Below are 115,343 nucleotides of genomic sequence, written 5' to 3'. Positions count from 1 at the left end.
GACTTTCCTAATCAGGTAAATAACGTTCTTGGTTTTCCGTATATTTTTAGAGGAGCATTAGACGTACGTGCTACAAAAATTAACGAAGCAATGAAAATGGCTGCTGTAAAAGCGTTGGCTATTTTAGCAAAAGAACCTGTTCCGGAACAAGTAAACGTAGCTTACGGTGCAATGAAACTGGGCTTTGGTCAGGAATATATTATCCCTAAACCGTTTGATCCACGTTTGATTACAGTTGTAGCGCCTGCTGTTGCAAGAGCAGCAATGGAGTCAGGAGTAGCAAAAAATCCTATTACAGATTGGGCAGCTTACGAAGATCACCTTCGCGAACGTATGGGTAATGATAATAAAATGGTTCGTTTGATTACAAATCGTGCTAAAATGGATCCTAAGCGAATTGTTTTTGCAGAAGCAGATCAATTAAACGTATTAAAAGCAGCACAAATTGTTCATGAAGACGGAATTGGACTTCCAATTTTATTAGGAAATAAAGAAGTAATTTTAGAATTAAAAGCTGAATTAGGTTTTGATGCTGAACTTGAAATCATAGATCCTAAAACAAATGATGAAGAATCAAGACGTAATAGATTTGCAACTTCATATTGGGAAACAAGAGAACGCAGAGGTGTTTCGTTACTAGATGCCCAAAAGTTCATGCGCGAAAGAAATTATTTTGCTGCAATGATGGTAAACGAAGGCGAAGCAGATGCATTAGTTACCGGTCATACAAGAAGTTACCCAACGGTTGTAAAACCAATGATGCAATTAATTGATAAAGCGCAGGGAGCTTCATTGATTGCAACGGCAAACATGATGATGACTTCAAGAGGACCAATGTTCTTGTCAGATACAGCGATTAATATTAATCCATCAGCCGAAGATTTAGTTAATATTGCAATCATGACTGCAAAAACGGCAAAAATGTTTGGTGTTGAACCCGTTATTGCAATGGTTTCATTCTCTAACTTTGGATCATCTACAAGTCCTGGAGCGTCAAAAGTAAGAGAAGCAGTAGCATACTTACATAAAAATCATCCGGAATTAATTGTTGATGGAGAAATTCAGGCAGATTTTGCTTTGAATCAGGAAATGCTTGCAGAGAAATTTCCTTTCTCTAAATTAGCAGGTAAAAAAGTAAACACATTGATTTTCCCTAACTTAGAGTCAGCTAATATTACTTATAAATTATTAAAAGAGTTGTATAAAGTAAATTCTATTGGTCCAATTATGATGGGAATGGGAAAACCTGTTCACATTTTTCAATTAGGTGCAAGTGTAGAAGAAATGGTTAATATGGCAGCTATTGCAGTCATTGATGCTCAGGAGAAAGAAAATAAAAAAAATAAATTAGCTAAATAGTACAAATAATAAGGATCGAATAATATTGTCGTATTTTTATTGCATTTTTGTTATATTTGACCCTTAATAAATTAACTATGATAGCACATTTGCAGGGTAAATTAGTGGAGAAAAATCCTACAGACGTCATTATTGACTGTGGAGGTGTTGGTTATCAGGTAAATATATCTTTACATACCTTTTCGTTAATTCCCAATGCTGAAAATATAAAACTGTATACGCATCTTCAAATCAAAGAAGATGCGCATACTTTATTTGGTTTTGTCGAAAAATCAGAGCGTGAAATATTCAGAATGTTATTGTCTGTTTCCGGTATTGGAGCAAACATTGCCAGAACAATGTTATCCTCGATAGAACCAAGGCAAATTATCAACGCAATTGCATCCGGAGATGTAGGCGTTATTCAGTCCATAAAAGGGATTGGAAACAAAACGGCACAGCGAGTTATCCTTGATTTGAAGGAAAAAGTGTTAAAGTTGTACGATTTGGACGAAGTTTCTGTAGTGCAAAACAATACAAACCGAGATGAAGCGTTATCTGCTTTGGAAGTTTTAGGTTTCATTAGAAAAACTTCAGAAAAAGTAGTAGAGAAAATTGTAAAAGAAGATCCGGAAGCTACAGTCGAAACAATCATTAAGAAAGCGTTAAAAAGCCTATAAACTCAATTTTTTATAAACGAATTGTATGCGTAAAATTTGTATTTTTTTACTGTTCTTGTTTTGCGGTAATGTTTTGCGTGCGCAAGTTAATCCAACGGTTAAAGATACAACGAAAACTCAATTCTCAGTTGGGAAAGTAGAGTTGCAAGATCCGCCAAGCGTACTATCTGCCTATAGATATGATCCAATCACAGATCGATATATCTATACAAATTCAGTTGATGGTTTTTCTATCAATTACCCTATTATATTAACGCCAAAAGAGTACGAAGACTTAGTTTTGAAAGAATCCAGAAGAGATTATTTCAGAAAAAAATCAGATGCCATTGATGGTAAAAAACAAGGCAGTGAAGCTGCTAAAAAGGATTTATTACCACGATATTATATTAATTCAAGTCTTTTCGAAAGTATTTTTGGAAGTAATACAATCGATGTAAAACCCACAGGATCAGTAGAGATGGACTTGGGGGTTCGATACACGAAACAAGATAATCCTTCGTTTTCACCAAGAAACAGATCAAGTCTTACTTTTGACTTTGATCAGCGAATAAGTATGAGTTTAATGGGTAAAGTAGGAACCAGATTAGAGGTTAATGCTAATTACGATACCCAATCAACATTTGCTTTTCAAAACTTATTTAAGCTGGCTTACACGCCTTCTGAAGATGATATTGTTCAGAAAGTTGAGGTTGGTAACGTTAGTATGCCATTAAACAGTACCCTTATTCGTGGTGCTCAAAGTTTATTTGGGGTTAAGACTCAGTTACAATTTGGTAAGACAACAGTAACAGGAGTTTTCTCAGAACAAAAGTCTCAAACAAAGAGTATAGTTGCAGAAGGTGGCGGAACCGTACAAAACTTTGATTTATATGCTTTAGACTATGATAATGACAGGCACTTTTTCTTATCTCAATACTTTAGAAACAAATACGATGCTTCTTTAAAAAATTATCCATTTATTGATAGCCGCGTTCAGATAACAAGATTAGAAGTTTGGGTCACTAATAAGCAAAACAGAGTAAGTACAAACAATAATAATTTACGTAATATTATTGCACTTCAGGATTTAGGTGAAGGCCAGGTTACGGGTGTTCCTGATAATCAGGTTGTCGTTATAAGTTCTTCAACAGGCTTTTTTAACAATCCTATAGATACTCCAACAGATAATAATAACAATAAATACGATCCTGCAACAATTGGTCAGGCAGGATCATACTTAAACTCGAATATTAGAGAAATTGTAACGGCAAAGTCCGGTTTCAATAATGCAAATACCAGCGAAGGAACTGACTACTCTGTACTGGAAAATGCGAGAAAATTAACTTCAACCGAATATACTTTTAATGCACAATTAGGATATATCTCTTTGCAGCAGCGTTTGGCAAATGATGAAATCCTGGCTGTAGCTTTTGAATATACTGTGGGAGGAAAAGTGTATCAGGTAGGAGAATTTGGTAGTGATGGTGTTGATGCAACTGTAGTAACAGGAAACAATAATGCAAATCAGGCTATTATTACACAAAGTTTAGTATTGAAAATGCTGAAAAGTAATTTGACAAATGTTCAAAATCCGGTTTGGAACCTGATGATGAAAAACGTTTACCAAATTCCACAGGCATATCAAATTAAGCAAGACGATTTTAGATTAAATATACTTTATACAGATCCTTCGCCAATAAATTATATTTCACCGGTTCAGGGAACAACTTTTCCTGCGAATGCAACAGCCGATAATAAAGTAGATCAAACGCCATTATTAAATGTCTTTAACTTAGACCGGTTAAATTATAATAATGACCCGCAAACCGGCGGAGACGGTTTCTTTGATTATATTCCGGGTGTGACAGTAGATGTTCAAAACGGACGAATCATTTTTACGACCAAAGAACCATTTGGGGAACTTTTATTTAGAAAATTACAAAATACAGGTTCAGGTGAAAATTACGATGATCCAAATTCATATAATGCCAATCAGCAAAAATATGTGTTTAGAAACATGTATAGAAACACACAATCCGGAGCTTTACAGGACAGTGATAAAAATAAATTCTTATTAAGAGGAAAATATAAATCGTCAGGAAGTAACGGTATTCCTATTGGGGCCTTCAACGTTCCGCAAGGATCTGTTGTAGTTATGGCAGCTGGACGAAAATTAGTCGAAGGTATAGATTATAGTGTCGATTATCAACTGGGGAGAGTTCAGATTTTAGATCCTTCACTTCAGGCATCAAACACACCAATTGAAGTTTCATTAGAAAACAATTCAATTTTTGGGCAGCAGACCCGAAGATTTATGGGATTCAATATTGAACACAAAATTTCGGATAATTTTGTTATTGGTGGAACCTTTTTAAAAATGACAGAGAAACCTTTTACTCAAAAGTCGAGTTATGGGCAGGAATCTGTAAACAATACGATCTTTGGATTTAATGGGAACTATTCAACCGAAGTTCCTTTCCTTACCAGATTAGTAAATAAATTACCCAATATTGATACAGATGTTCCTTCGAATCTTTCGATTCGTGGAGAAGTTGCTTTTTTAAGACCTGATGCTCCAAAAGCAAGTGATTTTGAAGGAGAAGCAACCATATATGTGGATGATTTTGAAGGTTCACAATCTACAATAGATATGCGCTCAGCTTATGCATGGAGTTTAGCATCTACACCTTTCGTTAATTCTATAAATGATAACACGTTTAATGCAAATTCAAATACATTAGAATATGGATTTAAACGTGCAAAATTAGCATGGTATACAATCGATCCTGTTTTTTATGCTTCAAAACCATCTGGTATTTCAAACGATGATTTATCATTAAACACAACAAGACGAGTTTATAGTAAAGAATTATATCCAAATACAGATATTGCACAAGGACAAATTCAGGTAATTAATACACTTGATTTAAGTTACTATCCTTCTGACAGAGGGCCGTATAATAACAACCCGAATTTCAGCACCAATCCTGCCAATTCTAATTTTGGAGGAATTATGCGGGCTTTAAATTCAACCAATTTTGAGCAGGGAAATGTAGAATACATCCAGTTTTGGGTAATGGACCCTTACGTAGGAAATGCTGAAGCACCAACAAGTAATACCGGAAAAATATATTTTAACTTAGGTGAGATTTCTGAAGACGTATTAAAAGACGGAAGAAAACAATACGAAAACGGATTAGGGCCAGGGCAGATAATGGTAAATCCGCAACCGCTTTGGGGAGATGTTCCTGCATCACAATCTTTAATTTATGCCTTTGATACAAATGCTGACAATCGTAAAAATCAGGATGTTGGTTTAGATGGTTTGCCGGATTCAAGAGAAGGTTCAGTTTATACAAATTATGCAGGAGAAGCAGATCCTGCTGCAGATAATTATATCTATTATTTAAATACAGACGGAGGGGTTCTTGAGCGTTATAAAAATTATAACGGAGTCGAAGGGAACTCTGCAGTTAGTGTAGATGATCCTAATCGTGGTTCAACAACTTTGCCGGATGTCGAAGATATCAATAGAGATAATACCATGAACACAATCAATGCTTATTATGAATATAGTATTGATGTGAAACCGGGAATGCAAGTTGGGCAAAATTATATAACGGATATCCGTGAAGTAAGTAGTGTCGAATTACCAAACGGATCAACTACAACAGCAAGGTGGATTCAGTTTAAAATTCCGGTTTCTCAGCCGCAAAATACAGTTGGTAATATCACAGATTTTAGATCTATCCGTTTCATGCGTATGTTTATGACTGGTTTTAGTAACCAGATGACAATGCGTTTTGGAGCATTAGATTTGGTAAGAGGCGAATGGAGAAGATATACAGGAACGCTTGATGCTAATGATACAAATCCTGATGACGACGGTACAGAGTTTGATGTTGCGGCGGTTAATATTCAGGAAAATGGTACAAAATGTCCGGTAAATTATGTTGTACCTCCAGGGGTGCAAAGAGAGCAATTGTATAATAATAATACCATAATTAATCAAAACGAGCAAGCATTGGCATTACGTGTTGGTGGAGCTGGTTTGCAATATCAGGATTCAAGAGCCGTATTTAAAAATGTGAGTGTTGATATGCGTCAGTACAAAAAACTTAAAATGTTTTTACATGCTGAATCTTTACCTAACGAAAGTACGTTGCTGGATGATGAAATGATTGGTTTTATTCGTTTTGGAAATGACTTTACGCAAAACTTTTATCAAGTCGAAATTCCGTTAAAAGTAACCAGAACCGGTGGATCTTGTACAATAAGCCCGGATCAGGTTTGGATGGAAGATAATAATATAGATCTGGCACTTGAATTATTGACCAGAATGAAAATTAAGGCCATGACTATTGATATCAACTCTAATAAGCGTGACGTTAACGGGATTTATTATCCGGATGATGACTTAAGTACAGGAGGAGATGGTGACAGTAAACTAAGATTAGGTATAAAAGGAAATCCTAACTTTGGTTTGGTTAGAAATTTAATGGTTGGATTAAAGAGCAGGGCAGATCATAAAGACATAAAAGGAGAAGTTTGGTTCAATGAACTTCGTTTAGCTGATTTAGAGAATAAAGGCGGAATGGCGGCAATATTAAATATTGACACCAATATGGCTGATTTTGCTACAGTATCTGCTACAGGTAAAAAGAGTACGATTGGTTTTGGATCTTTGGAACAAGGTGCTAACGAAAGAGATCGTGAGGATCTTCAGCAATATAATATCGTAACCAATCTTAATTTAGGTAAATTATTACCTCAAAAATGGGGAATCAATCTGCCTTTTAATTATGCTATTGGCGAAGAGGTAATAACACCGGAATACGATCCTTTTAATCAGGATATAAAATTAGATCAGTTAATAAAAGAAACTACAGATCCGGCAGAAAAAGAAAATATCAGAACTCGTGCTATTGATTATACAAAACGAAGAAGTATCAACTTTATAGGAGTTAGGAAAGATAGAGCGCCTGAGCAAAAACCGCATATTTATGATGTAGAAAATTTAACATTATCACAATCTTATAATGAGGTTGAACGTCATGATTATGAAGTAGCAGATTATGTAGATCAGCAATCAAATACAGCGGTAAATTATGCTTATACTTTTCAGCCAAAAGAAGTAGTGCCTTTCAAGCAAACCAAATTCATGAAAAAAAGTGAATATTGGAAATTGTTAAGTGATTTCAATTTTAATTATTTACCATCTAATATCTCTTTCAATACAAATATATTAAGACAAAGTAACCGTCAGCAATATCGAGAAGTAGAAGTTCAGGGAATTGGACTTGATCCTTTATACAGACGAAATTTTGCCTTTAATTACCAATACGGATTTGGTTATAATTTGACAAAATCATTAAAATTAAATTATACAGCAGCTTCAAATAATATCGTAAGAAACTTTTTGAATGATGATAATACGCCAAAAGAAGATTTTAATATCTGGGATGATTATTTGGATATAGGAACACCAAATCAGCATGTACAGCAATTAGTGTTGAATTACGATATTCCTATTAATAAAATTCCTGTTTTAAGTTTTGTAAAAGCTTCTTATTCATATACGGCTGATTATAACTGGCAACGTTCCTCGACTGCATTTTCTGAATATATTGATCCGGACGGAAATCAATTTGACTTAGGAAATACTATACAGAATGCGAATTCAAATACATTGACGACTACTTTAACCATGAATACATTGTATAAGTATTTAGGTTTAACACCCGGATCAAAAACAGCAGCAAAACCTAAAGCAGCAGCGCCGCCAAAACCGGGTGAAAAAATTGTAAATACGGCAAAACCAGCTACAAGCAGTAGTCCGTTTTATGATAGTATGATAGGTATTTTGACCAGTGTAAAAAATATTCAGGTTAATTATACTAAAAATAGCGGAACAGTTTTACCTGGATATACACCGGGAGTTGGTTTCTTAGGATCATCAAGACCTACTTTAGGATTTATTTTTGGAAGTCAGGATGATGTGCGTTATGAAGCAGCAAAAAGAGGATGGCTGACAGATTATCAGGATTTCAATCAGAATTTTACACAAGTAACCAATAAGCTTTTAAAAATTACAGCTAATATAGATTTATTGCCAGACTTAAAAGTTGACCTGACTATGGATCGCGCTTATTCTGAAAATTCATCAGAACAATATAGTGTGGTAAACGGCGAATATATGCCTTTGTCTCCTTATACATACGGAATGTTCTCGATTTCGACAGTATTAATTAAGACTGCGTTTTCGACCAGTAGTGAAACTGAATCTGCTGCGTTTGACGATTTTAGAAATAACCGTTTAGTTATTGCTAATCGTCTGGCTGAAGATCATTATGGGGGAGCCCCAATTCCTAGATATGGAGATGCAAACAATCCTATTCCGGCAGAAACAGATGCTAATTATAAAGTATATGTTGCCAATCAGGGATATCCAATTGGATACACAAAAAGTAATCAGGCTGTTTTATTGCCTGCATTTCTTGCCGCTTATTCAGGAAGTAATGCTTCGGGCAGTTCGACAGATATTTTTAGAAGTTTCCCAATTCCAAACTGGAGTGTAAAATACAATGGTTTGATGCGCTATAAATATTTCAAAGATAAATTCAAGCGTTTTTCATTACAGCATAATTACAGGGCATCTTATACTATAAATCAGTTTAGATCTAATTTTGATTATCAGGAAACTCCAAACGGACAAGATGTAAATACCAATTTCTTTAATAAAACCATCATGTCAAATGTCAATTTAGTAGAGCAGTTTAGTCCGCTTGTACGAGTAGATTTTGAATTGAAAAGTTCATTAAGAATACTTACGGAGGTTAAAAAAGACAGAGCATTATCAATGAGCTTTGATAATAATTTATTGACAGAAGTAAAAGGAATGGAGTATGTCGTAGGTTTAGGATATCGTTTTAAAGATGTTATTTTCTCCTCAAGACTTGCAGACAGTCCAACCGGAATTATTAAAAGTGATATTAATATCAAGGCTGATTTCTCTCTTAGAAATAATGAGACATTGGTGCGTTATTTAGATTATGATAACAATCAGTTAGCAGCAGGACAAAATATCTGGTCATTAAAATTAACCGCTGATTATTCGTTTAGCAAAAATCTTACGGCTATATTCTATTATGATCATTCGTTCTCGAAAGCTGTGATTTCAACGTCATTTCCTTTAACGAACATCAGATCAGGGTTCACACTTCGATATAATTTCGGAAATTAATTTTTTGGTTTCTAAACAGGATTTCATTAGAAGATTATTACATTTGTGCCTTAATTATTAAAATATCAATTTTCAAACATAGTATTATGAGCATACCAGCAAATTTAAAGTACACAAAAGATCACGAATGGGTTAGCATCGAAGGAGATGTTGCAACTGTAGGAATTACTCATTTTGCACAAAAAGAGTTAGGAGATATCGTGTATGTTGAAGTAGAAACTTTAGATCAGACACTTGATAAAGATGAAGTTTTTGGAACAGTTGAAGCTGTAAAAACAGTATCTGATTTGTTCTTGCCTCTAACAGGAGAAATTATTGCTTTTAATGATAGTCTGGAAAGCGCGCCTGAAACGGTTAATTCTGACCCTTACGGAGCTGGATGGATGATTAAAATTAAAATTGCAAATGCATCAGAAATAGATTCATTATTGTCTGACGAAGCTTATAAACAACTTATCGGTGCCTAAACAATTATTACTGCTCTGGGCAATAGTATGCTCAGGTATCATTACTTATTTTTGTTTGACGGATTCAAGTAATATTCCTGCTGTAAGTTTCCCAAGTATAGATAAGATTGTTCATTTTTGTTTTCATTTCGGATTCACAATTTCCTGGATTTTGTTTTTCAAAAAGGAACTTAAAGGCAAAGCGCCTGATGATTATAAAGCATACTTGATTTCGTTTATATTTTCTGTTTTTTTTGGAATCACAATCGAAATCTTACAAAGTGTTTTAACAACCACAAGAGCGTCTGACGTGTCTGATGTTTTAGCAAATGCAATTGGTGCTTTAATAGGGATCTTTACTGCAATGGCTTTTAAAAAGCAAATCGATAAAATATAAGAATATAATTACCCACTTCGGTGGGTTTTTTGTTGCCGAAAAATCAAGCTTTAAAAAGTATGTTTTTTTCTGAATATAAAATGTATTTTTGTCGCAACTCTACAATTATGAATGTTAAGCAATATTTAGATTCTACGTACTTAAAAACTGCTGCTCAGGCCGGACTTTCGGAAACTGAGAATAATATTGTAGTAAAAACTGCCATCGAAGAAGCAATTCTTGAAGGTTTTAAACTTATTATGATTAGGCCGGAACATGTTGCCCTGGCCAAAGAAATGATTTTAAAAGCCCACTCTGCTTTACTTGTAGGTACTGTAATTGATTTTCCCGAAGGAAAGGAAAGTTTAGAAACTAAAATTAAAGAAGCAAATAAAGCAATCGAAGACGGAGCAGATGATCTGGATTTTGTTTGTAATTATGAAGCTTTTAAAAATGGGGATATTGCATTAGTAAAACAAGAAATTTTAATAGGAAGCCAAATTGGTTTAGCAAATAATAAAACAGTAAAATGGATTATTGAAGTTGCAGCTTTAACGGATAAAGAAATTATTCAGCTTTCGGCTTTGATAAAAAATGTTGTAATATCTCATTTTAAAGAAGAGGATTATGGATCTGTGTTTGTGAAATCATCAACAGGTTTTTATAAAACGGAAAATGATTTACCAAACGGAGCAACTATTCCAACTATTATAATCATGCTCGAAAATGCATCACCTTTGCCGGTAAAAGCTGCTGGAGGAGTCCGGTCTTACGAAGATGCAATAGAAATGATTCGTTTAGGCGTTAAACGTATCGGAACTTCGGCTGCAAAAGCAATTGCGAACGGAGAAAATACCACAAATCAATATTAACTGAAAACATACATCTGCGTGAATAAGATTTTTCTATCTTTTATTTTGACATTATCAGCCTTATACGTTTTTTCTCAAGAATCAAATACTTCAGTTAAACCGGGTTTTACATCAGAACAATTTCCTGTTTTTTCTAATTGCGAAAATTTGCAATCAAAGAAACTGGAAGACTGTTTTTATAAAGAAGTTCAGGATTTTGTTTTTAACAATTTTGCAGTTCCTGAAAATTTAAAACAGTCAAATTATAGAGGAGAAGTAAAAGTACTTTTTGAGGTAGATGCAAATGGAGAGTTTAAAGTGATTTATGTAAATGCTGCAAACGATGCATTATCAGAAGAAGCAAAACGGGTTTTTGGAAAATTCCCTAAAATAAAACCTTCTACTTATAACGGAAAACCTACGTATTCTAAATATACTATTTCAATAGATATTCCATTAAAAAGCTCAGGGCAAATTGCGGAAGAGGCTTTGGCAGCTGCCCAAATTTTGAAACCTGCCCAAAAACCAATGACAGAACTGGATAGTATTGTGTATAAAAAATACAATAATCCGGAATTCGAAAGTCATTTGAATATTCCGTTTTCTCATAGCTATTATGCACAATTTGACGGTGCCATGAATCAGGTTGGAAGTAATAATCATACCGCTTCTAAGCCTTATACTTATGCCGAGGTTTCAAAATACTACAATTTAAAAGAAGTAAACCAGTCCCTTCATAAAAATGTTTCGACCTGGCTTGGAAGAAAATTCTGGAATGAAAATCTTGTTCAGATTCAGGGAGAAGATTACTGGCTGGCATTAAATCCTATTCTTGATTTGCAAATGGGTAAAGCTTCAGATCTTGATGCGTCATATACTTACGTAAATACGCGCGCCTTAAATTTTAGAGGTGGTTTAGGTAAAAACCTTAATTTTACCACTACCGTTTTTGAAAGTCAGGGACGATTTGCAGGTTATTTTAATGATTATGCCGAAACATTAAAACCTTCAGGAGGTAATCCGGCAATTATTCCGGGAATGGGAATTGCAAAAAGATTTAAAACCGATGCCTACGATTTTCCTTTGGCTGAAGCTAATATTACCTATGTGCCAAGCAAATTTTTTGATTTACAGCTGGGTTACGGAAGAAATTTTATAGGAGACGGATATCGTTCTTTGTTTGAAAGTGATGGGGCAAGTCCTTATCCTTATTTTAAAATAAATACCAATTTCTGGAAAATAAAATATACCAATACCTATATGTGGCTTAAGGATGTTCGTCCTGATGTTACTTTAGAGAGAACATATGCAACAAAATTCATGGCGAATCATTACTTAAGCTGGAATGTTTCGAATAAGCTGAATTTAGGTTTTTTTGAGTCTGTAGTCTGGACAGATACTAATAATAGAGGTTTTGATATTAATTTTGTGAACCCAATTATTTTCTATCGTTCGGTAGAATTTTCGTCATCATCAAAAAGCGGAAATGCACTTTTAGGGATGTCTGGAAAATATAAGTGGAACAATAATGTTAATTTATATGCCCAGTTTTTACTTGATGAATTTTCGATAGGAGACATGGCAGGCGGAGAAAACAGCTGGACAAATAAATTTGGATATCAATTGGGTGCTAAATACTTTAATGCTTTTAAAGTAAAAGACTTATTGCTGCAGTTAGAGTACAATCATGTGCGTCCATATGTTTATTCGCATAGTGCTATTATTACGAATTACGGACATAACAATCAAAGTATTGGACACCAATGGGGAGGTAATTTTGAAGAACTTGTTGCGATTGCACGTTACCATAAAGGGCGTTATTATGCTGATGCTAAATTTACTGTTGGCAAACGAGGCCTGGATTTTGATACCGCTGAGAATAGCTATAATTACGGAGGTAATATTTATAAAAGTTATGACCTGGATCGACCTTATGATACAGGTGTAAAAGTAGGTCAGGGAAATAAAACCAATATTTTTATAGCAGATATTCAGGGAGGTTATTTAATAAACCCCATGACTAATTTGAAATTTTTTGGAAGTTTCCTTTATAGAAATTTTGATCCAACACAAGAAACGGCAACTACATTTAAGCAAAATACAACCTGGTTTACTATCGGATTGCGTTCAGATATTTTTAATTGGTATTTTGATTACTAGTATTTTTAATAAGATTTTTCGAAATAATTGTGTTAAAGATTTGCAAGTCCTTATTTTGTAAAGGTTTTATTGAAAAAAATCTAATTTTATAGGTCAGTATTCTACAATCTAATTTGTACATTTGCACCACTCAAAAAAAACATACAAAATAATACTGTATTGAACGCTACTAAAAATACATTTTCAATAAAATCAATATTTAACGATTTCAAAGAGATTACAAAGGCTGGTTTAGCAATCAGTGTATTGTTTTCCTCGATAGCGGGATATTTGTTAGGTGTTAATGATGAGCATCCTTTTAAGTGGAGTGTTTTATTGGTTTTAATGATTGGCGGATACTGTATGGTTGGAGCTTCAAATGCTTTTAATCAGGTAATAGAAAAAGATATCGATTCATTAATGGATCGTACTAAAAATCGTCCGGTTCCTTCAGGACGAATGTCACCAAAAATGGCGTTGTTTGTAGCGAGTTTGTTGACCATTATTGGTATTGCATTGTTGTATACGATCAATGCAAAGTCAGCAATGTTTGCTGCAATTTCAATATTTTTATATACAAGCGTTTATACACCTTTAAAAACAGTAACTTCGTTATCAGTTTTTGTTGGTGCTTTTCCGGGTGCAATTCCTTTTATGTTAGGTTGGGTTGCGGCAACAGGAGAATTTGGTATCGAAGCAGGAACACTTTTTTTAATTCAGTTTTTCTGGCAATTTCCACATTTTTGGTCCATTGGCTGGTTTTTATATGAAGATTATGAAAAAGCGGGAATATTTATGTTGCCTACAGGAAAAAAAGACAGAAAAACGGCTTTACAGATTATTTTATATACAGTTTGGCTTATAATAGCATCATTACTTCCTTGTTTAGGATTTACAGGGCAATTGTTTATTACACCAATTGCAGCTGTAATAGTGTTCTTGTTAGGAGTATGGATGTTGTTTTATGCAGTGCGTTTGTATAAGTTACGAACACCAAAAGCGGCAAGAACATTAATGTTAGTAAGCGTTTCGTATATTTCGTTGCTGCAAATAGTATTTATAGTAGATAAATTTTTAAGATAGTTATGGAAATGACATTAACAAAAGACACGATAAGTGAAGAACAGGTAAGAAAATCAAAATCGGCTAAACTGATTTTGTTATTCGCAATGGTAAGTATGACCATGATGTTTGCCGGACTTACAAGTGCATTTGTAGTAAGTAAATCAAGAGCAGACTGGTTGAAGAATTTCGAATTGCCAACTGCATTTTATTATAGTACAGTAGTTATTATTGGTTGCAGTGTTACTTTTTATCTGGCAAAAAAAGCCATTCAAAAAGATAATAGAAGTGCAACTACAGCATTACTTTTAGGAACACTGGCTTTAGGGGTTTTATTTGTGGTTTTGCAATTTGTAGGTTTTGGACAAATTGTAAAAAGCGGTTATTATTTTACAGGAGAAGGTAGTTCTATTACTACAACATTTCTTTATGTCGTTACTGTTACGCACCTATTACACTTGGCTGGAGGTTTAATTTCACTTTTAATTATAATTTATAATCATTTTAAACAAAAATACAATTCGACTCAAACTCTTGGTATAGAACTAGGTGCGATGTATTGGCACTTTTTGGATTTATTGTGGGTATATTTATTTTTATTTTTATATTTCTTTAAATAAGAAAAAAACGTAAATTTGGGAACTTTTTAACGAATATCTTTTATGGAAGCGACAGTTACTACTGCAAACAACGAAAAAACTTGGGGAGGCGGACATGAGATCCAGCCATTAGGAGCTAGTTATGGTAAAATGATGATGTGGTTTTTTATCGTATCGGATGCCTTGACATTCTCTGGATTTCTGGCGGCTTATGGTTTTTCCAGATTTAAATTTATCGAAACTTGGCCTTTGGCTGATGAAGTGTTTACTCACTTCCCATTTATGCACGGTGTTTCGGCTCCAATGTATTATGTAGCCTTAATGACTTTTATTTTAATTTTCTCATCTGTAACAATGGTTTTGGCTGTTGACGCAGGTCACCAATTGAAAAAAACAAAAGTTGCAATTTATATGTTCTTAACTATTATTGGAGGTTTTATTTTCGTGGGTTCTCAAGCCTGGGAATGGAAAAACTTCATTAAAGGTGAATATGGTGCTGTTGAAACAGTAGGTGGAAGTTTATTGCAGTTTGTTGATAAAGATGGTAAAAGAGTTGCTCTTGAAGAGTTTGCTGTAAAATTACCAAATCAACCAGAACAACTTAGCAGAGCAAAAGCTAAATGGTTTATGGAAAGTGCAGAAACATTACCAACATATTCAGTAGCTGATGTTCAGGCAGGTTTTAAAGCGCATCCTGAATTATTAATAAGAACAGAACATCTTACAGCAGAAAAGAAAAAAACAGTTTTGTCAAGAGCAGAATCTGAAGCTCGTTTAAACCAGGCAAAATATGTTGTAGAAGGTGCTAACTTAATAAGAAATGAATACGGGAGTAAGTTATTTGCTGATTTCTTCTTCTTCATTACAGGATTCCACGGATTTCACGTATTTTCAGGAGTAATCATTAATATCATTATTTTCTTTAATGTATTATTAGGTACTTACGAAAAAAGAAGAAGCTACGAAATGGTAGAGAAAGTTGGTTTATACTGGCACTTTGTCGATTTAGTTTGGGTATTTGTATTTACAGTTTTCTACTTAGTTTAATTTTAGATTTTAATTATTATGTCACACGAACACGTATCAAATACAAAAAGAATCTGGTTTGTTTTTGCATTATTATCAGCAGTAACTACAGTAGAAGTTATTCTGGGTATTATAAAACCAGCATCATTAGAGTTTAATCATTTTGTAGGTTTGAATTTGTTGAACTGGATATTTTATATCCTTACAATATTCAAAGCATATTATATAGTATGGGCATTTATGCACATGGAAGGTGAAAAAAGCAGCCTTAGATGGTCAGTTGTTTCACCAGTTATTTTCCTAGTTTTATATTTATTGTTTATTCTGCTAACAGAAGGACATTATATTTATGGGGTTTTTAAAGATTCTACTATTAAATGGAATTTTTAACATGATATTAATTCGAAAAGAGTCCCGATAACATCGGGATTTTTTTATTTTTGTACCTCAATAACTTCCGGTAATAAAATGAAAAAAAATATAGTTCTCTTTGTACTTTTTGTTTTGCCAATTGTAGCCTATTTGTTTTTTGCTTCTGGTGTAAATAGCTTTACTAAACTTCCAACAATAACTCCTAAAATTGCCGACTTTGGTAATTGGAAATCCCTTAAAGGGGAAAAAGTAACCTTAGATAATAAAATTACCATTCTTGGTTTTTCAGGAAATGAGATTTTAAAAAACAGAGGGAATTTCTTCAATCTAAACGAAAAAATATATCAGCGTTACAACGGATTCAAAGATTTACAATTTGTAGTTGTCTGCCCTTTGGGAACAGAGAAAGATGCAGAGAAAATTGTAGAATCTTTAGGTGCTTTTACAGATGTTTCAGGATGGCATTTTATTTTTGCTTCTCCTGATGAAATTAAAGCCTATCATGAACAATTGCATCTAAAAGGAAAATTAGATCAGAATCTGGGAACTTCAAATGTTTATATTGTAGACAAGGAAAGAAATCTAAGAGGTAGAAAAGATAAAGATGAATATAAAGAAGGATATAATACTTTTCATCCTTCTGAGTTGAGTAACGAAATGCTTGATGATTTTAAAATCATATTATATGAATATCGTGCAGCATTAAAAAAGAATCACAACGCAACAAAACAACTTTAATCTTTATATCATGTTTAAAAATAAATCATATATCGGAATTTCGTTTATTATTTTAATCTTCGGGATTTATGCTGTGCCTAAAATTATTGACAGAATAACAAATGGTGAAGTTGTAAAAGGTAACCGTTTAGATAATGTGGGATTAAAAGGGTCTAAGTCTGATGCGAAACTTATGACAATAGGACCGGCACCTAAATTTGATTTAACAAATCAGGATAATGCTAAAATTTCTAATGAAACTTATAAAGGTAAAGTATATGTTTTGGAATTTTTCTTTACAACTTGCCCATCAATTTGTCCTAAGATGAATTTAAGCATGTTAGAAATTGAAAAAACATTTTTTGGTAATCCAAATTTCGGGATTGTTTCCATTACTATCGATCCTAAACATGATACACCACAAGTTTTAAAAGATCATGCCAAGTTATTAGGTGTAAAGTCTTCTAACTGGAATTTCCTGACAGGTGATAAAGCTACTATCATGGATTTATCAAACAAAGGCTTTAATCTTTATGCTGGTGAGAATGATAAAGTAAGTGGTGGTTTTGAGCATTCCGGTTTGTTTGCCTTAATTGATAAAGATGGAAATATTCGCTGCAGAAAAGATGAATTTGGGAATCCAAACATCTATTATGACGGATTGGATAAAAAAGGAGTTAGAGATATTCAGGAAGATATTAAAATATTATTAGAAGAATAAAAATGGAAGATCATTCATTAGAAAAAAAATACAGCAAACTTATTGTTGCAGTTTCAATCATTATTCCCGTTGTAGTGGCAATTTTATTTGGAGTTAAATTAAAAGATTTTGGGATCAATGTAGAACCGCTTTCCTTTCTTCCTCCTATTTACGCTACCACAAACGGTATTACAGCGATTGTTTTGGTCTGGGCTGTAATTGCTATTAAAAACGGAAAACAAAAACTTCACGAACGTTTAATGACTTTTGCTATTGCACTTTCGGTTGCTTTTTTAGTAATGTATGTAGCATATCATATGACAGCTGATTCTACTAAATTTGGTGGAGAAGGAGCAATACGATATGTTTATTTCTTTATTTTGGTGACTCATATCTTATTGTCTATTGCAATAATTCCTTTAGTACTAATTACTTATGTAAGAGCTCTTGCACAACGTTTTGACAGACATAGAAAAATAGCTAAAATAACATTTCCACTTTGGCTGTATGTTGCGGTTACTGGCGTAGTGGTTTACTTAATGATTTCTCCTTATTATGTTTAAAATGGAAAATAGAATAAAGAATAAAGAAAATAGATTGGAAAATGTGGGGAATAATATAAAGAGAAGCTCGTCGACTAAATATATTTATATTCTATTCTCTTTTTTCTTTTCTCTCGCGGCTAGTGCCCAATGTGCGATGTGTCGCGCTGCACTTGCAGGAGATTCGAATGTAAAAAAAGCCGAGGCAGTAAATAACGGAATAGTGTATTTGATGGTGATTCCTTATTTACTCGTTGCCATAATTGGATATCTGATTTACAGAATGTACCAATCAAAAAAGAAAAAAGCAGAATAATTATTCTGCTTTTTTTTTGCTTTATTATTTCAATCCGTCCACAGAGACATTTACAGTCCCGTTTATTTTTATAAAAGCGATAATCGCCTGATTGGTCAACTGGATTTTATCAAACTGGATATCTTCTATTTTCCCATTTACGAAAACGCCCGGCATTGGTGAATAGTTTTTGAGATAAGCCGCCATGCTTTTTTTTCCTTCTTCTAAATTTGGCTGAATCGAATATCGACAGCTTTCTTCCATTTTTCTTAATATATAGCCTTGGCCCAACCAGCTTGCTGTTCTCATTAGTTTGCTTTTTGTATCCAGAACATAATCGAGTTTTTCAAAGTAAATCTCTTTTGTTTGAGCATTATATTGCGGAAATCCGTTTAAGTAAAGTGTTCCGTTTATAGAACCTAAAACATCAAGAGCAATAACCATCTTGCCATCTTTATGCCAGATAGAAACATTTTTTACCGTAATTTTTTTGCTTCCGGAACCAAATTCCTGTCCTGCGAAATTTGTGGTCATGATTTTCGAAGCATCAATATAAGTTGATATCGCTGCAATATTAGCTGAAATTTGATTTGGGATTTTTGCTACCGGCTTCAAAACAATTTTACTGGCATTGAATTTAGATTCGGGTTGTTTGCCCACAATGGTTTCCATATTACATTTCATTCCCATGTCTAACAAAAACAAATCATTCTTGAGTTTTGCATTTGTAGAGTAAACTTCGACAGGCACAATTCTTAACCAGCTTTCATATGTATCGCTCATCTTGAACGGAGTACATATTTTTTCTAACGCCGATAAAACGTTCGGCTTAAAATCCATTGATTTTTCGATTGCTTCGTCTATTTTCTTTTCAATTTTTGATTTAAAAATAGAAATTGCCGGATTTACTAAATAAGTTATTGGCATACTTTTTCCAAATACAAGCATTGTTGGGCTTTCGTTCCAGTCTAATGATCTGAACTCAGTTTTTGTATTGAGTTTCCAGTTGGTCAAAGCTACTTCACTGGATAAAGTAATCACACCATTTAAGTTAAATTCTCTAATATCGTAAAGATCAACACCAAGTTTTTTGGTGCCAATACGGTATTTTACGGTGGCTTTTAATGGTAAAATTGTTTTTATCTTTTTATCCGGATTTGCAGGATCATTCTGAATTTTGATAGGAGCCTGTTTCCAGATTTTCATTTCGATATCATCATCCTCAATATTATTGTCTTCATAAATTAAACCATTCAGTAAAGAATTGGTTTGATTTTGAATGTCATTGAGTTTTACCGTTATAGGTAAATTGATAAAGGACGGATTTGCGTCATAAACCAGTGGACTTGCATCGTCTGGTTCCGGTTTTAAAGTTTCTAATTTTTGAGATGTAGAACAGCTTGTAAGCAGCGTAAGTGCTGTAAACAGAGATAGAATTGAAAAAAACTTCATCGTTAAGATTTTTTAAGTGATGCAAAATTAAGAAAACAATTATATTATCTTAAAAAAGTGTAACAATTGATATAGAATTGAGTCTTATTGTAATAACTAAGCGGAATTATTAACGTTTTTTTACCATAAATTACTTATAAAAAATGTTATTATTGTTTTAAAATTTAACAGTACCATGATCGAAATCAAAGATTTACATAAATCCTATAAAATGGGAAGTTCAGAATTACACGTGTTAAAAGGAATCAATTTTAATATCGAGGAAGGCGAATTAGTGGCAATTATGGGATCATCCGGATCTGGAAAATCTACGCTTTTAAATATTCTGGGAATCCTTGATGAAGCAGATTCAGGCAGTTATATTTTAGATAAGACTCCAATAAAGAATCTAAACGAAACGATAGCTTCAAGATATCGCAATAAATTTTTGGGATTTGTATTTCAGTCTTTCAATTTAATAAACTACAAAACGGCACTTGATAATGTTGCAATGCCTTTATACTATCAAGGTATAAAGCGAAAAGAACGTTATGAAATTGCTATGAAATATTTAGAGAAAGTAGGTTTGGGTTCGCATTCTCACCATTTACCAAATGAACTTTCGGGAGGTCAGAAACAACGTGTTGCAATTGCCCGTGCATTAGCTTCAAACCCAAAAGTTTTGCTGGCAGATGAGCCAACAGGAGCTTTGGATACTAAAACCTCTTATGAAGTTATGGAACTTATTCAGGGAATTAACGATGAAGGAAAAACAATTTTAATTGTTACGCACGAACCGGATATTGCTGCGATGTGCAAAAGAAATGTGGTCCTGAAAGACGGATTAATTATAGATGATAAATTGGTAGAACAAGTTAGAGCGGCATCTTATGTTTAATATTGAGCGTTGGCAGGAAATATTTGAAGCAATTTCTAAAAACCGACTAAGAACATTTCTTACCGGAATTTCTGTGGCTTCAGGTATTTTTATTTTGGTGATTTTGCTTGGTGCAGGTAAAGGACTTCAGAACGGAATTCAGAAACAATTCGAAAATGATGCTGTAGGAATTATCGAAATTTGGACCAATACAACTACAAAAGAATATAAAGGATTGAATCCGGGAAGACAAGTGCAGCTGCGAAATAGCGATTATGATCTTCCGGTAATGAAATTTGGGGATCAAATCGATAAAAAATCTGCTACAAATATTACCCGTGGTGTAATCGTAACCTACGGTAAAGAATCTGGAAACTATCAATACAGAGGAGTAAATCCTGATTATTTAGACATAGAAAACGGAACTATAATTCAAGGAAGATTTTTAAACGATAATGATTTAAAAAACAATGAAAAAGTGACTGCAATAGGTTTAAAACTTAAGCAGGATATATTTAAGGAAGAAGACGCGATTGGAAAAGAAATTTCAGTAAACGGAATTAATTTTAAAGTAATTGGAGTCTTTACAGATCCTTCGGGAGAGAGAGAAGAGACCCGTTTGTATATGCCTATGACCACTATTCAGCGTGCTTATGGAGGTGGAGATAAAATTACAGGAATGATGTTCGTTTTAAATAAAAAAGCAGATTATGACGAAGCACTCGCACAATCTAAGCAATTTACAAATAATGTAAGGGAGCTATTAAAAAGTAAAAACATTATTGCCCCGGATGATGACAGCGCGATTGGAATTTATAACTCTGTACAAGAAGCAAAACAGTATTATGATTTAAACCTCTATATCAAATTATTTTTCTGGTGGGTTGGTATTTGTACCATTATTGCCGGAGTTGTCGGGGTAAGTAATATCATGCTTATTATAGTTAAAGAACGAACTAAGGAAATAGGAATCAGAAAAGCTTTGGGCGCATCCCCTTTTTCTATTATTTCGATGATACTTCATGAATCCATATTTATTACCACTATTGCAGGCTTTGTTGGACTGCTGGCCAGTTTGTTATTATTAGAATTTGTTGGGCCAATGGTTCAGAGTGAATATTTTAGAAATCCCGAGGTCGATTTTAGTGTGGCTTTGACAACACTTGTTTTACTGGTGTTTGCCGGTGCATTAGCAGGATTTTTTCCAGCATATCGAGCAGCCAAAATTAGACCTATTGTAGCACTTAGAGACGAATAATTATGTTTAAGAAAGATAATTGGGATGAAATTTTGCAGGCTTTAACAGCCAACGTTTTTAGAACGGTTTTAACGGCATTTGGTGTATTTTGGGGAATATTTATTCTGGTAATATTACTGGCTGCAGGAAATGGTTTAGAGAACGGGGTAAAAAAAGATTTTGACGGAATAGCCACAAATACCATGTTTATGTGGAGTCAAACCACTTCAAAAGCTTACAAAGGTTTGCCTAAAGTACGAAAATACGATTTTAGAAATAGTGATGTGGCAGCATTAAGAGCCGCTTTACCAGATTTGTTATATGTTTCGCCACGTAATCAATTAGGGGATTTTAACGGAACAAATAATGTCGTTCGTGGTACAAAAACTTCGGCGTTTACCATTTATGGAGATTATCCTGAATTGATCAAGCAACAACCAATGGATATCATAAAAGGACGTTTTATAAACCAACAGGATATTAAGGAAAGACGAAAAATAGCTGTAATAGGAAAAGGTGTTATTAGTGAATTATACGGAAAAGAAGAAGAAGCCGTGGGAACTTACATAAAAGTCAACGGAATCAATTTTATGGTAGTTGGGGTTTACAACTCAAAAAGAACCGGTGGAAACGCAGAACAGGAACAAAAAAATATCTTTTTACCCTTTACTACTTTTCAGCAGGCTTTTAATTATGGTGATAAAGTGGGTTGGATGGCCATTACATCAAGAGATGAAGTTTCTATTACAGATTTGAAACCAAAAATTTTAGAACAGATAAAAATCCTGCATTCCATAAACCCAAAGGATGATCGTGCTGTAGGAAACTTCGATTTATATGAACAATATAATAAAGTGCAAAGTTTGTTTAATATATTACAAATCATTGCTTATTTTGTAGGAACTTTGGTTCTGATTTCAGGGGTTATCGGAATCTCAAATATTATGCTTATTGTGGTTAAAGAGCGTACAAAAGAAATTGGGATTCGAAGAGCTTTAGGAGCAACACCGGGAGCTATTCGTGGTCAGATTTTGTCTGAGTCCATCTTTTTGACGATTATTTCAGGAATGCTTGGTATTGCCGTTGCAACCGGAGTTATTGCAATCTTAAATATGATATTAGATTCTATGCCGCCGGATAGTAATATGATGTTTGCCAACCCAAGCGTAGATTTAAGAGTTGTATTTGTTGCCTTAATAATATTAGTAGGATCAGGTTTGCTGGCAGGATTTATCCCGGCGCAGACTGCAATTAATGTAAAGCCCGTAGACGCTTTACGTACAGAATAAATTATCAATCAAAAATAATCGATTAAACCAAAAACAAAATGAAAAAAGGAATAACCGTAACCATTTTAATCTTTATTGCTATAGTTTTCTTTGGCGCACTGTATTATTTGTATGCCAAAAATCAAGAGTCCCCAATTGTCTTTAAAACTGAAAAAGCAGAGATTAAAACAATCGTAAAAACTACAATTGCAACTGGTAACATTCAGCCTGATGAAGAGGTCTTAATCAAACCTAATATTTCAGGTATTATTGAAGAAGTGTATATCAAAGCCGGAGAGAAAATCAAGGCAGGGGATATGATTGCCAAAATTAGAGTTGTAGCGAATGTATCAAATGTAAGCAACACTCAAAATCAGGTGCAAACAGCTAAAATTGCTTTGGATAATCAGGAAAAAATCTATAAAAGACAAAAAACGTTGTTTGATAAAGAGGTAATTTCTGCAAACGATTTTGATGCAGCGCAATTAGCGTATACACAAGCCAAACAAAACTATCAGGCTGCTAAACAAAGTTTGGATATCGTAAAAACAGGAACAACTACATCATTAGGAAATTATGCCAACACCTTAATTCGTTCAACGGTTAACGGAATGGTATTGGCAGTTCCGGTAAAGGTAGGAAACCAGGTTATAGAAAGTAATAACTTTAATGAAGGAACAACAATTGCAAGTGTTGCAGATGTTGGAAGAATGATTTTTATTGGAAAAATTGACGAATCTGAAGTTGGTAAAGTAAAAGAGAAAATGCCAATCGAGATTACAGTCGGAGCAATTGAAAATAAAAAATTCAATGCTGTTTTAACTGATATAGCTCCAAAGGGAGTTGTTGAAAATGGTGCTATTCAGTTTGAAATTAAAGCTTCTCTTGAAAATAGGGATGCAACATTTATCAGAGCCGGTTTAAGTGCAAATGCTTCTATTATTTTAGACAAAGCAGAAAAAACATTAGCAATCAAAGAATCATTAGTTCAATTTGACAAAAAAACTCAAAAGCCATATGTTGAAATAGAAACAGCTCCACAAAAATTTGAAAGAAGAGATTTAGTTTTAGGAGTTAGTGACGGAATTTATGTTCAGATTAAAAGCGGGGTAAAGGATTCAGATAAAATTAAGATCTGGAATCAGGGTTTGATCAATGAAGGAGAAAAAAAATAATTTGAAAGTATAAAGAGTTTTTGAGATTTAAAAATTGTTAAATTTGCGTAGCATCTTGCTATGCTTTCATTCAAAATATATGAAAATAAATAAATATAATAGTCTTGTTTTTGCCATGCTGTTCGGTTTTGGTTTATCGACTCAGGCACAATCAAAACAATGGACATTAGAAGAATGCGTACGTTATGCATTAGATAATAATATCACAATAAAATTATCAGAGCTAGATGTAAAAAATGCTGCAATTGATAAAAAAGGAGCATTAGGGAGTTATCTTCCATCAGTAAGCGGAAGTGCTTCACACTCCTGGAATATTGGTTTGAACGTTAACCCTGTTACCAATATTGCTACTACCCAAACAACGCAATATTCTTCATTAGGCGTTAATGCAGGTGTTGATATTTATAAAGGTCTGCAAAATCAAAACACTTATAGAAGAGCCAAACTTTCTATTATAGCGTCTCAATATCAACTTTTGAAAATGCAGGAAGACATTTCACTGAATGTAGCAAATGCATTTTTGGAAATTCTTTTTAATAAAGAAAATTTAAAAGTAAAAAAAGAGCAATTATCTATTGATCAAAAACGTTTGGCACGTTCAGAAGAAATGGTGAATGCAGGAACAATTCCGCGTGGCGATTTGTATGATTTAAAGGCTACTGAAGCAACAGATCAACAGGCGATTATTGTCGCTGAAAATAATTTGTTAATCTCTAAATTGAGTCTGGCACAGCTTTTACAATTAAAAGAGTTTGCGGATTTTGATGTAATTGACGATACAAATGCAAAAGATGAGAATAATATCATGGCACAAACTCCAGTTGATATTTACGCAAAAGCAAAAGAAATTAGAACAGAATTAAAACTGGCTCAGACAAACCTTGAAATTGCAGAAAAAAGCGTTGCTATTGCAAGAGGTGCTTTTCAGCCAACACTTAGAGGTTTTTACCAATTTAGTACAAGTGCAAGTTATAGTGACAGACTTATAGGAACAGATGGTAACGGAAATCCGGTTTATTCAGGACCACATTCAGTTTTAGATCAGTTTAGTGATAATAAAGGACACAATTTTGGTTTTCAGTTAAACGTTCCAATATTCAATGGTTTTTCTGTTAGAAATAATGTAGAGCGCAGTAAAGTAAGTTTAGAGAAATCTAAAATAGATTTAGAACAAAAAAGTTTAGATTTGCAACGTAACGTTTATACAGCTTTTACAGATGCTAAAGGCGCATTAAATGCATATGAATCATCAACAGTAACGTTAGAAGCAAGACAGCAAGCTTATAATTATGCTAAAGAAAAGTATGATGTAGGTTTAATGAATTCATTTGATTTTACGCAGGCACAAACATTGTTAACCAATGCACAGTCAGACGTTATCAGAACAAAATATGATTACATTTTTAAAATAAAAATACTTGAATTCTACTTTGGAATTCCAATTGTCCCAATTATCACAAAATAATTTATTATGTCAAAAAAAACAATTTATTTCTTACTTGGCGGTGCATTAGTTCTTATAATAGCTTTAGTTGCTCTTTCGAAAGCAGGAGTAATAGGAAATAAGGATGAAGGAAAAGAAGTAGAAGTTTCAAAAGTAGCTGCTTCAACAATCGTTGAAACAGTTTCAGCAACAGGTAAAATTCAACCGGAAATCGAAGTAAAACTTTCATCAATGGTTTCAGGTGAAATTATTGCATTGAATGTAAAAGAAGGTCAGGTTGTTAAAAAAGGAGACTTACTGGTAAAAATAAACCCGGATTTGTATACTTCAGGATTAGACAGATCTGTTGCAAATTTATCCGGTACCAAAGCGAGCTTAACACAATCAGAAGCAAACTATAAAGAAGCAAAAGCAAGTTACGAGCGTAATAAAACACTTTATGACAAAGGCGTAATTTCTAAGTCTGACTGGGATAAATCAATTGCTACTTTTGAAGTGGCAAAAGCGACAAAACAAAGTTCTTACTATAATGTTCAAAGTGCATCTGCATCTGTAACCGAAGCCAAAGATAATTTAGGACGTACCTTAATTTATGCACCGGCAGCCGGAACAATTTCTGTTTTAAATGTAGAGTTGGGAGAACGAGTTCTTGGAACACAGCAAATGGCAGGAACAGAACTTTTGCGAGTAGCAAACCTGAACAATATGGAAGTTGAAGTTGATGTTAACGAAAATGATATTGTAAAAGTAAAAATTGGTGATGAAGCAAATGTTGAAGTTGACGCTTATCTAAAAAAGAAATTTAAAGGTACTGTAACCAGTATTTCTAACTCAGCAAGTACAACTTTAACTTCAGATCAGGTTACTAATTTTAAAGTTAAAGTACGTATTTTAAAAGAATCATATCAGGATTTATTAGAAGGCCAGCCAAGCACTTATTCACCTTTTAGACCTGGAATGACTGCGACTGTTGATATTATTACAAGAACTAAAAACAATGTTTTGGCAGTGCCAATTAGTTCTGTTGTAGTAAAATCTGATACCACTGCCGTAAAAGATTTTAAAGTAGAAGAACCTAAGGATGACAAAAAAACAGCACCGAAAAGCGATAAAAAATTCGAATGTGTTTTTGTAAAAGTAGGCGATAAAGCTAAAATCAGAATCATTAAAACAGGAATTCAGGACGATACGAATATTGAAGTCCTTTCAGGATTACAAACCGGCGATGTTGTAATTACCGGACCTTACACAACGGTTTCTAAAGAATTAAACTCCGGCGATAAAGTAAAACTTAAAAAAGCTGATTTACCTAAGAAATAATATAGAATTTCTTTAAAGATATTGTCATCCTGAGCATTCTGAGAATTAGGGACGCTCAGGATGACATAAATAATTAATTTTAAAAATAAACACCTTGTCTTTTATACTTAATATAGAAACTGCTACTAAAAATTGCTCCGTATCCATTGCTAAAAATGGAGAAACAATTGTATGTAAAGAAATTGCTGAAGAAGGCTATTCACATGCTGAAAAGCTGCATGTTTTTATCGAAGAAGTAATAACAGAAGCAGGACTAAATATTCAGGATCTAAATGCTGTTGCAGTAAGTCAGGGACCAGGTTCATATACTGGTTTACGAATAGGGGTATCAGCAGCAAAAGGGCTGTGTTTTGCTTTAAATATACCTTTACTAGCAATTGATACACTGCACACTTTAGCGTCGCAGGCAAACGTTTCTGACGGAAAAATTATTCCAATGCTTGACGCAAGAAGAATGGAAGTTTACAGTGAAGTTTTTAATGCTGCATTAGAAGTTGAAAGAGCAATCGAAGCAGAAGTTATAACACAGGATTCCTTTGCAGATTATAGTGAGATAGTCTATTTCGTGGGTGATTGTGCAGATAAATGCAAACCGGTTCTAACAAAAGAAAACTTTGTATTTTTAGAAGAAATCAAATTTCCTTCAGCCGCTGCAATGAGTAAAATCAGTTATGATAAATATCAAAAAAGCGACACTGTAGATGTCGCTTATTTTGAACCATATTATTTAAAAGACTTCATGATGGCACCACCATCAAAAAAGCAATAAAACATTTATTTTTGAAGTGTAAAAGGCTGAATTGAAATTCCGGCCTCATCAAGGGCTATTTTGCAATTTTCAAGTGTTTCAGAAAAAACAGCTCCATAATTAGCATTTTTTGCCCACGGGCGTACAGCAAAATCTATAGAACTGGCAGATAAATTCTTGACAAAAACTTCTGGTGCAGGAGTTTTAAGTACTTTTGGATTTTTGACTAAAACATCTAAAAGAACCTCTTTTGCTTTCTTGATATCTGAGTCATAAGAAATAGAAAATGTCAAATCAGCTTTTCTTTCTCCCTGCATCGAATAATTGATTATTGTTCCGTTTGACAAAGCTCCATTAGGTACAAAAACAGTCTGGTTATTACCCGTAAGCATCTTAGTAACAAAAATTTGAATTTCGACTACAGTTGCAATAACACCTTGTGCCTCGATTGTATCGCCAACTTTAAAAGGTTTGAAAACGATAATTAACATTCCTCCCGCAAAATTAGAAAGAGAACCCTGCAATGATAAACCTACCGCAAGTCCCATTGCTCCTAAGATAGCAACAAATGACGAAGTCTCAATACCGAGTTTTGAAATAAAAGTTACAAATAATAAAATACGGAGTGCCCATATCAGGATGTCCGAGAGAAATTTTGTTAAAGTAGGATCTAAATTTCTTTGAACCATTACTTTTGTAATAACCCTGTTTATTAATCTGATGGCATAAATACCAACAAACAAAATAATAAACGCAGAGACTAATTTAGGTGCATAATCAACTAATACGTCAATAAATTTAGTGACATAATTGCTAATTTGATCTGGATTCATGTTCATGTTTTTTCGAATAAAAAAACCTTCTCAAAGAGAAGGCATATTAGTGGTGCAAATATAGAGATATTTTATTTTTATTAGAAAAAATGTCTTTATTCCTTATCCGTAATGGGATCGATATTTTTTTCTATTATAGTTTCTGTTTTTTCACTGGCATCTGTTGTGGTTTCTGCAACAGCAGTTTTTGTTTCGCCGGAAACTTCAGTTGTTTTTTCTTTTACAGAATCGATTACATCACTTAAAGAATCCGAAGCTTTTTCGACATATTCGCTTACAATGTCTTTTGCTTTATGGGCATATTCTACGGCATTATCTAATATTGGTTCTGCAGCTTCTTTTGCTTTTGCGATAGTTTCTTCAGCAAAAGTCTCTGCTTTCTCAATGTAAGGAGCGGCTGCTTCTTTAGCTTGCTCAAATTTAACCTCGGCTTCTGTTGTTAAATCTGAAGCAGAATCTTTGGCTGTGCCAAATAAATTCTTGAAAAATGAAGATAATCCCATAGTTTTATATTGATTAGTTTAGAATACAATATTAACTATTTTTATCTCATTATGATCTAATAATTTATTGAAAATTAAGCAGATAGGAATAAAATAAAAAAGCGTCCCATTTGAGACGCTTTCTGTATTTTTTAGAATAAAATATTATGCATTTACTGCTTCAACTTTTATTGCTTCATCGTTTAGCATACTTTTCAGCATATTTTCGATTCCGCTTTTTAATGTAAAAGTAGAAGAAGGACAACCGCTGCAAGCACCTTGCAGGATTACTTTAACCGTTTTATCATTCTCGTTATAAGAATCAAAAGCAATGTTTCCTCCATCAGCCGCAACTGCCGGTTTTACATACTCTTCTAATATATTAATAATTTGCTGAGAGGTAACATCTAACTTATCAAATGCTTCGTCTTTGGTAATATCATTTTTTGTAGCAACTTCAATTAAATTTTCATCTAAAACTGTTCCGCCATTTTCAATAAATTGTTTGATAAAAGTTCGAACTTCCAAAGTGATTTCATCCCAATCGTTAACATCATATTTAGTTACCGAAATATAATTCTCATCAATAAAAACTTCTTTTACATAAGGAAATTTGAACAATTCTTTTGCTAATGGAGAAGAAGCCGTCTGATCAATGTTTTTATATTCAACAGCATTTCTGGTCAACATTCTGCTTACCACAAATTTTAAAGCAGAAGGATTTGGAGTTGTTTCCCCATAAACGGTAATAGGTTGTTTTTTAGGTTGATTTTCGTCAACTTTTATTATAACGCCACCTTTTTCAACAAAAGATTCAATTTGCTCAGCAACAGCGTCTTTTACATCATCCCATTCTACGATGCTATATCTTTCGATCGCAATAAAGTTACCTGAAATATATACTGTTTTAACAAACGGAAGATAAAATAATTGTTGTGCTAAAGGTGATGATTGTGCTTCGTCAATATTTTTAAATTCAAAATTTTGATTTTGCGTGATGAAATCTTCAAATTCAAACTTTAGTATAGTTGGATTTTGAGTTTCTTTTATGGTGATTTTTGTCATGATTTGTAATTTTCCACAAATTTAGTAAAGTTATTTTCTACTAATACCTATATTTGATTTTTTAATAAAATAATTAAGACTCTTTTCAAATAAATCGTATTAAATTATAAGAGTCAGAAATATATTTAAACAAAATTGCCTTTATGGAATTTAGGATCAAGGTTTTATTTATTTTTTTAATAACAACATTTTATTCTTATTCCCAAGAAGGAATACCTGTTTATTCGGATTATTTATCAGATAATTATTACTTGATTCACCCGTCAATGGCCGGTGCAGCCAATTGTGCAAAAATTAGATTGACAGCCAGAAAACAGTGGTTTGGTCAGGAAGATGCACCTACACTTCAAACCTTAACTTTTAATGGGAGAATAGGGGAAAGGTCGGGAGCAGGAATTATTATTTTTAATGATAAAAATGGATATCATTCACAAAAAGGAGTAAAGCTTACTTATGCACATCATATTATGTTTTCCAGGGATGAACTCGATTTAAACCAACTTTCGTTTGGTATTAGTGGAGGCGTTATTCAGAGTCAGCTCGATGAAACTAAATTTGGAGGCACATTTGACCCCATAGTTTTTGGGCAGATTCAAAAAGATTCCTATTTTAATATGGATCTTGGAGCTTCGTATAATTATCTTGATTTTTATGCGCATGCAACGGTTCAGGGATTGCTTGAAACCAGACGTGAATTATATACAGATTACGAAAGCGATAATGTGAGAAAGTTTCTTTTAAGTGCAGGATATGTTTTTGGCAAAAGAAATATGATTACCTGGGAACCTTCAGTTTTATTTCAGTTATTTGATAAGACAAAAGAGAAATCTGTCGATTTAAACTTAAAAGCATACAAAAGCATGGATTTTGGAAGCTTATGGGCAGCATTATCCTATAGAAGAAGCTTTGATGGTACAGAATATAGTACTACAAGCGGTGTTGCAGCTCAAAAACTGCAATACATTACGCCAATAATTGGTATTAATTATAAGAATTTCATGTTTGCTTATACCTATTCACAAGTTACGGGCGATGTTAAATTCGATACAGGAGGATACCATCAAATTACTTTGGGTATCAATTTATTTTGTAAAAGGGAACGTTACGATTGTAATTGTCCGGCTATTAACTAAATTTTTATTATGCTTATTAAATCTGTAAACGGAAAAACGCCTTCGATTCCTGAGGACTGTTATGTTGCTGAAAATGCTACAATTGTTGGTGATGTTACTTTTGGTGATTCTTGCAGTGTTTGGTTCAATGCTGTAATTCGTGGAGATGTCAATTTTATTTCAATTGGCAATAAAGTAAATATTCAGGATGGTGCAATTATTCATTGTACGTATCAAAAACATCCAACGATTATAGGTAATAATGTTTCGATAGGACATAACGCAATTGTTCACGGATGTAAAATTCATGACAATGTTTTAATTGGTATGGGCGCTATTGTGATGGATAATTGTGTTGTAGAAAGTAATTCTATTATCGCTGCCGGAGCCGTTGTAACACAAAATACTGTTGTAGCATCAGGAACTATTTATGCCGGTGTTCCTGCAAAAAAAGTAAAAGACATTGATCAATCTGACTTTGCCGGCGAAATTGAGCGTATTTCAAACAATTATGTAATGTATTCCGGATGGTTTAAGAACGAAGAATAAACTACAAATTTATTCTTTCAAAAAAGGCATTTTTATAACTTTCGCTAATTGGTATTCTTTTATCACTGATCAAAACTTTATTTTTCTGAATTGATTTTACATGTTTTATATTGATGATATATGACCTGTGAATTCGGGAAAAACCTTTGCTTGAAAGTAAGTTTTCCAGTTTTATTAGACTGATTAATGTCAGTGTGAATTTATTATCCGTGGTGTATATTTTGACATAATCTTTTAGGCCTTCGATAAATAAAATATCCGAAAAATTCATTTTTACATTTTCATATTCAGCTCTTACAAACATAAAATCCTGTTCTAATTCCGGCGCAGTTGTATTTTCAGAAATGGCCTGGACATTAGCAGTTGGATTTAAAATTTGTTGTGCACGCACTACTGATTTTAAAAAACGATGAAAAGGGATGGGTTTTACTAAATAATCTACAGCACCAAGATTAAAACCTTCAACAGCATAATCAGAAAAAGCAGTTGTAAAAATGATCAAAGGCTTCTTTTCGATCGTATTTAAGAAATCAATTCCTGAAAAATGCGGCATCTGAATGTCCAGAAAAATTAAATCGACATTATTTTGATTGATAAATGAAACGGCATCAATAGCATTATTAAAAGTACTGATAAGTTCCAGCGCATCTACCTTTCGAACAAAATCTTCTAATAATTCAACTGCTAAAGGTTCATCGTCTATAATTACACATTTCATTTGTTGAAGTTTTAGATTTAAAATTTGGCTTGGTGCTCAAAAGTAGTTTTAAACCAGTAAAATAAGTTTTAAAATTATCATAAAATACTGGTTGAACTTAAATTATCCGTTTTTTACGGTTATTGTTTTGCTTAAAGTATAACCATCTGTTAGATTGCCGGTTAAGGTTGCTAATTCATCTGCTAAACTATCAGAAAACACATTGTCCTTAGTGTTAGAAGTATCAGCCTGACCGTGAGCAGCATAATTTGTACTCGAATAAACGGTACTTGAAATAGTTTCAGGAAATGCAATTTGCGTCACCAATAACGAAGATCCGCTACTGCTTAAAACTTCTACATGAACATGAGGCGCCCTGCCTTGATACCAACCCGGAAAAATCGAAATAAACGAAACTTCTCCTTTAGAATTTGTGGTTTGTCTGCCTCTTAAAAAATGAACAGCAGTATAATCTGTCTGCTGCATTGAGGTTCCGCCATATTCTGAATAATTTCCATCTTTATCACAATGCCAAACATCAACTAAAATACCGGAAAGCGGTGAACAATTATTGTTTTTGTTTTCGATAACTAAGTTAATCAGCAAAGCAACTCCAACACGATCAGATTTTATGTTTTCTAAAACCAATTGGCTCGGTGTTTTGATCGGGAACGGACCTTTAGTTTCTGATGGGGAAACAGTACAGCTTCCATCATCTGAAGAATTTGTACCACTATCATCATTATCACTTTTAGAACAGGATTCTAACAATTTAGAAGCTGTTGCTAACGATGCAATTCCTAAAATACCATTTCTGATGAATTTTTTTCTGTCCATAATCCGTTATGTTTAATGTATTGAAGTTTGAATTTTATCTAATTTTAAATTCAAATGCACGCGATAATATTCATTATCCTGAGTGATTTTAAGTTCGTGCGCATTTGGATAAAGCAAATCAAGTCGGTTTTGAATGTTTACCAAACCTATTCCTGAATTTTCAGGATCTTTAACATAGTTTTCAATCGTATTTTCGATCCAGAAATCAAGACTGTTTTCCAGAATAAAAATTTTGATCTTTACATGTGCCGCGCCTTTATAATCAGTTCCATATTTAAAGGCATTTTCTACAAACGAAATCAATAATAAAGGTTCAATAAACTTGTTGCGCGTATCGCCATGAACATTGATAACAATGTCTTCGATATTATTGAGTCGTAGTTTTTGCAGCTCAATATAATTCTGGATGTAATTGATTTCCTTTTCTAAAGCCACCGTTTTATTATCTGTTTCATACAGCATATAGCGCATTAATTCTGATAATGTTACGATGGCATCAGGGACCAAATCAGATTTTTTATGTGCCAGAGAATAAATACTATTTAAGGAATTGAATAAAAAATGCGGATTGGTTTGTTTACGCAAATAAATCAATTCAGTATTTGTTCTATGGGTTTCGGCAATTAATTTGTTTTGTTGATTGTTATAAAATTCGGTTAATGTTCTAATAATAGCACTAATAGTAATGATTAAGATATAGAAAAATGAAGGACCAATTTTAAAAAACAATGGCTGTCTGGTGGCCATTATAGCTCTGACGCGCTTTCCTTTAAATATTAATTTAAGATCTTCAGGAGGAGGGCCCATTGCGGGTCTTGTATGCCTAAATTCAGGAATAAAGTAATTAATCCGGATAATCATAAAAAGTAAAATGAGAGAAAATACAAATACAAAATAAAGCCAGTATTTTTTTTCTAAAAGTAACGCTGGAACCAAATAAAAATAGTTCAGATAAAACAGCAGAATTCCGGTAGACCATTGTACATAAAAGTCATTATTGATCCTAAACGGACTTTCATAAAACTGAATTAGTGAAGTCAGAATAAAGAAAACCCATATAATGCAATGGAATAAAATTTTATTTGAGCTTGTATTTTTAATGGTATCTAGTGTCATTTATAATTTTATTTTTAATAAAATTAAATCATTTTTGGTTACCGTTGGTGATATCTTATGATTGAGTTTTTCAGTCACTAAATTGGCCACTTTTAAGGCGTCGCTTTCTGTTGAAAAACTTTTAGTGTCATTTATTACCGGAATAACAGATTGTTTGATGATGATTTTATTTTTAAAGGCAACCGTATATCCCCAGCCTGTTGTGGTTTTAAAGGATGTACTTTTAAATTTCTCATGCTTTACACAAGCAGTAAATTGTAAAACCAATAAAATAAACAGTAAATTCTTCTGGATTTTACTCCAGAAGAATTGTTTTTTCATATTAATTATCATCGCTGTTTTGCTCTTCTAAAGGTTTAAATTCCCATGCGTCATCAAAGTAAGTAGAACCCACTCTTCCTAACATATAAAAACCACGATTATTGATCGCAAAACCTACGGCATCTGTTCTGCTGGCTCCTTCCATTGGAGTTCTTTCTGTCCATAAATCTGTAGCAGGATTATATTCCCAGATTGTCTTAATGCTTTCTCCACCCACAACATATCCCAATCCGTTCATAGAGAAACTCGAAGCATTTGAACGTACAATTGCATAATCGTCATTATAGCTGTAATCATCATCAGTGTCCTTGTCGATATCACGTTTTCTGGTCCAGACATCAGTGGCAGGATCAAACTCCCAGAAATCTTCCTGATAAACGCCATTGTTTATTCCGGTTCCTAAATAAACCTTATCAGCAATTACAAACGCAGTGGCATTACGTCTTTTATTGCCACTAAATCCGTTTACAAGTGTCCATGTATTTGTTACATCACTGTATTGATAGAAATCTTTAAGATAATTTCCGTCATATCCAGTTCCAAAATAAGCTTTTCCTCCAGCCTGAAATCCTACGGCAGCATAACGGCCCGTTCCTGCAAAATCAGTTTTTTGAGTCCAGCTATTGCTTGTTGGATCGTATTGGTAAAAATCTTTCAATTTATTTGTTCCATCATAACCAAGACCAATATATCCTTTTTCGTTAAGAGCAAAACTAGAAGCAGAACTTCTGCCAACACCTGTGAAATCTGCTTTTTGCTCCCAATAATCACCGGTAGAATTATAAGCCCATAAATCTTTTAAATAAACATCACCAGTATAACCTGTTGCTACATAAGCATAATCTCCAATAACAAAACTGGTAGCACTAGATCTTGCAGGGCCATCAAATGCTGATTTTTTAACCCAGTTCCCCATTAAATCATCATCGTCGTCGTCGTTGCTGCAGCCTATAAAAACCAGACTTGAAAACAATGCCGCGAATAATATTCCTTTTTTAAAATTATTCATAGTGTATTAAATTTATTTATTGTTTGTATTTGATGCCAATTCCTAAAACATAACCGTTGCCGGCATTAAAATCATAAACTTTATGATTTTCATTATCGATCAGATTGTATTTTTTGTCAAAATCATATCCTGCTTTAAAATTCAGAAACCAGTTTTTGTCTACATTTCTTTCATATTCAATAGCCGAAGTCATTTGAGATAAACTAACTTTTGAAGCATTATGATCCAGATTGTTTTGTGGATCTAAATGATAAAAATTACCATTAAAACTATTACTCAGGCTAAAGTTATTTCTACTATTATTGGAGTATGAAATTTTCGAATCCGGAAAACCAATCAGTAAAGAGTTTTCATTGTTTATTCTATAATTTAAGGCCAAAACAGGTATGAATTTTGGTAACCCAAAAACAGTTGCTCTTGCTGCACCAATGCTGATATTTGTTTTTGAATTTAATTGCTGTTTGATCTCAAAACTTCCCAATATAGAGAAATCAGATGCGTCTAAATTGCTTTGGAAATTTACCATTGGAGTAATAGAAAAGTTTAAACTTGTTCTGTCTGATAACTCATGAGAAAATTGAAACTTATCCTGAATCATATTAAATCCATCCAAATTCTGATATGTTTTATAGGTGCCTAATTCATAATTTACTTTCAAATTCGAATATTCTAATGTATTTGTTAGGGTGCTTTTACTTCCTGCTTTTTTATTAAATGAGACACTTATATTGGTTTCATTAAAATCTATCTGATTAGTAGGCGCTGTTTTTACACTCATATTTACCGAAAAGTTCTCCTGAGCTTTCATATTGAAAATTGAAATCAAAAAAATCGAACAAATTAAAAACCTTGTTTTCATTACTTATTTATTGGTTCAAAAGTAGGAGGCCAATGGTTTAAAAAAAAAGAAGATATATGTATGACACTTTTTAATAGACTAAACAGCCTTTTTTAAGGTTGAATGAAGTATTGCCCGCGATTAATCTATTGTAGATAGTTTTTTGCCATTTATAGTGCAAAAACACGTGACTGTATATGTTATAGTGTAATGCAGAAGCGTGCATTTTATATTTGTTCAAAAAATAGATTATGCACAAGTTTATATTGATGTTATTTTTAGCAGTTACCGTCATCTCATGCGGAACTGATTCTGATGCCGGCGAATTTGTTGTTGGATCTGATTATTTAGCTCTAGGCAATAAAGTTATTTTAATCGATACAGTAACAGTCGACATGTCTACGATAAATTTTGATTCTCTTGTTACTTCCAATCAAAGCAGAATCCTGATTGGCAATTATGATGACGCCATTTACGGTAAAGTAAAATCAAACAGTTATTTTCAATTAGCTTCAGAATCATATACATTAAACAGTAGTGGATCTGATACAGAAACAACCAATTATGTGTTCGACTCTATTGCTATGATCCTAAAATATGATAACTATTATTATGGTGATACCACAAAAGTGCAGACATTTGATATTCATCGATTGACGCAAAGAGTCAAACCAAATACTGATGATAATAATTTTTATAATAACTCAGCTTTAAGTTATAATGATGAAAGTCTGGGAACAATTTCGTACAGGCCAAGGCCAACAGAAAAGGATTCCGTAAATATTAAAATGAGCGATGCATTTGGAGCAGCTTTATTTCAGAAATTAAAGAAAAGAGAAATTACTGATTTTGATAGTTTCAATGAATATTTAAAAGGTCTCGTTCTGGTACCATCAACTTCTAATTCTTCGAGTGTTATTGGTTTTCACGTCGCAACAAGTAAAGTAAGGTTGTATTATTCAAAATATCAGGCAGATACTGAAGAGGTTCCTTTTATATTAGATTTTACGATTTTAGATGCCACAAAGCAATTCAATTCTATTTCATTAGATAAAACAGGAACTCTCCTTCAGAATTTACCTGTCTCAAGTAGTAAGTTGTCAAGCGTATTAACAAATCAGCAGGGATTTATTCAATCTGGTACAGGAGTGGCTTGCAGGATTGATTTTCCTAATATTAAACAGCTCAAATACATTTCTGAAAAAGGTACAATTGTCGATGCTCAATTACTGCTGAAACCAGTTAATAATACCTATTCAGAACGATATCCACTGGCAGATTCCTTAAAGATTTATGTAGGCGATAATCTAAATAGGATCAGTGGTTCATTAGTGAATTCAGCAGGTACAGCAGTTTTTGGTATGTTGAATAAAAAGACTGATGAGTTTAATGAAAATGTTGGTTATACAGTTTCTGTGGGTAACTTTTTGCAAAAAGAAATGATAAAAGCATCAGATTCAAAATCATCTCTTATTCTAACATTACCGGGAATTTCTAAATCAGTAAATAGAGTAGTCCTGGGAGATCAAAAACATTTGAACAATAAAATCCAGCTTAAAATTTATTATATCTCTTATTAAATGAAAAGTAAAATTGCATATTTAAGTGGCGCCATATTAATGTCGATAACTTCATTTTCTCAAAGTGTTTCAAGTTCACCATATTCATTGTATGGTGTAGGGAGTCTGTATGATGCAGATTTCGGAGTACTTCCGTCAATTGGTTCTTCCGGTATTGCTTTACCGTCTGATACGTTTATAAATAATCTAAATCCGGCATCCTTAGCTTATTTACCCCAAAATCACTTTATGTTTGATATTGGCGGAAAATCTATATCAACTACTTATCAAAGCAGTTCAAGAAGCGAAAGCCGTAATAATTTTCAGTTTTCGCATATTGCTTTTGCTTTTCCGGTTACTAAAAATTCAGGATTTAGTGTGGCTTTACGGCCATATTCAAGTTCAGCTTTTAAAATTTCTAATTTAAAATTGCCTATAGATAATAGTCAGGATTATTACTATTTAACAGCGACAGGAACTGGCGGATTAAATAATTTTGATTTTTCGTATGGATACAGATTTGAAAAAAAATTATCTGTAGGAGCTTCTGCGGCTGTATTATTTGGGAATACTACTGATAATAGAAATTTCCTGATTATGAATTCGATTACAAGTATTCAGAAAAAAACAAATTACAGCGGTGTAAGGGCAACATTGGGAGCTCAATATAAAATCGATTCAACTTTTACCGTTGCTACAACTTTTAAATTACCAAGTCATATTAAAGCCTCAAAAGTTCAAACGGTACAAACTGTAAATGATGAGGTTGTTACTACTGTAGAGTCTAATGTAGCATCTGATACAGATGATTATTATATGCCTTTAGAAATGGGAATAGGGGTAAGTAAACGCTTTAAAAACAATTTGAATATGACACTGGATTATGAAAAGAGTTTATGGAGCGACAGTAATCAATCTGAATTATACGGAAATTTTGTAAATCAGGATCGATTTGCGCTAGGGTTTACCTATAGTACAAAAAAGAATATCCGTAAATATTGGGACAGGGTTCAATATGCTGCAGGTGCAAACTTTGATACCGGTTATCTTGAAGTCGATGCAAAAAGAATCAATAATGCCGCTATTTCCATCGGGCTTACTTTGCCTATTGATAACACCTATTCGGCTTTACGTGTCTCCTATTCATACGGGCAAAAAGGAAGGATTTCAGATAATCTGATCAAAGAAAATTACCATAAAATATCGCTTAATTTATCTTTAGACGGAATTTGGTTTATCAAAAGAAAAATAGATTAATATGCTAAAAGTCTTTTTCGATAACGGGATATTTATATTCTAAAATTGATTTTAAAACTTCAGGATTTGAATTGACATAAAATATTGGATCTGTATTTGGCGTATCTGTAAAACCAACTTTCTCACGCAGGACATTTTGAGTTTGTCGCGCAACGGCTTCTCCGGAATCAATAATCTGAATGTGTTCCGGCAGAATTTTTTTGATCTGAGGAATTAGATAGGGGTAATGACTGCAGCCTAAAACTAGATAATCGATATTTTCATCGATCATAGGTTGAAGATAGGATTCTAATAATTGAGTCATTTCTGGAGAATTCAGGTTTCCATCTTCAATAAGCTGAACAAGTCCATGACCTACTTGCTCAATTATTTTGGTATTCTGGAACATCTCAGCTGTTTTATTGAATAACTCACTATTCAATGTTCCTTTGGTTGCTAAAATACCAATTACTTGTGTTTTCGAATTATTAGCTGCTGGTTTTATTGCGGGTTCAATACCTATAAACGGAATGTTGTATGTTGAACGAAGTTCTACAATTGCATTTGTGGTAGCGGTATTGCATGCTACAACAATTAGCTTACAATTCATTTCCAGCAAAAAATCAACATTTTTTTTGCTCAGGGCAACAATCTCTTCTTTGGTTCTTTGACCATAAGGAGCGTTTTTGCTGTCTGCTAAATAGATTGTTTTTTCGTTTGGAAGCAAGTCGTGAATGGCGCTCCAGATGGAAGTTCCTCCAATACCAGAATCAAAAACGCCTATAGGGTTGTTATTCGTCATACTACAAATTTAGTGTTTTTTCAAATAAATTTATATTCCAATTTAAGTGAAATCTGCGAATATTTTAGTTTTTTAATTTTAATTTAATGTAAAAAAAAACTGCTTAAAACTTTTAAGTTTAAGCAGTTTTTTTATTTATAAGAATTCTGTTTATTAGAATCCTAAATCTTTTTTTACATCAGCAGTTATGTTTGGACCATCAGCTAATAAAAGAGTAGAACCATCTAATACATATTGGAAACCTTTAGCTTTTCCAACTTTTTGGATAGAAGCTCTAACTTTTTCCATTAATGGTTTCACGATGTCAGTTTCTTTTTGTTGCAATTCTTTTTGAGCGTTGTCTCTATAGTCAACGATTCTTTTTTGCATGTCCTGAACTTCTTTAGAACGTTCTCCGTTTACAGCATCAGTTACAGTTGCAGCTTCACCTTCGTATTTTTTGATTTTTACTTGGTATTCGTCAACCATTTTTTTGTATTCTGCATCGTATGTCCCACTTAATTTTTGTAGTTGATTTTGTGCATCTAGCATTGCAGGCATTTTCGACATAATCTCGCTAACATCAACATGAGCTACCTTAGCCTGTGCGTTCATTGTGTTACTTGCTCCTAAAATTAGTATTGCAGCAATTAGTAAAGTTTTGATTTGTTTCATCATTTTTAAAAATATTAATTAATTATTGGTCGTATTTGATTTTTGTGTTTCGGCTTCTTTTGCTTTTTTAGCCGCTTCTCGTTCTTCTAAAATTTTCTTTCTTCTTTCTTCTAATTCTTTTTTACGTTCCTCGTAAAGTCTTTGTCTTTCTGCAGCTTTATCAACAGCAGGTTCTGTTGTTGTAGCTTCTGTCCCTGTTGTTGCCTGCTTTGCTGTTGCATCAGTTTTTGTTGCATCTGTTTTGGCAGGTTCAGAAACCGTGCCATTTTTTTTAGCTTCTCTTTCTGCAGCAATTGCTTTTCGTCTGTCGTCGTATTCTTTTTTCTTAGCTTCTTGTTCTAATCTTCTGTCTTCAATTAATTTCTCTCTGGCTGCTTTTTTCTCATCTAAAGCTTTTTGACGGTCTGCCATTGCTGGATTTTCGTCAATAGCATTTTCAAGTTTTTCTTTTGCTTCCTGATCTTTTAATTGTTTTTTATTCAATTGTTCCCTTTTGTCAGTTCGGTTCAAAACACGAATAACCTGGTCACTGATGTCAAATTTTTTGTTGCTGAAAAGCATCGTTAAATCTGATGATTTATCAAAAACAAAATCATAATTTTTTGCCTCGGCAATATCCTGAACAGCAGTAAAAACCTGATCTTGAATTGGCTTTGCTAATGCTGCTTTTTGATGCATTAGATTTCCTTCAGATCCAAATTGTTTTTGCTGATAATCCATCATTTCAGTTTCCAGAAATTTAATTTCTGTTTCTCTTTCATCAATAAGCTCTTTGGTAAGTAAAGCACGTTCAGCTTTAAGACCTTCTTTAAGATTATTGATATCCAGTTTTTTGGCTTCTATATCCTGTTTCCACTTTTGGGCCTTTAGCTCTAACTGCGCTCTTGCCTCTTTGTAATCGGATACATTTTCCAATATATATTCCATGTCAATGTAACCAATTCTTGTCGTTCTTGTCTGAGCCTGGCTTGCATTTACTGCAACCAGAGCTAAAAATATAAATAAAAATTGTTTTCTCATAACATTAGTCTATATCAAAATTTTTACACAAATGTAATAAATTTTCTACTAAAACTGTTGCCCAATGATAAAGTGAATTTCTTTACCGTGTGCTTTAGTTTCTCCTGGCTGAGGATCAAATCCATAACCCCAGTCAATACCTAATAATCCAAATGCTGGCATGAATACACGTAAACCAACACCGGCAGAACGATTAAGGTCAAATGGGTTGTAATCTTTAAACGTTGGGTATGATGATCCAGCTTCTAAAAATGCTAATGCATAGATCGATGCAGATGATTTTAATGTAATTGGATAACGTAATTCCATAGAGAATTTATTATAAATAGTTGCTCCAATTTGTTCCCCGTTTGCATTTACAGGAGTCAATGAGTTATTTTCATATCCTCTTAACTGTACTGTTTCTCTACCATCCATAGAGTAGTTTGCCATACCGTCTCCTCCTAAATAGAAACGTTCAAATGGTACAACACCTCTTGATTGATCATAAGCACCTAAGAAACCAAACTCAGTTAATGTTCTTAAAACTAATTTACCATATAATTTAGTATACCAGTCTGCTTTAAATTTAATTTTATAATACTCTAACCAGTTGTATTTCTTTTGATCCACTTTTCCCTGGTCAGTATCAGCATTTGCATAATCAGATCCAACACTTGCATAACCTGATTGTCCGTTTATGGTTTCGGTTTTAACATAATCACCAGGATTAAGCGGTTGTCCGTCTATACCTGAAGTTGCTGCTCCTGTATATTGTGTTTTGTATTCTTTTTGGTTTTTTAAATCCCCATAATCAATTCCGTTAAATAAAGAGTAAGGAGGAGTAACTTTAGCCGAAATACTAAAATCAGATCCATAAGTCGGGAATATTGGGTTAACCCCTTTATTACTTCTTGAAAGTCCAATTGTATACGCTAAGTTTCTTGAAGCTCCGTTACCAAAAGTAAATAATCCGGTATTGTAATTATTCAAATCATAATGTTGGTAACTCACAGATTGTGAAAGAACGAAATAATCATCCGGCACAGTAAGACGTTTTGCTAAACCAACTTGTAAAGTTAAGATATTAAAACTTTTACTTTTATCTACAGTTCTTGTAGCATAGTTGTTTAAGAATTGTTTACTGTATGATATAGATGAACTAAATTGTACTGGTTTTTTTCCTCCAAACCATGGTTCTGAGAATGATAAACTATAGGTCTGGAAATACGTACTTCCTTGTAAACGAAGTGCTACTTTCTGACCATCTCCCATTGGTAATGGTTTATAAGATTCTTTGTTGAATAAGTTTCTTGCAGAAAAGTTGTTAAAAGAAAGCCCTAAGGTTCCAATGAAACCTCCACCACCGTAACCTCCTTGAAGTTCAACCTGGCTTGATCCTTTTTCTACAACATGATATTCGATATCAACAGTTCCTGCTCCCGCATCAACATTTTTAAATTTTGGATCAATAGCTTCAGGATCAAAGAATCCTAATTGTCCAATCTCACGAATCGTTCTAACCAATTGTTCTTTACTGTATTTTTCTCCAGGCTTAGTTCTAAGTTCACGATAAATAACATGATCATTAGTTTTGTCGTTTCCTACTACAGATATTTTGTTGAAATAGGCAATAGGTCCTTCAGTAACTCTAATTTCGAAATCGATAGTATCGTTTACTGTTTTTACCTCTACAGCATTGATATTAGAGAATAAGTAACCGTTGTTTTGGTACAAGTTTGTAATGTCTTCTGCGTCAGGTTTTGTTTTGTCAGCAATACGTTTTTCAAGTAAAACACCATTGTAGGTTTCACCTTTTTTGATACCTAAATAACGATTTAATAATTGATCTGAATAAACTGTGTTTCCAAGGAATTTGATATTACCAAAATAATATTTGTTTCCTTCTTCCATTTTAATCTTGATTGCAAGCATATTTTTATTCTTGTTGTAAGTAACAGAATCATAAATAATACGAGCATCACGGTATCCTTTTTCTTTATATGCAGCAACAACTTTTTCTAAGTCGGTTTTGTATTTTTCAGGAATAAATTTTGAAGATTTTAAAACACGAAAAAAGTTTTTTTGCTTGGTGTCTTTCATGGCAGCTCTTAATTGGTTGCCCGTAAGTTGTTTGTTACCAATGAAATCAATGCTGCTAATTTTTACTTTATCACCTTTGTCTACCCTGACAAGCATATTTACCTGATGGCCGTTTATGGTATCAGGAGTATTTGTAATAGTAACTTTGGTGTTGTAAAAACCTTCTTTTTTGTATTTGTTTTCTATATAATTTTTGGTTGTAGTAATTAAGTTTTCGTTTACAATTTTGTTTTTGGTCAAATTGTTATCCTTAATTAATCCTTCGACTTTACTTTTCTTAATACCAACAAATTTTACTTCATTTAGTTTAGGTAATTCAACGATATTTAAATCAAGATAAATACTGTCGTTTTCTACCTTATTAATATAGAAGGCAATTTCGTCAAAAAGACCAAGTTTGCCTAACTTTTTAATGGCGCCACTAATTTCTTCTCCTGGCACTGTTATCTCTTGTCCTTTTTGAAGACCTGAAAATGTAACTACGGTTTGTTCATTGAAGCTTATTTTACCAACAACAGAAACTTTAGCAAGAATATATTTTTTTCCCTGATCAAAAGGAACTCTTTCTTGTGCTTTTATTTGTGAAAAACTACCCAAAAGAAGTAGGGTAAAGACTATTTGTATTCTTTTTTGTAACACTAAAATATTATTTAATTTGTTCGCTGGTTTTTCCAAATCTACGTTCTCTTTTTTGATAACTAATAATAGCCTCATATAAATCTTGATCTTTAAAGTCTGGCCACAACACATTCGTAAAATATAGTTCTGCATAGGCTATCTGCCATAGCAAAAAATTACTTATTCTATGTTCTCCACTTGTTCGTATTAATAAATCTACGTCAGGTAAATTTTGCGTGTAAAGATGCTCATTTATAATTGAATCGTCAATAGTGTCTATTGAAATTATATTATTTTTAACTTTATCACTGATGATTCTCACAGCATTTACCAATTCTTCTCTTGATCCGTAACTTAAAGCGAGAGTTAGTGTAAGACGCGTATTATTTTTGGTTTTGTCTATTACATCAAGAAGCTCTTTTTGAGCTGATTTTGGTAATTTCTCAAGATTTCCAATCGCATTAAGTTTGATATTGTTTTCTTGCAGAGTTACAAGCTCTTTTTTTAATGAATTGATTAGTATTTTCATTAATGCATCGACTTCTAATTTAGGACGATTCCAGTTTTCTGTCGAAAAAGCATATAGGGTTAAATACTCAATGCCAAGTTTAGCACAAGTTTTAATTGTTTTTTTTACAGATTTTGTCCCGTTTTCGTGACCAAATGCTCTTAAAAAACCTTGTTGTTTTGCCCAACGACCATTTCCGTCCATAATAATGGCCAAATGTTTGGGTAAGTTTGTTTGATCTATAGAGTCTAGTAAATTCATTTTATTATTCTGCGCAATAGCAAGGTTTTTGTCCAAAGGTATACGTTAAAGTCACACCCGAAAAGACATACCAGTCATTATTATTTAAATTTCCAAAATGCAGCGGTTTCAAATTACCACTGCTTGGGTTACTTCCGTCAATATCATCTGTAAAGGTGTAGCGGGCTCCAACTTCTGCACCTAAAATTAAATGAGGTGTTATATTCGATTTGATTCCTAATGTCATTGGTATGGCAATAGAACCTCCGTTTTTATCTTTTTTAGTTTGTCCTCCGGTTACGTATAATTTGTCATACATAAAATAGCTTAATCCGGAATATATATAAGGTGTAATTTTTGGATGATAATCATGAAGATTAAAATCAAAAAAATTAAATTCCAGACCTGCAGAAAGTTCTTTTATAGTATTATCAAAACTATAACCTCTTCTATTTCTTCCAGTTTCTTCTGAATCGCGATCATTTCCGGAAACAGTTGATTGTGTGTATGAAAAACGGTAAGAATGACGGGGGCTTTTATTCCACTTATATAAAATACCAAAAGCCAGTTTGTCCGGATTAATATAAGTTGTACTTCCTACGTCTCCTACAAAGTTACTTCCGCCAAGAAAAACACCAATCTCATTGATCTGAGCGTTTAGTGTGATAAAGGGGAAAAAACATAACAATAAATTAAAAATTTTCTTCATTTAATTCAAAATTGCGTGCAAATATAATAATTATCGATACGAATCAACGTTCCTTTAGTTAAATGTGCTTTTTTTTAAATTTACAATATGATATTGAGACATTTAATGATGATTCGATACATGCAAAACGGCAAAAAGTGCTATTATCGTATAGTGGCGAATCATAAAACAACTTAATTTCTCTTATCTTCTCCCCAAAGCAATTTATTTCTTAAGGTTTTCAAGAAAGTTTCGCCTGGAATCTCCACCATTTTTATTTTGTAATCTGTTTTTTTGATTGTTAAAATGGATTCGTTTTTTACAGAAGCTATTCTGGAGTCTAATGAAACCAGATATTGATCTTCCCTGCCTGAAACACGAAGTTTAATTTCGGTATCATCAGGGATAACAAGTGGTCTGGCTGTTAAGTTATGAGGGGCAATAGGTGTGATTACTAAGCTTTTTACATCCGGAGTTAACAATGGTCCGCCACAGCTCAAAGAATATCCTGTTGAACCTGTTGGCGTAGAGATAATTAAGCCATCTGCCCAATATGAATTTAGATATTCATTATTTAGGTAGGTTTCAACCGTAATCATCGAAGTGGTATCTTTTCGGCTGACCGTTACTTCGTTCATTGCAAAATTTAAATCTTCTTCAATGGCATCATTTTTCGGGTCGCAGGTCAGGCTTAACAGCGTTCTTTCAGAAGTTGTGTAATTTTTGTCAATTACAAATTGCAGGAAACTATCAATGTTTTCTTTTTGTACAGTGGCTAAAAAACCAAGTCTTCCGGCATTGATACCTAAAATTGGAACCCCGGAGTTACGAACGAGGGTTGCAGCTCTCAAAATGGTGCCGTCACCGCCAATACTAATTAGCATCTCAAAACTATTGTCGAGTGATGTAGTTGCAGAGAAAGTTTTATATCCGTTTTCTACAAGTTGCTTTTCGTGAAGCATTTTTAGAAAGTTTTCTTCTATAACCATTTCGACATTATTAGTGTTGAAAAACAAAAATATATCTTTGATAATGGGTTCGGTACTGTTCTGGTAATACTGTCCGTAAATAGCTACTTTCATTCTTTTTAATTAGATAATTAGGTAATTTGGCAATTCGTCAATTGGATAATATGAAAATTAGAGCAGTTAAGAAATGATCTCATTATCTAATTGACTACTTATCTAATTGTATTATATATTAAGGTATTTGTCTAAATAATCTGAACGTTCTTTTAGACTGTTGATATAAGCATCTTCCTGATGTTCTGAAATAATTTCGTACCCATATCTTCTATAAGTCTGGATAATTTCATTCATAGGGCCAACGCCAATTTTTACGGTAATCTGAACATTTTCAAGATCAGCTTCAGATATAAAGCAGCCAAGGATTTTGCCATTGTTGCTTTCTACAATCTGGGTTACCTGACCCATTGAATAATCTAAAAGTCCTTTTTGAACAATAATAATTCCGCCCTGCTCTTTTAAAAATGGAGTTTCCTGAAAAAATTTCATGATGTCTTCCATCTCATAATATCCTATATAGATATTATTTTCGTCAAGAACCGGAATTATATTCGTGTGGTTTTTAGCAAAAACTTCTAAAACATCAAGCCAAATCATTGATTTTCGCGCAAAAAAGCGTTCCAATGTATATTTGTAATCAATGACTTTTTTATCTGTATCAAAAGTTTCAACGTCATCAGAGGCGATACTTCCAATGAAGATTCCGTTCTCCAAAACCGGAAAATGCGAAAAATTCAAATCAGCAAAATAGTCCTGAACCGAGGCTATCGTTTCCTGGCTATCTATAGCTCTGAAATCATTGGTGATATAGTTTATAATTTCTGTCATAAATCTGTTAAGGATATTTCATGCAAAATAATCAAAAAATAGCAAAAACTGCTACGTTTTACTTTGTATTTTTGTCGTAACAAATATAGTGTTACTAGAATTAATTATCTATTTATATGACAAAGTTAAGTGTAAATATCAATAAAATTGCAACCCTTCGTAATGCACGTGGAGGAAATGTTCCTGATTTATTAAAAGTGGCTGCGGATATTCAGAAATTTGGAGGACAGGGAATCACGATTCATCCGCGTCCGGATGAGCGCCATATTCGTTATCAGGATGCACGCGACTTAAAAGAAATTGTTTATACAGAATATAATATTGAGGGAAATCCACAGCACAATTTTATCGATTTGGTTTTAGAATGTAAACCTACTCAGGTGACCCTTGTACCGGATGCAATTGGTGCCATTACATCTTCTGCAGGTTGGGACACGATAAAAAATCAATCTTATTTAACAGAGGTTATTCAGGAATTTCAGCGTAACGGAATCAGAACATCGATTTTTGTTGATCCGGTATTGGAAATTATAGAAGGAGCCAAAAAAACAGGAACAGACAGAATCGAATTATATACAGAAGCTTTTGCACATCAATACGATTTAGGAAACAAAAAGGGAATAGATCCTTATGTTAAAGCTGCAGAATTGGCAAACGAATTGAGTTTGGGAATAAATGCAGGTCACGATTTAAGTTTAGATAATATTCAGTTTTTTAAACAAAATATTCCCGGTTTATTAGAGGTTTCTATTGGGCACGCTTTAATTTCAGAAGCGCTGTACCTTGGTTTGGATAATGTGGTGAATATGTATTTGAATAAATTGAAGTAGGACAAAAATGAGTAGGGCATGACCCGCTGTCCCGAAGCCTCGGGAGCGGGTCGGGCTATTCGTTATTATTTTCTGTTTTTAAAAGAAAAACAGAAGGATTTTTACTTTTTTTCCTCATGCAGCATTATGGTAATAATGAGCGTTTAGAATATAAGTTTTAAACAAAAAAATAAATAATTAGTTCTGTTAATAATTGATTTATAATTGTTTATTTTCGCACTTTTCTTATTAAAATAAAGTGTCAAAATCAATAATTCTTTTTTTTTTATTCTGTTTCTCTAATGTATTTGCGCAAACCAAAGCAACTATAACCGGAAACATACGATCGTCTGAAAATGAAAACCTTGTTGGAGTTGCTATTTCTTTACAAATAAACAACCAGCACTATTATACCGTATCAGATTCTCTGGGTAATTTTTCAGAAAAGATTCTCTTAGGTCAAGCCGGAATATCTTTTGATCAATCGGGTTATCTTAAAAAATCCATCAATTTTAATTTTCTAAAAGATACTTTAATTTCAATTGTATTAGAAAAGGACATTTCGCAATTAAAAGAAGTCATAATAGCCAACGATAAAAAAAGAGGCATTACAAATTTGTCAGGAGGTAAATTATCTTTTAATTTAAAAGAACTGTCATCTGTTCCAACAGTTTTAGGAACTACAGATATTATAAAACTTTTGCAGTTAACTCCCGGAGTTCAAAATTCAGGAGATGCAAACGGATATTTATATGTTAGAGGTGGAGATCCCGGACATAATGCTATTTTATACGATGGAACTCCTATATACGGAATGTCACATTTGCTTGGAATTTTCCCCTTCTATAATACCGATCATATTAAAGAAGTAGAGTTTGATAAATCAAGTTCAAATTCGAAATATGGCGGACGTTTAAGTTCAACAACACTTTTAATCCCGAACAAGAAAGTACCCTCTGAATTGGGTATTCAGGGAAATATTGGAATTTTAGCTTCGCAGCTTACTTTGACTGTTCCTGTAAATAAAAAATCCGGTTTTTATATCTCGGGCAGGAAAACTTACATCGATGAAATTGTAGCGCCACTGTTGCATTCAGGTTCAAATAATAGTGATATTCAGGATATGAAATATGGCTTTTCTGATGGAAACATTACTTTTATTTCGCAACTTTCAAAAAACAATTTACTCTCTGTTGATGCATTTATAAGTGGTGATAAATTAAGTATTGAAGATGATAATCTGGCATTAAGAACTGATTTAAAGTGGAGTAATTTTACAGTTTCTCCAACTTTAGTTACTGCATTTTCTCCTAAAATGAGTATGTCGAACTCAGTTTATTTTAGTAAATATTCCAATAAACTAAATATGGAACAAGCTACAATTGGGTTTGGAGTTTCATCATATGTAAAAGATTTTGGATTTAATAATGCTTTTCGATATTGGATAAAAAATGTTCCCGTTGAATCAGGAGTCCAATACGTACATCATAATTTACAGCCTCAAAAAGTTAATATCGAAAATCTGACAGATAGTAATACGACTCAAAATAATACAATTAATGCTGATGAAGTTGCGGTTTTCACGACAGTTAAACCAGAATTAACAGATCATTTGAATGCCGAATTAGGACTGCGCATTAATTATTACACTTCTGGTTCCAATGATTCTTATTTACATTTTCAGCCTCGCGTTTTGCTTAATTATAAGGCAAATGAAAAGTATTCTTTTTACGGATCTTATAATAGACAATATCAATATTTGAGTTTAATAACAACTTCAAGTGTAGGTATTCCTACAGATTTTTGGATTGCAAGTTCAGATGGTATAAAGCCACAATCTTCAGATGAGTTTTCTATTGGTTCCAATCAGAATATTTCGAAAAGCATTTCGTCTTCATTTGGAGGATTCTATCGTTTTATGAAAGATTTACTCGAATATCCATATGGAATAACGCAATTTAACGAAACCACGACTTTAAAAAATGATTTACTTGTTGGAAAAGGAAAAGCATACGGATTAGAAATGATGCTTCGTAAAAACAACGGAAAGTTTACCGGCTGGATGAGTTATACTTTGAGTTGGTCTGATAGAAATTTTGATGAACTCAATAACGGTAATACTTATTTTGCTAAATACGACAGACGTCACAATCTTTCAGTAGTTGGAATGTATGATTTAAATTCAAAATGGAACTTTGGTGTAACACAGATATTTAGTTCAGGAAATCGTTTTACAATGCCTACTTCGTGGTATTTTATCAATAACAATCCGGTCAAGGAATATTCAGGATATAATAATGCACAAATGCCAAACTATATCCGAACAGATTTTTCAGTCAATTACTTTTTTGTAAAGACAAACAAAAAAGAAAGTGCTTTAAATTTTTCTATTTACAATACTTTTAATATTGATAATCCAATTTATGTAGTTTTGAATATTCAGGTTAATGAAGATAAAAATAAGGTTATTGTAAAGCAGGAGAAAAAGGTTTTATATCGAATATTACCTTCCATAAGCTGGAAGTTTAAATTTTAAAAAGGATGAAAAAATATATACTTTTTCTTTTTGTGTTAATTGCTGTAAGTTGTTCTAAAGATGATTTTAGCGAACAAAGCATCGAATCTAAAATTGTAGTCGAAGGCTGGATTGAAGAAGGTGATTATGCTCAGGTTTTATTATCGAGCAGTATTCCGGTTACAGATGTAATTGATTCAACAAACGTTTTGAATCATGTGATAAGATCTGCAAAAATTACTGTTTCTGACGGATTAAATTCTGAAGTTTTAAGAGTCAGAAATGATAAAAACAGAGTACCGCCATTTGTGTATTATGGCACCAAATTAATAGGCGAGGCCGGAAAAGAGTATTCTATTAAAATCGAATATTTAAATCGTGTAGTTCAGGCTGTAACAACAATTCCAAAATCAGTAAATATTAATAATGCTGAGTATATAAAAAAGAACCCATCAGATACAACCGGATATATTTTTGTGAAATTTGATGATCCCGTAAATGAAAAAAACTATTACCAGATTGCTACAAAAATTGATGGCGAAGAGCCCATTTTTGTGCCCGCATTTTATGGAAATTTAGATGATAAAAATTTTACTGAATCAGCAATGTCCATACAAATAAATAGAGGTGTTTTGCTTTTTCCTAAAACTAAATTTACGCCTTATTTTGCTGACGGGGACCTAATTTATGTAAAATTAAGAACTCAAAATAAAGATGCATTAGATTTCTGGAACAGCTGGCAAAACGAAATTGTAAACAGCAGAAATCCTATTTATCCGGCAAATACAAGTCTAAAGTCAAATATAAATGGCGGAATAGGGATTTGGGCAGGATATGGTCAAAGTACATTTATTGTAAAAACACCGGAAAAAATAAAGCCGATTTGAAATTTTTCAAATCGGCTTTAAGTGTATGTTTAAAAGCTATTATTTATCGAAAGCTTTAATGAAATCTTCAAACTTAGTTTCGAATTTTTCAAATCCACTAGAGAAATACGTACTGAACGAAACTTCAGTATTGTCATTGAATTTCAAGTATAATACTTCTTCAAGGTAAGGTTGTGCAAATGATTCACCAGTACCATTGTTTGACCAATAAGAATATTGAGCATTCCAAACCGGTAGATTGAAAATATAATCATTACCTGATTTTTCTGAGTGACGAACAAGATCAGCAATTTTAGTTCCGTCTTTTTTGGAAACTAAGATTAATTTTAAGTTTTTGTTAAAATTAGCAGCCACACCTTCAGAATACTTTTTTTCGTACGCATTTAATGCTGTGTAATATTCTTTATAATTAGATTTTGGATTGTTTGAGTCAGGATAAGTAGGACGTACCAGGCTTTTGTCTAAAGCGATTTGATCAGCACCTTCAGTTTCTAAATTCATGTCTGCAACAATAATAAAATTGTCCATCAATTTAATCAACCCATTTGCTTTACCTCTGTATTGAACAAGATCGTCGTTATCGATAAGACCATCAATGTTAGCGGAGCTTCCTGCATTAAAATCAAGTAAAGTTTTTCCGTTATAAGTAAAAAGTGCTTTTGAAGTGTTTTCAGTACCTTTTTTACCATTCATTTCCCAAGTATAACCATCGTTTAAAGTCATTTTATAAGCAAACTCATCCGGCGATTGATTTTTAGAAGAATATTTTGCAGTTTGAGTAAATGTTGCTACTTGTGCATTATCAACAGTTAAAGTTGCATCTGTTGAGCTTGGTAAAAACATATTATCATATACATCTTCTTTTCCGTTGTAGCCATCAAAATATTTAACTTTTACATCAGATGAAACTCCTTTTGAAGTAAGAATTGCATTGTTTGCTGTTTGAGATTTTTTAGCAGGGAAAACAAATTTTAATTCTGTAGTCGAAGCTGTTTTATCCCATTTTTTTGCAGTATTATTCCATGTATAAATACCATAAACACCAGAAATGTTTAAAACATCTTCTACGTTATTGTCATTTTTTCCGTTAAAGATATCGATTTGATAAATATCTAATAAGCGGGTTAAATTTTCCAGTGCTTCAATTGCGCTGGAACTTTTAGATTTGTCTAACTGAACCAACATATCATTTGCTTCAGCTTCTAATTTTATTTTTTGTTCCGCCGGAGTTAATTTAGAATAAGGTTGTTTAACGATCTCTGCAATTTGCTCAGCAAGAGTTTTGTCTTTTGTAGGCTCTTCTGTTACAGGATCCGTTGTAGGATCTGTGTTGTCATCGCTTGAGCAGGAAATAGCAAACTGAGAAAGAACTACAGAAAGTAAAAGTAATTTTTTGATCATGGTCAAAGTTTTTAATTAATGGATTAAATCAAGTTTTTTAAAGCTTCATTTTTAAGGCCGCAAGGTACTATTTGTATTTGTTCTTTTTTTACGGAAAGCCGTAAACTGTAAACTTTTTTCTAATAAAATAAAACTAAAATAAAATCAGGGAGAACTTATTGCACGTCAGATTCATAGATAAGTTTTACATTTGTGTTCAGTTTATAAAACCAAAATAGAAATGTTATACTCAAAAATAGAAGGCGAAGGAAAACCATTTATCATCATGCACGGATTTTTAGGAATGTCTGATAATTGGAAAACTTTGGCAGGACAATATGTAGAAGCCGGATTTCAGGTTCATATTCTGGATTTACGAAATCACGGCCGAAGCTTTCATTCAGACGAATGGAGTTATGAAGCCATGGTGCAGGATGTTTTCGAATATTGTCAGGCAAATCAGTTAACAAAAATAGATGTTTTAGGACATTCAATGGGCGGAAAAGTAGCCATGCTTTTTGCGGCCACATATCCTGAAATTGTAGACAAATTAATTGTGGCCGATATTGGCCCTAGATTTTACAAACAGCATCATCAGGATATTTTGGCAGGACTAAATGCAATAGATTTTTCTGTAAAACCAAGCCGAAACGATGTCGAAGAAACCTTATCGAAATATGTTCCTGATTTTGGAACGCGTCAGTTTTTATTAAAGAATTTATATTGGCAGGAACCAGGGCAATTAGCATTCAGATTTAATTTGGCAGTTTTCAACAATAATTTAGATGCAATAGGAAAAGCATTAGATGATAATTTGGTTTTTAATAAACCAACTTTATTTATTCGAGGAGGAAATTCAGGATATATTCAGGATTCAGATTTTGATGCTATTCGTCAGCAATTTCCAAATGTTAAATTTGAAACAATTCCAAATGCAGGACATTGGCTTCATGCCGAAAATCCTAAAATGTTTTTTGAATTAACGACTGAATTTCTAAAAGATTAAAAAAAGTTGCCACGTATTTCACCAACTGACACGAATTTTAATTGAATTTTGACTCAATCTTTATTTGTGAAAATTTGTGAAATTTGTGAAAAAAAATCATTTTAATCTGTGACATAAAAACAGTCTAAAATTCATTACTTTTATTAAAACTTTAAATCAAAAAATATGAAACTATTACTTAGACTCCTTGTTACTGCTGCATTGGTGTTATTAATCGCAAACCTTTTGCCTGGAGTACATGTTGCGAGTTTTGCTACAGCAATAATTGTAGCGGTCGTTCTGGGTTTATTAAACCTTTTTATAAAACCAATATTGGTAATACTTACTTTGCCTGTTACCTTTATTACTTTAGGATTGTTTTTATTGGTAATTAATGCAATCATCATTTTGCTGTGTACTAATATTGTTGGAGGTTTTGCAGTCGATTCATTCTGGACGGCATTGTTCTTTAGTATCATATTGTCTCTGCTTCAATCTATTACTTACAAAATACTTGGAGACGATAAATAAAATAAATATAGAAAGCGTGTTTAAAACGTCTTCAAATACAATAGATTAAAAACTTGGTTGGGTTGCAAAAATTTTATAATTTTGCAACCCAATTTTATTATGTAAATTAAAGAAGACGATGGATATCAAAAGAGTAGCAATAGACGCTGTGAACGAAACGATTGTAATGACAGTTGTTCACATGGATTATAAAGGTCAGGTAGCAAAAAGAATAAACGAAAAAATGCCATTGGCTACCGTTAAAGGTTTTAGAAAAGGACAAGTTCCTAAAGACCTTGTTGAAAAACAATACGGAAAAGCAATTAAGCAAGAAGAAGTTAAAAAAGTAGTTGATTTGGCTTTAGAGCGTTTTGTTCAATCTGAAAGATTAAATCTTTTAGGAACTCCTCTTGCTAAAGAAAACGAAAACTTTGATTGGGATGCAGAAGAACTAACTTTCGAATACGAAATTGGTTTAGTGCCAAACTTCGAAATTGATTTAGAAGCTAAAAACAATATCGTAAAATATATCGTTACTGCTGATGATAAATTAATCGACGGACAAGTAGAGCGTATCCAAAAACAATTTGGAAAAGCAATTCCTCAGGATAAAGTTGAAGCTGATTCAGACTTAACCGGAACTTTCGCAAACGAAGAAAAAGGAATCAACAATACCACTACAATTTCAGTTTCTACTTTCAACAAAGCTGCTGCTGACAAATTCATCGGTAAAAAAGTTGGTGACGTAGTTACTGTAAGCACAAAAGGTTTATTTGCTGATGATCACCAATTAATGGATTACTTAAAAGTAGCTCATGATGATGTTCACGGTTTAGATATCGAAGTAAACTTTACTATCGAAGCAATCAACGGAGCAGAATTGGCTGAATTAAACCAAGAGCTTTTTGATAAACTTTTTGGTGAAGGAAAAGTAGCTTCTCTTGAAGATTTAAAAGCTAAAATTAAAGAAGATGCTGAAGCTCAATTCGCGCAACAAGCAGATCAAAAATTATTATTAGACGTTCAGGATTTCCTAATCGAAAGCACAAAATTTGATTTACCGGCTGAATTCCTTAAAAAATGGTTACAAACTGTTGGAGAGAAAAAACTTTCTGCAGAAGAAGCTGAAGTTGAATACGCAAGATCTGAAAAAGGATTACGTTTTCAATTAATCGAAGGAAAAGCGATGGCTCAAAGCAATATCCAAATTACATTCGAAGATTTGAAAGCTTTTACAACAAATGCTATCAAACAACAAATGGCTCAATTTGGTCAAACAAACCCAACTGACGAAGAAGTACAAGGAATCGTGGCTAGAGTTTTATCTAATCAAGAAGAAGTAAAAAGACTTTCTGAGCAAGTTGTGGCTGAGAAATTGTTAGAGGTTTTCAAAGAAAAAGCAAACCCTACAACTAAAGAAGTAACTTACGACGAATTTATTGCTGCGTCTTACGGAGAATAATTTCTAAAAAAACAAGAATATTTTGAGCGTCAGGAAGTTTTTTCCTGACGCTCTTTTGTTTTGATTTATTTTTTGATTACTTTTCAGAAGCTAATCCAGCTATTCGTTACAAGTTTTTTTCTTTCGTTTAAGTTTTTCAAAATTCCTGCAAGAGCTTCTTTCAGTCGCTTTACAGGAATAAAAAAACTAAAAAACGTAATTCAAAAAGCTTTTCACTGCTATCTGGGCTATCTAAGAAACAAGTTCGAGAACTTGAAACCTGAAACAAAATTAGACCTGAAACAAATTTTCAAAATAAGACAAATTGACATTCTTTAGAAAGAGGTACAACCTTTGATGGAAGAATAATACAGATAAACGTAAAACTTAGAACACTTAAAATATGAACTACGGTAAAGAATTCAAAAAATTTGCTACAAAGCACCAAGGAGTAAACGCTATGTACTACGACAAAATCGTAGCAGCAATGAATCCAACTAATATGACTCCATATATTATTGAAGAGCGTCAGTTGAATATTTCTCAATTAGACGTTTTTTCAAGATTAATGATGGACAGAATCATCTTTTTAGGAACAGGTATCGACGATCAAATCGCAAATATCGTTCAGGCTCAGTTATTATTCTTAGAAAGTGCTGATGCTTCAAAAGATATTCAAATTTATCTAAATTCTCCTGGAGGAAGCGTTTACGCAGGATTAGGAATTTATGACACAATGCAATACATCAAACCAGACGTAGCGACAATTTGTACCGGTATGGCAGCCTCAATGGGTGCTGTTTTATTATGTGCAGGAGCTGCAGGAAAACGTTCAGCATTACCACATTCAAGAGTAATGATTCACCAGCCATCAGGAGGAGCACAAGGAGTTGCAACTGACATGGAAATCAACTTACGTGAAATGTTGAAACTAAAAGATGAATTATACCATATCATCTCTCAACATTCAGGACAAACTTTTGATAAAGTACACAAAGACAGTGAGCGCGATTACTGGATGAAAGCTGATGAAGCTAAAGAGTACGGAATGATTGATGAAGTATTGAGAAGAAGCTAATTTTTTTTAAGGTTCAAAGTTACAAAGGAACTATCCCGAGGCTTCGGGACTAAGATTAACTTGAAACTTGAAACAAAATTAAACTTGAAACAAAAATAAAAGTTAATAGGTTACTAAGTTTTTGATGTTTTAGTAATAAATCTCAGAAACTTAGTAACTTTGCAGCTTATGTAACTAAAAAAGAATGGCTAAAGTAGTATTAGAATGTTCGTTTTGTGGAAGAAAGAAGCCAGAAACCAATTTATTAATTGCAGGTATTAATGCACATATCTGTGATAAGTGTATTGAACAAGCACACGGAATTGTAATAGAAGAATTAAAATCAAGCGGAAGCGCGAAACTTGTTGGTGATTTAATCTTAAAGAAACCAAAAGAAATCAGAGCTTTCTTAGATCAGTATGTTATTGGTCAGGATCAGACTAAAAAAGTAATGTCAGTTGCTGTTTACAATCACTACAAACGTTTAATGCAACAGCAATTAGACGACGAAGTAGAGATTGAAAAAAGTAACATCATCATGGTGGGACAAACCGGAACAGGAAAAACATTGGTAGCAAAAACTATCGCAAAAATGTTAGACGTTCCTTTGGCGATCGTAGATGCAACAGTACTTACTGAAGCTGGTTATGTAGGAGAAGATGTCGAAAGTATTTTGACACGTTTATTACAAGCTGCTGATTATGATGTAACCAAAGCCGAAAGAGGAATCGTATTTATAGATGAAATTGATAAAATTGCCCGTAAGAGCGATAATCCATCTATAACACGTGATGTTTCTGGTGAAGGTGTTCAGCAAGCTTTATTGAAATTATTAGAAGGAACCGTTGTAAACGTACCACCAAAAGGAGGACGTAAACACCCGGACCAGAAATTTGTTGAGGTAAATACGCAAAACATCCTGTTTATTGCTGGTGGAGCTTTTGATGGAGTAGAACGTATTATTTCTAAACGTTTAAATCGTCAGGCAGTTGGATATTCTACTTCTAAAAATGTAGATAATATCGATAAAGACAATTTATTGCAATACATTATTCCAAAAGATATTAAAGACTTTGGTTTGATTCCGGAGATTATTGGTCGTTTGCCGGTTTTAACACATATGGATCCTCTTGACAGAGAAACTTTACGTGCAATTTTAACACAGCCTAAAAATGCCTTAATCAAACAATATCAAAAATTATTCATGATGGATGATGTTGAATTTAATATTACAGATGAAGCATTAGATTTTATTGTTGACAAAGCATTAGAATACAAATTAGGAGCTCGTGGATTACGTTCGTTATGCGAAGCCATCTTAACAGATGCGATGTATGAATTGCCAAGTTCAGACGATAAAGTGTTGACAATCGATAAAGATTATGCAAAACATACTTTGAATAAAAATTTATTGAAGCGAATGGAAATTGCTTCATAAATCCTGAAATACTTTTGATAAAGTTTAAAACTTTGACAAAGATTGAAAAAAGCCTGTTCATTTATTTGAACAGGTTTTTTTATAATTTTTTTACACTCTTTCCGTTTCTGTTTTTATGTAAATTGGCATTATGAAAAAAGTAATCTTTGTTATAAATTTTGTGCTGGTATTGTCCTGTAAAAACAGCAAAAAAGAGCTCTCGGAAGCAAGCGTTTTTAAGGCTGAAAAGACAATAGAAAATGTTTCTAATGAAAAGCCCCGTAACGAAATCAAAAACATAGATTACAGTACTTATTATAAAGAAGCTCAGCAATATTGTAAACGTAATAATCTCAATCAGGATACATTTTTTCTAATAGATTTAGGTGTGCATTCCGGACTAAAAAGATTCTTTGTTTATGATTTTAAAGAGAATAAAGTATCAAAAGCCTACATGGTCAGTCACGGTTGTGGCGATAATAGTTGGGGCGCAACGATGTCGAAAGATAATGCACCAATAAGCAATGAGTTTGATTCGCATTGTTCCTCAGTGGGTAAATTTATCATTCTGGATCGCGGCGTAAGCCAGTGGGGAATAAAAGTAAATTATGTTTTGCAGGGAAAAGATAAAACAAATTCACATGCCAGAAGCAGGGCAATAGTTTTGCATTCCTGGGATGCCATTTCAAGTCAGGAAGTCTACCCTCAGGGAACTCCTGAAGGCTGGGGTTGTCCTGCAGTATCTAATGAAAGCATGAGAGAAATTGATAAACTTCTGAAAGAAAATAAAAAAGTACTAATGTGGATTATTAAGTCTTAAACTTAATTTAAACCTCTAACTGATTTCCTTATAAAAATAAGATGTCTCGTGTAGCCCTGATCGAAACGATATTCTTTTGCTGTGTGGTTCACAGCAAAAGATATAGTGTAGAGCAGGACAGGAGGTGTTTTGAAAACGAAACTTCTGCTCCTTAAAAAAATTACTGCACCCTAAACTTCTCCCGATATTCTATTGGTTTCATGCCCACCATTTTAAAAAATACCTTTCTAAAAGCTTTAGGATCATTGTAACCTGTTTTTTCAATGATCTCAGAGATAGAAAGCTGTGTTTGTTCCAGATATTTCTTAGAACTTTCTACCCTTACATTCTGCAAATATTCAATTGGCGGGATTCCGGTTACTTGTTTGAATCTGCGTGTCATATTTCTGGCACTTGTTGGAATATCTTTGGTGATTTCTTCCAGTTTTTCTATTGTATGATATTGACTTTCGATTTTTTGCTGAAGCATTGCAACCAAACTATCGTTGTGCAAATGATTAGGCCTGAAAGTACTAAAGTAGCTTTGTTTGTATCGGTTTAAATCAATCGAGAAAATCTTGGCGATCTGAACGGCAATTTCATTTCCGCAATATTTCTGAACCAGTAAAATCAATAAATGAAACGTTGAGGTAGATCCGCCACTAGTATATAAACTGCCGTCAGCTGTTAAAGTTTCTTCGGCTTTTAATTTCACTAACGGAAAAGCTTTTGTAAAAGCACTGCACGCATCAACGTGAGTTGTAGCTAGTTTTTCATTTAACAATCCTGACGCAGCAAACAAAAAAGCTCCTGTACAAAAACTAGCCAATTCTGCTCCGGACTGATGTTGTTTTTTTAGCCACGGGATAAAAATTTTATTCTTTTTAATCATTTCTCCCATATTGTCAGTTGTAAAAGCAGGAATCAAAATGAGATCTAAAACTTCATTAGAACCTTCAATCGCGTGAATTTTATAGCCAAATAATAATTCCTGATTTATCTGTTCAGTCGATTGAAAAATCATAATATTAAAAGGTTTTTCCTTTTCTTTTGAAAGATTGTTAGCTGTTTCAAACACTTCTAAAATTGCAGCTATACTCAATAGTTTATAGTCATGCGGCACAATTAAACCTACTTTTTTGCTCATAATTATGTGGTTTTTGGAAAGTTAACTTACGACAAAAATAATTATTTTGTCTTAAATGACCCTAAAGTTGACTTTTAATGTATCTTAAAAGAAATGGTAAAATTTTAAATTTGCTATAAATAATTTGTAATTTTATAAATAAGCACGCTAAATTTTAATAAATAAACAATGATAACAGTACATAATACGATTCATGCATCTATAGATAAAGTTTGGGATTGCTGGACATTGCCGGAACATATCAAAAATTGGAATGTAGCTATAGAAGATTGGTATACGCAGGAAGTAGAAAATGATTTGAAAGTTGGCGGAAAATTCAACTATAAAATGGCTAAAAAAGAGGGGAGTTTAAGCTTCAATTTTGAAGGAGAATATACTAAAGTTGAAAACTTATCCTTAATAGAATATAAACTTATTGATAACAGGGTAGGAAGAGTACATTTTGAAAAAAATGAAAGTCAGGTAAAAATTACTGAAACATTTGAACCTGTAAAAGAAGATTCTGAAAGTATGCAGCAGCAATGGTGTCAAACGGTTGTAGATAATTTTAAAAAATATGTAGAGGGTGTTTAAGAATTTATAATAAAAAATATAAAAAATAATCTAATAAAGAAATACAATGATAACAGTACAAAATACGATTAATGCATCAATAGATAAAGTTTGGGAATTCTGGACACAACCGGAACATATTAAAAACTGGAGTTTCGCTTCGGCAGAATGGCATACACCTTATGCAGAAAATGATTTAAGAGAAGGCGGAAAATTTAAATCGACTATGGCAGCAAAAGATGGCAGTATGAGTTTTGATTTTGGGGGTGAATATACCTTAGTCGAAAAAAATAAAGCAATCGAATATGTGTTGGAAGATGGAAGAAAAGTTGAAATTACATTTTCTGAAACACCGGACGGAGTAGAAATTGTAGAAAGTTTTGACCCGGAAACTCAAAATTCTGAAGAAATGCAACAAGGCGGTTGGAATGCAATCCTTGATAATTTTAAAAGTTATGTAGAGCAAAATTAATTTAAGGCTTAAAGCGGCAGAGTTGCAAAGGGACAAAGGTTGAAATTATTTAAACATAAAACATTAAAACAAAAAAAAGATGACAAAACAAATATGGTTGAATTTGCCTGTTAAGGATGTGGCAAAAGCTAAAGATTTTTTCTGGAAAATTGGTTTTTCTTTTAATGAACAACATGATACACCCAGTTCGACTTGCATGGTTGTAGGGGAATCACATTTTGTTGTAATGCTTTTTGAAGAATCATTATTTACCGGTTTCTCTCAAAACAAACTAACGGATACGCAATCAAGTTCAGAAGTTCTGATTTCAATAGATGCCGAAAGTGCTTCAGAAGTTGATGAATTAGCCATAAAAGTTCAGGAAGCCGGAGGAAAAGTTTTTGCTCCTCCTGCAGAAAGTCAGGGCTGGATGTATGGTTTTGGCTTTGCTGATTTAGACGGCCATAGATGGAATGTCTTATTTATGGACTTTAGTAAATTATCATAATTATGGAAACTTTAGAATTTAAAATCAGAATCAAGGCACCAGCAGAGAAAGTCTGGTCAGTTTTATGGAATGATGAAAGCTACAGAAAATGGGCAGCAGTTTTTTATGAAGGATCATATGCAGTAAGTGATTGGACCGAAGGCGGAAAAATACATTTTCTGGGTCCTAATGGTGGAGGAATGAATAGTATAATAGAAAAAAAAATCCCTAATGAATACATGGCTTTTAAGCATTTGGGAGAAATTAAAGACTTTAAAGAATTGCCTGTTGATCAGGAAACAGAAAAATGGAGCGGCGCAATGGAAATCTATCGATTAACTCCTGATGATGAGTTTACAGATCTTGTAGTTCAGGTTGATGTAGTCGAAAAATTTATTGTTTATTTTAAAGATACTTTTCCGAAAGCACTGGAAATAGTAAAAGAACTTTCTGAAAATAAATAGAATAAAGAGAATAGAATAAAGAGGATAGATAAAAAACAAAAAACAAATATTATGGCGACATCAGTAAACCCGTATTTACTTTTTAACGGAAATTGCGAAGAAGCATTTCTGTTTTACAAATCAGTTTTTGGAGGAGAATTTCCGTATATCGGAAAATTTAAAGATGCACCTGCACAAGAAGGCGAAGATCCACTTTCTGAAGAAGATGCAAACCGAATCATGCATGTTTCCCTTCCTATTGGCAACACTATTTTAATGGGGAGTGATAGTCATCCCAGATATGGAAAATTAGGTATTGGAGATAATTTTTCAATTTCGATTAATACAGAAAGTACAGAGGAAGCAGATAGGATTTTTAACGGACTTTCTGCCGGAGGTAAAGTGGAAATGCCAATGAATAAAACTTTCTGGGGTGCTTATTTCGGAATGTTCAAAGATAAATTTGACATAAACTGGATGGTAAACTTTGATGAGAATCAACCTAATCAATAGCTAAAAAGTTACGTTATTTTAATAGCGGAACATATTTGTTAAATTAATTCAAAAAGCACATTCATATGTGCTTTTTCTTTTCAAAAAAACAAACAATATCCTTTTTTATCAACAATAGATTACCGATTTTTGTCGCTTCTTAAAATCAACAGCAAAATGGCAATAGAAGGTAAAGAGATTATTTTATTAAAAGTTTCAGGACATGATAAAATAGGAGTAACAGCAGGATTAACAGCCGTATTGGCTACTTATGATGCCAATATTTTAGATATTGGTCAGGCTGATATTCATGATACACTTTCTTTGGGGATTTTGTTCGAAATCGAAGCAGGCTCAAGTTCGGGACCTGTTTTAAAAGACTTATTGTTTAAAGCTTACGAATTGGGTGTTAAAGTAAAATTTATTCCAATTTCTGTAGAAGATTATGAAACCTGGGTAAAATCACAATCAAAACAACGTTATATCATCAATATTTTAGGCGAGAAACTGGCAGCTTCACAATTAGCAGCAGTAACTAAAATAATGTCAGATCAAAACCTGAACATCGATTCTATAATCCGATTAACAGGCAGGACTTCTATAGTTGAAAAAGAAGAATATCCACGTTCTTGTATCCAATTATCCGTTACCGGTGAGATTGTAAATAAGATTATCATGACAGCAAGTTTCATGGAGATTTCCAGAACTCTCAATGTTGATATTTCATTTCAGGAAGATAATATTTACAGACGAAACCGCCGTTTGGTTTGTTTCGACATGGATTCTACTTTGATCCAGACAGAAGTTATTGACGAGTTGGCAGAGCTAAACGGAGTAGGAGAGCAAGTTCGCGCTATAACAGAATCTGCTATGAATGGCGAAATAGATTTTAATGAAAGCTTCAAACAGCGCATGGCATTGTTAGAAGGTTTGAGCGAAGATGTTTTGCAAAATGTTGCCATCAATTTACCTATTACAAAGGGAGCGCATCGTTTGATGAAAGCCTTAAAATATTACGGATATAAAACGGCTATTTTATCCGGAGGTTTCACTTATTTTGGAGAATACCTGCAAAAAGAATTAGGTATTGATTATGTTCATGCCAATCAGTTAGAGATCAAAGACGGTAAATTAACCGGTAAATATCTGGGCGAAATCGTAGACGGTCAAAAGAAAGCGGAATATCTAAAAGCCATTGCCGAAAAAGAAGGAATTCACATCAATCAAACCATAGCAGTAGGAGACGGTGCCAACGATTTGCCAATGCTAAACTTAGCAGGTTTGGGAATCGCTTTTCACGCAAAACCAAAAGTAAAAGAAAACGCCGCAACCTCAATATCAAGTTTAGGTCTTGACGGAGTTTTGTATCTTTTAGGATATCACGACAGGTATATTGATATGATGTAACGTATCGAATAAACATACAGTTTGTCATTCTGAGGAACGAAGAATCTCCGCAAGTAACTCGACAATCAAAATAAATTAAACCTTAGTTTTTCAATAAAAGCTAAGGTTTTTTTATGGGCATGTCCCTTCGGGTCGGGCTATCCGTTTCAATCTTTTGTGCCAAACCCCGGCACAAAAGGATTTCCACTTCTATCCCTCATGCGATTTAGTGGAATTAACGTTTTTTAATTTCCAGTTTTTCTTTAAAAATTAAATTTAACCTTTGTCCTAACATGGTAGCCCTCATGTTCTCCAGGTAGCCATTTTGGCGAATCTTCTAATATCTCTTTAAGTCTTTTTCTTATTTTGATTCCAGAATCTTTTGAGATTTTTACATTCGTTAACGAACCATTCATTTCGACAATAAAATTCGCGGAAATTTGACCTTGATCATTTTTGTCAACATTTAACTTTTTTAAATCCGTTTGTACATATTCCAAGAATTTTTCATTTCCACCTGGAAATTCTGGTTTTACTTGGACTGTTTCAAATTCATAAAGTTTTTTTTGAATAGGACTTAACAGTTCAATATTTTGAGATATTAAAATTTGGGTGAATAGTATGAAAAGTAATAGTAGTGCGTTATTTTTCATTAATATAGGTTTCTTGTTTTATTCTGTTAACGAGCGGAACACTCACACACGCGATAATAATTAGCTAAAATTCGTGAAATTCGTGGCAAACTTTTTACATCTCCTTCAATTGCTCCAAATAATCTCTTTGGTTCGAAAGTCTCGGAATTTTATGTTGTCCGCCCAGTTTATCACGTTCTTTAAGCCAATCATAGAATAAGTTTTCACGCGCAACATTAATCACCAAAGGATTCAACGTCATATTGTTGTGGCGTTTGGCTTCGTAATCAGAGTTTAAAGTCTGTAAGGTTTCATCCAGAACTTTCTGGAAAAGACCAACATCAGCTGGTTTTTTCTTGAATTCGATCATCCATTCATGAGCACCTTTTTCTTTGTCCTGCATAAAAATAGGAGCAACCGTATAATCGATAACTTCAGTTTGGGTAACCTGACATGCTTTGGCAATTGCCTGATCCGTATTTTCGACCATTAACTCTTCGCCAAAAACATTAATATGATGTTTGGTTCTTCCTGTAACACGAATTCGGTATGGATTTAAAGAGGTGAAACGAACCGTATCGCCAATTAAATAACGCCATAAACCAGAATTGGTCGTAATAACAATTGCGTAGTTTTTATTGAGTTCGACATCAGCCAGACGAATTACTTTTTGATTTGGAGTTCCAAAAGTATCCATCGAAATAAATTCGTAAAAAATACCATAATCCAGCATTAGTAGTAAATCGCTCGAATTATTTAAATCCTGAATTGCAAAGAAGCCTTCAGAAGCATTGTATATTTCGTAATATTTAAAATCTTTACTAGGTAAGATGTTTTTATATTGTTCTTTATAAGGAGAAAAACTCACGCCTCCGTGAAAGTAAACTTCCAGATTGGGCCAGATTTCCAGCAAGCTTTCTTTACCGGTATTTTCTAAAACCTTATTCATTAAAACCAACATCCAGGATGGTACTCCTGCAAAACTGGTTACATTTTCATTTTTGGTTTCGTTTATAATGGCAGCAATTTTAGCTTCCCACTCACTCATTAGGGATGTTTTGCTGCTTGGTGTGCTGCTGAATTCAGCCCATATAGGCATATTTTCAATCAAAATAGCAGATAAATCCCCGAAGAAAGTATTGTTGTTTTCATAAATCTGAGAACTGCCGCCTAAACGGAGACTTTTTCCCAAAAACAATTCAGAATCTTCATTGTTGTTCAAATACAAACAAAGCAAATCTTTGCTTCCTTTATAGTGGCAATCTTCTAAAGCTTCGGTACTTACCGGAATAAATTTACTTTTTGCATTAGTAGTTCCGCTTGACTTGGCGAACCATTTTATAGGAGTTTCCCAAAAAACGCCCTGTTCACCCTGACGCGTACGTTCTATTAAAGGTTGTAATTCTTCATAAGTTGCTATAGGAACCCTTTCAGCAAAAGTTGTATATGACTTTATAGACTCAAAATCATATTGTTTGCCTATAACTGTATTCTCTGATGCTGTTAATAAATTGTGCAGCAGTTCTTCCTGAACTTCGTTGGGATATTTTAGAAAAAGTTCTATTTGATGTATCCTTTGTTTCAGAACCCAGGAGGCAAACGAATTTATTATTGATAAGGGCATGAGTCAATTTAGATTTTAGTCCCGATAACTATCGGGAGGTTTTAGATTTTAGATTTTTTCTTTTAATGCGAAAATCAAAAAATATAAAATTTGAATATCGATCGACAAATACTAACTTTGCCGTTGTATCAAAAATAGTGTTTTTTTGTAAAAAAACAGTTCTATAAAAGTAAAGATTCCAATACATAATTGGAATTTTAACAAATAAAAGTTCACAATCAGAGAAATCTAATATCTGAAATCTACAATCTAAAAATCTTATGACATATCAAGGCGTACTTACAAAAATGCAAACTGAAATGGGAACCCCAATTCAATATTATCTGGTTTTCGAGGACAGTTTTCTAAATATGAATCAACTTTTGGATAAAGAGATTGAGATTAATTTTGCAGGTTATGAATGTTTGAATTGTCATAAAAAGAAAAAAATATTTCGTCAGGGATTTTGCTATGATTGTTTTTATTCCAGTCCGGCAGTTGGTGACTGGATTATGAGACCTGAATTAAGTACAGCACATTTAGGGATTGCAGATCGTGATCTTGAATATGAGCAAAAAGTGCAACTCCAGCCTCATGTTGTTTATTTGGCTTTGGCAAGTGAAGTAAAAGTTGGCGTAACACGTAAAACCCAGGTTCCAACCCGTTGGATCGATCAGGGCGCAACGCAGGCTATTGCAGTGGTTGAGGTGCCTAATCGATATCTAGCCGGTATTACTGAGGTCGCTTTAAAAGAACATTATACAGATAAAACAAACTGGAGAAAGATGCTTCAAAATACAGGGGAAAGCTTTGATCTTCTGGCAGAGAAAGTAAAAGTTGAAAGCTTAATTCCTGATGAAGCAAAAGAGTATTTCTATTCTCAAAAAAATGATGTGTACCAGTTAAATTATCCGGTTCTTCATTATCCTGCTAAAGTTGCCAGTTTAAATCTCGATAAAACACCATCTTTTCACGGAAAATTAACGGGAATTAAAGGGCAGTATTTGATTTTTGAAAACGGAACGGTTTTCAATGTTCGTAGTTCAGAAGGATATGTTGTCACTATAAACGTCTAGTTTTATTACCCAACCGTCTACCGTATTGGACTAACGGTCTAATATATAATTATTTGTAGATTACTTTTTGTAGTTTTAAATCTCTTTCAAGTAGCTGAATATGTGAATGTTGATACATTTCCTTACAATTTTGTAATAATAGCTTATTGAAAGAATTTACTTTTAGAAAAAAAAAGATACTAGTTTTAAGCTAGTTGAATTTCTTGATTTTTCTAAAATTCAAATGCAGATTTAATAATTCGTAATCTATTTTATAAGATGGGTGTTGTAGCAAAAATAAATAATTTCAGGCGTAGCTTAATGCGCAATCTTACTAAGAATATTGGTAAAGCGAGATCACAGGAAGATATTATTTTAGTTGATAAAAAAGATATAAAAAGAATCCTGATCTGCAGACCAAATGGAAGATTAGGAAATTTATTATTGATAACACCTCTCGTTCAGGAAGTCACGGAAATATTTCCAAATTGTAAAGTCGATTTATTTGTTAAGGGAACGTTATCCCCAATTATTTTTGAAAATTATGAAAATATAGATAAGATAATCGACTTGCCAAAAAGACCTTTCAAAAGTTTATTGAAATATATGAATGTCTGGATTTCAATAAAAAGACAAAATTATGATATTGCGATCAATGTAGATCAAAATTCTTCTTCAGGACGTCTGGCAGTCCAGTTTTCAAATGCCAAGTATAAATTTTACGGAGATTCTAATGAAGAAACTCAACTTGTAAAAAATGATTACGAACATATTGCTAAATATCCAGTATATAACTTTCGATATTACTTAACCAAACTCAGAGTTCCTAAAAGCAATAAAATTATACCACCTTTAGATCTTAAATTATCTTCTTCTGAAATTGCCGAAGGAAAGAAAATTTTGAACGATCTGTTTCATAATGATAAAAGAACAATCTGCATATTTACCTTTGCAACAGGAGAAAAATGTTTATCAGAAGAATGGTGGGAAAATTTTTATGCCCAACTAAAAGAAGAATATAAAAATTATAATATCCTCGAAATTTTACCGGTAGAAAATGTTTCCCAAATTGCATTTAAGACACCATCATTTTACAGCAAAGATATTCGCGAAATAGGTTCTGTGATTGCCAATGCCGATTTGTTTATTGGTGCAGACAGTGGTATTATGCATTTAGCAAGTGCTGTACAAACACCAACGATTGGTTTGTTTTCAGTATCAAACATCAAAAAATACGAACCTTATGATAATTCCAGTATTGCGGTAGATGTTAAAACATATACCCAAAAAGATTATCTGAGAACAATAAATTCAATATTGAATAACGGGAAATTAAATAGCTATTCAAAAGCCATTTAATAAATTATAAGCATAAAAAAATAGGCATCTGATACTAACCAGATGCCTATTTTTTTTATGCTTACAAGACTTATTTCTTCTTGAATAAACCATTGATTAAGTCACTGGCTTTTTTCGTAGCTTCCTGAGTTTTTTGTTCTTTCTCAGTTGCGGCAGCTTTAGTCGTATCTTTTGCTTTTGTATTTTTATTGATTAAATCAGTAAGGGCAGAAGTCCCTTTTTGAGTTAATTTTTCTTTTTGCTGATTTACTAATTGGGTCGTTAAACTTGTAACCGCAGTTTTCATATCTGTAGAAACCTTTGGATTAGAGAAATTACCTGTAATAAGCGCATTTATCGGAATGTTTTGCAATTTTGCAGCATCTGCAGCAGACATTTTTGCAATAAAGGCATTTGCTTCACTTCCTAAATATTTTGCCGGTACATCTAACTTCAAGTTGTAATTCATTGTTTGGTCGAAACCGTGCGTTCCGCCTACAGTAACTTTAATGTCTTGATATTTAATGTCAAATGGTTTTACATTTACTTTTCCATTATCAAAAGTCAAGGCTGCTTTAATATCGTTCAGGTTTACCTTGTTTACATCAAGAAATTTAATGTTAGAAGTTAAAGCACTTAATACAGTTGAATTTTTAGCATTTACAGTTGTAGAAAGTAACTGGCCTATTAAATCTCCTGAAATAGATTTTAAATCCGGAGTTAGTTCATTCGCATCAAGGTTTCCATTTAATTTTATGGTAGAGTTTAATTTTCCATTGATGATTCCTGCAATTGGTGCAATTTTTTTCATCATATCCAATTGCGTAAAAGTTTGCGCAATATCAACCTGATTAAAGCCTAAATTCATATCAAATGTAGGTACTTTTGATTTTGTAGAAACCGTTCCCGTTAGTCCAATTGTTCCTCCAAAAATAGATGTTTTAAAGTTTTCTAAAGTTGCTTTTTCATCCTTAACAATCAATTTTCCTGAAACATCTTTTAGTTTTAAGTTATCATACAAAACCGTTGTTGCTTTTGCATTTATAGTACAATTTAAAAAGGCAGGAATCTTCATTGCTTCAGCAGGTTTTGCCGGTGTTGATTTTGTTTCTGTTTCTTTTCCGGCTGCAGTTCCTGTTTTAGCAGGTTCTCCGGCAGTCATAAAATCATCAACAGCCAATTGGTTTGAGCTCATATTAAAATTCCCTCTCAGTTCTTGTTTCTTAAACATAAAACCGTAAAAATTCTCTAAAACCCCATTAATGCTTAAGTCACTTTTTCCGGTTGTAGCATCAAATTTCTTTAAGTTAATTGTACTTGGATTAAATTCAACCAAAGCCGTACTAATATTCATTGACTTGTTGTTTTCATCCGTATATTTAAATCCTGACAAACTCATCGTTCCGGCATTTTTTATGTTTTGATATTGGCTTTTTTCTACAGATGCCATATCAAATTGAGTTGTTACATCTGCTTTTAAAATACCTGCAAGAGGTTTGTCTATTTTAATTGGATATGCTTTTGAAAGATTAGCTAAATTAATAGTTCCTTTTAATGCCGCATCTACAAACGGATTAACCGTTATATTTTTAATATTTGCCTTAGCATTAAAAACATCCTGATCGATTCTAAAAGACAGCTTGTCTAAATTAACGTAAGTATCATTTAAAATTCCGGTTTCATTGATGATTTTAGTATCAATTACAATATTCTGAACTGATTTTGGTAAGTTAGGATATTGAAAAGAAGCATTGTTTGATGCAATTGCAATATTAAATTTAGGAACAGTTGTATCTGTCAATTGTCCTTTTGCAAAACCAACAACAGTAAAATCTCCGGTTGTTTTTACACCCTCTAAGCTTGAAGAATAAGCTGAAGGAATAAGGCCTAAGAAATTGGTAAATGATGAGGTTGGCGTTTTAAACTTTAAATCATAAACCTGACCTGCATCAACCATCTGAATAAAACCGTCAAATTCTAAAGGCAATTGGTTGATTAAGGCTTTATTTTCCTTAAAAGTATATTTACTTTGTTCCAAGTCAATTCCTAAAACAGCATCAAGGGTCAACTTTACATTTTTCATGTAATTGATTTTATCCATATCCAAAGATACTTTAGCTGTAGATTTTGTCGTTAGATCTAATTTAGAATTCGTAAAATCTCCGGTTCCTTCATGGTTCAGACTATCGATAACCATTTTTATTTTAGAACCCTGATCAATATATCTAAAAGTGAAATTCTCGATTTTATAGTTCTGAATTTTTAAAGAAAGTGGTTTGCTTGCTTCGTCCGTTTTTGTTTCTTTTTTATCTTTTAAAGCAATATCAAAGTTACCGACACCGTCTTTATTAAAAATAATATTAATTAAACCATTTGTAGAGCTTATTCCCTGAATGTTTAAAGGTTCATCTTTTCCTTTAAAAAGTTCTTTGATACTCATTTTTAAATTCAATTCACCTAACGAAACCAATGTATCGCCTTCAAAAGGTGCTTTGTTAATGATTAGCAGTTTTTCGATTCCAACCGTTGCATTCGGGAAGTTCCTGAACAAACTTAAATCAGCATCAGCAAAACTTACTTTAGCATCAACACTTTCGTTGATTGCATCTGCAATTTTAGCTTTTATTTGATCTTTAAAGAAATACGGAATGGCAAATAATGCGGCTACAATCACCACGAGAACGATGGCTGTAATTTTTAAAATTTTCTTTAACATATAAATAGATTTGAGGATTTAATTTATAATTGACTCCTTGCAAAAATAGTTTTTTTTGATTGAGTTCAAAGATAAAGTTTTTGTAAAATGTAAGAATATTTTTAATTTTTACTAAAAAATAAAAATCCGCCTGAATATATATTCAAACGGATTTTTTATGATTTTATGATTTGGATTATTTTTTTATGAAAGAAACAATCTTTTTAGTCATGATTTCTGAGATGGGTAATGTTTCATTTGTATAACTTTCTATATTGGCTTGAGTATCACCGTCAATAGTTTTCATAATATGATTCATGTTCTCTACGATTAAAAGTTCTGCATTTTTATTGGCTTGTGCCAGAAGTTCTGCATCTTTTACTGTTACCTGCAAATCTTTATTTCCTTGCAGAATTAAAATAGGAACATTTAATTTCTTAATTTCTGTTTGCGGATTGTATTTAAACCAGGAAATTAAATAAGGCTGGATACTTGCTCGAAAAAGCGAATTAAGCATTGGGTCTACTTTGTTTACCGTATTTCCGCTTTTCAGGCTGTCAATAATAGGGAAAGTCATTTCCTCTAATTGTTTATTTGATTTGGAAGCTATTTGTGCTTTTATCAATTTATCTGCAGATTCTCCCGGACCCGCAATAGAAATAAACTTGTTTGCTTTTGCTCCGGCAATCATACCAATTAAAGAACCTTCGCTGTGACCAATAACAATAACTTGAGAAAAACGCTTGTCTTGTTTCAATAAATTAATCCAGCTTTTAGCATCTTCAGTATAATTTTCAAAGACCAGAGTTTGCTCAGAAACAGCCGAAGCTTTGCTTTCACCAATTCCTCTTTTATCGTATCGTAATGATGCAATTCCGTTTTTTGCCAATGCTTCTGCCAGCATTTGTAAGGAATTATTTTTCATCATTGCATTATTTCCGTTTCTGTCTGTTGGTCCTGAACCTGAAATGATTAATGCTACCGGATATTTTGTCTTTAAATCCGGAGTAGTCAATGTACCAAAAATCTGATCGATATTAATCTTTAAAATCAAAGGAGATTCTTTAAAAGTAATTTCGCTTTTATCCTGAGCATGAATTACACTCAAAAATAAAAAGACAATAAGAACAAATATTTTTTTCATTTTGCGAATAGAATTATTTGATGTTTAATCCAAAAGGAAGCATCGCCTGAACTCCTTTTTGTTTTTGAAGTCTTTTTACCTGCTCAATAAGCATATAATTCTCTTCGCCAATTTCTTCTTTTATAAAAGCTTCTTTCGATTGTGCAAAAGGCAAATTAGAAAGTAAATCGTTGAATGTTTTTTCGTATTCAGGATAATTCTGTGTACTGTATGATTTTATTTTAGCAATTTTTGCAGCTTCGGCAATGGCGTCATTTAAACCGCCAATTTTATCTACCAAACCAATTTTCAAAGCTTCAGATCCGGACCAGACTCTTCCTTGTGCAATAGCATCAACTTGTGCAAAAGTCATTTTTCTTCCTTCGGCAACATGTGTTACAAAAGTGTTGTAAATATGTTCAACACCTTCAAGAGTAAAAGCTTTAAATTTTTCATCAACAGGCACAAAAGGGCTATAATTTGCAGAGTTCTCGTGTGTTTTTACCTGCTCAGTATTAATACCTAATTTATTGGCAAGAGGTGTAAAGTTGGGCAAAATTCCAAAAACCCCAATAGAACCTGTAATTGTATTGCTTTCTGCAAAAATTTTATTGGCATTACAGGCAATATAATATCCTCCTGATGCAGCATAATTTCCCATAGAAACAATAACAGGCTTTAATTTTTTGGTGATTTCAATTTCTCTCCAGATCAGGTCAGATGTTAAAGCATTTCCGCCTGGGCTGTCAATTCTAAGAACAATTGCCTTTACATCTTCGTCTTTGCGGGCTTCTTGTAAAGAGCGACGCATAGAACCTTCACCAATTACGGTAACATCACCTTCACCGCTTTGTATTTCGCCCTGAGCATAAATAATAGCAATTTGATCTGTTGCAGTATTGGTTAACGCTGTTGTAATATTATTTTGAGTATAATCTAAAATCGAAATTTTGTTATAGTCATCATCGCCGGTTACTTTCAAAGCTTTTCTGATTGCATTATGATACACATCTTCATAAGCAATAATATCTACCAGATGTTGTGCTTTTGCCATTTCCGGAGTTCTTGCCAATAAACCGTTTGCGATTTCGTTTAATTTATCGAGAGGAATATTTCTGCTTTTTGAAATATCAGTAGAAACAGTTGTCCAGATCGAATTTAAAAGTGCAGTAACTTGTTCTCTATTGGCATCGCTCATTTTATTTTCTAAAAATGGTTCAACCGCACTTTTATATTTTCCGTGACGAATCACTTCCATATGAATCCCTGATTTATCCTGAAAATCCTTAAAGAACATTACTTCAGACGAAAGCCCTTTAAAATCTAAATCACCGGCTGGATTTATATAAACCGTATTGGCAACAGAGTTTAAATAGTATTCTTTTTGAGAATAAGTATTGGCGTATGCCCAAACGAATTTTCCTGATTTTTTGAAGCTTTCAAGAGCATTTCTCAAATCTTTATATTGAGCCAAACCTAAAGAAGATTCATCATTAAGAATCGAAATTCCTTTGATATTGTCATCTTTTTTTGCCGCTTCGATTGCATTGATAACATCCGTTAACCCAACGCCTTTTTTTTCTGAGAAAACAGTAACCCATGGATCTTTGTATTTTCCGGCATAATCATTTTGAATTTGTTTTAAATTTAATTCTATAACCGAATCATTTTTGACAGAAACCGTGTCGTCTCCTCCAAAAATAGCTCCAATAAGAATTATTCCGAAAAAGAAGAACATGATAAATACAAAAATACCGACAACTGTGGCAATTACATTTCCTAAAAACTTCATAAGTATATTTTTTTAATAAGTAGCAAAAAAGGTTGGTTTGTTACAAATGTACTCTAAAAACAAATTATTTATTATACACGATTTGACCAAATATTTGTACTTTTTACATTTTTTAAATTCTAAATTAAAGATAGGATATTTTGTAGGATATCCGCAGTTTTTTTGAAGTGTAAAAGGAAATAAAAAATCAGAAACAGTTGTAAACTTCTGATTCTTGAGTTAAATAATGTGGGTAATTCTGAAATAGTTTTAGTTAATTTGCATTAATTATGAAGTCACAGCATCAAGTCGTTTTATCTATAGGAAGTAATCAGGGAAACAGGTTAGCAAACATCGAAAGTTGTATCGATTTGATACATCACGAAGTAGGAACTGTAATCAGAGTTTCAAAACTATATGAAACTCCTGCCTGGGGCTTTGAGAGCGATGCTTTTTATAACTGTGCTTTGCTTTTGCACACCACTTCATCAGCACAAAAAATACTGAATCAGGTTCTAAAAGTCGAAAAACAATTAGGGCGTATCAGATCTAATGAGCAAGGATATCAATCCCGAATTATCGATGTGGATGTGATTATTTTTGATGATGAAATTATTGATTCTGAAAAATTGCAGGTTCCCCATCCTTTAATGCAAAACAGGAATTTTGTTTTGTTGCCCGTGCAGGATTTAAAATTAGGTTGGAAACATCCTGTTTTTCAGAAATCTATTCCGGAATTAATTGCAATTTCACCAGATGACAGCGTTTGCACAATAGTTCAGGATTTAAAACAGCCTTTACGTAAGATTGCCTTAGAAAAATTTAATTACATTGCTTTTGAAGGAAATATTGGAGCAGGAAAAACTACTTTGGTACAAAAAATAGCCGAAGATTTTAATGCAAAAATGGTCTTGGAACGTTTTGCAGACAATCCATTTTTGCCCAAATTTTATAAAGATCAAAACAGGTACGCTTTTCCATTAGAAATGTCTTTCCTTGCAGATCGTTATCAGCAATTATCTGATGATTTGGCACAGTTTGATTTGTTTAAGGATTTTATAGTAGCCGATTATCATATTTTTAAATCATTGATCTTTGCTAAAATTACTTTAGCCGAAGACGAATATCGTTTATATCGAAACTTATTTGATATTATATACAAAGAAATGCCAAAACCGGATTTGTACGTTTATTTGTATCAGAATTCAGAACGATTGCTTCAAAATATCAAAAAGCGCGGCAGAAATTACGAACAGAATATTGAAGCCGAATATCTGGATAAAATCAATAATGGATATCTGGATTATATTAAATCCCAAACCGATTTAAATGTCTTGATTATAGATGTATCAGATCGTGATTTTGTGAAAAAACACGAGGATTATATTTTTATCTTAAACGAAATCCAGAAGAAGTTAAGTTAATGTGCCAATGAGGGAATGAGATAATTCTCGCAGCGTAATTTTCAATTATCTCATTTTCTAACGCGCAAATTATCTAATGAATAACTATCTTTTTAAAGCAAAATGACCTCTTAAAACAGGTTTTGAATTATCAATTTTCAATGCATACCAATAATCCGAAGCAGGTAAAGGCATTTGTTCAAAAGTTCCGTCCCAACTCATTTTAGAAGTATTTAGTTGTGCAATTAATTTTCCATAACGATCAAAAATAGTAACCTCTGCTTCTGGGTAATTTTCCATTCCTGTTACTTCCCATAAATCATTGTAAGAATCATTATTTGGAGTAAAAAAGGCTGGAAAAACAAGTACGACAAAGTTTTGTGTCGTTTGTCCGCAACCGCTTTTCTCTCTCACAACTGCATTTTGTAATCCACCCGGAACATTATAAAATACATTTGAATCCTGAAAGTTAAATCCGTCTACGGAATATTCAAAATAATCCAGTTCTTTTTTTAGGTAAATTACAGCTGTCGTTCCGTTTACATCAATTCGATCTATTTGAGGAACCAGGCGTTCATTAACTATTATTGTTTTTCGGCTGGTACAATTTTCAGGTGCAGGACTTGTAACGTCTACTGTGTAAGTTCCTCCGGCATTTGCATCAATAGTGGGAGATGTTGCGCCGTTATTCCATAAATAAGTCATTCCTGTGATTCCCGCGTCGAGTGTAATTTTTTGAAATTGGCATAAATCCAAAGTTTCATTTATAACCGCAGGAGGAGTATAAATTACAACATTTACAGGTGTGCGATTTGAATTGATGCACATACTATTTGAAGCCTCTGCATAATAAGTAATGTTAGAGGAAATTACGGGTGTGGTAAAACTATTGCCCATATTAACACTTGTTCCTCCAGTAGAAGATGTAAACCAATTAATGATACCAACATTTGCATTGGCTTCAAGAACTACACTTCCGGATCCGCAATTATAAACTGTTGAAGAAGTAGCAACAGGTTGGTTTGGGGTTAAATTTACAGTAGCAACAACCGCCTTTCTATTTGATTCGCAACCGGCATCAACATAATAAGTTGTCGTTGTATTTAATACTGGAGTTGTATATGAATTACCGGTTTTTAGTAAGTTTCCTCCAATTGCCGAATCATACCAGCTAATTGTTGCTCCGGCTGTTGCTGTTGCGTTTAATGTAAAACTTCCTGAATCACAAACAGAGTTTAGATTTGGATCAGGTGTTGCAACCGGAATCGTAATTTTAGTACTCGCGGCAATTTTCAGGGGCAATTCACCTGGCATGCCGCCATATTCTACCACATAACCTTTAGGCTGATAATTGCCGCTTGGATCTCCTGTATTAGATAAATCATTCCAGGATCCTTTTGTTCCAACTCCGGGTTGTGTAACATGCGCATATTTTTCGTTACCTCCCTGATTATTTGGTTCTCCATTATTCCAGAAAGCAAAATTTGGAGTTGATCCATTTGCAGTTCCGTTCCAGAAAATAGTTCCCGCTTCAGGTCCTGTAACCCATTTCCAGACATTGTCGGTTTCAGCATCACTTCCTCCAATCCATCCTGTTCCGGAAGCTTGTTCTCCAATTAATTTAGCTTCATCCGTAGATAAAATAGTAGCCAGATATCCTTTTAATCCATAGTAATTTCTGGCTTCAGCAGCAGTTTTTGAAGCTGACCATGTAATACCAATACTGGGAACAAATAAATAATAATGTTGGGTTGAAGGCAAATAATTGGCTTGACCAATAGTTATAGAAAAAGTTCTGGTTCCTGAAGCTGTTGCTGAAGAATTTGTAAATACAACATCTTTTACTGCAGCCACTATATCTGAATACAATAAATCGATACCAGCTGGATTTGTCAGAGTCAGCTTGCCTGATGATGCATCCCAGATTTCTTTTATATTGGGGTACAAAGAAGGATTTAAAAGTTTCAGCAAATCAAAACCGGAAGAATAACCCGAAGAGATTTGAATATATACTGCTTGTGTTCCCGTTTCGCCAGGATCATGTGTTATAGAAAAATCAGTAACAATTTTAATGTTGTCTGTTGGGCAATAAAATTGATCGCCTGAAGCACTGAGTACTGGCGGGAGAGTGGTACTTGCATTACATTTATCAGCATACATTGCACTGGCATCTTTATAAAATGACCAGTTAGTGTCAGAGTAAGATTTGTTATCTACTTGTATACAGCTAAGATTCAGATTCGATTTAAGATCCAAATAGCTTATTTTACTATTACTTCCGTTTTTTAAATTCAAGCTGACTAATTGATTATTGTTGCAATATAAAACTGCTAAAACCGGATTTTTAGAAAGATCTAAATTTTTTAATTGATTGTCACTAATTAGTAAATGAGTTAAAGCAATGTTTTTTGATACATCAATTTCAGATAGTTTATTCGAACTGCAATGAAGCACCACTAAAGCAGTATTATTTGAAACTTCCAGATTTGATAATTGATTTTTTTCAATACTAAGACTTTTCAAAATGAGATTTTGAGCAATGTCTATAGTTGATAATTGATTAGAATCGCAGAATAAATCATCCAAATACTTATTTTTAGAAACATTTAATCCCGTTAATTGATTGGTACTGCAATACAAAGTTTTTAAGTTTACGTTTTTGCTAAGCTCTAAACTTGATATTTGATTATTCTCGCACTTTAAATGGTTTAAACTAACATTTTGAGAAGTATTTAAGCTTGATAGTTTATTCGAACTGCAGTTTAAAGATATGATTTGGGTGTTTTTATAAATATCCAAAGTGGCTAATTGATTGCCGGCACAGTACAGTTCAGTTAAAAGTAAGTTACTGAAAATATCTAAATTTAATAATAAGTTATTATCTAAATTTAAACTGTTTAAAGAGGTGTTTTTGCTTAAATCTATAGTTGCTAAACTATTATTTCTAACAAGAAAAGTGGTTAAAGCTATATTCTTAGAAATATCAATACTGGTAAGTTTATTATTCTCGGCGTATAATAATTTTAGAAAGATATTATTGGAGAGATCAAGCTGTGTTAAGTCATTGAAACTACAAATTAAAAAAGTAAGATATAAATTACTGGAAAGGTTTAAAGTACTGATTCTGTTTCTTTGAGTTGGATCATTATCAATTGCGCCAATGTTTAGTTGTTCTAATTTTACAAAAGCTTCAATTCCTGTTAAATCTGAAATGTTTTTTCCTGGAATTTCTAAAGATGTTATTTCACTAATTTGTGCTGTTAGAACTTTACCATCAATTACGCCACTGTCAATTCCTAAATCAATTAAAGCTTTTTCAAAGTTTGGATCAGGAATCGGTGTAAATTGGGCATAACCGAAAAAACCAATTAAAAATAAAAACCAGGTAATTCTATTTTTCATAAGCAATCTATTTCTAATTCTCTTTCGTAAATGTACTTAAGAGAATTGTAAAATAAATGCTGGTAATCAGTTATTTTGTTTGTAAAAATAGTAGCTCTTCGTTAAATCGTAGTTGGCCAGTTTAATTTCTGAAACAAATCCCAAACAACAATTCCCGCACTTACGGCAATATTCAGGGAATGTTTGGTTCCTAATTGCGGAATCTCTATACAGCCATCGCAAATTGCAACCGCTTCCTGAGCAACGCCATAAACCTCATTACCAAAAACAAGCGCATATTTTTGATTTTTCTCGACTTTAAAATCCTGAAGAAAAACGGAGCTTTCCACTTGCTCAATAGCCATTGTTATTACGTTTTCTTTTTTAAGATTTTCAATAACTTCCAATACATTTTCATGATGTTCCCAAGCTACAGTTTCGGTAGCACCAAGAGCAGTTTTATGAATTTCTTTATTGGGAGGAGTTGCTGTAATACCGCAAAGGATTATTTTTTCAACCAAAAAAGCATCAGAAGTTCTAAACACAGATCCTATATTATGTAGACTACGGATGTCGTCTAACACTATTATAAGAGGTGTTTTGTCTGATTTTTTAAAATCTTCAATTGATTTTCTGTCCAGTTCACTATTTTCAAGTTTTCTCATTGGGTGTAAATTCAGGTCATAAAAAAAGCTTCCAAAGATAAGGAAGCTTTTTCGATTATTTTATTTTGTTTTCAGATTAGCTTTTTACTGGATCTGGTAAAACTGTACCTTTAATAGTAAGTACTTTTGTTGGTTGTCCTTCAGCATTAGAAGTAACAGTTACTGTTTTTGTAAAAGCACCAACTCTGTCAGTAGCATATTTTACACCAATAATACCTTTAGCACCAGGAGCGATAGGCTCTTTTGGAGTTGTTGGTACAGTACAACCACAAGATCCTTGTGTATTTGTAATGATTAATGGTTTAGTTCCGTTGTTTACAAAAACGAATTCACGTTTTCCATCAGCATTATGAGCGATAGTTCCGTAATCAATAGTTTCTGTTTCGAAAGCCATTCCAGCTCCTTCAACCTTAGCAACCTTAGCAGCTTTAGCAGTTGTTTTTTTAGCTTGAGCGTTAGAAGCAGTAATTCCAACTACAGCTAACATAGCAAATAAAATTATTTTTTTCATCTTTAGAATCTTTGTTTTAATTATAAACAAATCTATATAAAAATCTTATATCTTAATATAAAAAAATCTTAAAATATTTTAATTTTTGATCCTCTTCGATATTCCTTTAAAATATTATAAATTCGCTGTCTTAATTTTCATTTAAAACACAATAATTTGGCAGCGAAAGAGAAAGTGGTGAAAGAAACACCTTTAATGAAACAGTATAACGAAATCAAGAGAAAATATCCTGATGCATGTTTGCTTTTTAGAGTAGGTGATTTTTATGAAACCTTTGGAGAAGATGCTATCAGAGCTTCAAAAATCCTTGGGATTACCCTGACCAAAAGAGGCGCAGGTTCAGAAACGGAAACGGCATTAGCAGGTTTTCCGCATCATTCTATTAATACGTATTTACCAAAATTGGTAAAGGCAGGACTTCGTGTGGCTATTTGTGATCAGCTTGAAGATCCTAAAATGACCAAAACTATTGTAAAACGTGGCGTTACTGAGTTGGTAACTCCCGGAGTTTCTTTAAATGATGAGGTTTTACAATCAAAAACAAATAACTTTTTAGCATCTGTTTATTTTGCTAATAAAAATATCGGAGTTTCTTTTCTTGACGTTTCCACCGGAGAGTTTTTAACCGCTCAGGGAAATGCAGAATACATCGATAAATTATTGCAGAATTTTAATCCGAGTGAAATTCTGGTTCCCAAGAATAATAAAGGAGACTTTAAAGCTTCTTTTGGAGAAGATTTTCATACTTTTTATCTGGAAGACTGGATTTATAAAGAAGATTATGCTTTAGAAACCCTTACCAAACACTTTCAGACCGTTTCATTAAAAGGTTTTGGAATCGAAGAATTAAAAGAAGGTATTATTGCATCCGGAGCGATTTTATATTATCTGTCCGAAACACAGCATAATCGTGTACAGCATATTACCGCGATTCAGCGTATTGCCGAAGATGCTTATGTATGGATGGATCGTTTTACCATTAGAAACTTAGAATTATATCATAGTTATAACCCAAATGCTGTAACACTTTTAGATGTTATCGACAGAACGCTTTCGCCAATGGGAGGACGTTTGCTAAAACGCTGGCTGGCTTTACCATTAAAAGATAGTAATAAAATAAAAGGACGTCATGATGTGGTTTCGTATCTGAAAGCAAATTCTGAAGTACTGTATAATATTCAATATCAAATCAAACAAATTTCAGATTTAGAACGTTTGATTTCTAAAATTGCTGCCGGAAAAGTTTCACCGCGCGAAATTGTTTATTTGAAAGAATCTCTCGATGCTATTATTCCGATCAAAACTTTAGCGCTCGCAAGTCCGCAAGAAGCGGTAAAAGTTATTGGAGATAGTTTGCATGCGTGTGATTTGTTGAGAGAAAAAATCAAAACGACTTTAAATCAGGATGCGCCCGTTGCGATTGCAAAAGGAAATGCAATTGCAAAAGGTATTAGTGAAGAGTTGGATGATTTGCGTGCGATTTCAACTTCAGGAAAAGAATATTTGGAAGGAATAGAAAAAAGAGAATCAGAAAGAACAGGAATTTCGTCTTTGAAAATATCTTTCAATAATGTTTTTGGTTATTATATCGAAGTGAGAAATACACATAAAGATAAAGTGCCAACAGAATGGATTCGTAAACAAACTTTGGTAAACGCCGAGCGTTATATTACCGAGGAATTAAAAGAATACGAAACAAAGATTTTAGGTGCCGAAGAAAAAATTCATAAAATCGAAACTGATCTTTTTGAGCAATTAGTAGCCTGGATTGCGACTTATATCAAGCCTGTTCAGATGAATGCTAATTTGGTGGCGCAATTAGATTGTTTGTGTTCATTTACACAATTGGCGGTAGAGAATTTATACGTATGTCCTGAGATTGATGAAACTTTCGAGCTTGAAATTAAAAACGGAAGACATCCGGTTATCGAAAAACAATTGCCGGTTGGAACTCCATATATTGCCAACGATGTATATTTAGACAGAGAAACGCAGCAAATCATCATGATTACCGGTCCTAACATGTCTGGTAAGTCAGCTATTTTAAGGCAAACCGCCCTGATTGTATTATTGGCTCAAATGGGAAGTTTTGTTCCGGCTGATAGTGTAAGAATGGGAATTGTAGATAAAATCTTTACCAGAGTAGGAGCGTCGGATAATATTTCGATGGGAGAATCTACCTTTATGGTTGAGATGAACGAAACGGCTTCTATTTTGAATAATATTTCAGATCGTAGTTTAGTGTTACTGGATGAAATTGGTAGAGGAACCAGTACCTATGACGGAATCTCGATTGCCTGGGCGATTGCGGAGTTTTTGCATGAGCATCCGGGGAAACCAAAAACGTTGTTTGCAACGCATTATCATGAGTTAAATGAAATGACAGAATCGTTGCCTAGAATACAGAATTATAATGTTGCAGTAAAAGAATTAAAAGATACCGTTCTTTTTATCAGAAAGCTGGTAAAGGGAGGAAGTGCCCATAGTTTTGGAATTCATGTCGCAAAAATGGCTGGAATGCCTCAAATTGTAATTTTGAAAGCACAAAAGTTATTAAAGAAATTAGAGAAGACTCATTCAAGCGAGGCGTTAAACGGGATTAAAGAAGCCGGAGACGAAATGCAAATGAGTTTCTTTAATCTGGATGATCCTTTATTAGAAGAAATAAAAGAAGAGATAATGAGTCTCGATATAAATGCCATAACTCCGGTCGAAGCGTTGATGAAGCTGAATGAAATCAAGCGAATGCTGGTTAAGAAATAAAATCAAAAAAGTTTTCAAGTTTAAAGTTTAGGTTATCAGAAAGTTATAAAATAAGTATGATTTTTTTTCAAAAAACGCTTGTGTAATTGAATAAATGTCCTAAATTTGCACTCGCAATACACAACAAGTCAAGTATTGCGGTTCTTATAAGAATTTGAAATGCGAAAATAGCTCAGTTGGTAGAGCGCGACCTTGCCAAGGTCGAGGTCGCGGGTTCGAGCCCCGTTTTTCGCTCAAAACCATATAATGCTCGGATGGTGAAATTGGTAGACACGCTGGACTTAAAATCCAGTGAACAGCAATGTTCGTGCGGGTTCAAGTCCCGCTCTGAGTACTAAAGCCTCTTCTTTTGAAGAGGCTTTTTTTATTGTGTAAACTCACTGATGTTTAGTTTGTGGTTTGTAGTCTCGGTTTTCAGTCTCGGCTTTGTGGTCTTGATAAGTGGTGGTCTGATGGTGAAAAGTCTAACAATCGATAAATCCGGCAATCTAATAGCCTAAAATCAATAATCTAAAATCTAAAATAAATAAATGGGTGCTTTTGTAATAAGTAAAAGGTTTAATGATGAGTATAAATTCGTGTTTACTTCGAGGAAAGGCAAGGTGATATTTACAAGTTTAAGTTATGAGTTGAAATTTGAAGGTGAAGAGGATATTGAGAAATTTAAAGCAAATATAGATCAGGCTAAGTTTTTAAAATTTAAAGGCTCTGGAGGGAAGTATTTTTTTAAATTGATGCTGGGGGAAGTTCACTTTGCGACAAGTCGTAAATACACTACGGAATTGCTTTTACAGAAGGGAATAAAAGAAATTGTAACATATGCTTCAAAATCGGAGATTTTGGATTTCTCGTCAAGCGAATCTATTTTTGAAGATGAGGTAGTTGAAGAAGAAGTTGAGGAATAAAAAAAGCGATCGCCACGGCGATCGCTTTTTTTTGCGCATGATAATCGTTAAAAATTAAGCACAAAAAAAAACCATCTCAAGGATGGTTTTAAAATCTTTAGAACTTAGGTTCTAATTATTTTTTTACTTCTTCTACTTTAGCAGCAGCAGAATCAACTTTAGCAGCAGCAGAATCAACAGTTGCAGCAGCAGAATCAACTACAGCAGCAGCAGAATCAACAGCAACAGCAGTAGAATCTACAGACTCAGTAGCTGCAGCGTCAGCTTTTTTACAAGATACAACAGTTAAAACAGCAACAACAGCTAAACTTAAAAATACTTTTTTCATCTTACTTTATTATAAAAGGTTAATTATTAATTCGTGGCAAAGATATAAATTTTTTAATATGTAAAATATTTTTTTATTTTTTTTTTAAAATATTTTCATTGCTCACGATTATCTTAGTTATCAAATAATATGCCACAATGCCAAAATTATGTTATATTGTTGTATTTTTTGTATTAATTATTTTTCGTTGAATATTCAATAAGAGAATTGGCTATTTTTATTCGCTTCCTTGCAGTTTATTTTGTTTTTGATTCATTATTTGATAAGTTCAAAAAACGAAAAAGAGCTACTTTGAGCTCTTTTATGAATAATAACGACAGTAAATCTCGTATTGTTTGAATAAATCTCTTAAGAAACGATATTCATTATGGTATTAGTTGCTCCTGTGTTATCCTGAATATACGATTTGCAAATGCGACTTTTTTCTTCTAAAAATTTTGGGTCATCCAGTAAATGATCCAGATTTTGTTTTAGTTCATTATGGTTCGAAATTACGATGCATCCTCCAAGTGTAACTAATTGAACTGCTTCTGCAAAATTGGAATAATTTGGTCCAATTACAATCGGGATCCCAAATGTTGCAGGTTCAAGTATATTGTGAATTCCCGGATTTCCAAAACCTCCTCCTATATAAGCGATTGTTCCGTAGCTGTAGATTTTAGTCAGTAATCCAACCGTATCAATAATAAATACATTGTATTGTGATAAATCCTGATTTTCTTTTTCTGAAAACAAAACAGTAGATTTCCTGATTTGTGATGTAAGGCTCGCTATCTGGTCTGTTTTTATATTGTGAGGAGCTATTATAAATTTCACGTTTTCAGGTGCCTGGTTAATGTATTCAGCTAGTAAAGCTTCATCTTTTGGCCAGGAGCTTCCTATTATTATAGTAGGGGTATTGTTCTTAAAATTTTCGATAAAATCAAGCTTGTTGTCTCTTTCTAAAATTGCATTTACGCGATCAAAACGAGTATCGCCAGAAACAATAACATTGTGAAATCCTATGCTCTCAATTTTTTCTTTCGAACTTTCATTCTGGACAAAAAAGTAGGTGAACGCTTTTAATGCTTTTTGGTAAAAACCACCATACCATTTAAAAAACATCTGGTTGTTCCTGAAAATTCCTGAAATTAAATAAGTAGGAGTTTTGCTTGTTTCCAGTTCTTTTAGATAGTTAAGCCAAAATTCATATTTAATGAAAAACACGAATTCAGGATGTACTATTTTTAAAAATTTCTTAGCATTGCTTCTGGTATCTAACGGAAGGTATACAGTAATATCGGCAACTGTGTTATTTTTACGCACTTCGTATCCGGAAGGAGAGAAAAAAGTAACAATGATTTTATGATCAGGATATTTTTTTTTGATTTTCTCGATTACGGGCAAACCTTGTTCATACTCTCCTAATGAGGCAGAATGAAACCAGATGGTTTTGTCTGTTGGTTTTATTTTTTGTTCTAAAATGCTAAAAACATCTTTTCTGCCATCGACAAAAAGCTTAATTTTCGGACTAAAAAGCGCTACAATTTTTAGAAAAAAACCTGCAATAGAAATAACTAAATTATATAGAAAAAGCATCTGTTTATTTTTTGGCTAAATTACGTTTCTTTCGATTATTTTCATTGGTTTGAAGGTATTAAATAACTATTTTTGTTCCTCCTTTTAGAGATTCTGGTTTAAAAACAGATCTTTAATTTTAAAAATATATTGAAAATGAAAAAAATTCAAATGGTTGACTTAAAGAGTCAATACGAAAAAATAAAAACTACCGTTGATGCTTCAATTCAAGAAGTTTTAGATACAAATACTTATATAAACGGGCCTTTAGTGCATCAATTTCAAAAAAATCTGGAAGATTATTTGGGTGCAAAACACGTAATTCCGTGTGCAAATGGTACAGATGCTTTGCAGATTGCCATGATGGGATTAGATCTAAAACCCGGTGATGAGGTAATTACTGCTGATTTTACTTTTGCAGCAACTGTTGAAGTTATTGCTTTATTGCAGCTAACTCCGGTTTTGGTAGATGTTGATATCAGGAATATGAACATTGATATCGATGCCATTAAAAAAGCAATTACGCCAAAAACAAAAGCAATTGTTCCGGTACATTTATTTGGTCGTGCTGCAAATATGGATGCGATTATGGAAATTGCTGCAGAGCATAATTTATATGTAATCGAAGATAATGCACAAGCAATTGGTGCTGATTATGTTTCGAAATCCGGTACAAAAAGTAAAGTAGGAGTAATTGGTCATGTTGCGGCTACTTCATTTTTCCCTTCTAAAAACTTAGGATGTTACGGTGATGGCGGAGCAATTTTTACAAACGATGATAAATTAGCGCACATTATCCGCGGAATCGTAAATCACGGAATGTATGAGCGTTATCACCACGATGTTGTGGGGGTAAATTCTCGTTTAGATAGTATTCAGGCAGGCGTATTAAATGCTAAATTACCGCTTTTAGACGAATATAATGCGGCGCGTCGTTTAGCGGCTTCAAAATACAATGCAGCTTTCGAAGGAAATGCACATATTATAACTCCGGAATTTGATGCAAACGAAAATGATCACGTTTTTCATCAATATGTATTAAGAATTATCGATGCAGATCGTAATGCTTTATTGCAGCATTTGCAGGATAAACAAATTCCATGTGCTATTTACTATCCAATTCCATTACATTCTCAAAAAGCTTATGTTGATTCTCGTTATAAAGAAGAGCAGTTTCCGGTTACGAATCAATTAGTAAAAGAGGTAATTGCTTTGCCAATGCATACAGAATTAGATGATGAGCAAATTAAATTTATTACAGATTCGGTTTTAGAATTTTTAAATAAATAAAATATGAGAAGTTTCCGTGTTTTAATTCTCTTGATTCTGTTTCAGTTTTCTGCTTTTGCTCAAAAATCAAATACAAAAGAAGAAGCCGCTGTCAACAATCAAGTTGAAATTTTGCGTAAGGCAATGATTGATGCTGATGGAAGTAAATTAAAAGCGTTAACTTCTGAAAAGTTGAATTATGTTCATTCGAATGGCAATTTTCAAAATCAGGCAGAATTTATAGATGGAATCGTTAGCGGGAAATCTGATTTTGTAACCATAGATTTTCAAAACCAAACGATAACCATTCAGAATGATGTAGCAATAGTAAGACATGTTCTGTCAGCTCATACCAAAGATGAGGGAATTGACAAGGATATTAAGATAGGAATAATGCTTGTTTGGCAAAAGCAAAGAAATCACTGGGTTCTTATTGCCAGACAGGCTTATAAATTAACTACATAAAAATAACCAAAAAAAATGAAAGTATTAGTAACAGGAGGATTAGGGTTTATTGGTTCTCACACCGTAGTTGAATTGCAAAATGAAGGCTTCGAAGTTGTGATAATTGATAATCTTTCAAATTCTACAGAAGATGTTTTAAAAGGAATAACCAACATTACAGGAAAAACACCTTTATTTGAAAAGCTGGATTTAAGAGAAAAATCAGCGGTTCAGGATTTCTTTAAAAAACACAATGATGTTACCGGAGTAATTCATTTTGCAGCTTCAAAAGCAGTTGGAGAAAGTGTTGAGAATCCATTATTATATTATGAGAACAACATTAGCAGTCTAGTCTATCTTTTGCAGGAATTACAGCAAAAACCTGAAGCAAGTTTTATTTTTAGTTCATCTTGTACCGTTTACGGTCAAGCCGAAAAAATGCCAATTACAGAAGATGCTCCAGTGCAGGCTGCAATGTCTCCTTACGGAAATACGAAGCAAATTGGAGAAGAAATCATTATAGATACAGCTAAAGTAACTAATATAAGTGCAATTTTATTACGTTATTTTAATCCGGTTGGAGCACACGCAACAACTGAAATTGGAGAATTACCAATTGGAGTTCCTCAAAATTTGGTTCCTTTTATTACACAAACCGGAGTAGGATTACGTAAAGAATTATCCGTTTTTGGAGATGATTATCCAACTCCTGACGGAACTGCGGTTAGGGATTATATTCACGTGGTAGATTTGGCAAAAGCACATGTTATTGCTTTACGGCGCTTGTTCAATAAAAAGAATTTACAAAAAGTGGAAACCTTTAATTTAGGAACCGGAACAGGAAGTTCAGTTCTGGAAGTAATTCATAGTTTTGAAAAAGTAAGCGATAAAAAATTACCATACGTGATTAAGCCACGTCGTGAAGGTGATATCACCGAAGCGTATGCAAATACAGATAAAGCAAACAATGTTTTGGGCTGGAAAGCACAATTAAGCCTGGACGAAGCAATGGCAAGTGCCTGGAAATGGGAACAAAAAGTTCGCTCGTAAATTAGTATTCAGTCGCAGTCGCAGTTTTCGGTAGAGGCGCTCTGCAGTGCGTCTAACGATAAAAATATTAAAATCCCAAATGATCAGATTAGATTGTTTGGGATTTTTTATTTTGTGTTGATTTATTCTGTAAATTTGTAAGATTAAATTGTAGGAATTATGGATAAGAAAAGAGAAGACTCAAAAAATGATAAGGTTGAAGAACCTGACGTAGAATATGAAATTCAAAAGCCTAAATTTAAAGGAATAGACCCAGAAACTTTTGATTTTGATGCTGAGTTCTCAAAAGGATTAACTCCAGAGGAATTTAAAGCTGAAATGTCTAAAAGAATAAAAGCTTATCCTTGGAAAAAGTAATTTTTAAAGATGCTGTTCTGGATTATTTTGATAATTTAGTATATACTCTTTTTAAGGAAGAGTATTTTGGTTTTGAAGAATCAGCTCAGAATTATAAAGATAAAATTGTGAGTTTTATGATTTCAAATATTTCTAGTTTTCCACATAAGAAAGGACCAAAATCATTACAATACTTAGGTTCAAATTATATTTTTTATAAACCAAATGCCAGAACTACTTGGTATGTATTTTTTGAAAAAAGAGATCAAAATTATTTGATAACAGGAATTATAAATAACAATAGTTTAGAAGTGAAAGAATTATAAATAATTAATCCTCATAAACAAATTGTTTATGAGGATTTATATTTTATCTGAATTTTCAACTGAAAACTGAAAACTGAAAACTGCGACTGAAAACTGAATACTAATTATGCATTCGCAGTGACAGCTTCTTTATCGATTTTATTGATCAAACCTGCTAATACTTTTCCTGGTCCAACTTCAGTAAATAAAGTTGCGCCATCAGCGATCATTTGTTGTACAGATTGAGTCCATTTTACAGGAGCAGTCAATTGAATAATTAAGTTCTTTTTGATTTCGTTTGCATCAGAAACTGCATTTGCTGTTACATTTTGGTAAACTGGGCAAATAGGAGTAGAGAATGTAGTTGCTTCAATTGCAGCAGCCAATTCTTCTCTTGCTGGTTCCATCATTGGTGAGTGAAAAGCTCCTCCAACTGGTAAAATTAAAGCACGTTTTGCTCCGGCAGCTTTCATCGCTTCACAAGCTTTTTCAACAGCGGTAGTTTCTCCTGAAATTACCAATTGTCCCGGGCAATTATAATTTGCAGCAACTACGATTCCATCAATAGAAGCACAAACTTCCTCTACAATATTATCTGCTAATCCTAAAACTGCAGCCATTGTAGATGGAGTGATTTCGCAGGCCTTTTGCATTGCAAGAGCACGTTGTGAAACTAATTTAAGACCATCTTCAAAAGATAAAGTTCCGTTTGCAACCAATGCAGAAAATTCTCCTAAAGAATGTCCTGCGACCATTTCTGGTTTAAAATCTTCGCCTAAAGTTTTGGCTAAAATAACCGAGTGCAAAAAAACAGCAGGTTGGGTTACTTTAGTTTCTTTTAGTTCTTCGGCTGTACCTTCGAACATAATATCTGTGATTCTGAAACCTAAAATTTCATTGGCTTTTTCGAATAATTCTTTGGCTAAAGCCGATGTTTCATATAAGTCTTTGCCCATTCCTGTAAACTGTGCACCCTGACCCGGAAATACGTATGCTTTCATTTGTCTAATTTAAGATTGAATTTTTTTAAATTGAAAATTAGTTTCAATTGAAACGCAAAAATAGTACTTTTTTATTTCGTATAATCCTTAAACATGTAAATCCATGCTAATCTTGAAAATCGTAGATTAAAAGAAGTAAGTAAGGTTATAACAACAGCAATAATAGGAATGATTCTTAAGTCGAAATTTTTCTCGAAGAAAAACTGAGCAATACAATACGTTGCAATTCCCTGAGCAACTGTTAATCCGTAGTTTACGTACATAGCACCAAAGAAATAACCAGGTTCTTTCTGGAACTTATAATTACAATGACTGCAATATTCATTCATTTTTGGCAAACCAAAATTTAGAAAAATATTCTTGTCTTTAAAAACTTTTCCTTTATGACAAATAGGACATTCGTTACTTAAAATATGAGTTAATGCACTTGACATGATCTTGTTGTTTTTTATTTATACAAAGGTAAACCAGAGTAGGATTAAAGTCTTTTTTATATCTTCGCTACTTATAGCACAATAAAGACATTTTTATGACATCGCCTAACTTAAATGACTTTGTAAACGAAGAACGTGATTTAGCGATCGCATATATGATCAATAAAAAATAAATTCTACATATATGAAAAGATATCCCGTTTATAGTGTTCAGAATTTTAGCTGCAATGATATTCATCGTGATTTTTATGTGAATACTTTCAAAGAACATTTAAAAAGTCACAGTTTTGTCGAAGAACCGCATCGTCACGATTCCTATTTAATGGTGTTTTTTACGAAAGGTTCAGGACAGCACGAAATTGATTTTGATCAATTCGAAATAAAAAAAGGAAGTTTGTTTGTTTTACAACCCGGACAAATGCATCATTGGAGTTTATCTGAAGATATTGAAGGATTTGTGATTATTTTTTCTCAGGAACTTTATAATTTATATTTTGGACAAAAAAACATCAACGAATATAATTTTTATCATTCGATTCACAATCGGCCGGAAATGGTTTTTGAAGAAAATCAAATCCCGAAAATCCTTCCCTATTTTAATTTACTGATTCAGGAAAACAGCCAGGAAAATAAATATCAACTTGACAAAATGCTGAATTTGTTAGATTGTCTCCATATTGAAATTGCCCGTAAATACAATGAAACCTATTCGCATCAGGCACACTCCTACAATGTTAAAATAGATAAGTTTGAAATGTTTCTGGAGCAATATTTCAGACAGGAAAAATTGCCGTCATTTTATGCTGAAAAACTAAATATCACGTTGAAACATTTAAACCGAATCTGCAATGAAATTCTGCAAAAAACTGCAACCGAAGTTATTACAGATCGTGTAATTCTCGAAATAAAAAGAATGCTGATCGATAAGCAATTAGCAGTAAACGAAGTGGCGTTCAAAGTTGGTTACGAAGATTATTCGTATTTCTCCAGATTTTTCAAAAAACAAACCGGAATGTCGCCAACAGAATTCCGAAATACTGAGCGATAGTTTTTGCCACGAATTCCACTGATTTCCACGAATTAATATTTAATCTGTAGTGAAAAAAAAACATCTCCATTTTAGGAAAAAAAATTAGTGCAAATTCGTGGGATTCGTGGCAAACTTTTCTCGACTGCAAACTAAAAAAAGCCTGCACTTCCTAAAAAGTGCAGGCTTTTCAACCAACCAAATTAAACCTAATCTTAAGGAATTATGCTTGTTTTGCAAATTGCAATTCAATGTTCAAACGAACTTCTTCTCCAACTAAAACACCACCAGTTTCAAGAGCTGAGTTCCAGTTTAAACCCCAGTCTTTACGATTGATTTTTCCTTCTATACTTAAACCTACTTTTGTATTTCCCCAAGGATCAGTCATGATTCCGCTAAAGTCTACCGGAAATGTAACAGATTTTGAAACACCTTTGATGGTTAAATCACCAGTTATTTCATAATCGCCAGCATCAATTTTTTTGAAAGATGAAGCTTTGAAAGTTAATTTTGGATTATTCTCTACATCAAAAAAGTCTGCACTTCTTAAGTGACCGTCTCTGTCTGCATTTGCAGTATCAATAGAAGCGATATCACCAGAAAATTCGATATCTGCATTTTCGAAGTTATCTCCGTCTGTAGTAATTGTTGCGTCGTAAGTTCCAAATTTTCCTGAAACATTTGTAAACATCATGTGTTTAACTTTAAAACCAATTTCTGAATGTGTTGGGTCAATTGACCATTTTGTAGTTGCCATAATTTTTATTTTTAAATAATTAATTTCATTTTGATAGGACAAAGTTACTTCGATTGTCTTTGTTAAGCACTTAACCTAGATTAAGAAATAAATAACGAAGTAACTTTTTGAATATCAGTGTTTTTGTTTTTATTGTTTGAAAAATGTTGTTGAATTAATAGTTCATCGGAATATCCATTAATAAAAATTCCGCATCAGTATTTGCTTTAATGTTTAAGATATCGGTTCCTGAAATTCCAACAGCATCACGAGTGTTTAATTCCTGACCATTGATTGTCACATTTCCTTTTAAGATGAAAGCATAAACTCCGTTTCCTTCTTTTTTGATTTTGTATTCAGTTTCAATTCCAGCATCAAAATTTCCCATGTTAAACCATGCATCCTGATGAATCCAAACTCCTTCGTCATCAGCATTTGGGGATAAAATTTGTGCTAATTTATTATGTCTGTCAGCAACATTTAAAGTAATTTGTTGGTAACGAGGTTCTACATTTCTTTTATTCGGAAACAACCATATTTGTAATAATTTAGTTTGCTGATCGGCATTTGGGTTAAATTCACTATGTTGAACCCCAGTTCCGGCACTCATAACCTGAATATCTCCATTTTTGATAATTTCAGTATTTCCCATACTGTCTTTGTGCGCTAAATCACCTTCTAACGGGATTGTGATAATCTCCATATTATCGTGAGGATGTGTTCCAAACCCCATTCCACCTGCAATCGTGTCATCGTTTAAAACGCGAAGAGCTCCAAACTGAATTCTTTCAGGATTGTACCAGCTCGCAAAACTAAAACTGTGATAAGCATTAAGCCATCCGTGATTTGCGTTTCCTCTTGTTTCTGCTTTGTGTAATACTATATTTTCCATGATGATGTGTGTTTTGTTATTTTTATAGTACAAAGATACCGCCAAGGTCAATGAAACGCACTTAACCTAGATTAAGAAAAGATTCTGAGGTTCTGAGTTGCTAAGATTTTAAGGTTTTTTGGGAGCAGAAATCTTGGTTTTCAAAAGACCTGAAGTCCCGCTATCCGTTTCAATCTTTTGTGCCGAACACCGTCACAAAAGGATTTTCACTTCTATCGGGGCTATGCGAGAACTTTCATTTTCATAAAAAATCTATATTTCCAATTTGTATAAAAGTTCCGAAGGAACGAATTATATTGTAGAGATGTCCCGAAGCTTCGGGATAAATCCATTTTACGCAATCATAATCGACAAAGATTAGCGATTCTCAGAATGGAGTTACTAACGGAGCTCCTTCGTTCCTCAGGATGACAAGATTGTGTGTGAAAAAAGCTAAAATCTAAATCAGCTGTATTGTGTGATAAACTGCTGTACAACCAGATCTGTATTCTCATGGCGTCTTTTCTTTTCTAATGCAATTGGCGGAGCTGCTCTTTCCAGGCAATCTTTTACATCGCAGGTTTCGCAAGTAACACCAACGATTCTTTTAATGAGGGGTTTTCCTTCTATGAATTTGAATTTCTTTTTCATAGCCGGAGTAATCAAAATTCCAACCGAAATACTTCTGATGCAATTTTCTACAAAAGGATCTTTTGTAGCTGATGAAAAAACTAAATATTCATTGCCACTATGTGCATAACTTGAAATTTGAGCATCAAAAAAATGAGGTTTGTTTTGTCTGATTGATTCGTCTATTGTTTTTACTGAAACCCATCTTCTGCAATAATGCTCGTTCGTTTCGTTTGCGTGAGGTTCTTGTTGGTTGGTAATATGAAGTTCTTTTTTTATTTGGTATTTATCAGAACCAATTTTATGTGACATTCTCAAAAAGAACAAATTCTTCAAATGAAAATCTTTTGGTAATAAGTTGGTTAATCTCTGATAGAATGATTCCGGAGAAACTTCAAAACTTTCGATTAAAGCAACAAATTCTTCCGGATTTGGTTTTTCGTTATTTATGAAATCATTGATTTTAGTCACTACCAATTGTCTTGGTAATAATAAAGCACCAGCAAAATATGAAGCATAAAAATTGTGCAAAACCTGATCAAAATTCTCAAACTTGATCCAGCTGAAAGTCAGTAAACGATCTGAAATTTTTAAATAATTATAAGCGATTTCTTTGGCGAGAATAAAAGCTTTCTGCGGATTGTCTAATTCTGTTGACAGTAATAGTGTTTTGCTTTTGGGAACATAAATAGAACGCAAATCACCCAAAGCTTCCTGATCAGTAAAGGCGATTTCTTTTATTTTGTATTCATATTCTTCTTTTAAAATCGCTTCTAACTCTTCGATGCTAATTTTAGAATCTAAATTAATCTGAAACGATTTTGAAAAAGAAATTACTTTCTCTTCCAGATCTTCAAAATAATTACTATGAGCTTCCTGATACGATCTTAAAGCAGCAAGAAAAAAACTTTCACGACTTAAATTATAATGTTGTGCAATCTCGATTATTGTACTAATAAAAGCATTGACTTTGGCAGGAGCATTGGCAATAATATCAATTAAATCAGCTTCCTGAATTCCAAAAAGCTCTAACGGAATCTCTTTTAAAATTCCTGATTTTAGAATTTCACCAATCGGAGCAAGATTATTATCAAGTTTTAAGGAAACCATTTGATCATAACTTGTTTCTAAATGCTCGCACAGAAGCAAAATTTTATCTGTTTTAGGATATTTTTTTCCCTTTTCAATTTCATTTAAGTATGATTTTGAAAGATTTGTCAATTTGGCCAGGCCAAAAAGTGAAAGGTTTTTTTGGGTGCGAACTTGCTTGAGTTTTAGCCCAAATATCAGCTTTATATAGTCTTTTTCGATATCCATAAATCAAATATAACCATTTAAAAAATAATCGCCAAAAAATTATTTTTAATATTTAGCGAACGTTCGCTTGTTTTGTAAAAAACTTTTTTCTAATATTGTGGTGTAGAAATTATTAGATATCAGATTGTTGTGATTAAATGTTTTTCGAAAAGCTATAATCAATTCAATTGTTACTAATGAAAATAAAATTCACAGCTATGAAAAACCAATTAGAAATTACCGAAACGGCAATGGAATTTTTAGCCGAAAAGAAGCTTTCTTATCCAAAGATCTGGACAGAAGAAGCGATTGTTTTTATAACCGATTTGCATCGAAAATTCGAATCGCAACGAAAACTGTTGTTGTTACAGCGTGAACAAAAACAAACTGCTTTTGATCAGGGGATCATGCCGGTTTTTACACCGGAAACTAAAAGCGTCAGAGAAAGTAATTGGACAGCTGGAGAAATCCCAAAAGATTTATTGGACAGAAGAGTAGAAATTACCGGACCTGTTGATCGCAAAATGATTATCAATGCTTTAAATTCTGGCGCAAAAACCTTTATGGCTGATTTTGAAGATAGTACTTCTCCAACCTGGCAAAATTTGATGGATGGGCAAATGAATTTAATTGATGCGGTTAATAAAACAATTTCGTATACAGATTTGGTTAAACAGAAATCGTATCATTTAAATGAAAAAATCGCAACGTTAATTGTGCGTCCGCGTGGTTTGCATTTACCAGAAAAACATCTTTTAATAGAAGGAAAGGAAGTTTCAGGCTCTTTGGTAGATTTTGGATTGTATGTTTTTCACAATCACAAAAGACTTCTGGAAAATAATTCAGCACCATATTTCTATATTCCAAAATTAGAGCATTATCTGGAAGCGCGTTGGTGGAATACTGTAATTGATTTTACAGAAGATTATTTGAAACTAGAACGCGGAACAATAAAAGTGACGGTTTTAATCGAAACCATAACGGCAAGTTTTCAGCTGGATGAAATTATCTACGAATTGAAAGAACATATCGTTGGTTTGAATTGCGGACGCTGGGATTATATTTTTTCTTACATCAAAAAATTTCGCAAGAACCCAAAATTCATTGTTCCGGATCGGGATCAGGTAAATATGACTTCACCTTTTATGAATGCCTATTCGAATTTGGTAATTCAAAGATGTCATAAAAGAGGAATTCATGCGATTGGCGGTATGGCAGCTCAAATTCCGATTCGAAATAATGAAGAAGCCAATGCAATAGCTTTTGCAAAAGTAAAAACGGATAAAGAACGTGAAGTTAGAAACGGACATGACGGAACCTGGGTAGCTCATCCTGATTTGGTTTCGATTGCAAAAGAGATTTTTGACAAAGGAATGCCAACTCCAAATCAGATTCATATAAAAAGAGAACATCGAAAAATTACAGAAGCAGATTTGATTGAACCACCAATTGGAATCATTACTGAAAACGGTGTTCGGAAAAATATCAACGTAGGAGTTTTATATCTGGCTTCGTGGTTAAACGGACAAGGTGCAGCTGCCTTGCATAATTTAATGGAAGATGCTGCAACAGCTGAAATTTCGAGATCGCAATTGTGGCAATGGCTTCAGAATAAAGTGCTTTTAGATAATGGGCGAAAGTTAGATCTGGCATATTATCACGAATTGGCTTTAGATGAATTCAAGAAAATCAAAGACGAATTGGGCGAGGAAAATCATGAAAAAAGACAATTTCCTTTAGCTGAAAAGGTCTTAGAAAGATTGGTTGTAAATCCTGATTTCGTTGATTTCTTAACGATTCCGTGTTACAAATATCTATAAACAAAACGCTGGGTTTATTTTAAACACATAGAAACATAGGTTTAAAATGTGAATAAAAAGAGTTTTATAAAAAATCTAGATTTTCACACATAGCTATGTTTGTTTAAACAAATAAAATGCCTTTAACCACAAAGAAAAGCTATGTTTCTATGTGTTAAAATTAATCTCAAAGAAAAATAAGTCCAGTTAAGTTGAAAACTGAAAACTGCGACTGCAAACTATTTACTCACTAACCACTTTAACTCAAACTATTTATGAAAACAACAGAAGACAGAATTCAGGAATTGATTAACGATTGGATTACGAACCCAAGATGGAAAGGTGTTGAGCGTCCTTATACCGCGACAGAAGTAATTACACTTCAGGGTTCGTATCAAATTGAGCATTCTATTGCTAAAATAGGAGCGCAAAAATTATGGAGAAAGTTAAAAAGTCAGGATTATGTTGCTGGTTTGGGCGCATTGACAGGAAATCAGGCGATTCAGGAAGTCGATGCTGGTTTAGAAGCGATTTATTTGAGCGGATGGCAAGTTGCCGCTGATGCAAATTTGGCGGGAGAAATGTATCCTGACCAATCGCTTTATCCGGTAAATAGTGTGCCAATGGTGGTTAAAAAAATCAATAATGCTCTTTTACGTGCTGATCAGATTCAGACCGTAAATGGAGTTAAAGATAAAAAAGATTACTTAGTTCCTATTGTGGCTGATGCCGAAGCTGGTTTTGGCGGAAACTTAAATGCTTTTGAATTGATGAAATCAATGATTGAAGCGGGGGCTTCAGGAGTTCATTTTGAAGATCAATTGAGTTCTGCTAAAAAATGCGGACACTTAGGCGGAAAAGTTTTGGTTCCAACTCAGGAAGCAATTAATAAATTGATTGCAGCTCGTTTAGCAGCAGATGTTATGGGAGTTTCTACACTTATTGTCGCAAGAACAGATGCTGATGCGGCCAATTTATTAACTAGCGATGCAGATCCTAGAGATGCTAAATTTATTACAGGCGAAAAAACAAACGAAGGTTTCTTTTATGTAAACAGCGGAATCGATCAGGGAATTGCGAGAGGTTTGAGTTACGCACCTTATGCTGATTTGATTTGGATGGAAACCAGTAATCCGGATTTAGTTTATGCTAAAAAGTTTGCCGATGCAATGCGAAAAGAGTTTCCGGATAAAATGCTGGCTTACAATTGTTCGCCTTCTTTTAACTGGGCTGCAAAATTATCAGTTGCAGAAATGGAGACATTCAGAGAAGATTTAGCTGCGATGGGATATAAATTCCAATTCATTACTTTGGCTGGATTTCATGCTTTGAACACAAGTATGTTCGAATTGTCTAAAGCCTACAAAGAACGCGGAATGGCAGGATATTCTGAATTGCAGGAAAGAGAATTTGCTTTGCAGAAAAACGGTTTCAGAGCAGTAAAACATCAGGCATTCGTAGGAACTTCTTATTTTGATGCTGTTCAAAATACGGTTATGATAGGAAAATCAACTATAACGGCGATGGAACATTCTACGGAGGTTGAGCAATTTTAATTCAAAAGAAAAACCAGTTCATTGAACTGGTTTTTTGTTTTATGCCACAGATTTCACAGATTAAAGTGATTAAAAAATGTTGCCACGAATTTCACGAATTCACGCGAATTTTAATTCAATCTTTGAGTCAATTTAATTTGTGAAAATTTGTCTAATTCCTCGCTAAATATTTTCTACTTTTTTAAAAGCCTGGCTTTCATTTTACTGAAAAATTCAGGCGTAACGCCTATAAAAGAAGCGATTTGTTTTTGAGGTACTTTATGAACCAATGTTCCGTATTTTTTACAGAATTTATCAAAACGTTCTTCGGCAGGTAAACTTAAATTGTCCATTAATCGTTGTTGATTGGCCACCAATGAATTTTCGATTAGAATTCTGAAAAAACGCTCTAATTTTGGAATCTCCAAATACAATTGTTCCTGATTTTCTTTGGATAATGAAATTACTTCTGCATCCTCCAGAACTTCGATGAAAAGCTGTCCTGGTTTTTGCGAAAAGAAACTATACATATCGCTAATCCACCAGCCTGAACATGAAAATGACAGAACATGTTCGACAATATTATCGTTGATATTGAAACTTCTTAAAATTCCGGAATTTACAAAATAAGAGTGCTTGCAAACTTCGCCGGCACTTAATAAAATAGTTTTGGCTTTATAGGTATGCGTTTCGGTTTTTGATAAAAAAAGAGCTTGTTCTTCAGGAGTCAGCGAAACGTGCTTGGAAATGTTTTCAAGAATTAATGCCATTATTTTTCTTTTATCAAAGTGAATGAAGTAGCTTTAAAACGACCGTTTTCTACTCTTCCGGTTACAGAAGCTTTGCGTATTTTATTGCAAAAACCATCTTCGGCATGAGCGTCGCCATGTTCGTCAATCGTTGTTCCATCTACGAAATAAGCTTTCCCGTCAATACGAACGGCTAAATCACAGCTTTTGCCTTTCATCCCAAATTGACATTCTCCGCAAGCTGTTTCTACAATTTGAGGTTTTTCAGTTGTTTTTTTATCCTGAGCTTGCATGGCGATTCCAGCAAATAAGAATAATATAAATATTACTTTTTTCATTTTTAAGAATTTACAGTTATTAATTTCGAAGTTGCTTTTGCGCGTTCAACAATTTCCTCGATTGGAGTTGCGAGTGAATCATGGCTTAATACAACTCCCATTCGGCGATATGGTCTTGAGGTTGGTTTTCCAAAAATCCTGAAATCAGTTTTTGGTAAAGCAGCTACTTTTTCGATTCCGGTAAAAGTAGGATTGTTAGAATCTTTCGATGCTAAAATTACAGCACTTGCTCCAGCTTTTTCTAATGTAATTTCAAAAATTGGAAGGTTTAAAATGGCGCGTAAATGCAATTCGAATTCGTTGAAATTTTGCGTTCCGGCCAAAGTTACCATTCCCGTATCATGCGGACGAGGAGAAAGTTCAGAGAAATAAACACCTTCATTGGTTAAGAAAAATTCAACACCAAAAAGTCCTGCTCCGCCAAGCGCTTCAGTGATTTTTTCGGCCATATCTTGCGCTTCGTATAGATCTTTTTCTGAAACTAAAGCAGGTTGCCAGCTTTCCTGATAATCACCACGTTCTTGTCTGTGACCAATTGGCGCACAAAATAAGGTTGGATTGTTATTTTGAGTAATTGTTAAAAGTGTGATTTCTGAATTGAAATCTACAAAAGCTTCTACAATAACTTCGATGACATCGCCACGTGAACCTGCAACAGCATATTGCCAGGCTTTCTCGATATCACTTTCGGTTTTTATAGTCGATTGTCCTTTTCCGGAAGAAGACATTAAAGGTTTTACCACACACGGAATTCCAACTTCCTGAACGGCTTTTTGTAATTCTTCGGCTGAAGTTGCGTATTGATATTTGGCTGTTTTTAAACCTAATTCTTTTGAAGCTAAATCACGAATGGCTTTACGATTCATAGTAAAGTTTGCTGCTTTTGCCGAAGGAACAACTGTAATACCTTGTTTTTCGTAATCGTAAAAACGTTCCGTACGAATGGCTTCTATTTCTGGAACTATAAAATCAGGTTTGTGTTTGGCTACGATTCGGTCAAGAGCTTCACCGTCGAGCATATTGATAACTTCAAATCCGTGCGCCACTTGCATCGCTGGGGCATTTTCGTAACTATCAACTGCAATTATGGTTTGTCCGATTCGTTGTGCAGCAATGACAAATTCTTTGCCTAATTCGCCTGAACCAAGGAGTAGTATTTTCATTTTGGAGTTTTGTAAATAATGGAGTAGTAAAAGTAGCGAAAAATGTTTTTAACCGCAAAGTATTGTGTGTCTATGCAATTTTACATTAACCGCAAAGGTTGTAAAGATTTACGCTAAGAACGTGAAGCTTTTGATTTTAAGTTAAAAGAAGGTTCATAAAGGTTTCACGCAGATTTTGCAGATCGAGCAGATTTAATTTAAGTAGGGAATTTAATTTTTAGATAAAGTAACCGTACAGTTTGTCATTCTGAGGAACGAAGAATCTCCGCGAGAAGCTCGACAAAGATTGGCTTATTGGAACGGAGTTACTTACGGAAATTCTTCGTTCCTCAGAATGACAAGATTGTGGGAGATTATAAATCTAAAAGTTCTTACTAACCTGTTTGCGTGAGGGATAGAAGTGGAAAGCCCGCAGCCTGACGAAGGAAGTGCGAGGACTTGCAGCGGATAGCCCGACCCTTGTGGTCACGCCCAAATAAAAATAAAAAAACCGACACTTTTAAAGTATCGGTTTTGTATGTTAATGAAAATGATCTTCTTCAATTTCGAATTCTGCATCTTTTTCCCAAATTTCCATTTCGCAGGGTTTGCAGTTGAATTTTAGTTTGTATTCAAGTTCGCCTTGTTTTAAAACCAAAGGTTCTTTTACCTTAACGCCTACAATATCTTTTTGGTGTATCGGACATTTTTTTAATTCGTATTTGATGCAATATTTGGTTGTCATTACACGAGATTTTCCCGGATCCCATTGTAATTCGAATGCTTTTTCGATTTCGGTAACACCGTGACGTTCGTAGAACTTACGAGCTGTTTTGTTCGAAACGTTGTACATGAAATCCAGTTTGGTTTCTGGATACGGATGCGACGTTTTTACCATTTGGTGTTCTTCGCGCTTGTAGTTTTTCAAACGAATTTCGGTCAACTGATCGTAAACCGTTCTTCGCATTTCGTTGATTTTTGAAATAGGAAGGAACCAGTTTTGAGAAAACATAATGTTGATTTCATCAGCAGTGTAAGGTGTGAAACCTGTTTTTGCCAATTGTGTTTTAATGTTTTCTTCTATTGATTCGCCGGTTTTAGTCTGCTCTTTTGCGTGTTCTAAAGTTACGATACTTACGTTTCCGTCTTCATCGGTTGCGATAAGTTCGAAACCAGTTTCTGTTTCTGTAAGTAATAAAGTCGTGCTTAATTTACGAACAGCGCTATCTTCTCTTTCTACAATTTTGATAAAAGCGGCGTCGTTATTTCTGTAGATGAAAGTTCCGTCTTTTACTTCTTTTAAAACGTTTGGATAAATTTTACCGTTTTCGGCTTTGTTTACGTAGATTCCGTCGGCTTCATTGTTTTCGTTGATGAAACAAAGTCCGTCACCGTTGTTTAGTAATTCGCCGTTTTCGATTTCGTAAGCGTTTCCTACGGTTCTGATTAATTTACCAATATATTGACCTTTTGATTTTGGACTTTCCCAAGAACCAATAGAACTGTGTCTTTCGTTCACGAAATAGTCTGTATAACCACGGTTGAAGGTTCTGTTTAAAGAGGAATCAAACGTATAAGTACAAGTTCCGGAAGAGGCTTTCATGTATTTGTCATTGCCTTCTGCCTCTAAGAAACTATCTAGTTTTTGACGTAAATAAGAAACGTTGTTTTTTACATAAACCACATCTTTTAATCGCCCTTCGATTTTAAAAGAAACGATTCCGGCTTCGATCAAATTTGGAATTTGCTCTGAAATATCTAAATCTTTTATTGAAAGTAAGTGGCTGTTTTTGATTAAAGTTTCTCCGTTTCCGTCGATTAAGTTATAGGGTAAACGACAGTTTTGTGCGCAAGAACCACGATTGGCACTGCGTTCTCCGTTTGCGACACTCATATAGCAGTTTCCGCTAAAGGATACACATAATGCACCGGTTACGAAAAATTCTAATTCAACATCAGCATGGTCGTAAATCGTTTTAATTTGATGTAAGTTCAATTCGCGGGCTAAAACCACACGTTTGATTCCGGCATCTTTAAGGAATTTAATTTTATCGGCATCACGATTATTGGCTTGTGTGCTGGCGTGAAGTACGATAGGAGGTAAGTCCATTTCCATAATCGCCATATCCTGAATAATCAGGGCATCGACACCAATATCGTATAATTCCCAGATCATTGAACGGCAAGTTTCCAGTTCGTTGTCGTACAAAATGGTGTTCATAACCACAAAAACCTGAGCATTAAATAAGTGCGCATATTGTACCAAAGCTGCAACATCTTCAATTGAATTGTTGGCATTTGAGCGTGCTCCAAATTGTGGTGCACCAATATAAACTGCATCGGCGCCACTATTTATGGCTGCCATTCCTCCAATTAAATCTTTAGCAGGAGCTAATATTTCTATCTTCTTCTTCATTTCTAAAACTTTAAGCTTCTGTGGTATTCACGGAAAAAGTTTGCAAAGTTCTTATAAATAATTCGAGATTGCTAACGATGGAGGTGTTTTTTTTGAAATAGTTGGGTTATATGGAATGATTGTATTATTAAAAACAAAAAAACTACCCGGTCTTTCAACCAAGTAGTTTTCTTCTCAAAAAAATAGTGCCAAATATTATGACAATTTTTTCGCTTTAATTTTAGTCAAAGTATTTTCAATACTATTTAATTGTTTTGAAACAATTGCGATTTGACTTCCATCAAGATGGTTGTGTTCCAGAGCCATTTTATATTTTTCGATCGCAGCTTCTTCACCGGTAATACAAGCATTAATGATAGCTTCAGTATCTCCGCTTGTAAAAGATGATTTGATGTCGATCCATGCACGGTGCAAGGCTCCTAATGGTCCGCCTCCGGCAGTATCTGTTGATTTTCCAAGTTTATTGATTTCGTCCTGAATTTCTACGATAAATAATGCACGCTCACGTGCATAGTCTAAAAAGTCTGTTTTGATCGCTGGACTGCTTACATGTTCTGCTGCATTTGTATATCCTAGTTTTCCGTCTTCAAGAATTGCAATTAATCCTTCTAATGTACTAACTGCTTTTTCTGTGGTTTCATCTGTATGTATCATAATAAATAATTTTTTAAGTTTTATATTTACAAAGATGGGAACTAATAGCGTGTTGTGTTTTACAGGATTATACTTGTGATTTATAATATTGTGGAATGGGAATTTTGAAAGGATTAGATTGTTTTTGCCAAGAATTTTACGAATTTTCACTAATTGCTTTGTATTAGTTGAAGAATAAAGTTCTTGTTATGGTTTGCGTGAGGGATAGAAGTGGAAAGCACACAGCCTGACGAAGGAAGTGCGAGGACTTGCAGCGGATAGTCCGGCCCGGAGGGACACGCCCAAAATAGGCATAAAAAAAAACAGCTCAAATTATAAAGTGATGAAACTTTAAACCTTAAGCCGTCTTATTAAAATTATGTATGTTTTTTACACAGCCAAAGCTTCTTTGATTCTGCGTAATGCTTCTTTTAAGATATCGTCGCTTGTTGCGTAAGAGAAACGAATACAGTTTGGATTTCCGAAAGCATCTCCTGTTACTGTTGCAACGTTAGCTTCGGCCAAAAGGTACATCGAAACGTCGTTTGCATCTTTGATTTCTGTTCCTTTTAATGTTTTTCCGAAGAAAGAAGAAACGTCTGGGAATACGTAAAATGCTCCTTCCGGAACATTGATTTTTACACCTGGAATTTCTTTTAATAATCCAACCACTAAATCTCTACGGGTATGGAAAGCCTGAACCATGTGATTTAATACGCTTGGGTCAGCATCTACAGCAGTAATTGTTGCACGTTGTGCCACAGAATTTGCTCCTGAAGTTACTTGTCCCTGAATTTTTGTACATGCTTTTGCGATGAATTCAGGTGCTCCAATATAACCAATTCTATATCCTGTCATAGCGAATGCTTTTGCAACTCCGTTTACAGTGATTGTTCTTTCTAACATTCCCGGGATTGAACCGATGCTGCAGAAAGTTCCTGAGAAATTGATGTGCTCATAAATTTCGTCAGCAACTACATATATATTTGGGTGTTTTTCTAACACTTTTGCAAGAGCAGTTAATTCTTCTCTGCTATATACAGATCCAGATGGATTACAAGGAGAACTGAACCACATCATTTTTGTTTTTGGCGTGATAGCAGCTTCTAATTGTTCTGGTGTAATTTTAAAATCTGTATCTACAGATGTAGGAACTTCAACAGGGACTCCTCCTGAAAGTTTTACAATTTCGAAATAAGAAACCCAGTAAGGTGCCGGTAAAATAACCTCGTCACCATCGTTTAGCATTACTTGAGCAATGTTGTACAAAGATTGTTTTGCTCCTGTAGAAACTACGATTTGCGTTGGTTTGTATTCTAAATTATTGTCTCTTTTAAATTTTCTGCAAATTGCTTCTCTCAATTCTAAATAACCTTCAACCGGAGAATATGTACTGTAATTTTCGTCGACTGCTTTTTTTACCGCTTCCTTAATGAAGTCTGGTGTATTAAAGTCAGGTTCTCCTAAGCTTAAACTGATAATGTCTTTTCCCTGTGCTTTTAATTCACGCGCTAAAGCAGCCATTGCTAATGTTTGTGATGTTGCTAAGTTGTTGATTCTGTCTGAAAGAATATGATTCATTATAAAATTTTTGAATGTCCTTAATTTCAACTTTAATTAAGGAAGGTTAATTATTAATAGATTTTTTTTAGTTTTATGCTAGTTCCGGTTTCATTCCAAGATCTTTTAGATGCTTGTAATGTGCTATAACAGCACCTCTCATGGTTTTGAATTCATGATAAGGCAAATTGCATTCGATTGCGGTCTGTTTTACAATTTCGGCTATTTTTCCGTAATGAATGTGACTGATATTCGGGAAGATATGGTGCTCAATCTGATGGTTTAATCCTCCTGTAAACCAGTTGATCACTTTGTTTTTAGGAGCAAAATTAGCCGTTGTGTATAACTGATGAATTGCCCAGGTATTTTCCATTTCTCCTTCTTCATTCGGAACCGGATTTGAAGTTTCTTCTACTACGTGTGCCAATTGAAAAACAATACTTAAAATTAGTCCTGCTGTGTAATGCATTACGAAGAAACCAATAACTACTTTCCACCATGTTACGCCTAAAATCATTGGCAAAGCCATCCAGATTAAAACATAGATGATTTTTGTGATCACCAATACTGTCCATAATTTAGTTGGACTTTGAGGTGCTCCGTAAGATAATTTTCTTTTTAGGTAGTTTTTCATTTGCTTAAAATCAGTTGTTAAAGCCCAATTAAAAGTCAACAGTCCATATAAAAAGAAAGAATAATAATGTTGAAATTTATGAAAACGGTGCCACTCGGCATTTTGTGTAAAACGAATAATTCTACCAGCATCAAGATCTTCGTCATGACCGTGAATATTAGTGTAAGTGTGGTGAAGTACATTGTGTTGTACTTGCCAGTTATGAACGTTTCCGGCCAAAACATAAATGCTTCCGCCCATAATTTTGTTGATCCACGATTTAGAAGAGTATGATCCATGGTTTCCGTCATGCATTACATTCATTCCAATTCCTGCCATTCCAATACCCATAAGGATGTTTAGTAATAATTGTGCCCAAAATGGCATGTCAAGGGTTAAGATTAAAAAGTAAGGCGTAAGAAAAACGGCAAAAAGAATTACGGCTTTTAAGTGCAGCTTCCAGTTTCCAGTTTTCTGAATGTTGTTCTCCTTGAAGTAATTGTTTACTCGTGAGTTAAGTGTTCTGAAGAACTTCAGATTGTCTTGCTTAGCAAATGTAGGCGCAGTGTTATTCATAATTGTTTTAAATAGTTTTCAAAGGTAATTATTATAAATTTTCAATTTGCAAAATTGAGTTAAATATTTCAACTGTAAAGTAGTACTTTTGTTAAAAATTTAGAGCAATGGATGAGATATTGAAATATTTTCCTGATTTGACCGATATTCAAATCGAACAATTTCAAAAATTAGACTTTTTATACCACGATTGGAATGAAAAAATCAATGTTATTTCAAGGAAAGATATTGATGCATTATATACGAAACATATTTTGCATTCGCTTGGAATTGCAAAAATCATGAAATTTGAACCCGGAGCAACTGTTCTTGATGTTGGAACCGGTGGTGGATTTCCAGGTATCCCGTTAGCAATTCTTTTTCCTGAAACCCGTTTTTATTTAATTGATGTTATTGCAAAAAAAATAAAAGTAGTTCAGGGTGTTGTTGATGCGTTAGAATTAAAAAATGTAAAAGCCGAACAAAAACGTGCTGAATTGGTAAAAGGTGATTTCGATTTTATTGTAAGTCGCGCTGTAACCAATATGCCGGATTTTGTTTCCTGGATTAAAAATAAAATCAAAAAGCAACACAAACATACTTTGAAAAATGGAATCCTATACTTAAAAGGTGGCGATTTGACCGAAGAATTAAAAGATTTTCCAAAAGCAACTTTATACGACCTGTCAACTATTTTTGAAGATGAATTTTTCGAAACTAAAAAAGTAGTGCACTTGCCTTTAAAGTTTAGCGTTTAATTTATTATCTGCTTATTAAATACCCGACATTAATTGTTTATGAATTATTGTCGGGTTTTTTATTTAAAATTCAGATTCATTGATTACGATGCTTTCTTTGGGAAACACAAGAATTGATTTGATTTAGTATCTAAGTTATGTATTAATTCATTTATTGCTTTTTCTGATGCTTCAGTTGAATATTGAAATTCAGGATCAAAGAAAAAATTGCGGCAAATTACAGATTCATCTGATGAATCGTATATTGCTTCATCTGTTTCATCTAAATTCTCATTATAATATTGCGATGGATACTGATGTATTAATTCTATTATTATGGTACGAAGCCATTTATCGAACACTCTTTTTTTAGGAGTAATATGACGCGCTAATAAAACCAATCCCACAAGTTCACTCTGAATAAAGTAGGATCCTTTTCTATACATAACATCGATCATTCTCACATTCATAAGAGCAATCCAGAGCACTCCATTTATATGACCGGCGGCCGGTAAGTCAAAATTATCATCAAACGTTAAAGGTTTTGTATTCTTTACATTATCAATAGAACACCATATAGCTTCGATTCTTTTTTGAGTTTCTTCAGTCATTTTTGTATATCCTTTAAAACGCCAGTTTACCCATTCAAGCAAAGCTGCTGTTAGCCCCATTGAGGCTTTGTGATTAATTTGCAGTAATGCGTTTTCCAGTTCTGTATTTCTTTCTAAAGGATCTAAAAATTGATTAATCTTTTTTTTATTCCATTTAAAATCAATTGGGTGACCAATACTCTTAGATTCTAAAATTATTGAAGGGGTGTTTTGTAAATTTTTCATGTCTTCTTATTTTTTACTGATTTTTTTTTTTACAGTTTAAAAAGTGCTTGTACACAAGTTATTTCTGGTATTTTTTTTTTGTTTTAGCACACAATTAAACTTGATGTAAATTTAAGATGACAAATATTTTTACTGTATTACAATAAGTTTTTTAAGTAACAGAATAGGGTTTTTGAGTATGTATCATGTTGATAATTAATATAATAAGAAAATAACTACAAAATAATATTAATTTTAATTTGTATATATTGGAACGAATTTAAATTTTAGTATAGTTTTTTTAAATTAAAATACTGTAAATGAGTTGTTTGTTTTTTGCTGTTTTAATTATGAATAGCAAATTTTTATAATCAATTTTATCTAAAAGCATTTGCTGTTGAGAATTTTGAAAATAATATATAACAAACAAAAAGCCGAATCTTTTAATTAAGATTCGGCTTTATATACATAGAGTTTCTAAATTGAAACTGGAAATGTTTCTAAACTTGAAACAAAAATATTATTATCCTAAGAAAGGGTATCTGTAATCTTCAGGAGTTACAAAAGTTTCTTTGATAGTTCTAGGAGAAGCCCAACGCAATAAGTTCAATGCAGAACCTGCTTTATCGTTAGTTCCTGAGGCTCTTGCTCCACCAAAAGGCTGCATTCCTACAACAGCTCCTGTTGGTTTGTCGTTAATATAGAAGTTACCGGCAGCATTTTGCAATTTAGTAGTCGCTACTTCGATTGCATAACGATCCTGGCTAAAGACAGCTCCTGTCAAAGCATACTCAGAAGTAGTATCAACTAATTCTAAAGTTTCTTCCCATTTTGCATCTTCATAAACATATATAGTAATTACTGGTCCGAATAATTCGGTTTCCATTGTAGTATATTTAGGATTTGTAGTTACAATAATAGTTGGTTCAATAAAGTAACCTACAGATTTATCATAGTTTCCACCAGCAATGATTTGCGCATCAGCATCTTTTTTAGCCTGATCGATAAAACCAGCTAATTTATCAAAAGAACCTTCGTGAATTACTGCAGTAATAAAGTTTCCAAAATCTTCCGGAGAACCCATTTTCATTGATTTTACATCTGCAATTAATTGTTCTTTTACAGCAGGCCATAAACTTTGTGGAACATAAGCTCTTGAAGCTGCAGAACATTTTTGTCCTTGAAATTCAAAAGCGCCACGAGTAATTCCTGTAGCAACTTGTTTTACGTTAGCGCTTGGATGTGCAATGATAAAATCTTTACCACCAGTTTCACCAACGATTCTTGGATATGTTTTATAGTGGTGAATGTTTGCACCAATTTTAGCCCAGATATCTTTAAATACATGAGTTGATCCTGTAAAGTGAACTCCGGCAAAATCACGGCTTGCCAAAACAGTATCCGTAATCATTAAGGCATCTCCAAAAACAACATTGATAACACCATCAGGAACACCTGCTTCTTTGAAAACATCGATGATGATTTTTGCAGAGAAAACCTGGCTATCACTTGGTTTCCAAACCACAACGTTACCCATCATTGCAGCACTTGCAGGAAGATTGGCAGCAATAGCAGTAAAGTTAAAAGGAGTAATTGCGTAAATAAAACCTTCAAGAGGTCTGTATTCTAAACGATTCCATGTTGTAGAATCTGATTTTGGCTGATCTCCATAAATTTGAGTCATAAATTCTACGTTGTAACGTAAAAAGTCGATCAATTCGCAAGAAGCATCAATTTCTGCCTGGTGAATATTTTTAGATTGACCAATCATTGTAGCAGCGTTAATACGAGCTCTGTATGGTCCTGCGATAAGTTCCGCAGCTTTTAAGAAAATAGCTGCACGTTGTTCCCATGCCATGTTTGCCCATGCTTTTCTTGATTCAAGTGCATTAGCAATTGCTTTTTCAATATGTTGTTTTTCCGCTAAGTGATACGTTCCTACAATGTGTTTGTGATCGTGAGGAGCTGATATTGTTCTTGTATTTCCAGTTCTGATTTCTTCGCTTCCGATGTATAACGGAACGTCAATTTTAGAATTCCACAATGTTGTGTAAGCGGCCTGAACAGCTGCTTTTTCTGGTGAGTTAGGTGCGTAACCTTTTACTGGCTCGTTTACCGCTTTTGGTACATGAAAGAATCCTTTTAGCATTTTATTTAAAATTAGATAATTAGACAATTTAAGGGTTAGATGATTTGATTGTTACGAATAATCTAACGCTGCACAAAAGTACAAAGGATAAATTAATAATTTGACAAAATTATGATTAAGATAACTATAAAAAATAGAGTTTTTAAGCCGCTATTTAGTTTAGGGCAAAAGGAGCGCACATTCTAAAAGTAGGAACAATTACTTTGAATGTTTTTGTAGTTGTAAAATTGATCATATTAAAATGACCTTTCATAGCACCATAAGGGGATGATAATAAACAACCGGAACTGTAAGTATGATTTTCTCCAGGTTTCAAAACTGGTTTTTTCCCAATAACACCTTCTCCGTCAACAATTTCTAAATCATTCAATGAGTCAAATATCTCCCAATGACGAGAAGTTAACTGAACTGAATCTTTACTGTGATTTTCAATTGTAACCACATAACTAAAAGCAAAGTGAATCTTGTAGTTCTTGAAGTAAGTACCTTCAAAACTAGTCAAAACAGATATTTTTATGCCTCGTGTTATCTGAGAAACCATACTAAAGTAGTATATATGTGTGCGTTATACGTGCAAATCTACAAAAAAAAATCTTTCGATCTAAAACCTTAACAATGTTTTAATTTATGATGTTTATGGAGTTGGCATTTCCTTTTCCTATAACTCTTTGATAACGATCTGTACTTTCTTTGTAATAAACTAATATGGTGTACTCATTTTCAGTTTGATAAAAGTTTCCGTCGATAGCATTTTCATAATCTATAACTCCTTTTTTATCGGCAATAGTATATTGAAAATTAGTAAAACCTTGTTTAATCATAACTGCTTTTTCATAAACCCCTTTGTCAGTATTGTAATCCATTTTGTATTCTGGCGATAAACTGTAATTGTTGAACATTCCTGTAATATAAATGTCTTTGGATGATGATCTGAAAGTTGGCGCAGAAAGACTAAAATAAACCCAGGCATAATCTGCTTCAATTTCATTATTGGAAGCATTTATGTTTTTAACTACAAAATTTCCGTTTACATCTTGATAAACCGAATAAATTTGGTTAGCTCTTGCCTGATTTGTATAGAGATAAGCATTGTAGATATCATTGTTTGCACCAATTCGTCCTACATTGTTGTTTGCGGCACGAATGTCTTTATTTTCAAAATATAAAAATTCATTTCCGCCCCAGAACTGAGTTTCTTTATTGTATTTGTATACTAATTGATTTCCTATAGTATATTGTGGAGGAACATTTTTGATAGCTGTATTAAAATTACCATTTTGTAATAATAGGATTTTCACGTTTTGTAAAGGAGTCTGAAAAACAATATCATTTGATAACACTGCAAAATCAAGGTTTTGCTTATAGTCAATATTGGTAACATCACGGCTTCGTTTTACCTGAGCTGTAACCGTAGAATGATTTTCGTACAAAATAAATTTTCTAGAGAAAACAATGTCTTTATCTTCATTCAGGATTCTAAGCATATAATTTCCTGAAATTCGTAATTGTGTAGTAAATTGATTAGGAAAAGATAATCTGTAATGAGAATACACCTGAAGCGTATTAAAAGAATTAACATAATCAGTAATTCTCTGATTGTCAAAACCACTAAGGTAATCAGTTTTAGGAATATCGGTTGGTTTCCAATTATAATCGCAATGAATAACTTCAAAATAATAATTAGCTTCATTGCCAAATAAATCATCAAACTGAAATGAAAAAGTATTGCCTAATTCAAATATAGGAACTGCATTGCTGCCATTTTGAACAAACGAAATAGTTTTGATATTATAAGGAGGATCAATCTCATTTTGCACTTCCTGTGCTGTTGCCGAAGTGCAAATAAAAAATAATAGTAGATTTTGAAACAAAAATTTTAGCATCATATTACGTGTAAGATTTGTAAATATAAGAATTTTATGTAATGTAACAGGATGCCGTTTTATTGGTTTTAAAAACAACTCATTAAGAACTTAAAATGTAATCTAAATTGACTTCGATTTCATCGTTGATGTAGCTTTCTTCTAAAAGTGAATCAGATAAGAGCTTTTTGTTTTCCTGTAGTTTTATTATTTTTTCTTCTACCGTATTTTTCGAAATAAACCTGATAACATTTACTTTGTTTAATTGCCCAATTCGGTGTGCTCTTGCAACACCTTGTTTTTCTGCAAAAGGATTCCACCATGGATCTAAGAACAAAACATATGAAGCTTTAGTAATATTCAGACCAACGCCACCTGCTTTAAGTGAAATAAAAAACAACAAAGGCTTTTCATTTTCCTGAAAAGATTTGACCTGTTGTTCCCTTTTATTTGCAGGGGTTTCACCTGTAATTTCACAAAATTCTATTTTGTTTTCCTTGCACCAAGTTGTATAAAAGTTCAAATTCGTTACAAAAGAACTAAAAATGATGGTTTTCTGTTTCTCTTTTACTAAAGTTTCCAGATAATTGGTGACTGCATTATATTTTCCGGAATCAATTTCTGATTCCTGATCTACCATTTTTGGGTGATTGCTGAGCTGCCTTAACTTCATCAGCGTATTTATAATACTGATTTTGTCCGGGCTCGATCCGTCTGTTTTTAGTAAAAAGTTACGGGCTTTTGATTTTTCCTTTTCATATAGTTTTTCCTGTTCAGGATCCATATCGCAATAATAAATCTGCTCCGTTAATTCTGGTAAATCCTTTAAGACCTGTTCTTTGGTTCGTCTTAGGATATAAGGCTGGATAAGGTTTTTTAATTCATATAAACTATTTTCGTCTTGTTTTTTCTCAATAGGTATTTTAAAGTTCTGAGCAAAAAAATCATAAGTACCCAAAATGTCCGGATTTATAAATTGCATTTGCGACCATAAATCGTCTAATGAGTTTTCGATAGGAGTACCGCTTAACGCTATTTTATGGGCTGTATTTATTTTATTGATCGCTTTAAAAATCTTAGAATTTTTATTTTTAATGTATTGGCTTTCATCCAAAATTAAATAACGGAAATTATATTTTTCTAAAATCGAAATATCACGATGAACAACACTGTAACTGGTAAAAATTAAATCAGTTGAAGCTAATCTGCTGGCTAATAATTTTCTGTCATTGCCTACATATTGCATTTTCGAAAAATGCGGTGTGAACTTCGCAGCTTCATTATACCAGTTAAAAACTAATGAAGAAGGTAAAACAATCAAAGCTTTCAAAGGATCTCTTTCAATAGTAGTTTCATTTTGAAACAAATCAAAATTTGTGGTTTTAGTCGTAAAACCCAATTGTTCCTGTACGGCGACTAAAACTGCCAGGGTTTGTAATGTTTTACCAAGACCCATATCGTCAGCCAGACAAGCACCTAAATTAGAATTAAAATGACCTAAAAGCCACTTTACACCATCGAGTTGATAAGGTCTTAATGTTGCTTTTAATAAGTCAGAAGCGACATATTCAGCTTTAAGAATTACATCATTTTCGATTTCCGGAATTGCATCAAGAGCAGCAAAATTGCTTTTGCGCAAAAGTAAATTTCCATTTTCTGTCCTGGCTAATTTTGCCAGTGAACCATATTTACTGAGCCATTCTAACGGAATCAAAAAATAATTTCCGTCAGGCAACAAAAAGAGTCTTTCTTTGCTTTTGATATTTGGGATTATTTCACTGAAATTGACAGTATAATTTCCAATCGTAATGATTATCCTGATGTCAAACCAATCTTCTTTTGTTTCTTCTTTTGAAGCTGCAATTGTGTAATCCTCTGTAATGATTTCTTTACTTTCCAGTTTCAGGTTTTGAATTGTAAAACCTAAACTTTCCAGTTCTTCTTTGTGATCAATCACAAATTGAATATTGGCGTAAGGATCTGGGATTTCTACATGAGAATTCAATCCAAATAATTCGTTTTTGATTTTTATTAAACCAAGTTCAAGTAATCTGTCTGTGTATAAAGCTTCGTCAGCACTGCGTTTAAACTGAATGATTTTAGGTTCGTTGGCTACGCTAAAATCAACAAACGAATGTGTTTTTTTTGTTTTACTGCTATCAAATGAATAACCGTTATAATCAAAATAGAGATTGAGGTAATAGCAATTTTTAAAGAAATCAAAAACAGGCTGAATCGTGCTTGTAATAATTTGATCACGATGCTCAATTTCAAAACCAGTAGCTTCGATATCTATTTTTTTTGCTATTTCAGGAATGAAACTTTTAAAATAATTATCTACTAATTTTGAAGGTATTTCGATTGATTTTTTCTTTAAAAACGGTATCAGTTTTTTAGAATTAAGATCTTTTAACTGTCCTAATTTTTTATCAATAATCAACCAGGCAGGCTCATCCAGCAGTATTTCAACACTGCTGTTCATAGGCAAAAATATAGTTTCGTTTTCTTTTAAAGATAAGGTATAGGTAATCCCTTCAGCATGTTTGTCAAATTGAATCTGAGGTTCAAA

At 33.3% G+C, this 115,343-nt stretch carries 102 protein-coding genes and 2 tRNA genes (2 of these 104 running past the window's edge); 57 read left to right on the top strand and 47 right to left on the bottom strand.

Going from position 1 to position 115,343, the window contains the following annotated elements; all coding sequences use genetic code 11:
• The 15 genes from RC62_RS10465 to RC62_RS10395 all read left to right on the top strand — a co-directional run.
• Nucleotides 1–1,359, top strand: the 3' portion of a protein-coding gene (locus RC62_RS10465) for an NADP-dependent malic enzyme (protein ID WP_055095155.1). It extends 933 nt beyond the left edge of the window; 1,359 of the gene's 2,292 nt are visible here — the last part of the coding sequence; its start codon lies beyond the left edge, outside the window; the stop codon is at nt 1,357–1,359.
• 77 nt (nt 1,360–1,436) lie between these two features.
• Nucleotides 1,437–2,018 carry a Holliday junction branch migration protein RuvA gene (ruvA, locus tag RC62_RS10460; RefSeq protein ID WP_055095154.1) on the top strand — a complete coding sequence of 194 codons (582 nt, stop codon included), beginning with the start codon at nt 1,437–1,439 and terminating at the stop codon, nt 2,016–2,018.
• Between the two features lie 25 nt (nt 2,019–2,043).
• Nucleotides 2,044–9,240 (top strand): cell surface protein SprA, encoded by a 7,197-nt coding sequence (sprA, locus tag RC62_RS10455; RefSeq protein WP_055095153.1) that lies wholly within the window; start codon nt 2,044–2,046, stop codon nt 9,238–9,240.
• Between the two features lie 86 nt (nt 9,241–9,326).
• Nucleotides 9,327–9,707, top strand: a complete 381-nt coding sequence (gene gcvH, locus RC62_RS10450; protein WP_055095152.1) for a glycine cleavage system protein GcvH — start codon at nt 9,327–9,329, stop codon at nt 9,705–9,707.
• Nucleotides 9,700–10,083: a VanZ family protein gene (locus RC62_RS10445; protein WP_055095151.1), complete on the top strand. Its 384-nt coding sequence runs from the start codon at nt 9,700–9,702 to the stop codon at nt 10,081–10,083. Before gcvH ends, RC62_RS10445 begins: the two co-directional genes overlap by 8 nt.
• A gap of 107 nt (nt 10,084–10,190) precedes the next feature.
• Complete coding sequence (gene deoC / locus RC62_RS10440) at nt 10,191–10,934, top strand: deoxyribose-phosphate aldolase (RefSeq protein ID WP_055095175.1); 744 nt, start codon at nt 10,191–10,193, stop codon at nt 10,932–10,934.
• Between the two features lie 18 nt (nt 10,935–10,952).
• Nucleotides 10,953–13,073: an energy transducer TonB gene (locus RC62_RS10435; protein ID WP_055095150.1), complete on the top strand. Its 2,121-nt coding sequence runs from the start codon at nt 10,953–10,955 to the stop codon at nt 13,071–13,073.
• Nucleotides 13,074–13,232: 159 nt separating this feature from the next.
• Nucleotides 13,233–14,135 (top strand): heme o synthase, encoded by a 903-nt coding sequence (gene cyoE / locus RC62_RS10430; RefSeq protein WP_055095149.1) that lies wholly within the window; start codon nt 13,233–13,235, stop codon nt 14,133–14,135.
• 2 nt (nt 14,136–14,137) lie between these two features.
• A complete protein-coding gene (locus RC62_RS10425; protein WP_055095148.1) occupies nt 14,138–14,734 on the top strand; it encodes a heme-copper oxidase subunit III in 597 nt (198 codons plus the stop codon).
• 42 nt (nt 14,735–14,776) lie between these two features.
• The gene (locus tag RC62_RS10420; protein ID WP_055095147.1) at nt 14,777–15,760 is read left to right on the top strand and encodes a cytochrome c oxidase subunit 3; all 984 of its coding nucleotides are present in this window, start codon (nt 14,777–14,779) and stop codon (nt 15,758–15,760) included.
• Nucleotides 15,761–15,778: 18 nt separating this feature from the next.
• The gene (locus tag RC62_RS10415) at nt 15,779–16,129 is read left to right on the top strand and encodes a cytochrome C oxidase subunit IV family protein (RefSeq protein ID WP_055095146.1); all 351 of its coding nucleotides are present in this window, start codon (nt 15,779–15,781) and stop codon (nt 16,127–16,129) included.
• A 78-nt stretch (nt 16,130–16,207) separates the two neighbouring features.
• A complete protein-coding gene (locus RC62_RS10410) occupies nt 16,208–16,849 on the top strand; it encodes a hypothetical protein (RefSeq protein WP_055095145.1) in 642 nt (213 codons plus the stop codon).
• A gap of 10 nt (nt 16,850–16,859) precedes the next feature.
• The gene (locus tag RC62_RS10405) at nt 16,860–17,549 is read left to right on the top strand and encodes an SCO family protein (RefSeq protein WP_055095144.1); all 690 of its coding nucleotides are present in this window, start codon (nt 16,860–16,862) and stop codon (nt 17,547–17,549) included.
• A gap of 2 nt (nt 17,550–17,551) precedes the next feature.
• Nucleotides 17,552–18,091 (top strand): DUF420 domain-containing protein, encoded by a 540-nt coding sequence (locus tag RC62_RS10400; protein WP_055095143.1) that lies wholly within the window; start codon nt 17,552–17,554, stop codon nt 18,089–18,091.
• Between the two features lies 1 nt (nt 18,092).
• Complete coding sequence (locus RC62_RS10395) at nt 18,093–18,386, top strand: hypothetical protein (protein ID WP_410501012.1); 294 nt, start codon at nt 18,093–18,095, stop codon at nt 18,384–18,386.
• Between the two features lie 24 nt (nt 18,387–18,410).
• Here RC62_RS10395 and RC62_RS10390 read toward each other — a convergent pair whose 3' ends face one another.
• Entirely contained in the window at nt 18,411–19,817 is a 1,407-nt protein-coding gene (locus tag RC62_RS10390; RefSeq protein WP_055095141.1) for a DUF4403 family protein, read from the bottom strand.
• 175 nt (nt 19,818–19,992) lie between these two features.
• Between RC62_RS10390 and RC62_RS10385 the strand changes: the two genes are divergently transcribed.
• The 7 genes from RC62_RS10385 (at nt 19,993) to tsaB (ending at nt 27,886) form a co-directional block, all read left to right on the top strand.
• Nucleotides 19,993–20,694, top strand: a complete 702-nt coding sequence (locus RC62_RS10385; RefSeq protein ID WP_055095140.1) for an ABC transporter ATP-binding protein — start codon at nt 19,993–19,995, stop codon at nt 20,692–20,694.
• Complete coding sequence (locus RC62_RS10380; protein ID WP_055095139.1) at nt 20,687–21,931, top strand: ABC transporter permease; 1,245 nt, start codon at nt 20,687–20,689, stop codon at nt 21,929–21,931. The genes RC62_RS10385 and RC62_RS10380 overlap by 8 nt, the downstream gene beginning before the upstream one ends.
• 2 nt (nt 21,932–21,933) lie before the next feature.
• Nucleotides 21,934–23,199: an ABC transporter permease gene (locus RC62_RS10375; protein WP_055095138.1), complete on the top strand. Its 1,266-nt coding sequence runs from the start codon at nt 21,934–21,936 to the stop codon at nt 23,197–23,199.
• Nucleotides 23,200–23,237: 38 nt separating this feature from the next.
• Nucleotides 23,238–24,353: an efflux RND transporter periplasmic adaptor subunit gene (locus RC62_RS10370; RefSeq protein WP_055095137.1), complete on the top strand. Its 1,116-nt coding sequence runs from the start codon at nt 23,238–23,240 to the stop codon at nt 24,351–24,353.
• Nucleotides 24,354–24,432: 79 nt separating this feature from the next.
• Nucleotides 24,433–25,818 (top strand): TolC family protein, encoded by a 1,386-nt coding sequence (locus RC62_RS10365; RefSeq protein ID WP_055095136.1) that lies wholly within the window; start codon nt 24,433–24,435, stop codon nt 25,816–25,818.
• A 6-nt stretch (nt 25,819–25,824) separates the two neighbouring features.
• On the top strand, nt 25,825–27,117 hold the full coding sequence (locus tag RC62_RS10360) for an efflux RND transporter periplasmic adaptor subunit (RefSeq protein ID WP_055095135.1): 1,293 nt from the start codon (nt 25,825–25,827) through the stop codon (nt 27,115–27,117).
• Nucleotides 27,118–27,211: 94 nt separating this feature from the next.
• Nucleotides 27,212–27,886: a tRNA (adenosine(37)-N6)-threonylcarbamoyltransferase complex dimerization subunit type 1 TsaB gene (gene tsaB / locus RC62_RS10355; protein ID WP_055095134.1), complete on the top strand. Its 675-nt coding sequence runs from the start codon at nt 27,212–27,214 to the stop codon at nt 27,884–27,886.
• A 5-nt stretch (nt 27,887–27,891) separates the two neighbouring features.
• On the opposite strand, the gene RC62_RS10350 is transcribed toward tsaB, so the two are convergent.
• From RC62_RS10350 to RC62_RS10340, 3 genes are all read right to left on the bottom strand, one after another.
• Nucleotides 27,892–28,704 carry a mechanosensitive ion channel family protein gene (locus RC62_RS10350; RefSeq protein WP_055095133.1) on the bottom strand — a complete coding sequence of 271 codons (813 nt, stop codon included), beginning with the start codon at nt 28,702–28,704 and terminating at the stop codon, nt 27,892–27,894.
• Between the two features lie 89 nt (nt 28,705–28,793).
• The gene (locus RC62_RS10345) at nt 28,794–29,201 is read right to left on the bottom strand and encodes a hypothetical protein (RefSeq protein WP_055095132.1); all 408 of its coding nucleotides are present in this window, start codon (nt 29,199–29,201) and stop codon (nt 28,794–28,796) included.
• Between the two features lie 144 nt (nt 29,202–29,345).
• Complete coding sequence (locus RC62_RS10340; RefSeq protein WP_055095131.1) at nt 29,346–30,245, bottom strand: NifU family protein; 900 nt, start codon at nt 30,243–30,245, stop codon at nt 29,346–29,348.
• Nucleotides 30,246–30,388: 143 nt separating this feature from the next.
• Between RC62_RS10340 and RC62_RS10335 the strand changes: the two genes are divergently transcribed.
• Entirely contained in the window at nt 30,389–31,378 is a 990-nt protein-coding gene (locus RC62_RS10335; RefSeq protein WP_055095130.1) for a type IX secretion system membrane protein PorP/SprF, read from the top strand.
• Nucleotides 31,379–31,387: 9 nt separating this feature from the next.
• Nucleotides 31,388–31,906 carry a gamma carbonic anhydrase family protein gene (locus RC62_RS10330; RefSeq protein ID WP_055095129.1) on the top strand — a complete coding sequence of 173 codons (519 nt, stop codon included), beginning with the start codon at nt 31,388–31,390 and terminating at the stop codon, nt 31,904–31,906.
• Nucleotide 31,907: 1 nt separating this feature from the next.
• Here RC62_RS10330 and RC62_RS10325 read toward each other — a convergent pair whose 3' ends face one another.
• The 6 genes from RC62_RS10325 to RC62_RS10300 form a co-directional block, all read right to left on the bottom strand.
• On the bottom strand, nt 31,908–32,624 hold the full coding sequence (locus RC62_RS10325; RefSeq protein ID WP_055095128.1) for a LytR/AlgR family response regulator transcription factor: 717 nt from the start codon (nt 32,622–32,624) through the stop codon (nt 31,908–31,910).
• Between the two features lie 102 nt (nt 32,625–32,726).
• Nucleotides 32,727–33,440, bottom strand: a complete 714-nt coding sequence (locus RC62_RS10320; protein WP_055095127.1) for an intradiol ring-cleavage dioxygenase — start codon at nt 33,438–33,440, stop codon at nt 32,727–32,729.
• A 12-nt stretch (nt 33,441–33,452) separates the two neighbouring features.
• Nucleotides 33,453–34,556, bottom strand: coding sequence for a sensor histidine kinase (locus tag RC62_RS10315; RefSeq protein ID WP_055095126.1), 1,104 nt, complete (start codon nt 34,554–34,556; stop codon nt 33,453–33,455).
• Nucleotides 34,557–34,877: a DUF4907 domain-containing protein gene (locus RC62_RS10310; protein ID WP_245176811.1), complete on the bottom strand. Its 321-nt coding sequence runs from the start codon at nt 34,875–34,877 to the stop codon at nt 34,557–34,559.
• Between the two features lies 1 nt (nt 34,878).
• A complete protein-coding gene (locus RC62_RS10305; protein WP_055095124.1) occupies nt 34,879–35,886 on the bottom strand; it encodes a Kelch repeat-containing protein in 1,008 nt (335 codons plus the stop codon).
• A gap of 16 nt (nt 35,887–35,902) precedes the next feature.
• The gene (locus RC62_RS10300) at nt 35,903–36,694 is read right to left on the bottom strand and encodes a DUF6268 family outer membrane beta-barrel protein (protein WP_245176810.1); all 792 of its coding nucleotides are present in this window, start codon (nt 36,692–36,694) and stop codon (nt 35,903–35,905) included.
• A gap of 281 nt (nt 36,695–36,975) precedes the next feature.
• Between RC62_RS10300 and RC62_RS10295 the strand changes: the two genes are divergently transcribed.
• Together RC62_RS10295 and RC62_RS10290 are read left to right on the top strand one after the other, a co-directional pair.
• Nucleotides 36,976–38,304, top strand: coding sequence for a DUF4270 family protein (locus RC62_RS10295; protein ID WP_055095122.1), 1,329 nt, complete (start codon nt 36,976–36,978; stop codon nt 38,302–38,304).
• Nucleotides 38,305–39,540 carry a hypothetical protein gene (locus RC62_RS10290; protein WP_055095121.1) on the top strand — a complete coding sequence of 412 codons (1,236 nt, stop codon included), beginning with the start codon at nt 38,305–38,307 and terminating at the stop codon, nt 39,538–39,540. It abuts the gene before it with no gap.
• A gap of 4 nt (nt 39,541–39,544) precedes the next feature.
• Here RC62_RS10290 and murI read toward each other — a convergent pair whose 3' ends face one another.
• The 8 genes from murI to RC62_RS10250 all read right to left on the bottom strand — a co-directional run bounded on the left by murI (nt 39,545) and on the right by RC62_RS10250 (nt 47,984).
• Complete coding sequence (gene murI, locus RC62_RS10285) at nt 39,545–40,321, bottom strand: glutamate racemase (protein ID WP_055095120.1); 777 nt, start codon at nt 40,319–40,321, stop codon at nt 39,545–39,547.
• A 153-nt stretch (nt 40,322–40,474) separates the two neighbouring features.
• Nucleotides 40,475–40,978: an OmpH family outer membrane protein gene (locus RC62_RS10280; RefSeq protein WP_198529562.1), complete on the bottom strand. Its 504-nt coding sequence runs from the start codon at nt 40,976–40,978 to the stop codon at nt 40,475–40,477.
• A gap of 15 nt (nt 40,979–40,993) precedes the next feature.
• Nucleotides 40,994–41,995, bottom strand: a complete 1,002-nt coding sequence (locus RC62_RS10275; RefSeq protein WP_055095119.1) for an OmpH family outer membrane protein — start codon at nt 41,993–41,995, stop codon at nt 40,994–40,996.
• A gap of 48 nt (nt 41,996–42,043) precedes the next feature.
• Nucleotides 42,044–44,791, bottom strand: a complete 2,748-nt coding sequence (locus tag RC62_RS10270) for an outer membrane protein assembly factor (RefSeq protein ID WP_055095118.1) — start codon at nt 44,789–44,791, stop codon at nt 42,044–42,046.
• Nucleotides 44,724–45,464, bottom strand: a complete 741-nt coding sequence (locus tag RC62_RS10265; protein WP_055095173.1) for an isoprenyl transferase — start codon at nt 45,462–45,464, stop codon at nt 44,724–44,726. Before RC62_RS10265 ends, RC62_RS10270 begins: the two co-directional genes overlap by 68 nt.
• 4 nt (nt 45,465–45,468) lie before the next feature.
• Nucleotides 45,469–46,152 (bottom strand): DUF6089 family protein, encoded by a 684-nt coding sequence (locus RC62_RS10260; RefSeq protein ID WP_055095117.1) that lies wholly within the window; start codon nt 46,150–46,152, stop codon nt 45,469–45,471.
• A 173-nt stretch (nt 46,153–46,325) separates the two neighbouring features.
• The gene (locus RC62_RS10255) at nt 46,326–47,213 is read right to left on the bottom strand and encodes an NAD kinase (protein ID WP_055095116.1); all 888 of its coding nucleotides are present in this window, start codon (nt 47,211–47,213) and stop codon (nt 46,326–46,328) included.
• Nucleotides 47,214–47,324: 111 nt separating this feature from the next.
• Nucleotides 47,325–47,984: a CBS domain-containing protein gene (locus RC62_RS10250; RefSeq protein ID WP_055095115.1), complete on the bottom strand. Its 660-nt coding sequence runs from the start codon at nt 47,982–47,984 to the stop codon at nt 47,325–47,327.
• A gap of 116 nt (nt 47,985–48,100) precedes the next feature.
• On the opposite strand from RC62_RS10250, the gene RC62_RS10245 reads away from it, so the two are divergent.
• The 3 genes from RC62_RS10245 (at nt 48,101) to RC62_RS10235 (ending at nt 52,195) form a co-directional block, all read left to right on the top strand.
• Nucleotides 48,101–48,814 carry a pyridoxine 5'-phosphate synthase gene (locus RC62_RS10245; RefSeq protein ID WP_055095114.1) on the top strand — a complete coding sequence of 238 codons (714 nt, stop codon included), beginning with the start codon at nt 48,101–48,103 and terminating at the stop codon, nt 48,812–48,814.
• Between the two features lie 238 nt (nt 48,815–49,052).
• On the top strand, nt 49,053–51,329 hold the full coding sequence (locus RC62_RS10240) for a TonB-dependent receptor plug domain-containing protein (protein ID WP_055095113.1): 2,277 nt from the start codon (nt 49,053–49,055) through the stop codon (nt 51,327–51,329).
• Between the two features lie 5 nt (nt 51,330–51,334).
• Entirely contained in the window at nt 51,335–52,195 is an 861-nt protein-coding gene (locus tag RC62_RS10235) for a DUF4249 domain-containing protein (RefSeq protein WP_055095112.1), read from the top strand.
• 39 nt (nt 52,196–52,234) lie between these two features.
• Here RC62_RS10235 and RC62_RS10230 read toward each other — a convergent pair whose 3' ends face one another.
• A complete protein-coding gene (locus RC62_RS10230) occupies nt 52,235–53,596 on the bottom strand; it encodes a hypothetical protein (RefSeq protein ID WP_055095111.1) in 1,362 nt (453 codons plus the stop codon).
• 220 nt (nt 53,597–53,816) lie between these two features.
• Here RC62_RS10230 and RC62_RS10225 point away from each other — a divergent pair, with 220 nt between their 5' ends.
• The 6 genes from RC62_RS10225 to RC62_RS10195 all read left to right on the top strand — a co-directional run bounded on the left by RC62_RS10225 (nt 53,817) and on the right by RC62_RS10195 (nt 59,805).
• Nucleotides 53,817–54,581, top strand: a complete 765-nt coding sequence (locus RC62_RS10225) for an alpha/beta fold hydrolase (RefSeq protein WP_055095110.1) — start codon at nt 53,817–53,819, stop codon at nt 54,579–54,581.
• A gap of 165 nt (nt 54,582–54,746) precedes the next feature.
• On the top strand, nt 54,747–55,091 hold the full coding sequence (locus RC62_RS22750; protein ID WP_082421264.1) for a phage holin family protein: 345 nt from the start codon (nt 54,747–54,749) through the stop codon (nt 55,089–55,091).
• A 118-nt stretch (nt 55,092–55,209) separates the two neighbouring features.
• Nucleotides 55,210–56,532 carry a trigger factor gene (locus tag RC62_RS10215; RefSeq protein ID WP_055095108.1) on the top strand — a complete coding sequence of 441 codons (1,323 nt, stop codon included), beginning with the start codon at nt 55,210–55,212 and terminating at the stop codon, nt 56,530–56,532.
• Nucleotides 56,533–56,914: 382 nt separating this feature from the next.
• The gene (gene clpP / locus RC62_RS10205) at nt 56,915–57,589 is read left to right on the top strand and encodes an ATP-dependent Clp endopeptidase proteolytic subunit ClpP (protein ID WP_055095106.1); all 675 of its coding nucleotides are present in this window, start codon (nt 56,915–56,917) and stop codon (nt 57,587–57,589) included.
• Nucleotides 57,590–57,773: 184 nt separating this feature from the next.
• Nucleotides 57,774–59,006 (top strand): ATP-dependent Clp protease ATP-binding subunit ClpX, encoded by a 1,233-nt coding sequence (clpX, locus tag RC62_RS10200; protein ID WP_055095105.1) that lies wholly within the window; start codon nt 57,774–57,776, stop codon nt 59,004–59,006.
• A 130-nt stretch (nt 59,007–59,136) separates the two neighbouring features.
• On the top strand, nt 59,137–59,805 hold the full coding sequence (locus RC62_RS10195; protein WP_055095104.1) for a murein L,D-transpeptidase catalytic domain-containing protein: 669 nt from the start codon (nt 59,137–59,139) through the stop codon (nt 59,803–59,805).
• Nucleotides 59,806–59,965: 160 nt separating this feature from the next.
• Here the strand turns inward: RC62_RS10195 and RC62_RS10190 are convergent, their stop codons facing one another.
• Entirely contained in the window at nt 59,966–60,931 is a 966-nt protein-coding gene (locus tag RC62_RS10190; protein ID WP_055095103.1) for a GlxA family transcriptional regulator, read from the bottom strand.
• A 168-nt stretch (nt 60,932–61,099) separates the two neighbouring features.
• Here RC62_RS10190 and RC62_RS10185 point away from each other — a divergent pair, with 168 nt between their 5' ends.
• From RC62_RS10185 to serB, 6 genes are all read left to right on the top strand, one after another.
• Nucleotides 61,100–61,504: an SRPBCC domain-containing protein gene (locus RC62_RS10185; RefSeq protein ID WP_055095102.1), complete on the top strand. Its 405-nt coding sequence runs from the start codon at nt 61,100–61,102 to the stop codon at nt 61,502–61,504.
• A gap of 46 nt (nt 61,505–61,550) precedes the next feature.
• Nucleotides 61,551–61,955 carry an SRPBCC family protein gene (locus RC62_RS10180; RefSeq protein WP_055095101.1) on the top strand — a complete coding sequence of 135 codons (405 nt, stop codon included), beginning with the start codon at nt 61,551–61,553 and terminating at the stop codon, nt 61,953–61,955.
• A 79-nt stretch (nt 61,956–62,034) separates the two neighbouring features.
• The gene (locus tag RC62_RS10175) at nt 62,035–62,442 is read left to right on the top strand and encodes a VOC family protein (protein WP_055095100.1); all 408 of its coding nucleotides are present in this window, start codon (nt 62,035–62,037) and stop codon (nt 62,440–62,442) included.
• Between the two features lie 2 nt (nt 62,443–62,444).
• Nucleotides 62,445–62,885: an SRPBCC domain-containing protein gene (locus RC62_RS10170; RefSeq protein ID WP_055095099.1), complete on the top strand. Its 441-nt coding sequence runs from the start codon at nt 62,445–62,447 to the stop codon at nt 62,883–62,885.
• Between the two features lie 51 nt (nt 62,886–62,936).
• Nucleotides 62,937–63,377, top strand: coding sequence for a VOC family protein (locus RC62_RS10165; RefSeq protein WP_055095098.1), 441 nt, complete (start codon nt 62,937–62,939; stop codon nt 63,375–63,377).
• A gap of 156 nt (nt 63,378–63,533) precedes the next feature.
• Nucleotides 63,534–64,763, top strand: coding sequence for a phosphoserine phosphatase SerB (gene serB / locus RC62_RS10160; protein WP_055095097.1), 1,230 nt, complete (start codon nt 63,534–63,536; stop codon nt 64,761–64,763).
• A gap of 242 nt (nt 64,764–65,005) precedes the next feature.
• Here serB and RC62_RS10155 read toward each other — a convergent pair whose 3' ends face one another.
• Both RC62_RS10155 and RC62_RS10150 read right to left on the bottom strand, forming a co-directional pair.
• On the bottom strand, nt 65,006–65,395 hold the full coding sequence (locus tag RC62_RS10155) for a hypothetical protein (RefSeq protein ID WP_055095096.1): 390 nt from the start codon (nt 65,393–65,395) through the stop codon (nt 65,006–65,008).
• Between the two features lie 94 nt (nt 65,396–65,489).
• On the bottom strand, nt 65,490–66,998 hold the full coding sequence (locus tag RC62_RS10150) for a GH3 auxin-responsive promoter family protein (protein WP_055095095.1): 1,509 nt from the start codon (nt 66,996–66,998) through the stop codon (nt 65,490–65,492).
• A gap of 260 nt (nt 66,999–67,258) precedes the next feature.
• On the opposite strand from RC62_RS10150, the gene RC62_RS10145 reads away from it, so the two are divergent.
• The gene (locus RC62_RS10145; protein WP_055095094.1) at nt 67,259–68,053 is read left to right on the top strand and encodes a DUF2797 domain-containing protein; all 795 of its coding nucleotides are present in this window, start codon (nt 67,259–67,261) and stop codon (nt 68,051–68,053) included.
• A 258-nt stretch (nt 68,054–68,311) separates the two neighbouring features.
• On the top strand, nt 68,312–69,391 hold the full coding sequence (locus tag RC62_RS10140; RefSeq protein WP_055095093.1) for a glycosyltransferase family 9 protein: 1,080 nt from the start codon (nt 68,312–68,314) through the stop codon (nt 69,389–69,391).
• Nucleotides 69,392–69,461: 70 nt separating this feature from the next.
• Here the strand turns inward: RC62_RS10140 and RC62_RS10135 are convergent, their stop codons facing one another.
• The 3 genes from RC62_RS10135 to sppA form a co-directional block, all read right to left on the bottom strand.
• Nucleotides 69,462–72,086: an AsmA family protein gene (locus RC62_RS10135; RefSeq protein ID WP_055095092.1), complete on the bottom strand. Its 2,625-nt coding sequence runs from the start codon at nt 72,084–72,086 to the stop codon at nt 69,462–69,464.
• A 175-nt stretch (nt 72,087–72,261) separates the two neighbouring features.
• Nucleotides 72,262–73,209 (bottom strand): alpha/beta hydrolase, encoded by a 948-nt coding sequence (locus RC62_RS10130; protein ID WP_055095091.1) that lies wholly within the window; start codon nt 73,207–73,209, stop codon nt 72,262–72,264.
• A 13-nt stretch (nt 73,210–73,222) separates the two neighbouring features.
• Complete coding sequence (gene sppA, locus RC62_RS10125; protein WP_055095090.1) at nt 73,223–74,980, bottom strand: signal peptide peptidase SppA; 1,758 nt, start codon at nt 74,978–74,980, stop codon at nt 73,223–73,225.
• A gap of 269 nt (nt 74,981–75,249) precedes the next feature.
• Here sppA and folK point away from each other — a divergent pair, with 269 nt between their 5' ends.
• Complete coding sequence (gene folK, locus RC62_RS10120; RefSeq protein ID WP_055095089.1) at nt 75,250–76,383, top strand: 2-amino-4-hydroxy-6-hydroxymethyldihydropteridine diphosphokinase; 1,134 nt, start codon at nt 75,250–75,252, stop codon at nt 76,381–76,383.
• A gap of 84 nt (nt 76,384–76,467) precedes the next feature.
• Here folK and RC62_RS23110 read toward each other — a convergent pair whose 3' ends face one another.
• From RC62_RS23110 to RC62_RS10105, 3 genes are all read right to left on the bottom strand, one after another.
• On the bottom strand, nt 76,468–79,764 hold the full coding sequence (locus RC62_RS23110; RefSeq protein ID WP_245176808.1) for a T9SS type B sorting domain-containing protein: 3,297 nt from the start codon (nt 79,762–79,764) through the stop codon (nt 76,468–76,470).
• A gap of 101 nt (nt 79,765–79,865) precedes the next feature.
• Nucleotides 79,866–80,408 (bottom strand): RNA methyltransferase, encoded by a 543-nt coding sequence (locus tag RC62_RS10110; RefSeq protein ID WP_055095088.1) that lies wholly within the window; start codon nt 80,406–80,408, stop codon nt 79,866–79,868.
• Between the two features lie 76 nt (nt 80,409–80,484).
• Nucleotides 80,485–80,919: a DUF1573 domain-containing protein gene (locus RC62_RS10105; protein ID WP_055095086.1), complete on the bottom strand. Its 435-nt coding sequence runs from the start codon at nt 80,917–80,919 to the stop codon at nt 80,485–80,487.
• Between the two features lie 156 nt (nt 80,920–81,075).
• Between RC62_RS10105 and mutS the strand changes: the two genes are divergently transcribed.
• From mutS to RC62_RS10085, 4 genes are all read left to right on the top strand, one after another.
• The gene (gene mutS, locus RC62_RS10100; protein WP_055095084.1) at nt 81,076–83,682 is read left to right on the top strand and encodes a DNA mismatch repair protein MutS; all 2,607 of its coding nucleotides are present in this window, start codon (nt 81,076–81,078) and stop codon (nt 83,680–83,682) included.
• A 161-nt stretch (nt 83,683–83,843) separates the two neighbouring features.
• Nucleotides 83,844–83,916: transfer RNA gene (locus RC62_RS10095), tRNA-Gly, on the top strand.
• Nucleotides 83,917–83,930: 14 nt separating this feature from the next.
• Nucleotides 83,931–84,016: transfer RNA gene (locus RC62_RS10090), tRNA-Leu, on the top strand.
• A 196-nt stretch (nt 84,017–84,212) separates the two neighbouring features.
• Nucleotides 84,213–84,587, top strand: a complete 375-nt coding sequence (locus tag RC62_RS10085) for a hypothetical protein (RefSeq protein WP_055095082.1) — start codon at nt 84,213–84,215, stop codon at nt 84,585–84,587.
• 115 nt (nt 84,588–84,702) lie between these two features.
• Here RC62_RS10085 and RC62_RS10080 read toward each other — a convergent pair whose 3' ends face one another.
• Nucleotides 84,703–84,915 carry a hypothetical protein gene (locus RC62_RS10080; RefSeq protein WP_055095081.1) on the bottom strand — a complete coding sequence of 71 codons (213 nt, stop codon included), beginning with the start codon at nt 84,913–84,915 and terminating at the stop codon, nt 84,703–84,705.
• A gap of 348 nt (nt 84,916–85,263) precedes the next feature.
• Complete coding sequence (locus RC62_RS10075) at nt 85,264–86,493, bottom strand: 3-deoxy-D-manno-octulosonic acid transferase (RefSeq protein WP_055095078.1); 1,230 nt, start codon at nt 86,491–86,493, stop codon at nt 85,264–85,266.
• A 135-nt stretch (nt 86,494–86,628) separates the two neighbouring features.
• Here RC62_RS10075 and RC62_RS10070 point away from each other — a divergent pair, with 135 nt between their 5' ends.
• From RC62_RS10070 to RC62_RS10050, 5 genes are all read left to right on the top strand, one after another.
• Nucleotides 86,629–87,762: a DegT/DnrJ/EryC1/StrS family aminotransferase gene (locus RC62_RS10070; RefSeq protein ID WP_055095076.1), complete on the top strand. Its 1,134-nt coding sequence runs from the start codon at nt 86,629–86,631 to the stop codon at nt 87,760–87,762.
• A gap of 3 nt (nt 87,763–87,765) precedes the next feature.
• Entirely contained in the window at nt 87,766–88,206 is a 441-nt protein-coding gene (locus RC62_RS10065; RefSeq protein ID WP_055095075.1) for a nuclear transport factor 2 family protein, read from the top strand.
• 15 nt (nt 88,207–88,221) lie between these two features.
• Nucleotides 88,222–89,235: a UDP-glucose 4-epimerase GalE gene (gene galE / locus RC62_RS10060; protein WP_055095073.1), complete on the top strand. Its 1,014-nt coding sequence runs from the start codon at nt 88,222–88,224 to the stop codon at nt 89,233–89,235.
• A gap of 159 nt (nt 89,236–89,394) precedes the next feature.
• Complete coding sequence (locus RC62_RS10055; protein ID WP_055095071.1) at nt 89,395–89,592, top strand: hypothetical protein; 198 nt, start codon at nt 89,395–89,397, stop codon at nt 89,590–89,592.
• A complete protein-coding gene (locus tag RC62_RS10050) occupies nt 89,580–89,897 on the top strand; it encodes a hypothetical protein (protein ID WP_055095069.1) in 318 nt (105 codons plus the stop codon). The genes RC62_RS10055 and RC62_RS10050 overlap by 13 nt, the downstream gene beginning before the upstream one ends.
• Before the next feature lie 104 nt (nt 89,898–90,001).
• Here the strand turns inward: RC62_RS10050 and fabD are convergent, their stop codons facing one another.
• Together fabD and RC62_RS10040 are read right to left on the bottom strand one after the other, a co-directional pair.
• Entirely contained in the window at nt 90,002–90,877 is an 876-nt protein-coding gene (gene fabD / locus RC62_RS10045) for an ACP S-malonyltransferase (protein ID WP_055095067.1), read from the bottom strand.
• Between the two features lie 71 nt (nt 90,878–90,948).
• The gene (locus RC62_RS10040; protein ID WP_041517577.1) at nt 90,949–91,311 is read right to left on the bottom strand and encodes a DUF983 domain-containing protein; all 363 of its coding nucleotides are present in this window, start codon (nt 91,309–91,311) and stop codon (nt 90,949–90,951) included.
• Between the two features lie 184 nt (nt 91,312–91,495).
• Between RC62_RS10040 and RC62_RS10035 the strand changes: the two genes are divergently transcribed.
• The gene (locus RC62_RS10035; protein WP_055095065.1) at nt 91,496–92,359 is read left to right on the top strand and encodes a helix-turn-helix domain-containing protein; all 864 of its coding nucleotides are present in this window, start codon (nt 91,496–91,498) and stop codon (nt 92,357–92,359) included.
• A gap of 202 nt (nt 92,360–92,561) precedes the next feature.
• On the opposite strand, the gene RC62_RS10030 is transcribed toward RC62_RS10035, so the two are convergent.
• The 3 genes from RC62_RS10030 to RC62_RS10020 all read right to left on the bottom strand — a co-directional run bounded on the left by RC62_RS10030 (nt 92,562) and on the right by RC62_RS10020 (nt 95,892).
• Complete coding sequence (locus RC62_RS10030) at nt 92,562–93,095, bottom strand: YceI family protein (RefSeq protein WP_055095063.1); 534 nt, start codon at nt 93,093–93,095, stop codon at nt 92,562–92,564.
• A gap of 154 nt (nt 93,096–93,249) precedes the next feature.
• Nucleotides 93,250–93,966: a pirin family protein gene (locus RC62_RS10025; RefSeq protein ID WP_055095061.1), complete on the bottom strand. Its 717-nt coding sequence runs from the start codon at nt 93,964–93,966 to the stop codon at nt 93,250–93,252.
• A gap of 444 nt (nt 93,967–94,410) precedes the next feature.
• The gene (locus RC62_RS10020) at nt 94,411–95,892 is read right to left on the bottom strand and encodes a helix-turn-helix domain-containing protein (protein WP_055095059.1); all 1,482 of its coding nucleotides are present in this window, start codon (nt 95,890–95,892) and stop codon (nt 94,411–94,413) included.
• Between the two features lie 197 nt (nt 95,893–96,089).
• Here RC62_RS10020 and aceB point away from each other — a divergent pair, with 197 nt between their 5' ends.
• Together aceB and aceA are read left to right on the top strand one after the other, a co-directional pair.
• Nucleotides 96,090–97,691, top strand: a complete 1,602-nt coding sequence (gene aceB, locus RC62_RS10015; protein ID WP_055095172.1) for a malate synthase A — start codon at nt 96,090–96,092, stop codon at nt 97,689–97,691.
• Nucleotides 97,692–97,945: 254 nt separating this feature from the next.
• Nucleotides 97,946–99,226, top strand: a complete 1,281-nt coding sequence (gene aceA / locus RC62_RS10010) for an isocitrate lyase (protein ID WP_055095057.1) — start codon at nt 97,946–97,948, stop codon at nt 99,224–99,226.
• 173 nt (nt 99,227–99,399) lie between these two features.
• Here aceA and RC62_RS10005 read toward each other — a convergent pair whose 3' ends face one another.
• The 7 genes from RC62_RS10005 to RC62_RS09975 all read right to left on the bottom strand — a co-directional run bounded on the left by RC62_RS10005 (nt 99,400) and on the right by RC62_RS09975 (nt 107,232).
• Nucleotides 99,400–99,975, bottom strand: a complete 576-nt coding sequence (locus RC62_RS10005) for a Crp/Fnr family transcriptional regulator (RefSeq protein ID WP_055095055.1) — start codon at nt 99,973–99,975, stop codon at nt 99,400–99,402.
• Nucleotides 99,975–100,292 carry a DUF6370 family protein gene (locus RC62_RS10000; RefSeq protein WP_055095053.1) on the bottom strand — a complete coding sequence of 106 codons (318 nt, stop codon included), beginning with the start codon at nt 100,290–100,292 and terminating at the stop codon, nt 99,975–99,977. The genes RC62_RS10005 and RC62_RS10000 overlap by 1 nt, the downstream gene beginning before the upstream one ends.
• Nucleotides 100,293–100,294: 2 nt before the next feature.
• Entirely contained in the window at nt 100,295–101,455 is a 1,161-nt protein-coding gene (gene purT / locus RC62_RS09995) for a formate-dependent phosphoribosylglycinamide formyltransferase (RefSeq protein WP_055095051.1), read from the bottom strand.
• A gap of 520 nt (nt 101,456–101,975) precedes the next feature.
• Nucleotides 101,976–103,850: a peptidase U32 family protein gene (locus tag RC62_RS09990; RefSeq protein ID WP_055095049.1), complete on the bottom strand. Its 1,875-nt coding sequence runs from the start codon at nt 103,848–103,850 to the stop codon at nt 101,976–101,978.
• A gap of 195 nt (nt 103,851–104,045) precedes the next feature.
• Complete coding sequence (locus RC62_RS09985; protein ID WP_055095047.1) at nt 104,046–104,504, bottom strand: ferritin-like domain-containing protein; 459 nt, start codon at nt 104,502–104,504, stop codon at nt 104,046–104,048.
• Between the two features lie 369 nt (nt 104,505–104,873).
• A complete protein-coding gene (locus tag RC62_RS09980; protein WP_055095045.1) occupies nt 104,874–106,064 on the bottom strand; it encodes a pyridoxal phosphate-dependent aminotransferase in 1,191 nt (396 codons plus the stop codon).
• 73 nt (nt 106,065–106,137) lie between these two features.
• Nucleotides 106,138–107,232, bottom strand: a complete 1,095-nt coding sequence (locus RC62_RS09975; RefSeq protein ID WP_055095043.1) for a fatty acid desaturase family protein — start codon at nt 107,230–107,232, stop codon at nt 106,138–106,140.
• A 107-nt stretch (nt 107,233–107,339) separates the two neighbouring features.
• Between RC62_RS09975 and rsmG the strand changes: the two genes are divergently transcribed.
• Nucleotides 107,340–107,969 (top strand): 16S rRNA (guanine(527)-N(7))-methyltransferase RsmG, encoded by a 630-nt coding sequence (gene rsmG, locus RC62_RS09970; RefSeq protein ID WP_055095041.1) that lies wholly within the window; start codon nt 107,340–107,342, stop codon nt 107,967–107,969.
• An 83-nt stretch (nt 107,970–108,052) separates the two neighbouring features.
• Here the strand turns inward: rsmG and RC62_RS09965 are convergent, their stop codons facing one another.
• The 5 genes from RC62_RS09965 to RC62_RS09945 form a co-directional block, all read right to left on the bottom strand.
• On the bottom strand, nt 108,053–108,784 hold the full coding sequence (locus RC62_RS09965) for a hypothetical protein (RefSeq protein WP_055095039.1): 732 nt from the start codon (nt 108,782–108,784) through the stop codon (nt 108,053–108,055).
• A gap of 502 nt (nt 108,785–109,286) precedes the next feature.
• Nucleotides 109,287–110,912, bottom strand: coding sequence for an L-glutamate gamma-semialdehyde dehydrogenase (pruA, locus tag RC62_RS09960; RefSeq protein WP_055095037.1), 1,626 nt, complete (start codon nt 110,910–110,912; stop codon nt 109,287–109,289).
• 154 nt (nt 110,913–111,066) lie between these two features.
• On the bottom strand, nt 111,067–111,453 hold the full coding sequence (gene apaG, locus RC62_RS09955) for a Co2+/Mg2+ efflux protein ApaG (RefSeq protein WP_041517556.1): 387 nt from the start codon (nt 111,451–111,453) through the stop codon (nt 111,067–111,069).
• A 79-nt stretch (nt 111,454–111,532) separates the two neighbouring features.
• Nucleotides 111,533–112,795, bottom strand: a complete 1,263-nt coding sequence (locus RC62_RS09950) for a DUF5103 domain-containing protein (RefSeq protein ID WP_055095171.1) — start codon at nt 112,793–112,795, stop codon at nt 111,533–111,535.
• 82 nt (nt 112,796–112,877) lie between these two features.
• Nucleotides 112,878–115,343 carry the 3' portion of a DEAD/DEAH box helicase gene (locus RC62_RS09945; RefSeq protein ID WP_055095035.1) on the bottom strand. It continues 438 nt past the right edge of the window, so only the last 2,466 of its 2,904 coding nucleotides appear in the window; the start codon falls outside the window, past its right edge; the stop codon is at nt 112,878–112,880.

Source organism: Flavobacterium aquidurense, assembly GCF_001404985.1.
In the GTDB taxonomy this organism is placed as follows: Bacteria; Bacteroidota; Bacteroidia; order Flavobacteriales; family Flavobacteriaceae; genus Flavobacterium; species Flavobacterium aquidurense_B.
The sequence above is the reverse complement of the archived record's forward strand: the minus strand, read 5'-3'. Positions and strand labels throughout refer to the sequence as shown.

Bases quoted from the DNA above. Each gene is read 5' to 3' on its own strand.
- RC62_RS10085 (WP_055095082.1), top strand. From the start codon at position 84,213: ATGGGTGCTTTTGTAATAAGTAAAAGGTTTAATGATGAGTATAAATTC.
- RC62_RS10155 (WP_055095096.1), bottom strand. From the start codon at position 65,395: ATGAAAAATAACGCACTACTATTACTTTTCATACTATTCACCCAAATT.
- ruvA (WP_055095154.1), top strand. From the start codon at position 1,437: ATGATAGCACATTTGCAGGGTAAATTAGTGGAGAAAAATCCTACAGAC.
- serB (WP_055095097.1), top strand. From the start codon at position 63,534: ATGGCAATAGAAGGTAAAGAGATTATTTTATTAAAAGTTTCAGGACAT.
- RC62_RS10225 (WP_055095110.1), top strand. From the start codon at position 53,817: ATGTTATACTCAAAAATAGAAGGCGAAGGAAAACCATTTATCATCATG.
- RC62_RS09965 (WP_055095039.1), bottom strand. From the start codon at position 108,784: ATGAAAAATTTACAAAACACCCCTTCAATAATTTTAGAATCTAAGAGT.
- RC62_RS10110 (WP_055095088.1), bottom strand. From the start codon at position 80,408: ATGAGAAAACTTGAAAATAGTGAACTGGACAGAAAATCAATTGAAGAT.
- RC62_RS10345 (WP_055095132.1), bottom strand. From the start codon at position 29,201: ATGGGATTATCTTCATTTTTCAAGAATTTATTTGGCACAGCCAAAGAT.
- RC62_RS10070 (WP_055095076.1), top strand. From the start codon at position 86,629: ATGAAAAAAATTCAAATGGTTGACTTAAAGAGTCAATACGAAAAAATA.
- RC62_RS10425 (WP_055095148.1), top strand. From the start codon at position 14,138: ATGGAAATGACATTAACAAAAGACACGATAAGTGAAGAACAGGTAAGA.
- RC62_RS10385 (WP_055095140.1), top strand. From the start codon at position 19,993: ATGATCGAAATCAAAGATTTACATAAATCCTATAAAATGGGAAGTTCA.
- deoC (WP_055095175.1), top strand. From the start codon at position 10,191: ATGAATGTTAAGCAATATTTAGATTCTACGTACTTAAAAACTGCTGCT.
- RC62_RS10020 (WP_055095059.1), bottom strand. From the start codon at position 95,892: ATGGATATCGAAAAAGACTATATAAAGCTGATATTTGGGCTAAAACTC.
- RC62_RS10140 (WP_055095093.1), top strand. From the start codon at position 68,312: ATGGGTGTTGTAGCAAAAATAAATAATTTCAGGCGTAGCTTAATGCGC.
- sprA (WP_055095153.1), top strand. From the start codon at position 2,044: ATGCGTAAAATTTGTATTTTTTTACTGTTCTTGTTTTGCGGTAATGTT.
- RC62_RS10260 (WP_055095117.1), bottom strand. From the start codon at position 46,152: ATGAAGAAAATTTTTAATTTATTGTTATGTTTTTTCCCCTTTATCACA.
- RC62_RS10035 (WP_055095065.1), top strand. From the start codon at position 91,496: ATGAAAAGATATCCCGTTTATAGTGTTCAGAATTTTAGCTGCAATGAT.
- RC62_RS10065 (WP_055095075.1), top strand. From the start codon at position 87,766: ATGAGAAGTTTCCGTGTTTTAATTCTCTTGATTCTGTTTCAGTTTTCT.
- RC62_RS10340 (WP_055095131.1), bottom strand. From the start codon at position 30,245: ATGACAAAAATCACCATAAAAGAAACTCAAAATCCAACTATACTAAAG.
- apaG (WP_041517556.1), bottom strand. From the start codon at position 111,453: ATGGTTTCTCAGATAACACGAGGCATAAAAATATCTGTTTTGACTAGT.
- aceA (WP_055095057.1), top strand. From the start codon at position 97,946: ATGAAAACAACAGAAGACAGAATTCAGGAATTGATTAACGATTGGATT.
- RC62_RS09975 (WP_055095043.1), bottom strand. From the start codon at position 107,232: ATGAATAACACTGCGCCTACATTTGCTAAGCAAGACAATCTGAAGTTC.
- murI (WP_055095120.1), bottom strand. From the start codon at position 40,321: ATGACGAATAACAACCCTATAGGCGTTTTTGATTCTGGTATTGGAGGA.
- RC62_RS10080 (WP_055095081.1), bottom strand. From the start codon at position 84,915: ATGAAAAAAGTATTTTTAAGTTTAGCTGTTGTTGCTGTTTTAACTGTT.
- RC62_RS10265 (WP_055095173.1), bottom strand. From the start codon at position 45,464: ATGAATTTACTAGACTCTATAGATCAAACAAACTTACCCAAACATTTG.
- RC62_RS10280 (WP_198529562.1), bottom strand. From the start codon at position 40,978: ATGATGAAACAAATCAAAACTTTACTAATTGCTGCAATACTAATTTTA.
- RC62_RS10325 (WP_055095128.1), bottom strand. From the start codon at position 32,624: ATGAAATGTGTAATTATAGACGATGAACCTTTAGCAGTTGAATTATTA.
- RC62_RS10390 (WP_055095141.1), bottom strand. From the start codon at position 19,817: ATGAAGTTTTTTTCAATTCTATCTCTGTTTACAGCACTTACGCTGCTT.
- RC62_RS10150 (WP_055095095.1), bottom strand. From the start codon at position 66,998: ATGCCCTTATCAATAATAAATTCGTTTGCCTCCTGGGTTCTGAAACAA.
- RC62_RS10300 (WP_245176810.1), bottom strand. From the start codon at position 36,694: ATGAAAGCTCAGGAGAACTTTTCGGTAAATATGAGTGTAAAAACAGCG.
- sppA (WP_055095090.1), bottom strand. From the start codon at position 74,980: ATGAAGTTTTTAGGAAATGTAATTGCCACAGTTGTCGGTATTTTTGTA.
- RC62_RS10335 (WP_055095130.1), top strand. From the start codon at position 30,389: ATGGAATTTAGGATCAAGGTTTTATTTATTTTTTTAATAACAACATTT.
- RC62_RS10415 (WP_055095146.1), top strand. From the start codon at position 15,779: ATGTCACACGAACACGTATCAAATACAAAAAGAATCTGGTTTGTTTTT.
- RC62_RS10180 (WP_055095101.1), top strand. From the start codon at position 61,551: ATGATAACAGTACAAAATACGATTAATGCATCAATAGATAAAGTTTGG.
- pruA (WP_055095037.1), bottom strand. From the start codon at position 110,912: ATGCTAAAAGGATTCTTTCATGTACCAAAAGCGGTAAACGAGCCAGTA.
- RC62_RS10365 (WP_055095136.1), top strand. From the start codon at position 24,433: ATGAAAATAAATAAATATAATAGTCTTGTTTTTGCCATGCTGTTCGGT.
- aceB (WP_055095172.1), top strand. From the start codon at position 96,090: ATGAAAAACCAATTAGAAATTACCGAAACGGCAATGGAATTTTTAGCC.
- RC62_RS10360 (WP_055095135.1), top strand. From the start codon at position 25,825: ATGTCAAAAAAAACAATTTATTTCTTACTTGGCGGTGCATTAGTTCTT.
- RC62_RS10175 (WP_055095100.1), top strand. From the start codon at position 62,035: ATGACAAAACAAATATGGTTGAATTTGCCTGTTAAGGATGTGGCAAAA.
- RC62_RS10395 (WP_410501012.1), top strand. From the start codon at position 18,093: ATGGAAAATAGAATAAAGAATAAAGAAAATAGATTGGAAAATGTGGGG.
- RC62_RS10405 (WP_055095144.1), top strand. From the start codon at position 16,860: ATGTTTAAAAATAAATCATATATCGGAATTTCGTTTATTATTTTAATC.
- RC62_RS10400 (WP_055095143.1), top strand. From the start codon at position 17,552: ATGGAAGATCATTCATTAGAAAAAAAATACAGCAAACTTATTGTTGCA.
- RC62_RS10275 (WP_055095119.1), bottom strand. From the start codon at position 41,995: ATGAGAAAACAATTTTTATTTATATTTTTAGCTCTGGTTGCAGTAAAT.
- RC62_RS10235 (WP_055095112.1), top strand. From the start codon at position 51,335: ATGAAAAAATATATACTTTTTCTTTTTGTGTTAATTGCTGTAAGTTGT.
- RC62_RS10370 (WP_055095137.1), top strand. From the start codon at position 23,238: ATGAAAAAAGGAATAACCGTAACCATTTTAATCTTTATTGCTATAGTT.
- folK (WP_055095089.1), top strand. From the start codon at position 75,250: ATGAAGTCACAGCATCAAGTCGTTTTATCTATAGGAAGTAATCAGGGA.
- RC62_RS10410 (WP_055095145.1), top strand. From the start codon at position 16,208: ATGAAAAAAAATATAGTTCTCTTTGTACTTTTTGTTTTGCCAATTGTA.
- RC62_RS10250 (WP_055095115.1), bottom strand. From the start codon at position 47,984: ATGACAGAAATTATAAACTATATCACCAATGATTTCAGAGCTATAGAT.
- RC62_RS10330 (WP_055095129.1), top strand. From the start codon at position 31,388: ATGCTTATTAAATCTGTAAACGGAAAAACGCCTTCGATTCCTGAGGAC.
- RC62_RS10000 (WP_055095053.1), bottom strand. From the start codon at position 100,292: ATGAAAAAAGTAATATTTATATTATTCTTATTTGCTGGAATCGCCATG.
- RC62_RS10350 (WP_055095133.1), bottom strand. From the start codon at position 28,704: ATGAACATGAATCCAGATCAAATTAGCAATTATGTCACTAAATTTATT.
- RC62_RS10055 (WP_055095071.1), top strand. From the start codon at position 89,395: ATGGATAAGAAAAGAGAAGACTCAAAAAATGATAAGGTTGAAGAACCT.
- RC62_RS10290 (WP_055095121.1), top strand. From the start codon at position 38,305: ATGAAAAGTAAAATTGCATATTTAAGTGGCGCCATATTAATGTCGATA.
- gcvH (WP_055095152.1), top strand. From the start codon at position 9,327: ATGAGCATACCAGCAAATTTAAAGTACACAAAAGATCACGAATGGGTT.
- RC62_RS10420 (WP_055095147.1), top strand. From the start codon at position 14,777: ATGGAAGCGACAGTTACTACTGCAAACAACGAAAAAACTTGGGGAGGC.
- RC62_RS10230 (WP_055095111.1), bottom strand. From the start codon at position 53,596: ATGATCAAAAAATTACTTTTACTTTCTGTAGTTCTTTCTCAGTTTGCT.
- RC62_RS10215 (WP_055095108.1), top strand. From the start codon at position 55,210: ATGGATATCAAAAGAGTAGCAATAGACGCTGTGAACGAAACGATTGTA.
- RC62_RS10040 (WP_041517577.1), bottom strand. From the start codon at position 91,311: ATGTCAAGTGCATTAACTCATATTTTAAGTAACGAATGTCCTATTTGT.
- RC62_RS10245 (WP_055095114.1), top strand. From the start codon at position 48,101: ATGACAAAGTTAAGTGTAAATATCAATAAAATTGCAACCCTTCGTAAT.
- RC62_RS10130 (WP_055095091.1), bottom strand. From the start codon at position 73,209: ATGAAAAAAATATTTGTTCTTATTGTCTTTTTATTTTTGAGTGTAATT.
- purT (WP_055095051.1), bottom strand. From the start codon at position 101,455: ATGAAAATACTACTCCTTGGTTCAGGCGAATTAGGCAAAGAATTTGTC.
- RC62_RS09985 (WP_055095047.1), bottom strand. From the start codon at position 104,504: ATGATACATACAGATGAAACCACAGAAAAAGCAGTTAGTACATTAGAA.
- RC62_RS10075 (WP_055095078.1), bottom strand. From the start codon at position 86,493: ATGCTTTTTCTATATAATTTAGTTATTTCTATTGCAGGTTTTTTTCTA.
- rsmG (WP_055095041.1), top strand. From the start codon at position 107,340: ATGGATGAGATATTGAAATATTTTCCTGATTTGACCGATATTCAAATC.
- RC62_RS10305 (WP_055095124.1), bottom strand. From the start codon at position 35,886: ATGAATAATTTTAAAAAAGGAATATTATTCGCGGCATTGTTTTCAAGT.
- RC62_RS23110 (WP_245176808.1), bottom strand. From the start codon at position 79,764: ATGAAAAATAGAATTACCTGGTTTTTATTTTTAATTGGTTTTTTCGGT.
- RC62_RS09990 (WP_055095049.1), bottom strand. From the start codon at position 103,850: ATGAAGAAGAAGATAGAAATATTAGCTCCTGCTAAAGATTTAATTGGA.
- RC62_RS10170 (WP_055095099.1), top strand. From the start codon at position 62,445: ATGGAAACTTTAGAATTTAAAATCAGAATCAAGGCACCAGCAGAGAAA.
- RC62_RS10295 (WP_055095122.1), top strand. From the start codon at position 36,976: ATGCACAAGTTTATATTGATGTTATTTTTAGCAGTTACCGTCATCTCA.
- fabD (WP_055095067.1), bottom strand. From the start codon at position 90,877: ATGAAAGCATACGTATTTCCGGGTCAGGGTGCACAGTTTACAGGAATG.
- RC62_RS10185 (WP_055095102.1), top strand. From the start codon at position 61,100: ATGATAACAGTACATAATACGATTCATGCATCTATAGATAAAGTTTGG.
- RC62_RS10165 (WP_055095098.1), top strand. From the start codon at position 62,937: ATGGCGACATCAGTAAACCCGTATTTACTTTTTAACGGAAATTGCGAA.
- clpX (WP_055095105.1), top strand. From the start codon at position 57,774: ATGGCTAAAGTAGTATTAGAATGTTCGTTTTGTGGAAGAAAGAAGCCA.
- RC62_RS10105 (WP_055095086.1), bottom strand. From the start codon at position 80,919: ATGAAAAAAATAATTTTATTTGCTATGTTAGCTGTAGTTGGAATTACT.
- RC62_RS10375 (WP_055095138.1), top strand. From the start codon at position 21,934: ATGTTTAAGAAAGATAATTGGGATGAAATTTTGCAGGCTTTAACAGCC.
- RC62_RS10380 (WP_055095139.1), top strand. From the start codon at position 20,687: ATGTTTAATATTGAGCGTTGGCAGGAAATATTTGAAGCAATTTCTAAA.
- RC62_RS22750 (WP_082421264.1), top strand. From the start codon at position 54,747: ATGAAACTATTACTTAGACTCCTTGTTACTGCTGCATTGGTGTTATTA.
- RC62_RS10315 (WP_055095126.1), bottom strand. From the start codon at position 34,556: ATGACACTAGATACCATTAAAAATACAAGCTCAAATAAAATTTTATTC.
- RC62_RS10195 (WP_055095104.1), top strand. From the start codon at position 59,137: ATGAAAAAAGTAATCTTTGTTATAAATTTTGTGCTGGTATTGTCCTGT.
- RC62_RS10190 (WP_055095103.1), bottom strand. From the start codon at position 60,931: ATGAGCAAAAAAGTAGGTTTAATTGTGCCGCATGACTATAAACTATTG.
- RC62_RS10135 (WP_055095092.1), bottom strand. From the start codon at position 72,086: ATGTTAAAGAAAATTTTAAAAATTACAGCCATCGTTCTCGTGGTGATT.
- RC62_RS09950 (WP_055095171.1), bottom strand. From the start codon at position 112,795: ATGCTAAAATTTTTGTTTCAAAATCTACTATTATTTTTTATTTGCACT.
- RC62_RS10145 (WP_055095094.1), top strand. From the start codon at position 67,259: ATGACATATCAAGGCGTACTTACAAAAATGCAAACTGAAATGGGAACC.
- clpP (WP_055095106.1), top strand. From the start codon at position 56,915: ATGAACTACGGTAAAGAATTCAAAAAATTTGCTACAAAGCACCAAGGA.
- RC62_RS09980 (WP_055095045.1), bottom strand. From the start codon at position 106,064: ATGAATCATATTCTTTCAGACAGAATCAACAACTTAGCAACATCACAA.
- galE (WP_055095073.1), top strand. From the start codon at position 88,222: ATGAAAGTATTAGTAACAGGAGGATTAGGGTTTATTGGTTCTCACACC.
- RC62_RS10270 (WP_055095118.1), bottom strand. From the start codon at position 44,791: ATGAGGCTATTATTAGTTATCAAAAAAGAGAACGTAGATTTGGAAAAA.
- RC62_RS10030 (WP_055095063.1), bottom strand. From the start codon at position 93,095: ATGGCAACTACAAAATGGTCAATTGACCCAACACATTCAGAAATTGGT.
- RC62_RS10310 (WP_245176811.1), bottom strand. From the start codon at position 34,877: ATGAAAAAACAATTCTTCTGGAGTAAAATCCAGAAGAATTTACTGTTT.
- RC62_RS10255 (WP_055095116.1), bottom strand. From the start codon at position 47,213: ATGAAAGTAGCTATTTACGGACAGTATTACCAGAACAGTACCGAACCC.
- RC62_RS10320 (WP_055095127.1), bottom strand. From the start codon at position 33,440: ATGGACAGAAAAAAATTCATCAGAAATGGTATTTTAGGAATTGCATCG.
- RC62_RS10005 (WP_055095055.1), bottom strand. From the start codon at position 99,975: ATGGCATTAATTCTTGAAAACATTTCCAAGCACGTTTCGCTGACTCCT.
- RC62_RS10025 (WP_055095061.1), bottom strand. From the start codon at position 93,966: ATGGAAAATATAGTATTACACAAAGCAGAAACAAGAGGAAACGCAAAT.